At 37.3% G+C, this 87,884-nt stretch carries 87 protein-coding genes; 55 read left to right on the top strand and 32 right to left on the bottom strand.

The window, feature by feature from the left end:
• Nucleotides 1–64 precede the first annotated feature (64 nt).
• The 3 genes from uppS to E7Z78_RS06805 all read right to left on the bottom strand — a co-directional run bounded on the left by uppS (nucleotide 65) and on the right by E7Z78_RS06805 (nucleotide 3,026).
• Nucleotides 65–829: a polyprenyl diphosphate synthase gene (gene uppS / locus E7Z78_RS06815; protein WP_303724416.1), complete on the bottom strand. Its 765-nt coding sequence runs from the start codon at nucleotides 827–829 to the stop codon at nucleotides 65–67.
• A gap of 25 nt (nucleotides 830–854) precedes the next feature.
• A complete protein-coding gene (mtxX, locus tag E7Z78_RS06810) occupies nucleotides 855–1,568 on the bottom strand; it encodes a methanogenesis marker protein Mmp4/MtxX (protein WP_303724415.1) in 714 nt (237 codons plus the stop codon).
• A gap of 78 nt (nucleotides 1,569–1,646) precedes the next feature.
• Nucleotides 1,647–3,026: a 2,3-diphosphoglycerate synthetase gene (locus E7Z78_RS06805; RefSeq protein WP_303724414.1), complete on the bottom strand. Its 1,380-nt coding sequence runs from the start codon at nucleotides 3,024–3,026 to the stop codon at nucleotides 1,647–1,649.
• A gap of 307 nt (nucleotides 3,027–3,333) precedes the next feature.
• Between E7Z78_RS06805 and E7Z78_RS06800 the strand changes: the two genes are divergently transcribed.
• Nucleotides 3,334–3,621 (top strand): UPF0058 family protein, encoded by a 288-nt coding sequence (locus tag E7Z78_RS06800; protein ID WP_303724413.1) that lies wholly within the window; start codon nucleotides 3,334–3,336, stop codon nucleotides 3,619–3,621.
• A gap of 149 nt (nucleotides 3,622–3,770) precedes the next feature.
• Here the strand turns inward: E7Z78_RS06800 and E7Z78_RS06795 are convergent, their stop codons facing one another.
• The gene (locus tag E7Z78_RS06795; RefSeq protein ID WP_303724412.1) at nucleotides 3,771–4,031 is read right to left on the bottom strand and encodes a MarR family transcriptional regulator; all 261 of its coding nucleotides are present in this window, start codon (nucleotides 4,029–4,031) and stop codon (nucleotides 3,771–3,773) included.
• A 204-nt stretch (nucleotides 4,032–4,235) separates the two neighbouring features.
• Between E7Z78_RS06795 and E7Z78_RS06790 the strand changes: the two genes are divergently transcribed.
• Nucleotides 4,236–4,481, top strand: coding sequence for a hypothetical protein (locus E7Z78_RS06790; protein ID WP_303724411.1), 246 nt, complete (start codon nucleotides 4,236–4,238; stop codon nucleotides 4,479–4,481).
• Here E7Z78_RS06790 and E7Z78_RS06785 read toward each other — a convergent pair.
• Nucleotides 4,478–4,984 carry a thiamine pyrophosphate-dependent enzyme gene (locus E7Z78_RS06785; RefSeq protein ID WP_303724410.1) on the bottom strand — a complete coding sequence of 169 codons (507 nt, stop codon included), beginning with the start codon at nucleotides 4,982–4,984 and terminating at the stop codon, nucleotides 4,478–4,480. The genes E7Z78_RS06790 and E7Z78_RS06785 overlap by 4 nt on opposite strands.
• 4 nt (nucleotides 4,985–4,988) lie before the next feature.
• Nucleotides 4,989–5,480, bottom strand: a complete 492-nt coding sequence (comD, locus tag E7Z78_RS06780) for a sulfopyruvate decarboxylase subunit alpha (protein WP_303724409.1) — start codon at nucleotides 5,478–5,480, stop codon at nucleotides 4,989–4,991.
• A gap of 198 nt (nucleotides 5,481–5,678) precedes the next feature.
• Between comD and cofH the strand changes: the two genes are divergently transcribed.
• Together cofH and E7Z78_RS06770 are read left to right on the top strand one after the other, a co-directional pair.
• Nucleotides 5,679–6,821, top strand: a complete 1,143-nt coding sequence (gene cofH / locus E7Z78_RS06775) for a 5-amino-6-(D-ribitylamino)uracil--L-tyrosine 4-hydroxyphenyl transferase CofH (protein WP_303724408.1) — start codon at nucleotides 5,679–5,681, stop codon at nucleotides 6,819–6,821.
• Between the two features lie 20 nt (nucleotides 6,822–6,841).
• The gene (locus tag E7Z78_RS06770) at nucleotides 6,842–7,414 is read left to right on the top strand and encodes a thymidylate kinase (protein WP_303724407.1); all 573 of its coding nucleotides are present in this window, start codon (nucleotides 6,842–6,844) and stop codon (nucleotides 7,412–7,414) included.
• On the opposite strand, the gene E7Z78_RS06765 is transcribed toward E7Z78_RS06770, so the two are convergent.
• Complete coding sequence (locus E7Z78_RS06765; RefSeq protein ID WP_303724406.1) at nucleotides 7,415–7,672, bottom strand: hypothetical protein; 258 nt, start codon at nucleotides 7,670–7,672, stop codon at nucleotides 7,415–7,417.
• Between the two features lies 1 nt (nucleotide 7,673).
• Nucleotides 7,674–8,651, bottom strand: coding sequence for a DNA primase catalytic subunit PriS (gene priS / locus E7Z78_RS06760; RefSeq protein WP_303724405.1), 978 nt, complete (start codon nucleotides 8,649–8,651; stop codon nucleotides 7,674–7,676).
• A 96-nt stretch (nucleotides 8,652–8,747) separates the two neighbouring features.
• On the opposite strand from priS, the gene E7Z78_RS06755 reads away from it, so the two are divergent.
• A complete protein-coding gene (locus E7Z78_RS06755; RefSeq protein WP_303724404.1) occupies nucleotides 8,748–9,263 on the top strand; it encodes a hypothetical protein in 516 nt (171 codons plus the stop codon).
• Here the strand turns inward: E7Z78_RS06755 and priL are convergent.
• Nucleotides 9,253–10,584, bottom strand: a complete 1,332-nt coding sequence (gene priL, locus E7Z78_RS06750; protein ID WP_303724403.1) for a DNA primase large subunit PriL — start codon at nucleotides 10,582–10,584, stop codon at nucleotides 9,253–9,255. The genes E7Z78_RS06755 and priL overlap by 11 nt on opposite strands.
• A 183-nt stretch (nucleotides 10,585–10,767) precedes the next feature.
• Here priL and metG point away from each other — a divergent pair, with 183 nt between their 5' ends.
• Genes metG through E7Z78_RS06725 form a run of 5 tightly spaced genes read left to right on the top strand, consistent with a single transcriptional unit; the run spans nucleotide 10,768 to nucleotide 16,539 of the window.
• Nucleotides 10,768–12,756 carry a methionine--tRNA ligase gene (gene metG / locus E7Z78_RS06745; protein ID WP_303724402.1) on the top strand — a complete coding sequence of 663 codons (1,989 nt, stop codon included), beginning with the start codon at nucleotides 10,768–10,770 and terminating at the stop codon, nucleotides 12,754–12,756.
• A gap of 11 nt (nucleotides 12,757–12,767) precedes the next feature.
• Entirely contained in the window at nucleotides 12,768–14,345 is a 1,578-nt protein-coding gene (locus E7Z78_RS06740; protein WP_303724401.1) for a DUF530 domain-containing protein, read from the top strand.
• Nucleotides 14,346–14,350: 5 nt separating this feature from the next.
• The gene (locus E7Z78_RS06735) at nucleotides 14,351–14,815 is read left to right on the top strand and encodes a hypothetical protein (protein ID WP_303724400.1); all 465 of its coding nucleotides are present in this window, start codon (nucleotides 14,351–14,353) and stop codon (nucleotides 14,813–14,815) included.
• Between the two features lie 36 nt (nucleotides 14,816–14,851).
• Nucleotides 14,852–15,865, top strand: a complete 1,014-nt coding sequence (locus E7Z78_RS06730) for a glycosyltransferase 4 family protein (protein ID WP_303724399.1) — start codon at nucleotides 14,852–14,854, stop codon at nucleotides 15,863–15,865.
• An 8-nt stretch (nucleotides 15,866–15,873) separates the two neighbouring features.
• Complete coding sequence (locus E7Z78_RS06725) at nucleotides 15,874–16,539, top strand: 2,5-diamino-6-(ribosylamino)-4(3H)-pyrimidinone 5'-phosphate reductase (protein WP_303724398.1); 666 nt, start codon at nucleotides 15,874–15,876, stop codon at nucleotides 16,537–16,539.
• Between the two features lie 56 nt (nucleotides 16,540–16,595).
• Here E7Z78_RS06725 and E7Z78_RS06720 read toward each other — a convergent pair whose 3' ends face one another.
• Complete coding sequence (locus E7Z78_RS06720; protein WP_303724397.1) at nucleotides 16,596–17,261, bottom strand: histidinol phosphate phosphatase domain-containing protein; 666 nt, start codon at nucleotides 17,259–17,261, stop codon at nucleotides 16,596–16,598.
• A gap of 90 nt (nucleotides 17,262–17,351) precedes the next feature.
• On the opposite strand from E7Z78_RS06720, the gene E7Z78_RS06715 reads away from it, so the two are divergent.
• The 15 genes from E7Z78_RS06715 (at nucleotide 17,352) to E7Z78_RS06645 (ending at nucleotide 32,615) form a co-directional block, all read left to right on the top strand.
• On the top strand, nucleotides 17,352–18,575 hold the full coding sequence (locus E7Z78_RS06715) for an FprA family A-type flavoprotein (protein ID WP_303724396.1): 1,224 nt from the start codon (nucleotides 17,352–17,354) through the stop codon (nucleotides 18,573–18,575).
• 421 nt (nucleotides 18,576–18,996) lie between these two features.
• Nucleotides 18,997–19,503 (top strand): flavodoxin, encoded by a 507-nt coding sequence (locus E7Z78_RS06710; RefSeq protein WP_303724395.1) that lies wholly within the window; start codon nucleotides 18,997–18,999, stop codon nucleotides 19,501–19,503.
• 936 nt (nucleotides 19,504–20,439) lie between these two features.
• Complete coding sequence (locus E7Z78_RS06705) at nucleotides 20,440–23,625, top strand: right-handed parallel beta-helix repeat-containing protein (protein WP_303724394.1); 3,186 nt, start codon at nucleotides 20,440–20,442, stop codon at nucleotides 23,623–23,625.
• 91 nt (nucleotides 23,626–23,716) lie between these two features.
• Nucleotides 23,717–24,562, top strand: coding sequence for a pantoate kinase (locus tag E7Z78_RS06700; RefSeq protein WP_303724393.1), 846 nt, complete (start codon nucleotides 23,717–23,719; stop codon nucleotides 24,560–24,562).
• Nucleotides 24,555–25,070: an SAM-dependent methyltransferase gene (locus E7Z78_RS06695; protein WP_303724392.1), complete on the top strand. Its 516-nt coding sequence runs from the start codon at nucleotides 24,555–24,557 to the stop codon at nucleotides 25,068–25,070. Before E7Z78_RS06700 ends, E7Z78_RS06695 begins: the two co-directional genes overlap by 8 nt.
• A gap of 341 nt (nucleotides 25,071–25,411) precedes the next feature.
• A complete protein-coding gene (locus E7Z78_RS06690; RefSeq protein ID WP_303724391.1) occupies nucleotides 25,412–25,822 on the top strand; it encodes a PadR family transcriptional regulator in 411 nt (136 codons plus the stop codon).
• A 324-nt stretch (nucleotides 25,823–26,146) separates the two neighbouring features.
• Nucleotides 26,147–26,938, top strand: a complete 792-nt coding sequence (locus E7Z78_RS06685; protein ID WP_303724390.1) for a 2-amino-3,7-dideoxy-D-threo-hept-6-ulosonate synthase — start codon at nucleotides 26,147–26,149, stop codon at nucleotides 26,936–26,938.
• 9 nt (nucleotides 26,939–26,947) lie between these two features.
• Complete coding sequence (locus E7Z78_RS06680; protein ID WP_303724389.1) at nucleotides 26,948–28,078, top strand: 3-dehydroquinate synthase II; 1,131 nt, start codon at nucleotides 26,948–26,950, stop codon at nucleotides 28,076–28,078.
• Between the two features lie 9 nt (nucleotides 28,079–28,087).
• Nucleotides 28,088–28,645: an RNA 2',3'-cyclic phosphodiesterase gene (thpR, locus tag E7Z78_RS06675; protein WP_303724388.1), complete on the top strand. Its 558-nt coding sequence runs from the start codon at nucleotides 28,088–28,090 to the stop codon at nucleotides 28,643–28,645.
• 4 nt (nucleotides 28,646–28,649) lie between these two features.
• Nucleotides 28,650–30,002, top strand: a complete 1,353-nt coding sequence (cca, locus tag E7Z78_RS06670) for a CCA tRNA nucleotidyltransferase (RefSeq protein ID WP_303724387.1) — start codon at nucleotides 28,650–28,652, stop codon at nucleotides 30,000–30,002.
• 80 nt (nucleotides 30,003–30,082) lie between these two features.
• Entirely contained in the window at nucleotides 30,083–30,424 is a 342-nt protein-coding gene (locus E7Z78_RS06665; protein WP_303724386.1) for a hypothetical protein, read from the top strand.
• A 46-nt stretch (nucleotides 30,425–30,470) separates the two neighbouring features.
• Entirely contained in the window at nucleotides 30,471–31,022 is a 552-nt protein-coding gene (locus E7Z78_RS06660; protein ID WP_303724385.1) for a DUF2284 domain-containing protein, read from the top strand.
• A gap of 12 nt (nucleotides 31,023–31,034) precedes the next feature.
• Entirely contained in the window at nucleotides 31,035–31,724 is a 690-nt protein-coding gene (gene npdG, locus E7Z78_RS06655; protein ID WP_303724384.1) for an NADPH-dependent F420 reductase, read from the top strand.
• A gap of 10 nt (nucleotides 31,725–31,734) precedes the next feature.
• Nucleotides 31,735–32,223: a hypothetical protein gene (locus E7Z78_RS06650; RefSeq protein WP_303724383.1), complete on the top strand. Its 489-nt coding sequence runs from the start codon at nucleotides 31,735–31,737 to the stop codon at nucleotides 32,221–32,223.
• A gap of 62 nt (nucleotides 32,224–32,285) precedes the next feature.
• On the top strand, nucleotides 32,286–32,615 hold the full coding sequence (locus E7Z78_RS06645) for a TIGR04076 family protein (protein ID WP_303724382.1): 330 nt from the start codon (nucleotides 32,286–32,288) through the stop codon (nucleotides 32,613–32,615).
• A gap of 13 nt (nucleotides 32,616–32,628) precedes the next feature.
• Here the strand turns inward: E7Z78_RS06645 and E7Z78_RS06640 are convergent, their stop codons facing one another.
• Complete coding sequence (locus tag E7Z78_RS06640) at nucleotides 32,629–33,261, bottom strand: CatA-like O-acetyltransferase (RefSeq protein ID WP_303724381.1); 633 nt, start codon at nucleotides 33,259–33,261, stop codon at nucleotides 32,629–32,631.
• A gap of 73 nt (nucleotides 33,262–33,334) precedes the next feature.
• On the opposite strand from E7Z78_RS06640, the gene E7Z78_RS06635 reads away from it, so the two are divergent.
• On the top strand, nucleotides 33,335–34,666 hold the full coding sequence (locus tag E7Z78_RS06635; RefSeq protein ID WP_303724380.1) for an FAD-dependent oxidoreductase: 1,332 nt from the start codon (nucleotides 33,335–33,337) through the stop codon (nucleotides 34,664–34,666).
• Nucleotides 34,667–34,696: 30 nt separating this feature from the next.
• Entirely contained in the window at nucleotides 34,697–35,674 is a 978-nt protein-coding gene (locus E7Z78_RS06630; RefSeq protein ID WP_303724379.1) for an Mrp/NBP35 family ATP-binding protein, read from the top strand.
• Here the strand turns inward: E7Z78_RS06630 and E7Z78_RS06625 are convergent.
• Nucleotides 35,666–36,061, bottom strand: coding sequence for a hypothetical protein (locus E7Z78_RS06625; RefSeq protein ID WP_303724378.1), 396 nt, complete (start codon nucleotides 36,059–36,061; stop codon nucleotides 35,666–35,668). The genes E7Z78_RS06630 and E7Z78_RS06625 overlap by 9 nt on opposite strands.
• A 20-nt stretch (nucleotides 36,062–36,081) precedes the next feature.
• Nucleotides 36,082–36,972: a peptide-methionine (S)-S-oxide reductase MsrA gene (gene msrA, locus E7Z78_RS06620; RefSeq protein WP_303724377.1), complete on the bottom strand. Its 891-nt coding sequence runs from the start codon at nucleotides 36,970–36,972 to the stop codon at nucleotides 36,082–36,084.
• A 79-nt stretch (nucleotides 36,973–37,051) separates the two neighbouring features.
• On the opposite strand from msrA, the gene E7Z78_RS06615 reads away from it, so the two are divergent.
• Together E7Z78_RS06615 and E7Z78_RS06610 are read left to right on the top strand one after the other, a co-directional pair.
• Nucleotides 37,052–37,246, top strand: coding sequence for a hypothetical protein (locus tag E7Z78_RS06615; RefSeq protein ID WP_292895518.1), 195 nt, complete (start codon nucleotides 37,052–37,054; stop codon nucleotides 37,244–37,246).
• 9 nt (nucleotides 37,247–37,255) lie between these two features.
• Entirely contained in the window at nucleotides 37,256–37,528 is a 273-nt protein-coding gene (locus E7Z78_RS06610) for a hypothetical protein (RefSeq protein WP_303724376.1), read from the top strand.
• Here E7Z78_RS06610 and E7Z78_RS06605 read toward each other — a convergent pair.
• From E7Z78_RS06605 to E7Z78_RS06590, 4 genes are all read right to left on the bottom strand, one after another.
• Nucleotides 37,517–37,783, bottom strand: coding sequence for a hypothetical protein (locus E7Z78_RS06605; RefSeq protein ID WP_303724375.1), 267 nt, complete (start codon nucleotides 37,781–37,783; stop codon nucleotides 37,517–37,519). The two genes, E7Z78_RS06610 and E7Z78_RS06605, sit on opposite strands and share 12 nt — an antisense overlap.
• Entirely contained in the window at nucleotides 37,783–38,226 is a 444-nt protein-coding gene (locus tag E7Z78_RS06600; protein ID WP_303724374.1) for a hypothetical protein, read from the bottom strand. Before E7Z78_RS06600 ends, E7Z78_RS06605 begins: the two co-directional genes overlap by 1 nt.
• Nucleotide 38,227: 1 nt before the next feature.
• Nucleotides 38,228–38,716 (bottom strand): hypothetical protein, encoded by a 489-nt coding sequence (locus E7Z78_RS06595; RefSeq protein WP_303724373.1) that lies wholly within the window; start codon nucleotides 38,714–38,716, stop codon nucleotides 38,228–38,230.
• 196 nt (nucleotides 38,717–38,912) lie between these two features.
• Nucleotides 38,913–39,857, bottom strand: a complete 945-nt coding sequence (locus E7Z78_RS06590; RefSeq protein WP_303724372.1) for a ketopantoate reductase family protein — start codon at nucleotides 39,855–39,857, stop codon at nucleotides 38,913–38,915.
• 198 nt (nucleotides 39,858–40,055) lie between these two features.
• On the opposite strand from E7Z78_RS06590, the gene E7Z78_RS06585 reads away from it, so the two are divergent.
• The 4 genes from E7Z78_RS06585 to E7Z78_RS06570 all read left to right on the top strand — a co-directional run bounded on the left by E7Z78_RS06585 (nucleotide 40,056) and on the right by E7Z78_RS06570 (nucleotide 55,956).
• Nucleotides 40,056–48,851: a right-handed parallel beta-helix repeat-containing protein gene (locus E7Z78_RS06585; protein ID WP_303724371.1), complete on the top strand. Its 8,796-nt coding sequence runs from the start codon at nucleotides 40,056–40,058 to the stop codon at nucleotides 48,849–48,851.
• Between the two features lie 50 nt (nucleotides 48,852–48,901).
• The gene (locus E7Z78_RS06580) at nucleotides 48,902–52,360 is read left to right on the top strand and encodes a C1 family peptidase (RefSeq protein WP_303724370.1); all 3,459 of its coding nucleotides are present in this window, start codon (nucleotides 48,902–48,904) and stop codon (nucleotides 52,358–52,360) included.
• A 196-nt stretch (nucleotides 52,361–52,556) separates the two neighbouring features.
• The gene (locus E7Z78_RS06575) at nucleotides 52,557–53,981 is read left to right on the top strand and encodes a GNAT family N-acetyltransferase (protein ID WP_303724369.1); all 1,425 of its coding nucleotides are present in this window, start codon (nucleotides 52,557–52,559) and stop codon (nucleotides 53,979–53,981) included.
• Between the two features lie 238 nt (nucleotides 53,982–54,219).
• Entirely contained in the window at nucleotides 54,220–55,956 is a 1,737-nt protein-coding gene (locus tag E7Z78_RS06570) for a Na+/H+ antiporter NhaC family protein (protein WP_303724368.1), read from the top strand.
• A 49-nt stretch (nucleotides 55,957–56,005) separates the two neighbouring features.
• Here E7Z78_RS06570 and E7Z78_RS06565 read toward each other — a convergent pair whose 3' ends face one another.
• Together E7Z78_RS06565 and E7Z78_RS06560 are read right to left on the bottom strand one after the other, a co-directional pair.
• The gene (locus E7Z78_RS06565) at nucleotides 56,006–56,716 is read right to left on the bottom strand and encodes a PD-(D/E)XK nuclease family protein (protein WP_303724367.1); all 711 of its coding nucleotides are present in this window, start codon (nucleotides 56,714–56,716) and stop codon (nucleotides 56,006–56,008) included.
• Nucleotides 56,713–57,738: a glycosyltransferase family 2 protein gene (locus tag E7Z78_RS06560; RefSeq protein WP_303724366.1), complete on the bottom strand. Its 1,026-nt coding sequence runs from the start codon at nucleotides 57,736–57,738 to the stop codon at nucleotides 56,713–56,715. The genes E7Z78_RS06565 and E7Z78_RS06560 overlap by 4 nt, the downstream gene beginning before the upstream one ends.
• A gap of 92 nt (nucleotides 57,739–57,830) precedes the next feature.
• Between E7Z78_RS06560 and E7Z78_RS06555 the strand changes: the two genes are divergently transcribed.
• The 4 genes from E7Z78_RS06555 to E7Z78_RS06540 all read left to right on the top strand — a co-directional run bounded on the left by E7Z78_RS06555 (nucleotide 57,831) and on the right by E7Z78_RS06540 (nucleotide 61,475).
• Nucleotides 57,831–58,373, top strand: coding sequence for a flavodoxin family protein (locus E7Z78_RS06555; protein ID WP_303724365.1), 543 nt, complete (start codon nucleotides 57,831–57,833; stop codon nucleotides 58,371–58,373).
• Nucleotides 58,374–58,595: 222 nt separating this feature from the next.
• Nucleotides 58,596–59,438, top strand: a complete 843-nt coding sequence (locus E7Z78_RS06550) for an alpha/beta hydrolase (protein ID WP_303724364.1) — start codon at nucleotides 58,596–58,598, stop codon at nucleotides 59,436–59,438.
• A gap of 358 nt (nucleotides 59,439–59,796) precedes the next feature.
• Entirely contained in the window at nucleotides 59,797–61,044 is a 1,248-nt protein-coding gene (locus E7Z78_RS06545; protein ID WP_303724363.1) for an RNA-guided endonuclease TnpB family protein, read from the top strand.
• A 194-nt stretch (nucleotides 61,045–61,238) separates the two neighbouring features.
• On the top strand, nucleotides 61,239–61,475 hold the full coding sequence (locus E7Z78_RS06540; RefSeq protein WP_303724362.1) for a 4Fe-4S binding protein: 237 nt from the start codon (nucleotides 61,239–61,241) through the stop codon (nucleotides 61,473–61,475).
• Here E7Z78_RS06540 and E7Z78_RS06535 read toward each other — a convergent pair.
• Nucleotides 61,468–62,250, bottom strand: coding sequence for an NAD(+)/NADH kinase (locus tag E7Z78_RS06535; RefSeq protein WP_303724361.1), 783 nt, complete (start codon nucleotides 62,248–62,250; stop codon nucleotides 61,468–61,470). The genes E7Z78_RS06540 and E7Z78_RS06535 overlap by 8 nt on opposite strands.
• Before the next feature lie 162 nt (nucleotides 62,251–62,412).
• Nucleotides 62,413–62,709, bottom strand: coding sequence for a putative quinol monooxygenase (locus tag E7Z78_RS06530; RefSeq protein WP_303724360.1), 297 nt, complete (start codon nucleotides 62,707–62,709; stop codon nucleotides 62,413–62,415).
• A 183-nt stretch (nucleotides 62,710–62,892) separates the two neighbouring features.
• On the opposite strand from E7Z78_RS06530, the gene E7Z78_RS06525 reads away from it, so the two are divergent.
• The 3 genes from E7Z78_RS06525 to E7Z78_RS06515 are packed head-to-tail and all read left to right on the top strand — an operon-like array spanning nucleotide 62,893 to nucleotide 65,047.
• Nucleotides 62,893–63,585 carry an iron-sulfur cluster assembly scaffold protein gene (locus E7Z78_RS06525; RefSeq protein WP_303724359.1) on the top strand — a complete coding sequence of 231 codons (693 nt, stop codon included), beginning with the start codon at nucleotides 62,893–62,895 and terminating at the stop codon, nucleotides 63,583–63,585.
• Nucleotides 63,586–63,587: 2 nt separating this feature from the next.
• Nucleotides 63,588–64,586, top strand: a complete 999-nt coding sequence (locus tag E7Z78_RS06520; RefSeq protein ID WP_303724358.1) for a GGGtGRT protein — start codon at nucleotides 63,588–63,590, stop codon at nucleotides 64,584–64,586.
• Nucleotides 64,587–64,630: 44 nt separating this feature from the next.
• On the top strand, nucleotides 64,631–65,047 hold the full coding sequence (locus E7Z78_RS06515) for an NUDIX domain-containing protein (RefSeq protein WP_303724357.1): 417 nt from the start codon (nucleotides 64,631–64,633) through the stop codon (nucleotides 65,045–65,047).
• Nucleotides 65,048–65,167: 120 nt separating this feature from the next.
• Here E7Z78_RS06515 and E7Z78_RS06510 read toward each other — a convergent pair whose 3' ends face one another.
• The 3 genes from E7Z78_RS06510 to E7Z78_RS06500 all read right to left on the bottom strand — a co-directional run bounded on the left by E7Z78_RS06510 (nucleotide 65,168) and on the right by E7Z78_RS06500 (nucleotide 68,063).
• The gene (locus E7Z78_RS06510; protein ID WP_303724356.1) at nucleotides 65,168–66,136 is read right to left on the bottom strand and encodes a hypothetical protein; all 969 of its coding nucleotides are present in this window, start codon (nucleotides 66,134–66,136) and stop codon (nucleotides 65,168–65,170) included.
• Between the two features lie 109 nt (nucleotides 66,137–66,245).
• Nucleotides 66,246–67,013, bottom strand: a complete 768-nt coding sequence (locus E7Z78_RS06505) for an ArsR family transcriptional regulator (RefSeq protein WP_303724355.1) — start codon at nucleotides 67,011–67,013, stop codon at nucleotides 66,246–66,248.
• 252 nt (nucleotides 67,014–67,265) lie between these two features.
• Entirely contained in the window at nucleotides 67,266–68,063 is a 798-nt protein-coding gene (locus tag E7Z78_RS06500) for an amidohydrolase family protein (RefSeq protein ID WP_303724354.1), read from the bottom strand.
• 92 nt (nucleotides 68,064–68,155) lie between these two features.
• Between E7Z78_RS06500 and E7Z78_RS06495 the strand changes: the two genes are divergently transcribed.
• Complete coding sequence (locus tag E7Z78_RS06495) at nucleotides 68,156–68,410, top strand: zinc ribbon domain-containing protein (protein WP_303724353.1); 255 nt, start codon at nucleotides 68,156–68,158, stop codon at nucleotides 68,408–68,410.
• Here E7Z78_RS06495 and E7Z78_RS06490 read toward each other — a convergent pair whose 3' ends face one another.
• A complete protein-coding gene (locus E7Z78_RS06490) occupies nucleotides 68,411–69,061 on the bottom strand; it encodes a hypothetical protein (protein ID WP_303724352.1) in 651 nt (216 codons plus the stop codon).
• A 190-nt stretch (nucleotides 69,062–69,251) separates the two neighbouring features.
• On the opposite strand from E7Z78_RS06490, the gene E7Z78_RS06485 reads away from it, so the two are divergent.
• The 7 genes from E7Z78_RS06485 (at nucleotide 69,252) to E7Z78_RS06455 (ending at nucleotide 75,066) form a co-directional block, all read left to right on the top strand.
• Nucleotides 69,252–70,202, top strand: a complete 951-nt coding sequence (locus tag E7Z78_RS06485; RefSeq protein ID WP_303724351.1) for a malate dehydrogenase — start codon at nucleotides 69,252–69,254, stop codon at nucleotides 70,200–70,202.
• Between the two features lie 9 nt (nucleotides 70,203–70,211).
• The gene (gene sstT, locus E7Z78_RS06480) at nucleotides 70,212–71,459 is read left to right on the top strand and encodes a serine/threonine transporter SstT (protein ID WP_303724350.1); all 1,248 of its coding nucleotides are present in this window, start codon (nucleotides 70,212–70,214) and stop codon (nucleotides 71,457–71,459) included.
• A complete protein-coding gene (gene dtd / locus E7Z78_RS06475) occupies nucleotides 71,460–71,900 on the top strand; it encodes a D-aminoacyl-tRNA deacylase (RefSeq protein ID WP_303724349.1) in 441 nt (146 codons plus the stop codon). It abuts the gene before it with no gap.
• Between the two features lie 79 nt (nucleotides 71,901–71,979).
• The gene (locus E7Z78_RS06470; protein WP_303724348.1) at nucleotides 71,980–72,888 is read left to right on the top strand and encodes a hypothetical protein; all 909 of its coding nucleotides are present in this window, start codon (nucleotides 71,980–71,982) and stop codon (nucleotides 72,886–72,888) included.
• A 9-nt stretch (nucleotides 72,889–72,897) separates the two neighbouring features.
• The gene (locus E7Z78_RS06465) at nucleotides 72,898–73,473 is read left to right on the top strand and encodes a zinc ribbon domain-containing protein (RefSeq protein WP_303724347.1); all 576 of its coding nucleotides are present in this window, start codon (nucleotides 72,898–72,900) and stop codon (nucleotides 73,471–73,473) included.
• Nucleotides 73,474–73,485: 12 nt separating this feature from the next.
• Complete coding sequence (locus tag E7Z78_RS06460) at nucleotides 73,486–74,628, top strand: toxic anion resistance protein (RefSeq protein WP_303724346.1); 1,143 nt, start codon at nucleotides 73,486–73,488, stop codon at nucleotides 74,626–74,628.
• Between the two features lie 21 nt (nucleotides 74,629–74,649).
• Nucleotides 74,650–75,066, top strand: coding sequence for a hypothetical protein (locus E7Z78_RS06455; RefSeq protein ID WP_303724345.1), 417 nt, complete (start codon nucleotides 74,650–74,652; stop codon nucleotides 75,064–75,066).
• 9 nt (nucleotides 75,067–75,075) lie between these two features.
• Here the strand turns inward: E7Z78_RS06455 and E7Z78_RS06450 are convergent, their stop codons facing one another.
• Nucleotides 75,076–75,552, bottom strand: a complete 477-nt coding sequence (locus tag E7Z78_RS06450) for a GNAT family N-acetyltransferase (RefSeq protein WP_303724344.1) — start codon at nucleotides 75,550–75,552, stop codon at nucleotides 75,076–75,078.
• 35 nt (nucleotides 75,553–75,587) lie between these two features.
• On the opposite strand from E7Z78_RS06450, the gene E7Z78_RS06445 reads away from it, so the two are divergent.
• The 3 genes from E7Z78_RS06445 to ung all read left to right on the top strand — a co-directional run bounded on the left by E7Z78_RS06445 (nucleotide 75,588) and on the right by ung (nucleotide 79,774).
• Nucleotides 75,588–76,061, top strand: coding sequence for a pyridoxamine 5'-phosphate oxidase family protein (locus E7Z78_RS06445; RefSeq protein WP_303724343.1), 474 nt, complete (start codon nucleotides 75,588–75,590; stop codon nucleotides 76,059–76,061).
• Nucleotides 76,062–76,452: 391 nt separating this feature from the next.
• Nucleotides 76,453–79,047 (top strand): transglutaminase domain-containing protein, encoded by a 2,595-nt coding sequence (locus E7Z78_RS06440; protein ID WP_303724342.1) that lies wholly within the window; start codon nucleotides 76,453–76,455, stop codon nucleotides 79,045–79,047.
• 67 nt (nucleotides 79,048–79,114) lie between these two features.
• Entirely contained in the window at nucleotides 79,115–79,774 is a 660-nt protein-coding gene (gene ung, locus E7Z78_RS06435) for a uracil-DNA glycosylase (protein WP_303724341.1), read from the top strand.
• Here the strand turns inward: ung and E7Z78_RS06430 are convergent, their stop codons facing one another.
• The 6 genes from E7Z78_RS06430 to E7Z78_RS06405 all read right to left on the bottom strand — a co-directional run bounded on the left by E7Z78_RS06430 (nucleotide 79,775) and on the right by E7Z78_RS06405 (nucleotide 84,347).
• A complete protein-coding gene (locus E7Z78_RS06430; RefSeq protein ID WP_303724340.1) occupies nucleotides 79,775–80,374 on the bottom strand; it encodes a hypothetical protein in 600 nt (199 codons plus the stop codon).
• Nucleotides 80,371–80,937 carry a hypothetical protein gene (locus E7Z78_RS06425; RefSeq protein ID WP_303724339.1) on the bottom strand — a complete coding sequence of 189 codons (567 nt, stop codon included), beginning with the start codon at nucleotides 80,935–80,937 and terminating at the stop codon, nucleotides 80,371–80,373. Before E7Z78_RS06425 ends, E7Z78_RS06430 begins: the two co-directional genes overlap by 4 nt.
• A 14-nt stretch (nucleotides 80,938–80,951) precedes the next feature.
• Nucleotides 80,952–81,650 carry an alpha/beta hydrolase gene (locus tag E7Z78_RS06420; protein ID WP_303724338.1) on the bottom strand — a complete coding sequence of 233 codons (699 nt, stop codon included), beginning with the start codon at nucleotides 81,648–81,650 and terminating at the stop codon, nucleotides 80,952–80,954.
• Between the two features lie 66 nt (nucleotides 81,651–81,716).
• The gene (locus E7Z78_RS06415) at nucleotides 81,717–83,102 is read right to left on the bottom strand and encodes an MFS transporter (protein WP_303724337.1); all 1,386 of its coding nucleotides are present in this window, start codon (nucleotides 83,100–83,102) and stop codon (nucleotides 81,717–81,719) included.
• Nucleotides 83,103–83,106: 4 nt separating this feature from the next.
• A complete protein-coding gene (locus E7Z78_RS06410) occupies nucleotides 83,107–83,556 on the bottom strand; it encodes a MarR family winged helix-turn-helix transcriptional regulator (RefSeq protein ID WP_303724336.1) in 450 nt (149 codons plus the stop codon).
• Nucleotides 83,557–83,663: 107 nt separating this feature from the next.
• Nucleotides 83,664–84,347, bottom strand: coding sequence for a hypothetical protein (locus tag E7Z78_RS06405; protein WP_303724335.1), 684 nt, complete (start codon nucleotides 84,345–84,347; stop codon nucleotides 83,664–83,666).
• 124 nt (nucleotides 84,348–84,471) lie between these two features.
• Here E7Z78_RS06405 and E7Z78_RS06400 point away from each other — a divergent pair, with 124 nt between their 5' ends.
• The 4 genes from E7Z78_RS06400 (at nucleotide 84,472) to E7Z78_RS06385 (ending at nucleotide 87,817) form a co-directional block, all read left to right on the top strand.
• Nucleotides 84,472–84,753, top strand: coding sequence for a MarR family transcriptional regulator (locus tag E7Z78_RS06400; protein ID WP_303724334.1), 282 nt, complete (start codon nucleotides 84,472–84,474; stop codon nucleotides 84,751–84,753).
• Entirely contained in the window at nucleotides 84,750–85,322 is a 573-nt protein-coding gene (locus tag E7Z78_RS06395; RefSeq protein ID WP_303724333.1) for a flavin reductase family protein, read from the top strand. Before E7Z78_RS06400 ends, E7Z78_RS06395 begins: the two co-directional genes overlap by 4 nt.
• A 53-nt stretch (nucleotides 85,323–85,375) precedes the next feature.
• Nucleotides 85,376–86,155 (top strand): alpha/beta fold hydrolase, encoded by a 780-nt coding sequence (locus E7Z78_RS06390; protein WP_303724332.1) that lies wholly within the window; start codon nucleotides 85,376–85,378, stop codon nucleotides 86,153–86,155.
• 126 nt (nucleotides 86,156–86,281) lie between these two features.
• Nucleotides 86,282–87,817 (top strand): IS1182 family transposase, encoded by a 1,536-nt coding sequence (locus E7Z78_RS06385; protein ID WP_303724331.1) that lies wholly within the window; start codon nucleotides 86,282–86,284, stop codon nucleotides 87,815–87,817.
• The last annotated feature ends 67 nt before the right edge of the window (nucleotides 87,818–87,884 follow it).

Here is an 87,884-nt window from a genome sequence, read left to right as displayed (position 1 = left end):
ATGACTTCCTCACGGTCACTGTCAAAATCCTCAAAATCAATATGGCAATGTGTATCAATCATGTTTATACACCAAAACGTCTTTCCCTTTCCTGATATGATCTTATTGCCCTTATGAAATCAACTTTTCTCAGTTCAGGCCATAATGTTTCACAGAAGTACAGTTCGGAATATGAAGATTGCCATAGTAAAAATCCACTTAAGCGTTCCTCTCCGCTTGTTCTTATGATGAGGTTAGGATCTTCAAGTCCTCCGGTGTAAAGGTTTTTGCTTACAAGCTCTTCATCAACATCATCAATGGTGATTTCACCGGCTTGGACCTGTTCAATTATCTTTTTGAATGAATCGATGATTTCCAAACGCCCATCGTATCCAATAGCTATGTTAAATAATCTTTTATCATAATGGGCTGTGGCATCTTCAGCTTCCTTAATCGCTTCACGCACACTTTCAGGAATCAATTCGGTTTTACCTACAACTTTAACTTTCACTTCGTTTCTGTGTATTTTTTCGTGGTCTACTAGTCTTTTGAAGTTTTTAACGAATAGATTCATTAAACCTTCGACTTCATGTTCTGGTCTGTTGAAATTTTCAGTGGAAAAAGCATATACGGTAATGATTTCAATTCCTAGTTCAATACTCCAGTCCAATACCTTTTCCAAGGTGTCGACTCCAATCTCATGGCCTTTGATGACATCCATGTTTCCCTGGAGTTTGGAGTATCTCCTATTACCATCCATAATTATAGCTACATGCTTTGGCATCTTTTCCGGTTTTAAGTCACGGGTGATGTACCATTCATATAGTCTATAAAGTATATTCTCTGCCATTTAAATCCCTTGAATTGAATTTTTTTTAGTCTTTAGCTAAATCATTTGCTAATGTTAAGCTGCGAACATATCCTTCAATGCTTTGGTCTCGGCTGGTATCGATATAAGTCCTGTCTATTCCAAATGTTACCGCACCGTAGCTTGGCCATGAGCTGAGCAATACAAGTGTTCTGAAAATTATGTTTCCAACTCTTCCGTTAGGTGCAATGATAACATTGTTCTTATCATTTATCGCTTTTTCAATTAGTATAAAGTAGTTTTTAACGTCTTCGGAGGTTTCTTCAATCATTTTTGTTAATTTTTTAGCGTCTTTGATTGAATTGGATACTTCACTTCCTCTTCCGAAATCATCTTCCCTTCCTTCTGCAAGAATTGCAATCTTAGGTTCTTTACCGACTTTCTTAAGGAATTCTGCACAGTTCATTGCTATGTCAAACTTTTCCTCAACAGTGTTTCCCTCATCGATTCCGACAGGACTCAATAGGAATTCATATTCGTCTCCATGAACATAGGTTGCTCTGGACAGGTTAGGGTAGTGTTGTTTGAGTTCTTTCATGATATTGGAAGCTGGAAGAGATCCACGGATAACTCCATCTATCTTATCATCCAAAACTGCTTTCACTAAGTCTTCATCCTTATAGATTAATTTAAGTTCTGTTTTTGGGTGTTTTTCTTTAAAAATATGACAAGCCTGTATAATATTTTCGTTTTCACCAACACCAATAGCTATTGTTTTCATTATAATATAATATAATTTTATTATAAATTAAAGTTTTCTAATAATGGTGAGGATAATGGTATTTTTCAAAAAAAGAATTTAAGATGATTTGTTAAAATCATCTATTGCGGAATCAACCAATTTGATTACTGATTCACTTAAGTCCGGATAGGAATCGCTTATAGGTACTGGAATGTTGTCACAGTAAACAACATCAAGTCCGTGAGCTATTGCATCCTTGGTTGCAACATCAACTGCTGCTGCTTTAAGTTCTGTGAGCATGACATCAGCTTCGTCCATATATTTTGCCATGTCTTCTCTAAGAAGTGGTCTGTTTGACAGGTGCGCGGTTGTTCCAACGACTTTGCAGTTGTAATTTGTCTCGAGATATTCCACGAGCTTGTCCTTGACGGCTTCAGGTGCGGTTGTTGCAAAAAGCACATTCTTGCCTTCAATATTGTCCAATGGCTTTGGCCTGAAAACTGTGGATATGACTGTTGCGTCAGGGTTGATTTCATTTACAAACTCTTCAATTTCATTGATTTTTTCCTGTGAACACATTGGCTCTTCACACATTGTCAGAATAACAAGGTCACCAAGTCCAACCCTATATGGTCCGAAATAGGTGGTCAGGTTTTCAATAGGCTGGTTTGCTCCGATCAATGCTATTTTCTTGTTTGTCTTGATTGGAGGTATTGCGGCACCGCTTCCTTCAAAGATTGCGAATTTTGATTCGACCTTATTTGCAAGGTGTGCTCCTTTTTTCATGTTTGTCAAGAAAACTTCACCTGCCATTCCTCCGCCGCAGCGTCTGCATCCTATGGTTAGGATTCTGCTCATAAGTGCATCTTCCCAATGGTCACTTGCGGCATGAACTCCTTTTTCTGATTGTGCAAGCAGGAATTCTGCATTTATTTCCAGTTCCTCTCCATGAACGATTTCCGGTTCTTCAGGACCTCCCCTTCCCATCGCAATGACGCATGGTTCATAACCGTTCTTGTCTATCAGTCTTGCAACAAAACCTGAAACTGCTGTTTTGCCTATGCGCTTACCTGTTCCAAGTATTGTTATTGATGGCTTTTCCATGATGTCATATTGGGATGTTGGCTCGAACTTGAAGTCAGGTCCCTCATATGAGATTCCTTCGTTTAGAACCTTGCATGCTATCTTGAATCTTTTAGGATAGTCCAGTATCGGCTCGTCGCTCAAGTCAAATACTGTGTCAATGTCATACTTTCTAATCATTTCTACAATGATGTCATATGGTATGTCCTTATCTTTTGCGAATTGGACGGGAATTCCAAGCTTTTCAGAATATGACTCTTCCGAATCGTCCCTGAGCTTCTCGGTTCCTCCTATAAAAACAGCGCCTGCAACATCAATATGTTCAAGGTTGTTTAATGTATCTATTGCTTCCTGTGTGACTGGCAGGTAGTGTTCACCGTCAACTAAACAGAGCATTTTGGTTAAGGCTTTCATAATATTTAATATGGTTTTAATAGCTTATAAGTTAGAGTATTGAAATTGCAATTTTGTAAAATTGACATAATAACAATGTAATTTTTGAAAATCACGTTCTAAACTTGGCAAATTTCCTAATATTGTCGAATCAACAGAATTTGATGTAAAAAATAAATGTACTTTTATTATTTAATCTATTTAAATTGATTATTAATACAATATTTGAATGCAATATTTAAATATAAGTAATTATTAATAATACAATATACGTTTAAGGAGTTAATTTTTAACTAACTGAAATTAGTTATTTATGGGTTAGATATCTATGTATAAAGACGAAATGATACAATTACATCAATTTTTAGTATATGTTTTAAAATATTTAGCTGAAGATGACCAAATTACCAATGACTGCAGTGAATATATCTCCCTGAAAATTAGTCCACATCATATTCACAAGACAAAGGCTGAACATAAGCATGCTATTTTTGTCTTATGTAAGATTATAGCTCAAGTCATAGCTGACAAGGAGAATACCTCCATTCCTGAGAATGTGCGCAATTCCCTTGCAGATTTAGTTAGAAGATCTGAAGAAGAGATGGGTTCAACTTAATTCTCTTTTACTTTTTTTATACACTCTTTTTTTTAGAAATATTAAACATCATCACGTTAACCTATTCGATTGCACGTAAATTCAATTATTTTAGCTTGACGATTAACTAGTCGGATTTATAATTAAAAAAAACTATTAAAAATAGGATGTTAAATTTTTTTCAGGATTTCCAATCCTAATGGGGTGCATTTGTATAATCTGCCCTTTCGAACATTTTCATTAACACACACCACTAAACCTTTCTTTTTCAAGTCAGCCAATGCTGATGAAACCTGACTTGTTCTTATATCCAGGTCTTTGGCGATTTGTGAAGGTATCTTTAATTCTTCATTGATACATTTCAACGTGTTTGCCCGATGAGGTGAGATTTTAACAAATCCAAGTATCTCATAGAATTCTTTTTCATTCATATTGTTACTTGTTAACTTTTTCTATTAATTTTTATATACTTCTTATATTTGTTTATATCACTATATGTTTGTTTAATAATAACTTAATAATATTTATAAATGTTAAACATATATTATATTATGTCTAAAGTCTTAAATGAGGATAATAGTTGAAAAGCAATATGTTATTCACTACAAACTCTCAAGGTCTAACGGGTGATGATGTTGAGTTATAATGAGCTGATTTCAGATATCATATATGTTGATGGTAGATTGTCAAAGGCAAAAGCAATTGGTGTGGCCATTTCAGTATTATTTATCGTTAATGCCATGATATTCATATTGCCGTCAATGCTTAGGGCCTCTTTTTTCATTTTCCTGGGAGGATGCATTGTCGTTTTCATTATTGCATTGTTTTATTATTGCGTGTGTAGAGGTATTGGATTTGTAGTGAGAAGATTCATAAGCTAGATTGATTTCATGAACCTTTCTTTTATAGTTATCGGATCCAAATCAATTAAAGGCGCAGATGAATCGCCCGCTTCTGTCCTGTAAACTATGAAGCTTGCATCAGTACTGTCCATAACTTCTTTTAAATCAATTTCTTCAAAATTATAGCTATTTTTAAATCCTACGCTTTTTGCAATGTCAACCAAATCTAGAATTTCTAAGCCAGAGCTATTGTCTATAACAATCCATGTCATGTTTGCTGGGTTGTTTTCAAACACTGTCACAAGTGAACCCATGTTCCTGAGAAGTGATTTGGCATCGTCAATGATGACTACTTTTTCATAGGGTTTGGTCAGTGCAAGGCCCAATCCGATTGAGGATGCAAGACCGTTTGATCCGAGCATATAAAAGTTTTTGGACCTGTCATTGATTTCATAAAGTTCTCTTGACGCAAAACCGATGTTGCAGATTACAAGTTCCTCATCAATGCTTTTCATTATCTCGTCAATTGCTTCGTATCTCATGTTATCACCAGTACTTATTGTCCAAAAGGATGCTTACGGGTTTTCCTTCCTCTTCGGATAATTCCCATCCGAGTCTAACGTCATTATATCCTGCTTCAGCGTTTCCAGGTCTGAAGAACTTGAAGTCCATTGCCTCAAGAATTCTTGGTGTTGACTCACCCATAGGCACATGGCTGACATCCTTTTCTCCTTCGCTTCCTCTGTGGCTCATTATAATGAGCAATGGGAATTCATACAGTTCCATGAGGGATTTCAACGCATTGATTGAGTTTCCAAGACCTGAATTCTCCATAAGGATTGTGGGTCTCTTACCTCCAAGGTACGCGCCGGCACAAATTCCGATTCCTTCCTCTTCACGTGTAGCCTGAACATGAATTATCTCATCGTCCTCATCAATCATGTCAATCAATTTTGACAGGTCAATGCATGAAGAACTGACAATGAAGTCGATTTCCGCATCTTTAAGTCCATCATAAATAGCTTCACTACTATCCATACTATCACACATACAAATTAATTAATATTTTAAATATATATAAAATACTATAAAAAAGTATTTAAATTATTTTCATTCAATCTTTTTTTAATTGTATTGAATATATTCAACTGTTTTTGAAATAATTAATGTACATTTTGATACATTAAGTTATATTAATAGAAACCTTTTTATTTAATTTTAAACTAATATAAAATCATGTTTGATAAACTACCAATTTCTTCTAAAACAGAAAGGATTTTAACCAAATCCCTTGATGAGCAAATCACTGTTGAAGAAGCAAATCATTTAATGAATATTAAAGGACCAGACCTATACCCTTTACTAGCAACAGCAGACTATTTACGACAGCAAATCGTCGGAGACGACGTGACATTCATTAACAACTGTAACATCAACTTCACAAATATCTGTACTGTCAGATGCGGATTCTGTGCATTCGGAAAGGATGCTGATGATCCTGAAGCATACATATTGAATGACGAGCAGATATTGGCCAAGGCCCAAGGTGCGGTAGAAAAGGGAGCTCATGAGTTCTGTGTAATGGGAGGAGTTCTTCCAGATGCGGACATTGAATACTATGAGCATCTGATGCATCTTTTAAAGGACGAATATCCGAATGTGATGATTCACGGATTTTCACCTACAATGATTAGGGATGCATGTGTTGTATCAGGCATTGATTTGGCTGAAGGCTGTGAAAGATTGCGTGATGCCGGACTGGATACATTGCCGGGCACTGCAGCTGAAATATTGACTGACAGGTCAAGGGAAATAATATGTCCGGAAAAGGTAAGTGTAGCCGAATGGATTGAAGCTGTAAGAACCGCTCATGAAGTGGGAATTCCGGGCTCTGCAACAATCATGTACGGACACGTGGAGACTTTAGAAGAAAGGGTAGAACATATTGACATTATAAGAAACTTGCAGGAGGAGACTCATGGATTTACTGAATTCATTCCAATGACATTCATGCATGAGTACTCACCGATATTCTTGGAAGGCCAGACCAATCTTGGAGCCAGCGGAACAGAAGACTTAAAATTATATGCGGTTTCAAGACTTATGCTTAGGGACTTGATTCCTAACATACAAGTGTCCTGGGTTAAGATGGGATTCAGATTCGCACAGGTTGCATTAACAGCCGGTACCAATGACCTTGGTGGAACATTAGGTGGAGATGAATTGTCCGCTGCTTCAGGTGCTCCTGATGGAGTTGAGGCATCAATAGAAACCCTTGACAGCATGGTCAGGAACCTTGGAAGAAATCCAATCGAAAGGAATTCCAAATACACAGAATTCTATCCGATTGCACAAGGAATTGAATTGCCTTCTTTATAATTAAATTTTATAGTGGTTTTATGAAGAAATTTATTGTCATAGACGGTTTGGATGGTTCAGGAAAAGACACACAGGTAAACCTTCTCGCTGAAATGTATAAAAAGCAGGGAAGAGAGGTTGTTGTGAGATCACATCCATGCAGTGACAATAAGTTTGGTAGAAAATCTAAAGCAGCCCTTTTAAAGCAGGGCAAGATTAACCACATCCTTGCAACAATAAATTTCGGACTTGATGCCATAAGGTCAGTCCATATGTATTATTACAACAGGGATGTGGATGTTCTAATTTTTTCAAGATACATCTTGGCGGTAATGTACCTTCCAAATATAGTTAATACAATAGTTTACAAGATTGTGGCGTTTGTTCTTCCCACATCCGACTGCATGTTCTTTTTAGACATAACACCTGAGGAATCATTAAGAAGAATAGGTTCAAGGGATGAGGAAACAGAAATGTTCGAAAATATCGATTCCCTACGTGAGAACAGGCAAAGGTCACGGAAATTCACTTACAATTGGAATGTGATTCCGGCTGATGGCACACCGGAAGAGATTTCACAAAAAATAAAGGCAAAATGCATTGAAACAGACTGATTATAACACTTCTTTTATTCCTTCTGATGTGATAATCATCAATGAGTTAAGGTTTTCTAGCACGAGTGAGACAATAGGATGGGTCTGTATGTCCTTGTGCATGAATATGATTTCATTTTCAACAATATCAATCCAGTTTACATGATAGACCACTACACCGTTAACGATTAATCCTAGAAACTCCGGTACGAATCTGTTTTCATTTATCTCTTCAAAGTATTGGCTTTTTCTAAATATTTCTCTTAAAACTTTATCCATTTTATACACCTTTTCTTTCATAAACAAATTTAGGAACCGCTTTATCAAAAGGATCAAAGGTTTCACGGTCTTTTACTTCCATGCATTTCATGCTCACTTTTGAATGCAGTGATGATGGCAATCTTAAAATCCTTTTAAGGTCTATTGATACTTTTGCATCGATTGTTGCAAGATTAACCCTTGCCATTGCATTTACAAGGTTCTTGTAACGTCTAGGGCCGATGTCCTTTTTGAACAGTCCCCAGTTGTCATTGTCCAGGTGATGTCTTGCAGCCATTATATCCTTCATCAGCTTAGGGTTGATTCCGTCAAGCTTCTCATTTCCAACCAGGTGTTGAATGTTGAATTTAACACGGTTTGTGAAAATCTTCTGGTATCCCACAGGGATTGAGAAATGCTCAAAGTTGAAGCTTTGGTTTGAAACCTCAGAGTTTATGAACTGTGATTTTGGAACTTCAGCTCCTGCGGCATATTTCAGGACTTCTGATCTGAGTTCGCTTCCGGCAGTCATCATTTCATCATCAAGGATTCTGATGTGATATCCTCTTCCTGAATAGATGAGGTGGATGTTTTTCAATCCTAAATCGCCTTCTAAAGTATCAATTAGGTTGTTCACTATTTCTAAAGCTTCGCCAAGACAGGTTTCACACACTCCATTGCATTGACATGACCTGATTGGAATGTCCTTTGCATCCACATCAAAGATGTATTCGGCTTTCAGCCAGTCTTCCCTTCTTCTTGGGTTATTGTAGAAAGCTACTGAAATGTATGCTGCAAAAGGAGCCTTGTACCTTAGGAATTTACGCAAGGACTCGGTTCCTCTGAACACCTTATACCTGTCGTTAGGGCCACGTCCGTTATGGTCAAAACCGAACTCTCTTTTCTTGATGTCATTGGCAATGAAGTCAGGCAGGTCTTTCGGGTCCCATTCCTCACGGTAGTATTGTCTTCGCTCTTTAATTGTAGCCTTAGAAAACATGATAATAAATTACTTTTTTAAAGTATATATTATTTCGCCAAGTGTGCTTCCGTGCCTTTGCACACTTTTATTAATGACTTAAATTAAAATAAGTTTATGGAAGAAATAGTTGAAGTCATTGGCGTTGAACATTTAAAGACCATCCTTTCAGGCTTGACTCCTGAGGAAATCGTAAGACCTGCATTCGACAACTGGTTTACCGGAATGAGAACCGGCCATACGGTACTGAATCTTGAAAACGGCAAGGTTTACGGTTTGGGCATTGAGCTGAATCAATTGCCATTGGCTGACGACATCTATATAGAATTATACACCATCAAATCACATGAAAACCCTATTGATGAAGAGGAATTCTTCTCAAAAGAAGAGTATGAGGAGTTTCTCGAGTTCAGCAGCGACGACCCATGTGAGTACATCCCGGATATCATCACCGAATTCTGCGAGCTTAAGGGAATTGATGAGTATGAGCGCCAAATCGGGCTATTGGCATATAATTTTCAAAAAAATGAGCAATCCAACTATAACATGTGGGAATCCAAGATATTAAACAAGTATTATGATGCGATTTTAGAAAACCACAATCCCTTCCAGTTTTCCCATTCTAGTCTTTAGGCTGTTGCTGGTCCAGCTGGAACTTTTTGCGGCCGTAACATGACAATGGATTGTTTATTCCTTTACATGACTTGTCCGGATGGCAAAGGTTAGGCAAGTGTATCTTTATTTTTTCACAGCTCATAGGAGTGTACCATTTGGTTTCGCCCTCATGGTTTATGTCAACCCTGTCGTGCATTCCAAAGCCCAGCTTTGATATGATGTTTATTTTCTCCTGTGGCTGGTCGTCAAACAATGGCGGTGTACAGTTGTCCGCAGCATCAAATATCAACGGCAATATCTCATTTTCGGTAATTGTAAGGTCAGGATCCATATCGGATACTTTCACTGTCTCATCGGATGCAAAGATTCTCGGATAAAGTCTTGCATATGATGCAAAAGAGGTCAAAAGCAGCACGATTGCATCGTTACGTCCACCGGATGAGACTCCCTCAACGGTTGATTTGATGCATGGTGGGAATGCTTCAGGATTTAATTTTCCGGCTTGAACTGAACCGTAAATTCCACCGCTTCCAGCATAGTATTGGTTGTACTTGCTGATTTCCTCGGGGATGAAATCCTTTAAATCCTCACCTATCTTTATTATTGCAGGATGCATTTCAATCCTTGCAGACATTTCCTTGATACGGTTAATGTATTCCTCTGTTTTCTGCATTATCAAACGTGAAAGGATTTGTTCCTTGACACTGTCACCGATAATGATGTTGTACATCCTTTCAGGGCTTCTGTCAGTGAATTCATCACCGAAACGGTATAGGAAGTCATCCTGCTGAAGTATGATGTCTCCCTCATCAATCAGAAGATCAGTCAATTTCAATTTTTTGCTGGCAACAACATCCCTTAATGATTTCCAAGGTATTGCACCGTCAATTTTTACCTCATCAAGCACGTCATCAATTATTTCCGCCCTTGACATTGGCGGAATCTTTGCCAGTCTTTCCAAAATAAGAGCTCCCTGTGATTCTATAAACAGTCTTGTTTCACGTGAGCCTGTGTTGAACTGCATTGCGATTGCCTGACAGAGTATGTGAAAAGTCACCACATCCTGTTGGATGATGTCTTCATTTGTCAGGTATTCGAATTCAGCCTGGACGAAGTTCTTGTTGTTCTTTTTCTCAATTGCCCATTGCATGCGTTTCATTGCAAGGTCAGCATATGATTTCGGAATCAGCGAATCATCTGAAATCTTTTGATTCATGGTGTGGGTGCATATTTCTATTAGGGACTCATCCACATCGAATATCTGATTTAAATCACCGTATCCTCGTATGATGCTTCTTCCTTCGTCGGATAATGGGTTGATAAATGAAACTTCAGCCATGATTTTAACTTTTTATTTCATATTTTAAATAACTAACTCATTTTTGAAGTCACTATTGACCTTAAATAATATTTTTTTGAAATTCTCGAAATTTTGCGATTTTAGAAGGTTAAAAAATAAGCATTTATTATATATGAGGAACATATTTATATCATGTTTAAAATAATTGAGGGGATTATGTAAATGTCAAAAATATTTATTTCATGTGCACTTCCTTATGCAAATGGACCATGTCATTTAGGTCATATCCGTTCCACCTACTTGCCGGCGGACATCTATGCCAGGTATAACAGGATGATTGGAAATGACGTGCTGATGGTCTGTGCAACAGACGAGCATGGAACTCCAATTGCAGTTAAGGCAGACAAGGAAAACAAGAAACCTATAGAAATTTCAAAAAGATATCATGATATGATTGTCCGTGACGTAGAGTCAATGAACATTTCACTGGACAATTTCACAAGAACAACCGATGAGGCTCACTATGAGATAGCCAAAAACTTCTTTAAGACATTATATGATAATGATTTAATCTACAGAGAGGACATTCAGCAACTTTACTGTCCAAACTGTAACAAGTTCCTCCCAGACAGGTATGTTGAGGGATTATGTCCAGTATGCGGTGCTGAGGCAAGAGGTGACCACTGTGAAAAATGTGGTAAGGCCCTTGATCCTACAGAGCTTGACGAGCCACACTGCATTACATGTGGAACCACACCTGTAATCAAGGACACATTCCAGTACGCATTCAAGCTGTCTGAATTTGAGGATGAATTGAAGGAGTACATCTCTTCAAACGATAACTTGCCGGCAAATGTTAAGAATTATGCATCCAACTGGCTGAAAGAAGGATTGAATGACTGGATTTTAACCCGTGATATGGATTGGGGTATTCCTGTACCGTTGGATGAGGCTGAAGGTAAAGTATTGTACGTTTGGATTGAAGCATTCCTAGGTTACATCTCATCAGCGTCACAATGGTCAAAGCAATCTGGCAAGAAATGGGAGGAATACTGGAATGATTATGTTGTTCATTTCATAGGAAAGGACATTATCTACCACCATTCAATATTCTGGCCAGGATTACTCAAGGCATACGGCTGCAAATTGCCTGACATGATTTATGCAGGTGAATTCCTATCCCTTGAAGGGGAAAAGATGTCAACCAGTAAAAACTGGGTAATCTGGATTGATGACTTTGTAAAAGACTATGAGCCAGACCTTTTAAGATATTATTTGACAATTAATGCTCCGCTAAATAAGGATTCCGACTTCTCATGGGATGATTTCCAAAGAAGAAACAACGATGAACTTGCAGATGTTGTGGGTAACTTCCTGCACCGTACATTCGTGTTCACCAAGAAATACTTTGACAGCAAAATCCCTGAATACACAAACCCATCAGAAGAAGATGAGGAATTCAGAAAAGCTATTGAGGCATTGCCTGACAAGGCAGGTGAATTGATTGCCGATTACGAATTTAGAGAAGCATTGCTTGAAATATTTAAGGTTGCTAAAAAAGGAAACAAATATTTCAACGACCAAGAGCCATGGAAAGCTGTTAAAGAGGACATGGCAAAAGCGGCAAATTGCCTTTACCTGTCAAACCAATTGGCTAAAACATTGGCTTACATGCTAAAACCGTTCCTTCCATCCAAGGCTGATAAGATTGCTGAGATAATGAACATCGAATCCCTTGACAACTGGAACGATGCCAAAGTTGAATTGCCAACAGGCCATGAAATCAACAAGGCCAAACCATTATTCAAAAAGATTGATGATGAAGAGATTGATGCCCAAAAGGCAAAATTGAAAGAAAACTTAACAACTGAAGAAGAGGATAATATGAGTGATTTAATAACAATAGATCAATTTGATGAAGTAGTAATTAAAATTGGACAAGTAAAAGAAGCTGAAAAAATCGAAAAATCCGATAAACTATTAAAATTACAAGTGGACATCGGTGAGGAAAAACCAAGACAAATCGTTGCAGGATTAGCAAAATTCTACTCACCTGAAGAATTAATCGACAGAAAAGTCTGTGTCGTTGCAAACTTGCAACCAGCAAAATTATTCGGAACATTATCAGAAGGCATGATTTTAGCTACCGGAGAATCCGGTGCATTGCTTGCTCCTGATGAAGCTGGAAAAGTCGGCGAAAGAATTCAATAAATTAGATTAAAATGCAAGAATCTGCTCTAGTGAACAAGGCTGAAAGCTATTTAAAAGAAATATCAAACGATTCAATTAGTTTGGAAAATATTGAAGAGTTTGATAATTTCAAAAGTCTTTACTTTAAGCTAGATGACAGATTAAACGCTTTGCTGAAGTTCAGAGATGATATGGATGCGCAAGGATACACCACTCCCTTCACATCCCTAAACAAGTATGGAACAAAGGCGGTTGCTGAGGTAACCATTGATGAGATGGGTGAAAGCAGTCGCCACAACCAGATATTCCGGACTTCTGCTAATGCCAAGAAAAACATTCTCAACAGGGTAAAGTCAGCCATCGATTCACATCTGATTGCCCTCGGAAACCTGGAGCAATTCGGATATGTCAAGTGCAACTCATGCTATAAGAAATATTCCATGAGCGAATACAGGCAGATGGACGGCAAATGCACCTGTGGATGCCAGGGATTCACATTCAAAGTCAACAGGGAATCCACACAAAGAATTGAAATAATTCCTTACCTGCCTTTGTCAGGAAATTACATGGTTTTAAGAAGCGAATTGTCATCATATGGTAGGGAATCTCTTAAACAAGTACTTAACATTCTTAAACAGGAACGTAAAGGACTAGTTAAAACAATTTCAATGACAATACGTTTCAGGGATAAGAATAAGCGTCTGATTCGCAAACCCATCACACTGGACTCAGAATATGTGAACAATTACGATGAAGAGGTCAGGCGCAGATATGGTCGTGAAGTGAGAATTGAAAAATTGACTTTCCACAGAACCAAGCCTGCAATCATTGACGACAATCATGCAAGAACAGCATTGGCTCTTGGGTATGTCAGATACGGTCAGGAAATAATCGATTCCATAAAGGACGAAATCCTTAAAAGGAAACTGGCAGATTTTAAAAGAATCAACAAGTACGATGAGATAATCGACAAGTACAAGAATGCATCCCCTGATTTCATCGACCAGTATGACCTTGATGATATTGAGGATTGGCGAAAGGTACAAATCGAGAAAAGCTTTAAAAAATTGGGATTCATTGATAAGTTCGGAAACCTGACAAGGTCATTGAAGCGTGACTTGAAGATTAGGGAAAACATCTACAAGAATTCCTTAAAGAATATTGCAACCGTTTTGATATTGTGGGACATCTTCAAGTATTATATGACAACCTCAAACAATTCACGTAAGATTGACATGGGACCATTCCCATATATACGTGTCGAGCTGGACAGGGAACAGAGGAAAGTGTTCCAGACTTCATACTCAAAGGTTATAGAAATCCTCAACGACTACACTGACATCAAGATAATCCAAATACCTGAAATGGATCTGCTTTTATATGATAATTTCAAGTTTGAAAAGGAAATCAGAAACTCCAATATCAAGTTCAACCATGTTGCATTGGGTGCAGCGCTGATCAATCAGAATTCAGATAAAGAATTGAGTGAAATAAGCTATGCATTCAACATTAACGAGTCCAAGATTAAAACAGAGATTAAAAACATTGAAAAAATCAAGAATCCGAAAAGCGACAAATCCAAGCAGTTCCTGAAACTGATTAAGAAGTGATTTGCATGGATAATAAAGTGAGAACGATTCACATTACAAAGCCATTGTCCTCTGTGATGATTATGGATTTGATGGATAAATATTCTAATCTTGAGGAGATAACCTGTTCTCCAAGTGTTTACAATAGGATTTCAAAAACATATATCGATGCATTGTCACAACTTGACATTGAGGTTAAAAAGAAATATGAGTGGGGAGCAAAGTCCAGAAGCAATGAGCTTGAAGGATATGTCCTGAAACTATCAAATGAGGGATTATCCGCTAAGGAAATTTCATTAAAACTTGATATTTCACTTAACAGGGTTTATTATTTGTTAAGAAAGGCTAAAGCTGATTTTGACAATCGCCAAAGAAAACATGACCATGATGAGGTTAAACGTCTTAGGGAAGATGGCCTAAAGCCCAAAGAAATATCTGAAAAATTAGATATTCCCATAAGGACTGTTTATTATATTTTAAACAAAAAATAATTACTTTTTTTAATAATGAATTTTAAATAATTAAGTATGATAATTTTACCGCAACTTCCGTTATATGTGATTGCTATTGTCTGCGGCATACTTTCTTTTCTGGCCACCAGAATAGTGATGCCTAAGATAATTAGAAAGATGAAAGAAGCCGACATTGTCGGTAAGGATATTCACAAGTCCTGGAAACCCGTTGTTGCTGAAATGGGTGGGTTCGGAATACTCTTCGGATTCACGTTGGGAATGTTTTCCGGAATCTATATGCATGAAATCCTAGCGTTTCCACTGGTTATAGTTCTTGTTGTAATATTGCTTGTTGGAATGATCGGTATTCTCGATGACTTGCTTGCATTGTCATCCAGAGACAAGTTCCTGTTGCTCTTTATAGCAGGTCTCCCATTGATTTGGGCTGCACCATCAAATGTTGGATTGCTTTATCTCATTACAATTCCAATTGCACTGTCAATCGGATCAAACCTGACAAACATGCTTGCCGGATTGAACGGTATCGAATCCGGTCTTGGTGTCATCTCAATGACCTCCCTGACAATAGCATGTATAATATTGGGCAAATACGACGTAACAATCATTTCAATGAGTATGCTCGGTGCATTGATAGCATTTCTCTATTATAACAGGTATCCTGCAAAGATTTTCCCAGGTGACACAGGTACATTGATTATCGGAGCTGCGGTAGTGTGCATTGCATTTATCGGAAGGGTGAAGTTAATTGCATTAATCGTATTGATGCCAAACATCATTGACGCTGCATTGAAATTCTACTCTGCAGGAGTAATGAACCGTCAACAGCAAAAGCCTACACAAGTAAACGATGAAGGAAAGCTTGTAAGACCGGAACAAGGCTTCAAGTCATTAATCAGACTGGTTTTAAGAAGACCTATTGCAGAAAAGGATGCGGTAAAAATAATCTGGGGAATAGGTATCATATTCGGTGTATTAGGTATTCTTGTGGCATTGACCATGCCTGGAATGCTTGAAAACCAGACACTAGCAAACTTCCTGCACATCAAGGAAATGTTCTATCATATATAGGTGAGATAATGAGGCCATATGTAATATTGAACGCTGCAATGACATTGGACGGTAAGATTGCAACACAAACCGGAAGCTCAAACATTTCAGGCAAGGAAGACCTTGAAAGGGTTCATGAGCTGAGAAAGGAATGTGATGCAATAATGGTTGGAATAGGCACAGTAATGGCAGATGATCCAAGGCTCACTATACACAAGATTGATGCTAACCCTGAGGACAATCCCGTTCGAGTGGTTGTTGACAGCAAATGCAGAACACCAATCGATGCAAGAATCACAAACAATGATGCAAAGACAATCATTGCATGTGCAAATGAGTACAAGCATGATTTCATGGAATCAGACAAGTATGAAACCTTCAAGAAAAGAGGAGTCAAATTTTTCTTTTCAGGTGATGATCGAGTTGACCTAAGTCTATTGATGAGTTACCTGCATGAGGAAGGAATAGAAAAACTGATGCTTGAGGGAGGAGCCACATTGAACTTCTCCATGATAAAAGCAGGTCTAATTGATGAAATAAGGATTTGCGTTGCTCCGATGGTTGTCGGTGGAGCTAATGCAAAGACTTTCTTTGACGGTGAAGGTTTTGACTTGATGGATGATGCGGTTAAACTGGAATTGGTTGATTCTTATTCTCTTGGAAAAGACTTAATTTTGACATATAAGGTTATTTAATACGATGTTAATTTAAACATCATATTAAATTACATATTTTTACATACACACTTTTTTTACATTACTCCTTTTTTCTTAAGTAATTCACGAGGATTGTCCACGATGGCTTTCATGGCTTCTTCATGTGTTAATCCTGCACCTAAAGCTATTTCATATGACTTTTCAAAAGTGATAATGTTGTCAGGTGAGTGAGTATCAGTATTGACAAGTAATTTGTTTCCCACTTCACGGGCAACGTTTGCAACATGTCCGTTTCCAAGACAGTGTCCCTTACGTGCAGATATCTCCAAATAAATGTCATTTTCCTTTGCAAGTTCTGCCTCTTCAATGGTAATCAATCCCGGATGGCCCAAAATGTCAATGTTTTCGGATTCAACTGCTGCACGGTTTGTTCCAGGAGTAACAGGTTCATTCAATGTTTCACCATGGACCACAACGATTTTTGCACCTAACTCCTTGGCTCTTGCAGCTATTCCGTCAATGGATTCGGTTGGAGCATGAGTGACTTCAGCACCTAAAACAACGGTAATGTCCCAGTTAGCGTTAATATCATCAATTGCATCTTGAATGGCAGGGATTGTGTCAACGTTTGACCAGTCCACATGGTCTGTGATTGCAATTGCTTCATGATTCAATTTCAAGGCTCTTCTTGCAAGTTCTGATGGCAACAATTCACCATCACTGAATAGGCTGTGCATATGTAAATCGATTCTTTTGTTCAAAATATGACCTCTTATTAATTAATTAAAATAATTTATATAGAATATAGAATATATAGTTATATAACTTAAATATTTTATGAGGTTATTGAAATGAAAGCAAAAGCAGTAAAAATTGCAGACGGTGTCTATTGGGTTGGTGTAATCCACTGGCACAGCAGAACTTTCCATGGATATGGAATTCCAGGAACCACATACAACGCATACCTTGTATTTGGTGAAGAAAAAACTGTATTAATCGATAACGTTTACAGAGGAATGTTTGAACAGTTCGATGCAAGAGTGAAAGACGCATTCGAACAAGAAGGAAAAGAATTCAAGATTGATGTATTCGTTCAAAACCACTCCGAAATGGACCATTCCACTTTCTTAAGACAAACTATTGAAGAATACAATCCTGAAGCCGAAATTTATGCTTCTGCAAACTGTATCAAATTCCTTGAAGCACAATACCACAACTTCTCAGACCTTGAAATCAATGCTGTTGCAACCGGCGACGAACTGGACATTGGCGGAAGAACTTTAAAATTTATATCAGCTCCAATGCTTCACTGGCCGGACAGCATGTTCACATTATTGGCTGAAGAAGGAATATTATTCTCAAATGATGCATTCGGTCAGCACGTGGCCCGCTCAAAAAGATTTGATGAGGACTATGATACAGAATACCTTTTAAGGGAAGCTCAAAAATATTACGCTAATTTAGTGACATTAGGCTCACCGATGCTCAGGATGAAACTGGATGAATTAACCAACACTGGTTTAATCAATGATATCAAGATGATTGCACCATGTCACGGTCAAATCTGGAAAAACCCTGCTCCAATTGTAGAAAAATACTCAGAATGGGGATCCGGTGTGTGCAAGGACAAAATCACAGTTATCTATGACACAATGCACCATTCAACCGAAAAGCTCGCTTACCAAATCGCTGAAGGTATCATGAGCGAAGGCGTTGAGGTTGCAATGTACTTCATGCAGGAAGACGGACCTGATGATGTGATTACTGACATTCTGGACTCAAAAGCAATCGCATTGGGAGCTCCTACAATGATGAACAAGCCATTCCCAAGAATAGGTAACATGATGTACTGGTTGGACTGTGTCAACTTCAAGGGAACAGGCAGTGAGAAAAACGCATTAATCTTTTCATCCAAAGGTTGGGGTGGAGGAGCCATTAAAAAACTCCAAGATGATTTAGAAGCTTCCGGATTCACTGTAACCGACACTTTAGATGTATTGTTCGTACCTGATGAGGATGTAATGGCTGAAGCATTTGAGAAAGGTGCAGAACTCGCAAGATCAATTAAAGAATAGATTTCCTATTCTTCTTTTTTTTTACTTTTTTTCATATTCAAGTTTTGAAAACTTTTTTTGTTTGATTGATACAATTGACTTATCAGTGCATGAAACTGCAAATCCTGTGGTAATGGGTTTGATTGCAGTAATGGGAATATTTTTACCATTAAGAAGACGTAATTAATTACGTTTTCTATTTTTATTTTTTTAAAAAAAGTGTGTGGAGAGAATTTCTGAGTCATCCGCCAATGGACAAAATTCTTTTAAGCATCCACATATGTTATATTAATTATTTATCATATTTAAAGATATTACTATTTAGGATTTCCAAAATTCTAATTTTAAAGGCTTTTTTAGGTTAACTTAAATTCAATAATTGTTGCGAGTAGCAACATTTATATACTAAAAAGATTTAAACAATAAACAAGGAGTTAATATTATGTCAAGCTTAGTAATTTACTTTTCAAGAAACGGTGAAAACTACTTCGGCGGTGAACTTAAAAACATCGAAAAGGGAAACACTGAAGTTATTGCCGGATACATTCAGGAAATCGACAATGCAGAACTATTTAAAGTTGAACCTGCAGTAGAATATCCTGACGATTACATGAAATGCATTGATGTGGCCAAAAAGGAACAGCAAGATGATGCAAGGCCTGAAATCAAGCAAACCCTTGAAAGCATTGATCAATACGATACAATATACATCGGTTTTCCAAACTGGTGGGGAACCTTGCCGATGCCAATGTTTACTCAACTAGAGCCACTTGATTTTACTGGTAAAGTTGTAAAACCATTTGTAACCCATGAAGGGTCCGGTTTTGGCTCATCTCAAAAGGATTTGGACAAATTATGCCAAGGCGCTGAAATCAAAAGGGGATTGTCAATTCCTGGTGCCAGCGTATATGATGCAAAAGATACTGTAAAATCATGGATAGATGAATGAACTCATCTTCCTCATATTTTTTTCACTTCAACTTTATTCTAATAAAGAATAGTTGACTTTGCATTCAATTTTTGAATGATATTTAATTTATTAGAGTATATCAAAATTTAGTATACTTTTATCATTTTGTAAAAATTGTTAAACATATGTAAAATATTTTTGTTTTGTCTTAACAATATTGTCTAGTACTTATTAAACTATACTTATTCTGTAAAATATTGATTACATATGAATTTTCAATTATTTCATTAATTTAGTTTACATTTTTTATTTTATTCATTCAAATTGTAATGTATTCTATTCATTTTTATCTCAAAATTATGTAATATTTTTATGATACTTTTATTTTCAGTAATTATTGTTCACTAAATTTCCGATAATCCTATTGAATAAAAAATTTATATAAAATTAAAAAATGTTCATTAAATTGAATTAAACTATATCATTTTTTGCAATAAAGTATAAATATTGTTTTAATATAATATAAGATTACAATAATAATTTTGGAGATTATAAGATTATTGTTGAGAATAAGTAATTTATTCGATTATATTAATTGAATTTTAAAATTTAATTAAATAATTTATTAATTTAAATAATATATTTGCGATTTATTGAGTTAAATCAAATCTTAGAGTAAATATAAAAATCAAATGTTCAGATATATTTCAACTGAAAATGATTGGTATTCTTTGGTCTAGTGTTTTGTGGAATAGATATGATTGGCAATTCCTGTCAGCCATATTCTGTTGTACTTTAAGCATGTTGATGATTGCGGATATTATTTATTAAGAGGTTTAAATTAACTGGAAATAAATTTAATTTATATTATTAGATTATCAATTTGATTAGTTTATATTTTGATTTGACTCTCATTTGAGGGAAAAAATGAAATTTAATAAACTATTTGGAATTTTATTATTAATAAGCGTATTAATGTTATGTATAGGAGCTGTTGCTGCTGCAGACAATAATGGGAATGTGTCTGTGGTTGGAACAGATAATGGAAACTTGATGGTTGAAAATGAAGCTGTTTCTGACACACTCCACTCTTCAAGTGGGGATGTCTTAAGTGCTGGAAACAGTTGGTATGTAAAAGCAGGTGCAACCGGTGGAGATGGATCTGAAGCAAGTCCTTTTGGTGATTTAAAATCCGCTTTAGATAACACTAATCTTCAGGAAGGAGACACTATCTATGTTATGAGTGGAACATATAAAGGAGAATCCAACACTGGTTTAACAATTGATAAAAACAATTTAAATATTGTATCTGTTGATGATAAAAAGCCTGTATTTGATGGTGAAAATTCTCGTCAAATTTTTAAAATTACTGGTGATAATGTTGTACTTAAAGGTTTACAATTGACTAAAGGTAAATCTGCTAATGGTGGGGCATTATTTATTGATGGGGACAATGTTAAAGTTGATAAATGTACAATAAGTTCCAACAGTAATTCTGGTAACAGTAATGGTGCTGCAATTTATATTGCCGATCATAAGGGTATTTCAATTGTTAATTCAAGCATTAACGCAAATAAAGCTAGCAATATGGGCGGTGCAATTTATAATTTAGCTCATGACACTTTAATAGCAGATTGTAGTTTTTACAACAACAAGGCTAGAAACGGTGCTACAATTTTTTCAAACAACAAAATAAGGATTGTAGATAGTTCTATAGGTTCAGGGCATGTTACTGCGGTTCACGGATTTGGTGGTGGAGTTTTATTATATACTGATGCCAGTGAGTCAGTTATTGATAACGTTAAATTTTCCAGTTGTTATGGAGATCAAGGTGGTGCAATAGCTGCTGTCAACTGTGATAATATTACTGTAAATGATTGTGAAATTGCAAATTCTATTGGTATTACAGATTCATATCAAGCGGCTGATAGTGATGGTGCTGCAATTTGGATGAATGGTAAGAATAATTTATTCAACAATACCAGTATTCATGACTGTGCAGGATACGGTTATGGAATTGTATATGTTCCATCCTCATCAGACAATACAACATTTAATAATTGTTCATTTTTAAGGAATGCTGTTAATGATTATTATGGTTCAGGAATATATTCCAATTCAAACAACTTATTAGTTAACAATTCATACTTCTTTAAAAACCATTGTTCTAAATATGGTGGAGCAATTTTTGCTAATACTGGAGATAATATTACAATAGTTAACTCTGAATTCGTTGGAAATTACGCTGAAAGAGGTGGAGCAGTATATTTCGGAAAAGATGGGGCAACTAGATGCACAAATCCTGTCATTGACAATTGTACTTTTACAGATAATGGAATTTTCCCAAATCCTCCATTTGATCGTAATTTGACAAAAGGTGGAGCAATATTCTCTTGGGCTGAAAACACAACTATTACAAATTCAAATTTCACTCATAATGTAGCTCTTATGGGTGGTGCAATATTATTTGAATATGGACACAATTTCCTTGAAAATAATACATTCACAAAAAATATCGCTGAAAAATATGGTGGTGGAGCAGTATCCAGTACCAAACAAGGCGATACAATCAACAATTGTACTTTCATTGACAATCATGCTCAAGGATATGGTGGTGCTTTAAGTTGCGATTATCCTACTGTTACAAATTCCACATTCATTAGAAATCATGGAAATCACGGAGGAGCAATTTGCACAATAATCGCAAATGTTTCAGATTGTGAGTTTTATGACAATACCGCTGATGATGATTGGGTAGTGCTTGCGGCAACAAAATTGAATGAGAATAATAACATTCATCCTGGACAAGTTGCTCTTTCAATGAATCATACAAATTATATCGACATGACTTATGATAGAGAGAAAAATATAGGTTATGCTGACGGTTATTATGTATATTGTATTGAAGAAGATGCTGACTATCCAAGATATGGTGTGTTATGGGAGAATTTAAGATTTGCTCAAAATGCGATTACTGAGGAAAAAGTTGGGGAACTTCTTAAAATTTTAATTTTAACAAATTGGAATAATGAAAATGTAGATCATAATGATTTACAAGATGAAGTTAATATTTTCACAGACCATGATTATGAAAATAGTAATAATCCAGTTGTTAAAAAGGTATTGGAGTTATATAATAGCGGTTATAGAGTTCCAACAAACAATGCTATTAAAACATTGGATGATGGCAGAATTGAGGTATTCAATTTCGTTGAAATTTTAACTCCTTCAGCAACTCAAAATGTAATAGGATTCAATGTGACAATTCCGAAAATGAGTGTTGAAAAAGACGTCATAAATGTGGTTTGCATCAATAAGCAAGCTGAATTCAATATCACTGTTAAAAACACAGGTGAATGTAACATTACTCTTCCATGGATAAATGAGACTTATTTCAGTGATGGTTTAGTATATGATTCATTTAAATCTCCATATAATTGGACTTATGATAAAGAAACTAAACTATGGACATTGAATGATACTTTAGCTCCTGGAAAAACTGCTAATATCATATTGATATTTAATGTTACAAAGACTGGTAAAATGGTAAACAATGTTACAACCGGTCTTGGAAATCACACATTTGACAATGATACTGTAAACTTCACTTCTTATGCTCCAAACATGACTGTTGAGAAAATTTCCAACAATAAAACAGTTAAAGTGGGTGAATTAACCAGTTTTACCATTGTTGTCAAAAACACTGGTGACTGCAACTTGACTGGAGTATATGTAATCGATAAGGGAGCAGATGGTCTTGAATATGATCATACTGTTGATGAAACAGGCAAATGGTCATATGACGGAAATGGCAGATGGAACTATAACGGCACATTAGGCATTGGCGAATCCGCTAATTTCACAATTGTATTCAAGGCAATGAGTGAAGGATTCAAGGTGAACAATGCTATTGCAGGAAACAACATTACTAATGACACAGTCAACAGTACCAACACTACAAACGTGACCGTGGAGCATAATAATGAAACTGATGTTCCTGAAAATGGTACTGATGTGCCTGACAATACTACTGTACATCCTGAAAAACCTGTAAAATCAGCTAAAGCAAAAATCGACTCAAAAGCCACTGGTAATCCAATAATGGCTTTAATCGTTGTATTAATTGCTTTAGGATTCGGATCAAGACGTAGAAAACAATAATTTGGTTATATGATTTTTCATATAACTCTTTTTTTCTTTTTTTTAGTATTTTTTCAAAAATTTTAATTAAATTGAAAACATAATATTACTTATGTCAAATTCAGTTTTTGTACCTGGCCACATCACAGGCTTTTTTACAATAGAAAACCATGAAGTGTCATTGAAGAACGGTTCATGTGGTGCAGGATTTTTACTTTCCAAGGGAGTCAGAACAACAGTGGATTCATCTGATGAATTAGAAATCAATGTCAATCAGGGGGATTCAACAGTAATTGATGAGGTTCTAGGCATTTTGGAAATAGACACTAATTTTAAAATCACACAGGATATACAATTGCCTATTGGAGCAGGCTTCGGCACATCAGCCGCTTCAGCCTTTAGTCTGGCATTGGCGTTAAATGATTTTCTGGAGTTGAATTATCCTACAGAGCTATGCGGTCAAATCGCACATATGGCTGAAGTCAATCTTGGAGGTGGCTTGGGTGATGTTATCGCTCAAAGTGGAAAAGGAATGGTTTTGCGAACAGAACCTGGCGCTCCAGGTATTGGTAAAATAGAATCCTTTGAGGAGGATGTATTTGTCGGCTGGAAGACCTTTGGAAAGATTGACACATCAAGTGTCATAAGTGATCCTCATAAAAAGGAGGTAATTTCTGATGTAGGATTGAAATACCTTGAGTTTTTTGAGGAAAAGTCAAGCCTGTGGAATTTCCTGGACTTTTCATATAAGTTTGCCGATGAGACAAAACTAATGTCCAGCGAAGTAAAAGAACTTATTGATTATCTTAATTCCTGTGATGATATTTTGGGTAGTTCCATGGCAATGCTTGGAAATACTGTATTTGCCTTTGCATCTGATGAAAGCTCATTAAAAGATACTGGCATAGAAGACTTCCATATAGATAAACTTAACAATGTTGGGATAGTTCATGATTAAATTGAGTTATGATGTTGAAAAGTATCGCCGTGACATAGCCGAATTGGTGAAGCCGGACGATACGGTTATAGAACTCGGCTGTCACGTTGGAGGAACCACAAAAACACTTCCTGAAACCTGCAACATCATAGCGCTTGACAATTCTCCTGAAGCGTCTGCAGAAATGGAAAAGTTGGCTCATGTGAATTTCATCAATGAGGATGTGAGGCTGCATGATACATTATTGAAAGTGTTTGAGACAGTCCAGTCATGTGACATGCTGCTGATTGATCTTGGTGGTGGATATCATCCTGACACTGTATTTAAGGTATTCTATATCTGGTCAAGTACATTCAAGCCTACACACACTTTCATAAGAAACAGAGGACTTTTGGAGTTTTTCAATTCAGCTGAGGGAAAATGTGAGGAGTATGTTTCAGCTGAAGGGTATTTAGAGTCTTACCATGATTCAGGAATTCCTCCTCAAATAAAGGAATTCTCATTGTGGACGGACTCGATTGAAAAATAATCAACTTGAAGTATTCTAAAATTTAGAGTACTCTTTTTATATACTTTTTTAAATAAAAATATATTTAGGTGTATTTGAATTAACTTAAAGAAATTGGGGATGATGCTTCTAACGGTCTTGAGTTAGTCTTGATAATGTGCTCAGTTTCTGTTTAAATTCAACAAACATGGTATTGCCGACGTCAAACAGAATAGCAAATGTGTAGATAATGATGCACATGTTTTGATGGCGGGAAATGTGACTATCCCGGTTAGACTTTGCAAAAAGATATAAAAAAATATCTCATGTAACAATCTAAGGGATACAATTTTTCAATTAATCAATTTTTAGGTGCATTTTTAATGTCTGAGAATAAACAGGACAATTATGTTGATTTCATCAAGGGCAATAAGATTGTCAAATCCACAGTAAACGGATTGTACAGGTTTCTTGTGCTTTGGATTATAAAATATAACAAGAGCATTCACGGCTATGGAATCATGAAGGAATTGGACAAGTTTTTTGAAAATCTAATTGATGAAGGAGTCATAAAGAAATCCAATCCCAGCAAGATTTATCCTATTTTAAAGCAGATGGAAGAATACGAACTGATTACCGGTGAGGAAGTGGCACAGGATGACAAGAAAGTCACATTCTATCAAATCACCGAAAAGGGAGTGTTTTTCTTGGATTACATCTTCAAAAGATTCATGCTTCATGAGATGAATCCTCAGTGGAAGCTTATTTATGATGACTTGATGTCAAATAAATGAATTATTTCACAACAATTAACCATATATTTGGTTAACTACTATTTTTTTTCAATATTTTTTCATGATTTTATCAAATCTATTGTTTTTTGCCATTTTATCCAATTTGGTTTTTTAACACATTATTTTCAAAAAATTATATAAACTTTATAGCAGATATTTAATATTGGATTATTATTGATAAAAATAATATGATTTGATTGTAAGATGTTCAAAAATTCATGATTTATGTTACATTATTTATCAGATTTGATTATTGGATTGTATATTTTTGTACAATCAATATTAAATAATATTAAATAGATAATATAAATTGAGGTTATAACTATGATAGGTAAAAAGATTCGTTTAGAAAGAATCATCAACAGAAATACAAAAAGAACAGTTATTGCACCAATGGACCATGGAGTGTCCAGCGGTCCGATTCCAGGAATAATCGACATGGACGAAACAGTGGAAAGCATCTCCCAAGGTGGAGCGGACGCAATCCTAATGCATAAGGGAATAGTTCAACAAGGACACCGTGGTTACGGTAAGGACATAGGTCTTATTGTGCACTTGTCAGCAAGTACCTCCCTTGCACCTGACCCAAACGACAAGGTAACAGTAACAAGCGTTGAAAAAGCAATCCAATTAGGGGCTGACGCAGTATCCATTCACGTGAACTTAGGTTCAGACACTGAAAGCCAAATGCTTCAGGAATTGGGAAAAATAGCTGAAACCTGTGACTACTGGGGAATGCCTCTTCTTGCAATGATGTACCCAAGAGGACAGAAAGTGGAAAACGAGCATGATGTTGAATTCGTGAAACATGCTGCACGTGTTGGATCTGAATTAGGTGTTGACATCGTCAAAACCAACTACACCGGTGACCCTGACTCATTCAAGGAAGTTGTTGAAGGAGCAATCGTTCCTGTAGTGATTGCTGGAGGTCCTAAAATAGACACTGATGAAGAGCTATTGCAGATGGTAAAGGACTCTCTTGAAGTCGGCGGTGCGGGAGTTGCATTCGGACGTAACCTGTTCCAAGCTGAAAACCCTGGAAAAATCACCCGTGCAATCTCTGAAATCGTTCACCATGACGCTGAAGTTGATGAAGCAATGAAATTCTTAGAATAAGGTGATTGGATGCAAGACAAATTCGCTTGGATAAGCACACCTGATGAATTATGGGAAGACAAGAAGGAAATGATCACCACTGCAATGGAATCAGGAATCGACCATGTGCTTGACCTTGATGATGCGGAACTCATCAGAAAACTGGGAAACGTCAAGATAATTGCAAACAATGATGAAGCAGACATATATCTTGTCGGAATCAACGGTGAAGGAGACGGATTCATTGAATTGAGTGAGGATTTCACCGATTCAGTTGATATTGCCGATGCAAGAAAAGCAAAAAGCGAAGGAAAAACAGTATGCGCATATATCATAATCACAGATAAGGCTCATGAGCAATTGGCCGTGAAACTCGGTGCAATCGTAGATTATATCATTCTTGTCGGAACCGACTGGACAATCATCCCGCTTGAAAACATCATTGCGGACCTTCAAAAAGAGGATGTTGAAATCATAGCTGCAGTGAGGGACCTTGACGGTGCAAGAGTGGCACTTGAAACCCTTGAACACGGTACAGACGGGGTCATTTTTGAAGCCAATGACTTCAACAACATCAAAAAGATTGCTCAGGAAGTCGTGGAAGCATCACAGACAAAATATGAATTGAAAGTGGCCACAGTAACCAACGTCAAGCCATTGGGTTCAGGAGACAGGGTATGTGTTGACACAACCGACATGATGAAGCCAGGTGAAGGAATGCTCATCGGTTCATATTCCAAATCAATGTTTCTTGTACACTCAGAATCTCTTGAAAGCGAATATGTTGCATCAAGACCGTTCAGGGTAAACGCAGGCCCTGTCCAGGCATATGTAATGGTTCCGGGCAACAAAACAAGATACCTATCAGAGCTTGTTGCCGGGGATGAAGTATTGATTGTAAACACTGAAGGGGAAAGCAGAACAGCATATGTCGGAAGAAGCAAGATTGAAAGGCGTCCATTGATACTCATTGAAGCTGAATATGAAGGAAAAACAATCAGAACACTGCTTCAAAACGCTGAAACAATCCGCATTGTTGATGAGAACAACGAACCATTGTCAGTTGCAGATGTGAAACCTGGAGACAAGGTGAAGGTTTACATTGAAACCAGTGCACGTCACTTCGGAATTGCAATTGACGAGACTATCATAGAGCAGTAGGTGTTGGAGATGTCCCAGGTAAGAGCATTCTTGGCAATTGATGTGGATGATGACCTGAAGCCGAAAATCAATAAAATCATCAAGCAATTCAAGCAGATCGACACCAGAATAAAGTATGTGGAACTGGCTAACCTGCACTTGACCTTGAAGTTCTTCGGAGACATCGACACCAATGGTTTGGAAGTGCTTGAAAAGGCAATAGCCAATGTCCTTGCAGATTTCCATCCATTCAAAATAAGCATCAAGGGCTGCGGAGCATTCCCAAACAGCAACCACATCAAGGTCATATGGGTTGGAATAGATGATGATGCTATCATAAAGGATATGCACGACAGGCTCGATAAGGAGTTCACCCGTTTGGGCTTTGACAAGGACAGGAAATTCTCAACACACCTGACAATAGGAAGGATGAAATCAGCCAAAAACAAGAACAAGGTTAAGGAGACCATTGAAGAGTTCGAGGATGTTGAGATAGGTGAAATGGAAGTTGACAGAATCATCCTTAAGAAATCTACATTAACACCTCAAGGACCGATATATGAGGATTTAACAATATTTGAATTGTGATTACATGGATTATGAAGCTATTTTAGAAGATATCAAACCGACAACAGAGGAAAAGGAACACATTGACAGTGTCTCTAAAAGGATAATGGATTTCCTGCAGAATGCATGCAATGAAAAGGGGATTGACGCCAAGGTGACACTGGTCGGATCCGTTGCAAAAAACACTGCACTTAAGGGAAAGTCAGACATTGATATCTTCATAGCATTTCCATTGGATACAGACAAAAAATATTTAAAAGAGAAAGGGCTTGAACTGGCCCATGAATGCTGCACTGAATTTGATGTTGATGCTGAACATCATTTTGCATCACACCCTTACGTCACAACCGTGATTGAGGAGTGTGAAGTGGATATCGTTCCATGCTATTCCATCAAGGACGGCAGTGAGCTCAAATCAGCTGTTGACAGGACAATTCTACACACTCGTTACGTCAAGGCAAATCTTAGCCAGTCACAGCAAGATGAGGTTCTTCTCTTGAAACGCTTCATGGCAATGACTGGAACATACGGTTCTGAGTTCAAGGTGGGCGGATTTGCAGGATACCTTTGCGAATTGCTCATTATCCATTACGGAACCTTTGAGGAGACTCTCAAGGCGGCTGTCAACTGGAAATACGGTCATGTCATCGATTTGGAAAAATATGGTACTTCCAAGAATTTCAAGGACCCGTTGATAGTCATAGACCCGACTGATGAAAACAGAAATGTTGGAGCCGCATTGAGGCTTGATAAGATGGCGGAATTCATCCAATCCGCACGCAACTACCTATTCGGCGACAACAAGAAAGATTATTTTTACCCGCTTCCTCGTGAATTGAAAAGAGAGGATATTCTAAACGAGTTTAAATTGAGAAACAGTGATTTGATTGCATTCAGGTTTGATATTCCTGACATGCCACTGGATACTCTTCACCCTCAGCTTAGAAAGACCTGTGAGGCTCTTGAAAGGAAACTCAACAGTGAGGAGTTCAATGTATTCAAGGCTGACTACTGGAGCGATGAGGTTGAAAACTGTGTGATACTACTTGAAATGGCTTCATCCAGATTGAATGATGTCAAGGTCAATGTGGGGCCTAAGGTGTTCATAACTCAGGCTTGCGAGAATTTCGTTGCAAAGTATGGCCGTGAAAACTGCTATATCCAGGGAGATTTCTTGGTCCACACTCAAAAAAGGCAGTTCAACAATGCAGTTGATTTAATCACATTCATTTTCACCAAGGAACATATTGGCATGATCAAGGTCGGTAAGAATCTCAAAAATATTTTGATTAACACTTTCGAGTTCATTGATGTTGCTGACATCGACTTGGAGTTTCTGGATGACTTTCTAAATCCGGGCCAGCACATTTCAAGGTGAATCTTTTTTTTAAAAACATTAATATATGATTATTTCTATAAGATTATTCAAGAATTTTGGTATACCTAAAAAGTGATAAGATGTATGAGAAAACATTATATGATTTTGAAAACCAGGATATGTCCGATTACAAGAACATTGAAAAGAAATCCCTCAAAAAGGCGGTTGAGCTGAATGACAAGCTCATTGACGCTAAAACAATCCTTGAAGAGATTTCATACGATTGGGATGAGCTTATTAACTTTTTTGAGGAAGAGAAAATCTCAAAATACTGCGAGTTCAAGGGCCAGCAGACAATAGACTTTGACGAGGAGCTGTTAAGCGCAATCGTTTCGACATTAAGGCAATCTCTGATTAATGTCAACAAGGCCGTTGGGTATAATTCAAAAAAGATTAAGATAAATCGGACAATTGATGGATAATGTTTAAAGGAAAGTTTTATAATATTAAATTTGTATATAAATAATTATGTCAGAGATAAAGAAACTAACTGCAGACGTTGACGTTGAAGAGTACTATAAAAATTACGTCGACTTTGAAAAATTCTCCAAACTCTGCATTGAAGAGCAGGAAACCCTAGGATACAACTGGAGCTACCCTCCATTCGACTTTGATGTGGATGAACTTTGGAAATCATACAATAAACTCAAGATTATCGCTTTTAAAATAGAATTCTCCTCTGAAGAGCTGGAGCACACCTTTTCAGATGAGGAGCTGGAATTTGTTCTCAAGAGATTCGAACGCATCAAGGGACGATTGATGAATGACATCTATGTCCTGGAAAATGAGGATTCAAAGGGTCTCTTTTTAGGAAAATGCAACCTGTGCATGAGATGCACAAGGGAATTCGGCATGATGTGCAAGATGCCGTTCAAGATGAGATATCCACTTGAAGCCCTTGGAGCCGACGTGGACAGGACAGTTGAGGACATATTCGGATTTAAAGTACTTTACGCTCATGATGGCAAACTGCCTGAACACTTGGTGTTCGTTGGCGGATTGCTTTATGATAAAAAATAAGGTGGTAAAAAAATGAAAGTAAGTATAATTGGTGGAACTGGTCCACAAGGACTCGGTATAGCTGAAAGATTAGCTATTGCTGGCGTGGAAGTCATTGTTGGATCCAGGAAAGAAGAAAAGGCACTTGACGTAGTAGAACAAGCTAAAAAAGATTTAGCCGATTATGACTTATCCAACATGTGTGGTATGGCTAATGAGGATGCTGCCCGTGAAGGTGATGTTTTAATCATCACAGTACCATTAGTCGCTCAAAAACCAACTGTTGAAGGAATCAAAGAGTTCTGTAAGGACAAGATTGTCATGGATGCAACAGTACCTCTTGAAACTGCAATCGGTGGAAAACCATTCCGTTTTGTTGACCTTATGGAAGGATCCGCTGCTGAAAGAACCGCAAAAATCCTTGAAGGAACCGGTGCAAAAGTAATCTGTGCATTCTGTAACATTTCAAACTCTCACCTTGCAAACATTCCAGAAGAAATCGACTGTGACTGTTTAATTGCAGGAGATGACAAGCAAGCAAAAGAAACCGCAGCTGAAATAATCGACAAAATCCCAGGTGTCAGAACAATCGATACCGGTATTTTAGAAAAAGCAAGAATCATCGAAAAAATCACTCCATTACTAATCGGATTAAACATCAAGTACAAATCCCATTACGGTGGATTAAGAATTACAGGAATACCTGCTTTAGACAAAGACTAAATTGATTTATATGGATTCATTTGAGGCATTAATCGGAAAAAACATTAATGATGTAACCTTAAATGAATCACCAAACTTTTTTTTAGCCCCACTGCAATACAGCAATAAGTTATGCGGCAAGAGATACCCATCATCAAAATACAAACTCGCTGACATTGACTATTTTAACTTGATTTCCTTTTCCGAACTCTTTAAAAAGGAAGCCGTGCTTATCATCTGGTACAATGATGAGGATATCATCACCGATTTGGAGATATACTATTTGAGCAACGATTTTGACGTGCTGTTTAAGGATTACTATTATATCAAAAAGGCCATTGACAATGGTGAGGCACACAACCTGACAGAAGGAGACACTAAGTTTTTAGGAGCTTCAAGACTCAATGAAAAGGTGGCTCAGCCCAATTCGGATAGATTGGCTCATAAAAGGGAATTTGTCCTAAAGAAAAAGTATCTTCAAAAGATCATCAACGAGCTTTCAGTCAAATCATGCATGTAGTTACTTTTGGCTAAATTCTAGAACCATTACTATTATCATATATTTTAAACAAATTTATTAACATGAAAAAAGTTAAGATTACTATTTTAAGGACTACTCTTCAAGAGGATCTTGCAAAGGAATATGGTATTGATGGTCTTTCAACATGTCCATTAATGAGTGAAGGTCAGGTTTATTATGCCGATTACGCCAAGCCTGACGGATTCTGTGACGAGGCCTGGAAGGCAATATATCAGTACGTTTTTGCACTTGCCCATGGTGCAAGTGAAGTTTGGTATTATTCTGACTGGATCAAAACTCCTGGTGTGGCAATAGTTTCATGTAATGACGGTTTAAGGCCAGTCATCATGAAACTGGAAGCAACAGACATTGAAGCTGTTGCAGATGAATAGATAATATCTATGTTTAATCGAATAAGTCGTTATTAAACTCTTTTTGAGCGTTTTCATAGAAGTATCCGAGTTCCCTGCCGTTAACGAAGATATGTGAAACGGTGATTGAAATGCTCATCTCATAATCATCATTTACTTTTCCCCAGGTAACCAACGGCTGGATTGCTCCTCCGTCAACAGTACAGTTGGTAAGCATGTCAAAGTCAACCCAGGGGATGCAGGATAGGTTAACAATGTTTGTATAATCCCTTTCTTCCATCTCGCAGATGAAACCTCCATCATTACCTGATAAAACTTCAGAAATCTCCTCACGCACATAATCGTGCCATTGGAGGATATCATCAAATTCCTGAGGAACCCTAACTCTCATTTCACGATAGATTCCCTTATCCTCATCCATGATTGGAGTGACACCGTCAAGATAATCGTGTTCTATTGCCTCATCATTTAAAATTCTTCTTTTAAGCTGAGGAACTGAATTGACGGCATTGAGGATGCATCCCATGCTCATGACATAGAATGACTTGTCGTTTTCATGGCACCATTTCCACAACTTTTCAACATTCACTCTTGCAGACATTGCGTATCTGGCGGATTGGAAATTTATGAATGGATTGTTTTTCAAATCAAAATCAAGTTTTTTCATTGTATAACCTTAATCTTTTTATATCATTTATAATTATATATAATACTGTATAAATCATTATGGTTTTGTTAAAATGAAGGTAGTAATTGTAGGCGGAGGAGCTGGAGGAATCTCAACAGCTTCCAATATTCGTAAACTCGACAAAGACATTGAAATAACAGTTCTCACAAGAGACAACAAGGTTGCATACTCACCATGCGCTATTCCATACGTATTGTCAGGTAAAATTGAATCTTTTGATGATATCATCATGAGAACTCCTGAAGATTATAAGGAAAAGGACATTGACGTTATCGTTGAAGTGGAAGTAACTGAAGTTGATTCAGACAAAAAAACTGTCACTTATGAGAAAAACGGTAAAAAGACAGTCCTTGATTATGACAAGCTCGTTCTAGCAACCGGAGGAAACCCATTCATCCCTCCAATGCAGGGAGTGGACCTTGATGGAGTGTTCAGAATACGCAACATCGACGACGGTATCAGGGTACAGGAAGCAATGAAAGATGCTAAAAGCGCAATCGTAACCGGTGCAGGATTGATTGGTATTGAGATTGCATTTGCACTTAAAAAGCAAGGGCTTGATGTCATATTAAGTGAAATGTTGCCTCAAATCGTGCCAAGATCCCTTGACAAGGACATGTCCGATATTCTCGTCAAATACCTTGAAATGGAAGGAATCAAGGTCGTATTGGGCAAGCCTATCACCAAGCTGATTGGTGAAGGCAAGGTCGAGAAGGCATGCTTCGGCGATGAGGAAATCTACGACGCAGACATGGTCATCATGGCAACAGGTGTAAGGGCTGAATTGAAATTAGCTGAAATGGCGGGTTGTGAAATCGGAAGATGGGCAATCCTTGTAAACGACAGGATGGAAACCTCAGTAGAGGACGTTTACGCTGTCGGTGACTGTGTTGAATCAAAAGACTTGATTTTAGGTTCAAACACCATTTCACAATTGGGTACCACCGCTGTGCGTGAGTCAAAGACATTGGCACGTACCATCTGCGGAAAGAAATCCAAGTTCAACCCAGTATTGAACTCAATGGTGTCAAAAGTGGGCAAACTGGAATTCGGTGCAGTCGGATACACCACAAGCTTCGCTCAGCAAAACCGTATCAGGCCTGTTGTGCAGAAGGTGCAGGCACTTACAAGAGCACGTTACTATCCTAACGCAAAACCAATGGATATCAAAGTTATCTGTGATGGAAATGGAACCATTATCGGATGCCAAATCATAGCAGAGGAAAGGGTGGCTGAAAGAATCGATACAATGACATTAGCCATTACTGAAGGATTGACCTGCTTCGATTTAAGCAATATGGAATTCGCTTACGCGCCACCTGTATCAATGGTTACAGATCCTTTAATCCTTGCCGTAGAAGAGGTAAGTAAAAAATTCAGTTAAATTAAACTAACATTTTGGAGATGATATAAAATGCCAGAACATGGTCACGGCCATGGTCATCATGGTCATGGGGGTCAAATGACTCCGGAACAACAAATGCAAATGATTCAGCAAGACATCAGGCTTGCAAAAAACCTGGGTCAAATCAAACATAAAATCGTTGTTATGAGTGGAAAAGGAGGAGTTGGAAAATCCACCGTAGCGGCTAACATCGCTGAAACCCTCCAGGCAATGGGCTACAGTACAGGTATCCTCGATGCGGATATTCACGGTCCTAACGTGCCAAAAATGCTCGGTATCGAAATGCTTGAAGAGGAATTCAACCAATATCAATTCGACGCATTCAAAAACATTGTCGAAGCCGACCTTGATACAAGCTTGCCTGAAGATGAGCAACGCGAATTCATTGAAGAGAAGAAAAAAGAATATCAGCACTCAATATTCCCTGTAGTAACTCCAACCGGTTTAAAAGTAATGTCAATGGCATTTCTCATAGATGCCCTGGACAGGCCAATCATATGGAGGGGACCTCAAAAAACCGGAGCAATTAAACAATTAGTTTCAGATTGTCACTGGGGAAAACTTGACTTTTTAATCATCGATAACCCACCTGGAACAGGGGATGAACCTTTAACAGTTCTTCAAACCATTCCTGAAACCGACTTAGTGCTCATGGTCACCACACCTAACGTCGTTTCACAGGAAGATGTGCTTAAATGTGTCAAGATGGTTGAGATGATGAACATCAAAAACATCGGACTTATCGAGAACATGGCATACTACATCTGTCCACACTGTAACGAGAAACTCAACATTTTCGGTGAAGGCAATGGTGAGAAGTTCGCTGAAGAAATGGAAATCACTTACTTAGGTGATTTGCCTATTGAAGAAAAAGTTTCCGATGCACCTAATAAAGACGGTGCTATTTCCGTTCTTGATCCTTCAGATGAAGTGTCCAAGAGATTTGTGGAAATCATCGAAGACATTAAAAAAGAGTTTTTAGAGTAAGCTAGTATTCAATATATAGCTTACACTACTAATATTTACCAAGAATCCTAAGAATTTAGGATCTTCTTTTAATTTTTTAAAGTAATCCAATTTTTCTATAACGTATTCCTTATTCTCATCCATCACGTTCAAGGAGAAGTACTGCATTCCAAGAATGTATTCCCTTTCGTCAGTAAAAACAGGAACAATATACTCGTCATGATTGCCGTATGGAATTTTAACAGGATTGTCATCCTCTGTTGAGATGATGAAGACATTTTCGGTGATGTATTCTTTCATGTCATCTTCTATTTTGAGTATTGCTTCCTCATTGCCGTTCTCGCCCTGCATATAGGCAAGATTTATCATGTTTTTAAATTCAGGGTTTTTAATTTCTTCCAGCTTCATCGTATCACTATTTGTATTTTTTAATATTTATCTTTTTGAAGTTTATCAAATTCCTGTTTTGGTATGAATCTCAATGTAGCCGAGTTTATGCAGTATCTGGGTGAGCCTCCAGGACCGTCATGGAAAAGATGTCCCAAGTGTGAGTTTGCCTTGGCGCTTCTGACCTCTATGCGTGTTGTTCCATGTGAGAAGTCCCTGTGCTTTGTGATTGCATCTTCACTGATGGGCTTTGAAAATGCCGGCCATCCGCATCTTGAGTCAAACTTGTCATCAGAAGAGAACAAAACCTCGCCATTTACAACATCCACATACACACCATCTTCAAAAAAGTCATCATACTTGCCACTGAAGGGTGTTTCTGTTAAAGAAAGCTGTGTTATTTCATACTCTTCCTTGGTTAAGTGGTCGAATTCTTCATCATCTATTAAATTTAAATCAACATGACAATAGCCCTGCGGGTTTTTCTCAAGGTACTTCTGATGATATTCTTCGGCAGGATAGAAATTAGATATTTCATGCGCCTCAACAACAATCCTTTCAGAGGATTCCTTCTGTTTTTTCCTCAGGAATTTGATGACAGTGTCTCGTTGGGATGCCTCTTGCCAATAGATTCCTGTCCTGTACTGTGTCCCTATGTCAGGGCCTTGGCGATTTCTGGTGTGTGGATCAATAATCTTAAAGAAACTCTCTAAAATTTCATCTAAAGCAATGATTTTCGGATTGTAAGTTGCCTTAACGGTTTCAGCATGACCGGTTTTGCCACTGCACACCTTTTCATATGTTGGTGCAAGGTCATTGCCGTTAGCGTATCCAACTTCAGTGGAATTCACACCCTTGAGTCTGGAAATGAAAGCTTCAACACCCCAAAAGCATCCTCCTGCCAAATAGATTACTTGCTGTTTTTCAAACATGTTTAATAATTTGTCGTTAAACATAAAATATTTTTATTAGGTAATCTAAAATTTATATTATATACTGGAGGAAATTTTAATGTTTTACAGTACAATAATGAAAATCGATTCAATTGACAGATTAAGAGACATCAGGGATGCACTCCTAGTGGAACAAGGTATCAACCCAACCCGTCAAGGAGAACAAGCTATTAAAGTTGTAGTTGAAAGAATTGATGAGATTCAAGCTACATTAGATAAATCCGCAACCAAAAACTTAAACAGAAGAAGATAAGTGATTTAAGTGATAAGAAGAGTAACATCATCAAGACGATTACTCAGAAAGAGAATGTATAAGGCACCACATTCCAGACATAGGGTTTCCCAATATTACCGTGAAAACAAGAACAAGGCAAAACCTCACCAGGAAAAATTTAAGGAAATGAACGGACCTAACATCAAACCTAGAAGAAGACCTAAAAGAGAGGTTATTGAAGGGTTTAAGATGTCATATAGGTACAAGTATTATCAAAGCGGTAATGTAGAAGAAATAGATGAAGAAGAATTAGATGAGTAATTCTTCTTTTGTAATTATTTTATTTTCAGAATGTATATTTAAAATCAGACCACTGAATGCATCATCATTTTTAGCTAATTCTTTAAAGAGCTCATCGGAAACTTCAGTAGGCTTATAGTCAGCCAATTCAAGATATTCAAAGCCTTTTTCGTATTCTTCAAGGCTTGGGAATACTATTATTTTAAAGTCATCAAGGCTACCGGTAACAAGAAAATCCTTTTCATGATCCTCACCGATTGTAGGGCAGACATACATCAGAAATCACCGTCCCTGCTCATGTTGAAGTTCTGGGAGTGTGGATTAATCACGAAACCTTCAAAATATTCGTCGTTTTCGGCCAATTCGGCAATATCATCAGGACTTATTACCTTCAAGTCCAACTTGTCAAGGAACAATTTAGAGATTTTGGCACTGCCTATTGCATATTCGCGCATGTCAGTGAAAACCGGAATGACATATTCCCTGCTTGCTTCTGTAATTGTCAATTTAACTGGTTTTTCAGCTTCATCGACAAGTGTGAAGTAGATTTCAGTTGGATAAGTGTCCTTAATGTTTTTCTTGACAGCTTCAAGCTCAACTGCATCCTCGCTTTTAAGCTTCTTGACCATGTCAGCGTATATCTGAATATACTCTTTCAATTGGCTTTTGGCAGCCTTAACATTGTTTTTTTGATAATCTTCGTAGTCTTTAGGATTCATACTAGTCACAGCATTCGTGAACGTCTTCATGAGCGATTACAAAATCCCATTGTGGTGCGTTGATAGCAAGTCCAATGAAATCTTCATCCTCATGATGATCTGCAATGATTTCTTCACCTGTTTTGGTTTCACATTCAAATTCAATGTCGCCGAACTCTTCTTTGAACTGTTCAATGCCTGCGTCAGCTTCTCCTTGGTCGGTGAATACTGGTATTACGAACTCTTCGTGTTCCTCGTCTTCATCGCTTACAATTAATGCAACAACTTCTTTTTCATCTTCATTGCTGTTGAATACGATAATGAATTCTTCGCCAAATACCTTGTGTTCGATGTTGTGGTAGATTTCACCCATCTCTTCGATTTGGTCTTGGTGTTCTTCCTCAAATCCTTCAGGAAGTTCTTCTGAATCATCTAAAGCGTTTTCAATCTTTTCGTTTAAGTCATCGTCAAGTTCTATAAATTTTTCTACTAATTCTTTAAGTTCACTCATAGTATCACATTAATAATTTTATAAAAATAAGAAATTCTTTTTAAAAACAAATGAACATTCTCTTCCTAAACACCACTAAAGGAATACAAGCGAATGCTCATTTCAACCATCACCATTGTTCATATTATAAAAAAATAGTACATAACAATATGAACAATACTATTTTAACTTTCAACATATATAAAGTTTTAGTTTTTTAGAATGAGTTTTCAATAGCTTTAATTAGGTTATATATAAATTTATTAGTTTTTACGTTAACATTATTGGCCTCACCTAGTTGAATGACTTTACCGTTGAGTGAATCAATCTCTGTTCTTTTCCTGTTTTGAAGGTCATGATGGGTTGATGAGTAGTGATTATATGTGTCGGGGACAAGCTTTGAGTAGAAAACATCCCTGTACTCATCTGCATTCGCCCAAAATGTCTCATATGGGGAGGCTTTTATTACCTCGAATATCTCATCAATGATGCTGTTCATGATGTCTAGAGTGTAGGGGTTTTCAGTGAGCTCGCCGTATGTCTTATTCAAGATTGCTCCTAGTGGATTTAATGCGCAGTTGTAAAGCATCTTCGCCCACAGGTACTTGTCGACCTCGTCGGTGACTTCGCATTTGATTCCGGATGCTGTGATTAAATCTGCAATTTCCTGCAGGCATCTGGTGTCCTGGTTTTGAAGGGATCCCAATTGCATCGGTTCCGTGTAGACGGTCACTTCGCTGATGTGTCTTTCAGGTCTTGCAAATCCGGTGATTATCCTTGCACAATATACTTGCTTTTTGGGGAAGTATCTCAGGTATGGCTCGTCGTTTCCAAAGCCATTTTGAACGATTAGAATCTTTCCGCTTTCTTTTAATATGTCCTTTTGATTGTTAAGGTTGTCTGATATGTCCTCGTTAGCGGTTGTCTTTGATGCTATGATGATGTAGTCGAAAGTGTTTTCAGGTATATCATTGTAGTCATCATATACTGGTAAATTTTCTATTTTTATGTGTTCAAACAGTCCAACTCTTCTGATTCCATTTTCCCTTATTGCCCTTGCGGTTTCGCCACGTGCATAGATTGAAACGTTTTCACCTTGTGAAGCGAGGGATGCTGCAAGCCCTATTCCAACCGCTCCGGCACCAATCACTAAGATATTCATGATTATAGTTTTGTTTTTAATAAGTAATAATCATTATTCATTTTAATTTTATTTTTTTATCAAATGTAATTTAAATATATTTTATATTTATTCAAATTAATTTTAAATTTTATATACTATATATTATAATAAATATTAATGTAAAGTTGAAATCTTATTAATTAACTTTATATCAAAAATATTTAACGACGTGGTTGAATGAAGATAGATAAAAGTCTTTTTATATGTGCGCTTTTGGTGCTGGCGATGCTCTGCATAGTCACAACCGCAAGTGCAGCTGAACCACTTGACGAAAACTTGACAGCAACCGATACGGGGGGAGACATTGACGAAGTCGTCAATGAAGAGCTAAGCGTTTCGGACAGTCAGGACAAGTTAAGTGCTGAGGGAGACATTATCACCGTTGATGCAGGTGGTAGTGGCGAGTATCAAACAATTTCCGCCGCTGTTGGCGCAGCCACTGGTGGGGAAACTATTTTTATTAAGAACGGAGAATATACTGAAACCTCTAAGATTGACATCGGTACAAAGAAATTGACTTTTACCGGTGAATCTCCTGATGGTGTAATCATTAAATCCGGAGATAATGACTTGTTTTATACAACAGGATCAGGTTCTTGCACATTGGTTTTCAACAATTTGGTTTTTAAAGACATCTCAATGACTGGTGCTAGAACTCCAATATTCATTGGTGGAAACGATGATGTCATTATAGCAAATTGTACATTTGACAACTGTGAATCTAGATATGGTGCATTGCGCATATTTACCTCTGGAAGTGTGGTTGTTGACCAATGTAAGTTTTTAGGCACAAAATCATCAACTGGTTCTTATTCTAGTGCAATTGACTTTGGAGGCAGTGCAAATACTGAATATGTATTGAAGAATTCCATCATTGACAATTCAGGAATATCCAGTGCAAATACTGGATCTTATATATTGGGTGTTTTGTACTGTGAGAAAAGTGCCGGTACTGTTGTAGTGGATAATGTGACAATTAGCAATTTCCAAGGTAACGGTAAAGGAAGGGCACTTATCACTGCTAAAGGAAATATGGAAATAAAAAATTCCAGATTTGTTAACAATGTTCTTTCAGAAGGCAATGATTACAATTCATTATTCTTTATATCTACAGGAGGTAAAACTGTAAATATAGAATCAAGCATGATTGCAAACAATTCTGGACCTAAATACATTGTAGCTTCCAATTCTGCAACATCATCTTTTACTTTAAATTACAATAACATCCAGAACAACACAGTCAATTTGGGAGTTAACCATCCTTCTTCAGGTTCCTACAATTTAGATGCAAACTATTGGGGATCCAATTCCCTACCTGATGGTGTTACAGCATCAACTTGGATTGTGGAGAACAACGGTGCTTATGAATTGAATACCGGTGAAGCTGTTGATGTAATCATTCCTGGATTGAATGATGGTCCTGAACCTAAATATCCTGAAGGAACAATTTATGTTGCAACTGACGGTAGTGATGATAATAACGGTTCTGAAGACAGTCCTGTCTTAACAATCGCTAAAGGTGTCGAACTTGCAAATGCAGGATCAGGTTATCTTGTAATCAAGGAAGGAGTATACAAGGAAAGCGGAATTGAACTCAACAATTCCAAACCAATCAGCATTATCGGTGACGGTAATGTTGTTATCGACGGACAGGCAAGCTCAACCAGTATTTTTGTAATGGATGGTGGAGTTGCAAATTTCACCAACATCGTATTTACAAACAACAATCCAAGATACGGTGGAGCTATAAATGCGGGTTCATACGTTGATATAAACATTTTAATCAATAACTGTACATTTACAGATATCAATTCCACTTCAAGAGGTGGAGCATTCTATGTTGCAACCGCTAAAGGTAAATTGACAGTTAAGGATTCCAAATTCTATAATATTGACAGCGGTTCCTGGGGAGCAATCACCATTGCAACTTCATCCCAGGCTGACGGATTGACTGTTGATATTTCAAATTCAATATTCAAAGGTAACAAAGCAAACAATGGTGCTGCAGCATATTTAAGAGCTGCAAATGTAAACATTATAGATTCTAAATTCATTGAAAACACTGCAGCTAACGCACCTGGTGCAATATACTTATACAATGCAACCACAACCATTGACAACTGTGTAATTTCAAACAACACTGCTGGCGGAAAGGGTGTTGCAATAAGTACAACTCCTGTTTCAGGTAGTGTAACAAAAACAACTATTACCAACTGTGTAATAGAAAACAACAATGGAAACGGTCAGACTTTACCTGCAATCTATGCTGACATGAATTTGATTGAAATTTCACACTCATCATTGATTAATGACTTATCAATCGAAACACGTACAGCTACAGGTTATGATGCTGTTTATGGCCAAGGTGTCGTAATTGCAAACAATAACTGGTGGGGAACAAATGACCCAAGCTCAAAGGTCGAAGGTAAAAACATAACTATTGACTCCTGGGTAATCATGAATGTCGTTGCAAACGCAACTGAAGTGATTTCAGGAGACCAAGTGAAATTGACAATAGACTTTAACCATGTAAACACAACATCAGGCGAGATTCAGGAATTGACCGGTGGAGTTATCCCAATCGATTCATACACTGTCAAACTCACTTCCCAAAACGGTACATTCTCACAGGATGAAGTAGTCGTTAAAAACGGAAAAACCCAAGATGTAATCTTCACATCCGCCGGCAACACTGCCCTTATTAAGGCAACATGTGGCGAAGCTAATGTGGACATTAAACTTGCAAAAGGTGTTGAACCATACTACGGCATCATCTACGTGTCAACCGAAGGTAATGACAACAACAACGGTTCCGAACAATATCCTGTTGCAAGCATCTCAAAGGCTATTGAACTTGCATCCATTAATGGAGGATCCGGTGAAATCATCGTAAATGCAGGTACATACATAGGCACAAATTATGAAGTCACCAAGGACTTAAAAGTTACCGGTGTTGGAAACGTTGTACTTAATGGAGAAGGACAAGGAAGATTATTCAATGTAGCATCTTCCGCTAACGTTGCCAAATTGACATTAATCAATTTAACATTAACCGGTGGAAATGCTTATTACGGCAGCGTAGTTTACAGCTACGCAAAAGAACTGATTTTGGAAAATGTAAATGTAATCGCTAATCCAACTAGTGGAAACCTCATCACAAACAACGGTAAATTGACTGTAAGCAAATCCAAATTTGCAAACAACACCTGTGGTGATGTAATAAAAAGTTCCGGAAACTATGACATTACAATTACCGATTCCACATTTGACAACAACACCGTAACCGGTTCTTCATCTGATTATGGAATTGTATACATTACATCCTCCGGAAAAGTCAATTTAATTGTTGAAAACTCAAAATTCACCAATAACGTTGCAAGACAAGGTGTATTGATCGGTTCATCAGATACAGTAATTGATGTAAAAGGCTCAGATTTCATAAACAACACAAACACTGTTTCTTACGGTGGAGCTATTCGTGCAAGTTCAACATTGACTGTTACCGAATCCAATTTCATCAACAATAAAGCATTAAGGGACGGTGGAGCAATCTATGTTGGTTTCCGTGGAGATGCTACTGTAACCAAATCAGTATTCATCAACAACACAGTAACCAGCAGCGGATATTATGGTGATGCAATCTACAATGGAAACAAACTCTCCGTAAACTACTGTGTACTTTTAACCAACGGTACAAAATACGTGATTTACAATGACGGTGAGGACAATGTCGTTAATGCTCAATACAACTGGTGGGGAACCAATGATGACCCTAGTTCTTTAACAGGTGTAGGCAGCTATGAGGATGACTGGGGAGATGACACTCCATGCGCTGACGTTGACTCATCCAATTGGGTTGTAATGACCGTCTCAAACAACTTGACCGCAGACGCATTAAAAGTTGGAGATAAAGCTGAATTCACTGTTGATTTCACTCATGATGTAAACAAACAGGCATTGGCTGATTCAATCCCTGAAGTTGAAGTAAAAGCAAGTGCAGTTTACGGCGAATTGGACAAGGATAAGGCAACAACCGAAAACAATGTTGCTAAATTCATATTCACAGCAACCGACGGTGGAGTGAACAACGTAACAATCACATCTACTGATGCAGTGAATACCACTGCCGTGACTGTGGAAGAACCTATCGTATTGGAAGTGATTTATGTATCCATGACCGGTGATGACAGCAACATCGGTTCAAGGGATGCTCCTGTAGCAACAATCAAACACGCTATGGAAATTGCTGAGAAAGGTAAAATCGTAATCCTGAACGGTAATTATGTAATCACCGAAACATTGGTAGTTAATAAGGATTTAGATATTTCAGGTCAAGGAAATGTAGTCATTGACGGAAATTCCTTAAGAATCTTTGAAAACACAGCAAACCTTAATCTAACCAATATCGCATTTACAAATGCAAAATCAGCTTTCGGTTCAGTGCTTTTAAATGACGGAAATTCAACAATAGTCAACTGTAACATCTATTCAAACCAAGCTACCGGTTCCAGTGGAAACATTATTAACAATAGAAAAGGTACAATGGTTATTGATAACTGTGACTTCTCTGAAAATGTTGCAAAAAGAGGAGTTGTTGCATCACAATCCGAAACAGACTTATTAATCAATAATTCTGAATTCATTGGAAATGACATGACCTCATTATCAAATACAAACGGTATCGTTTATTCAGCTTCTGCTGATACTGTAATTGAAAACACAGTATTCAGAAATAACAAGGCTAAATCAGCAGGTGCAATCTATGCAACCAGAGCTTCCTCTGCAACTAAAGGAACCTTGGAAGTAACTAACTGTACTTTTGACAACAATATTGCAGTTGAAGGTACTGCTGGTGCAATATTTGCCGGAAGAACTCCAACAACAATCAAGGATTCCACTTTCACCAACAACCAGGCTAACAGTGGAGAATATGTTAAAGGTCAAGGTGGAGCGATTTATCAAACTATGGATGATCCGAAATCCACAATGAGCATTGACAACTGTGTATTCATTAACAACACTGCTGGAGATGCTGGTTCTGCAATCTATGTGAATACCGATCAAGGTACATTCGATATTGTAAATTCAATCATCATCAGCAAAGAAGGTGACGACAAATATGCATTAGACAAGAAAGAAAAAGCAACCACAGTCATTACCGCAAACAACAACTACTGGGGTAATAATACAAAAGCAAACATCGACATTAGTGAAGACAGTAAAATCACATTAGATGTGACTGTTGACCCTAAAGATGCTGTTGCAGGCGATGAAATCACAATCACCGCAGTATTTTCAAATGAAATTCCAGACGGTGTTGAAGTGAGTTTCACTTCTGATTCAGGTAAATTAAACGAAGTTGTTTTAAGCAAAGGCAAAGAAATCACTTTCAAATACACTGTAGATGAAGCAGATAAGGAAATTCTCGTCTCATTAGGCGGAGTTCCTCAGTTCACTGTACTCATCAGTGATATTCCTGATGTAATCTATGTATCACCTGAAGGTGACGATGCAAACGAAGGATCTATTGATGCTCCTGTTAAAACATTGGCTCATGCAGTAGAAATCGCTAAAAAAGGTCAAATCGTTCTTTTAGAAGGAACCTATAAAACCGGTGACTTAGGAATCATTTCCAACAACTTAAACATTACAGGTGAAGGAAAAGTTGTAATCGATGCAGACAACAGCAATAGAATCCTTTACGTCGGTGAAGATGCAAAAGTTGTTCTTAAAAACTTAATAATGATTAACGGTTACAATGCGGTTGAAAGCGGTGCATTACTCGGAAACTCTAACTATTTAACCTTGATTAACTGTACATTAGCTAATTCAACAGCAGGTGAAAATAACGGTGGAGCAATTTACAATGTTGGTTACTTGACTATCATTAACTCAACTATTGCAAACAACACCGCTAAAGTTGGTGGAGCAATCTATTCAGGTTCAGGTCTTGCTAAAGGAGCAACAATCAATATTGAAAATTCCGTAATTGAAAACAACACCGCTACAGGTAATGAAAACAATGGTGGTGGAGCAATATTCGCTCAGCAAATTGCAGGAATGACCATTGACAACACAACATTCAAGGACAATAAGGCATTGACCACCTCAAGCGGTGGAGCAATATTCATTTCACACTCAGAAGCTGATATGAAAATCACAAACTCCGAATTCATTGCAAACCACGCTAACGGTCAGGACGGTACCGGCGGTGGAGCAATCTACATGGTTGGAACATCAAATTATGAAAGAAAAGGTAAATTAACCGTTTCCGACACTTTATTTGAAGACAACACTGCTGATGCAAACGGTGGAGCAATCTATTCAAGAGCAACCACAGTAAATGTTGAAAAATCCGTATTCATAAACAACAATGATGCAAACAACATCTCAGTTTACGGATATGCAACCGAACAAATCAACCCATCCATAACTGCCAATAAGAATTGGTGGGGAACCAATGCTGATCCAAGTGCATTTGTAGGCGGAAACAACAAATACAAACCGACCTTAAACAATTGGGCAGTATTAACCATTAAAAACGACACTGAAATCAAGGATGGAAACACTGTAAAATTAACCGTAGCAATTGACTCATACACTGACGGTGAAACAGTTCAAGCACTGGACAGTCCTGTCAATGTTGAAATCCCTGTAACAATCTCCACTAATAAGGGAGACATTGAAGGCGTATTATCCAACGGTGAATTTACATACGATTTAGATGCAACAGGCATTAAATACATCTCCGCAAAAGTTGGTGGCGATGAGGAAGTGTTATTCGTTAACACTGTTCCAACAACTATCGCAATGGAGGACATTACCGCTGCAAAAGGAGATGCTGTAGAATACACAATTACTGTAACTTCCGATGACGGTACTGTTGTCAGCAAGGGAGAAGTTGAACTTTACTTCGGTGAAGATCTAATAGCAACAATCCCTATTGTGGACGGAACAGCTAAGGAAAGCATTTTAATTTCCAAAGACATTGGAACCTACGATATCATAGCCAAATTCATTGACACCACTGAACAGTTCGGTGCTAGTGAAGCTACCAAAACTCTTACAGTCACTGGAATCAACAACATTGTAACTCCAGAAACAATAGGTAACTTCTTCGATGAAAACGGTGTAATGAAAGCTAATGTTCCATTCGATGAACTCATATTCCAAGGCGAATTCAAAGACTTAGGAACACTCACAATAAACAAGGCTATCAAGATAACCGGTGACGGTGCACTGTTCAACAACACTGCCCTTTACATCAAGGCCGACAATGTTGCTGTTAAAAACATTGAATTTGTCGCTGATAAGGAATTCGACAACAATGCAGTCATTTACGTTGAAGGTAAAAACAATATAATAGAAAATAACACAATCGATTATGACGCTCCAGCAGGAGAATCATACGCTGTTTACGTGGATGGTTCTGATGGAACCAAATTGATTGAAAACGACATTTTCTATGACGGTAAGTTAGGTGAGGCAACTAGAACCATGGCAATATATGCAATTGACTCCGATAACATGGTTGTAAGCGACAATTATGTTGAAGCTTCAGTTCCATCTACCGATGTAGGTTATGGTCCTGCTCCTGATTATGCTCCTGTGGTATTGTCTGCAGGAATCGAATTCGAAAACTGTAAAAACCTCACATTTGAGGACAACACTGTAACTGTTGACTACAATGAAACTGCAGGTTACACTGATACACTTTACGGTTTAAGAGTTGCAGGATGTGACGATGCAAACATCGCTGGAAACGACATTGAATTGAACGGTCACCAATACGCCTATGGTGTAGAAGTTTCAGGTAAAAACATCACTCTTGAAGACAACACAATTGATGTAACTTCAGATGACCATTATGCGGCAGGTGTTTCCGTACAAGGAAAAACAACCGCAACCTTTAACGGAAATGACATCACTGCCGAATCAGAAGATGTAGGATACGGTATATATGCTGACAATTGGGGTATTCATGATACCAGTTTAGAAATTGTCGACAACACTATTGAAGTTGACTCAAACACTGCATATGGATTGTCTCTTGTTGCAAATGAAACTGAAATCACTGACAACGAAATTACCGTAAACGGTAACTACACTATCGGTATCGGTGTCAAGAATGCAAATGCAACCATTAAATCAAACGCAATCAATGCCAACGGTACAAATGTAGGTAAATCTGCAGACGATTACCCAATGGTTAACCCTATTGAAACATTAGGCATCTATGCAGACAACTCAAATGTTACAATTGAAAACAACAACATCACTTCAACAGGAAACAAGACAATTTCATTGAATGGATGTAACGGATCAATTGTAAATAACAAATTGATTGCAAACGGCAAAAGAGGAGATGCAACAATCGCTTTAAACAACTCAGATGTAAAAGTTGACAACAACAAGTCATCTGAAGACCCAGTCACTCCAACCAAGGATGTCATTAAAGTGGTTGCAAGCAATGCTAAAGTGGATTACGGATTTAAATACAAGGTTCGCGCTACAATCAACGGCAAATCCGTTGGTGCAGGTAAAGTCGTGACCTTGAAAATAGCTGGAAAAACATTAAAGGCAAAAACTGACAAGAACGGTTATGCTCAATTCACATTGAAAGTAAAACCTAAGAAGTACACTGCCAAAGTGACCTATAACAAAGTAACCAAAACAGTTAAAGTCACCGTTAAAAATGTTATCAAGGCTAAAAACAAAAAGATTAAAAAATCAGCTAGAAAAGTTAAAATTAAAGTCACCTTAAAGACCTCCAAGAAAAAACCTATTAAAGGCAAAAAGGTCACTCTTAAGATTAAAGGTAAAAAAATCAAAGCAAAAACCAACAAAAAAGGTGTTGCTGCCTTCAAACTTAAGAAAAATGTGCTTAAAAAACTTAAAGTTGGTAAAAAATACAAATATAAAGTAATCTACGGTAAAGACGTAGTTAAGAAAACTTTAAAAGTTAAAAGATAGGGATTATACTTAATCTCTATTTATTTTTCTTTTTTTGGGGGAATGAAAAAATGGCTGAATATCAAAAAATTATTCTAATGACATTATTGCTTTTGATATTTATAATTCCGTCAAGCTATGCAATAAATAACCAGACAGCTGACACGGTTCAGCTCGATGACAACCAGACAACCATTGCAATAGATTATCATGATGACACATTAACCGCTAATAACGATTATTATTTCGATGCATCACTGGAAAACGACAATGGTGATGGATCATCACAAAATCCATATAAATATCTGACTGTGGAAAGAATTAAGGGAAACTGCAATATCCATTTGGCCAATGGAGAATATAACCTGGATAATTATAAGGCAATCGAACAGGTAAACATTATCGGATCAAATCCTGCCGAGACAATAATCAATTATGATGGCGTCGGATTAAGGGTCAACTCCCTTTTAACATTGACCAATGTTACATTAATGGATTTGTCAATTACAAACTCAGGAAACCTTGATGCCACAAACACCATTTTTAAATATGGATACGGAAGCTCACCGGACAGTTATGGAAATAATTATGGAGGCTCAATATACACATCCGACTTGAACGCTAATTCCAAAGTGACAATAAACAACTGCACATTCGAAGGAGGCTACGCAGTCTACGGTGGAGCAATTTACATGGGTGCAGGCTATTTGAGCGTATCAAATTCCAGGTTCATAAACAACTATGCATATAATTTCGGTGGAGCCATAGCCTGTGAAAACACAGCAGATGTAACTATTTCAAGATCAAAATTCATTAAGGATTATACTATTGATGATGCTGGAGGTGCAATCTATATCAAGTCATCTCCACTTAATGTTGACCACACTGATTTCATTAACTGCTCTGCAACATTTGGAGGTGCAATAACCACATTAAACAGTGCCGTCACATTAAACTACAATAAGTTTTATAATAACTCCGCAAAATGGGACGGTGGAGCCGTTTATCATATGTACGGAACTTTTGCATCCACATACGGAGTGTTCAACAATAACTCTGCCCGCAATGGCGGAGCATTATTCATTGACAATTCCACAGATGTGGTATTGCTTTCCAATTCATTTGAAAACAACAATGCCAAAGTTCAGGCGGGAGCAGTATATGCTCTTTTAAGCAAATTGAGATTGCCTATAAAGAACAATCATTATAGCAATAACAATGCTCCAATAGACAAGGATTATATTGACACCAAGGATTTAAACGTCCATTTAGGTGGTGAAAACTATACAATCTATAATGTTGATGACATTGACGTCACCGACATTCCAAGCTATTACAGCTTAGTGGATGAAGGACTGGTATCCCATGTTAAAGACCAACAGTCAAGCGGTAACTGCTGGGCATTCACTGCCATGGCGGTTTTAGAGTCCTGCCTTAAAAAGGCAACAGGAACAGAATTCGACTTGTCAGAGGAAAACATGAAAAACCTGATTGCACTGTATTCCGATTACGGCTGGAAAATGGACACCAATGAAGGGGGATATGATGCCATGCCGTTCGGTTATTTCGCAAGTTGGCTTGGTCCTGTAAATGAAACTTCAGACTTGTTCGATGACAAATCAGTTTTATCACCTGTCTTGAACAGTATTTTACATATCCAAAACATACTGTTTTTAAAAAGGGACAATTACACAGACAATGATGCGATAAAAACCGCTATCTTGAAATATGGTGCGGTTGGAACCTCAATATACTTTGACAACTATTATCTGAACAATGGTAAGGACTATTTCACATGGGCATTGTATCCTTCAAACCATGCAGTGACAATTGTGGGATGGAATGACACATACTCAAGGGACAATTTCTACTTTGGAAGCTATGCTGCAGGCGATGGTGCATGGATAGTGAAGAACAGCTGGGGTCCAAATTGGGGTGATAATGGTTACTTCTACGTGTCATATTATGATGAGTCCTTCGCAAAACCTGGCGTTGAAGGCATCGCTTATACATTTATTTTAAACGACACTATAAAATATGACAAGAATTACCAGTATGATATAGCTGGAAAGACAGATTACCTGCATGATGACAGGACTGAAGTCTGGTATAAGAACAAGTTCACCGCAACAGACAATGAAATACTCTCCGGTGTGTCAACATACTTTGAGAAGTTGACAAACTGGACATTTTCCGTTTATGTCAACAATGTATTGAAAACCACCAAAAGCGGGACTTCCCAGGCAGGATACTACACATTCCACCTGGATGACATCATACCTTTATATGTTGGTGACGTGTTTGAAATCGTGTTCAACACAACCTCAGACAAGTTGTCCAGTGTCCCAATATCCGAAATCGCTTCACTGAACAAGGCAATATATTATCCGGAAATATCATATGTAAGCTATGACGGTCAAAATTGGCAGGACCTGTTCTATCTGCAAAAAACCTATGCATTGCATACCTATAAGTCACAAGTTGCATGCATAAAGGCATTCACAGTTTTAGCGGATTATAACACTACAGCCACAATCACCGTTAACGGCAACAAGATTAAAATAAATGTTGTTGATCAATTCAACAACCCTGTAAAAACCGGTGAAGTTACTGTTGAGTTTAACAATCAAACTCAAGTGTTAAAGCTCAATGATGGTGAAGCCGAACTGCCTTTCAGTCTCATTGATGGTGTTTATGCAATTGATGTGAATTATAATGGAGACAATTACAATTCATCTCATGCAAATCAGGAATTGGAGATTCTCTTAAAAGTAGAATTGGCTCAAGGCAATGTTTACACCTATAATTCAAACTACAGGATCATCTTGAAAGATCAGTTTGGAAATCCGATTGTCGGCAAAACAATGATGATTGATGTGGCAAATAAGCAGCATAACCTAAGCAGTGATGCCAATGGAGTTATTTTGCTTAATTTAAAACTGAACGCTGGTAAATATGGCGTAACAGTCATTAACCCTGCCAATGGTGAAAACACTTCCCAGACTATTCAGATTGTTCCTCGTTTAAGCGGCAATAAAAACATTGTCATGTACTATGGGGCCAATAAGGTCTTTAAGGTCAAGGCTCTTGATGACTATGGCAAACCTGTCAAAGGCCAATCAGTAAAAATCGTGATTGGTGCAAAATCCTATTGGGCAAAAACCGATAAGAATGGATTTGCAAGCGTTAAATTGAATAAATTGGCTGCAAAAACATATGGGGGCACTGTTACTTATAAAGGATTTAAAGTATCCAATAAGATACTTGTTAAACCTACTTTGACTGCCAAAAACAAATCCATTAAAAAAGGCAAGGTGTTGAAGTTCACAGCCAAGCTGGTTAATTCCAATGGAAAGGCTTTAAAAGGTAAAAAGATCACCTTTAAAATTAAAAATAAGAAATACACTGCCAAAACAAACAAGAAGGGAATTGCCAAAATCAAGGTCAAAAAACTCAAAATCGGCAAATACACCATTAAAACAAGCTATGGCAAGGTAAAAATTTCAAATAAGATAACCGTAAAGAAATAAAAGTCAATTTTATTTCTTTTTTTCTATTTTTTTTCAAATTTAAAATGATTTGAGTTTTAGTAATACTAAATTTTAATCTTATTTTTAGCAATAACTAAATATTTGCTTATTTTTTAGTTAAAACAAAATTTTTAACCGAATAATTTATATATAATCAATTCTTAATTTAAATTAAGTGATTTAATAAGGAATATAAATGAATATTATTGAAAAGGACACTAATGCCCAAAGGGTATTTTTGAGCGAAGACATCATAAATGTCGTTGAGATTTTGAAGGAACATTACTCTTATATCTACGATTCCATTGAAAAGGAGGGTTTTGTCCTTAAATATGATGAATGCAACCTCTTTAAGGAACTGGTTTTTGAAAAGAAGGTTGTGGGATTCTGCTCATATGACTTTTCAAGGGAATTCATCACCGCAGCATTGAACAACATCTATGTTTTGCCGCAATACCGTGGAAACGGACTGTTTTTATCTGAAATCCTCAAGACCATGGAGGAGCACAACAAGCCAAGCATCATGGAGCCGACAAGACTTGTTGTTGAGCTGTTAATCAAATACGGCTTTGCCCAAAAGGTAAATGACAATATCGTTGCAAGCGCATTGGAATTCATCGTGCCTGGTGTTCATGTGCTTTCAAACACTGACTATGGCACTGATGAGCTTTCAACACATTTCTATGACTTGAGCCTGTGCGGATGCATTCACATACTGGACATCAACAAGGGCCACATTGCATACAGTGCCCCGTTGAATGATGATATTGCCCATTATGACTGCTTTAATGAGGTTAACGATGAGTATGTCGCAGATATCATTGGTTTTTTCAAGGATAATGATGTTGAGCTGATGAATGCGGTTTTAAGGCTTGAGGAAAACCTTCCGATTAAAAACTACACTCTTGAGGAAATCATTGGCGATGATGATAATTTCTCTGCATATATTGAATCCCTTGTGGATGATGCCCATGTCACCGAAAGCAAGGCACTAGCGATAAAAAGGCAAATCAGGGAGGAATATGAGGCAGGAATGATTCTAAACGAGTCACTGATGATAAGGCTTGCTTATCTTTTCAATGAAAATCCGATACCATCCATAACATCACACGATGAAGTGTGTCCCTACTGCAGCATGCCGATTGATGACCATGACAGGTTCTGCCATTTCTGCGGAATAAACCTTGAATATGATCCGGATGAGGTGGAAAGTGACCTTATCAAGTATATTCATCCATCTGATGGCGAGTTCAAGGAGGACATCAGATTCATTGCCTATAAGTTTTTAAGGTTGGTTGAGGAGAAAATTGAGCTTGAATATTGCATTTACACAATTGAAAACAATTACAATGTTAATTGGGACAAATTGAAGGATTTTCTCGAAAAGAAAAATTATTTTAAAGATGGCCACATCACATACAACGGTTATGAGTTTCTGGACAATCACCCCCTCAACTTCTGGGAAAAGTATGAGATGGACATAATCGACTACACCGATTTTGAAAATTATTTCTATGAGCACAGCGATTTGGCACCGGTTGAGATATGCCTTGATTATCTAAAGCAGTTTGAGGATGATGAGTTTATTTCGGAAATCATTGAAAAAATTAACAGGCAATGAATTTTTTCAAAATTTTAACTATTATTTTATATTTTTTTTATTATTAAATATTTTAACATATAATTTTATGAAATTGTTCATTTTATTCAATATTCTATAAATTATTTTCAAGTTTAATATGATTTTTAAATTATAATCTTTTTATATTATTAAAAACAATATTAAAATGTACATGGTAAGTTATTTCTGACTTATAATGGAAATTTGAAATGTATAGGAAAAAATGGTGTGATAATAAATGAATGAAAAAATGAGATTAGGATTAATAACAGCTGTTTCTATTATACTCCTTTTTGTTTTATCATTATGGATTACTTCAACACCAGCAGATGCTGATAATTCTGTCAGATTCGGTATATTAACACTATTACCTCCTCTTGTGGCTATTGCTTTGGCATTCATCACAAAAGAGACAGTATTGTCACTGTTCATCGGTGTATTTGTTGGAGAATTCATGTTATGCTGTAACGATTTAAACATCATATCAACAGCAATCAACGCATTCCTTGATTTAGGTTCACAAGTCATCTCCTGTATGGCAGACCCATGGAATGCAGGTATTATTCTTCAATGTTTACTCATTGGAGGAGTTATCCAACTGATTACAAAAATGGGTGGGGCAAAAGCTCTTGCTGACGCATTCGCTAAAAGAGCAGACACTCCTAGAAAAGCTCAATTATTCACATGGGTTTTAGGATTATGTGTTTTCTTCGACGATTACGCAAACTCCTTGATTGTCGGTCCGATCATGAGACCTGTTATGGATAAACTTAAAGTATCAAGAGAAAAATTAGCATTTGTAGTAGACGCAACTGCAGCTCCTGTAGCGGGAATTGCAATCATATCTACCTGGATTGGATTAGAAATTAGTTTAATCGCAGCCGGTTTCCAATCAGTTGGCGTAACCAACGTAACCGGATTCGGTATCTTCTTACAAACAATCCCATACAGATTCTACAATATATTTATCTTACTGTTCATTGTTATTTCTGCATTGACTTTATATGAATTCGGTCCAATGAAAAAAGCAGAACAAGCAGCACGTGCTAGAAAAGAAAATGAGGAAATCATTGTTCCTGAAGCACCTGGTTTTGATGAAGTAAAACCTGTTGAAGGAATCAAACTCTCCATCTGGAACGCAATCATCCCTATCGGAACACTTATTATCGGTGCATTGATTGCATTCTACTGGAGCGGATACACCACCATTTTAGGTGGGGAAGATCAGGCTTTAATCACCTTGATGAAAACCGCTCCATTATCATTTGACGGTATCTTCCAGGCATTATCTCAATCCGACGCTTCCGTCGCATTGTTCCAGGCAGCACTTCTCGCTTCCATCGTGGCTATTGTAATGGCAGTCGGTGAGCAAATCCTATCCATTGAGGATGCAATCTCCGAGTGGATCGGTGGTATGAAAACCATCGTTATCACTGGTGTAATCCTGCTTCTTGCATGGTCCTTAGGTGGAGTTATCGGTGAAGTCGGAACCGCTGACTATCTGGTTGGTGTTTTAAGCAGTACCATACCTGCATGGATTGTTCCTGCACTTATCTTTATTTTAGGTGCTTTGATTTCATTTGCAACCGGTACAGCATATGGTACAATGAGTATTTTGATGCCATTGGCCATTCCGCTCGCATGGGCTGTAAGTACTGGTGACATGAACTTTACAATCGTATGTACAAGTGGTGTACTGACCGGAGCTATTTTCGGAGACCACTGTTCACCGATTTCAGATACAACAATTCTCTCATCCATGGGAACAAGCTGTAACCACATTGATCACGTTCAAACACAAATCTACTATGCAATATTCGTTGCATGTGTGGCAATATTCATCGGTTACATCCCAGCAGGATTAGGAATCCCATGGTACATCTGTATTCCTATCGGTGTTGTTGTAATGTTCATCGGACTTAGAATACTAGGTGAAAAAGTCGATTTTGAAGAAGTTGAGGAAGCCTCCTCATAACTTCATTATTTTTTTTAATTTTTATAATTTTTAGGTATGCCTAAATTTTTTAATAGTAATGGTCGCAGATATCATTGTATGTGCAGAACCTGCACAAGAACTGTGGCTTGGCATAGAAATTGCCCTTGTTGACTTCCCTTCTCACAAAATAGAAGGTGTCGATTGCCTCATCGATTTCACGTGAATGCAGGAACTTGCGCTTGTTTTCCTCATCCTCAACGTCAAGCAGTCTCAAACGGCCGTTTTTAGTAAAGAAAACTCCAACGGTTGTTACGTTCTTGTCATAGACATTCTCAACAAGAAGCTTATAGTAGCACAGTTCCCTGCGGTACTTGGAAAATGAGCTGGAATTGCCGGTCTTGTAGTCAATGACGGTCAAGTCACCGTTTTCATCCTCTAAAATGATGTCGCAGATTCCTGAAAAGCGATGCTCCTCATCAAGCAGGTACTCCTCCTGGCTGTAGAGCTTATAGTCATTGTCAACAAAGACTTCCCTGAAGAATTTCCCGAGGTTTTCAATGTGATTGGATAAATCATAGCTAAAATCAAGCTCATGGGTGATTTTAAGGAGTTCATTATCAATATCCACGCCGTCAAGCTCATCACCGAACTTTTCTGCAAACTTCTCGGCTATCAGGTGAACGTCACTGCCCAGTGCCATGTACTTGTTCGGTTCGGCCTTTCTTTCCTCAATGTATTGGAACTTGAACTCCAATGGGCATTTCATGTAAGTGTTTATCTTTGACTTTGACAATTTCATAGTAACTTATCCCTTAATCTCTTTAATCTGCTTTTGTTATTGTAATTATACACGCATTTTTCAAACCTTTGGGCATTTTTGGACTTCAATGCACAGTTGAAAATGTGCTTATACTTCGGATTCAATTCATTTTTGAAATATTCATCGCTTTCCCATTTCGGCTTGCTTTTAAGGTAGTCATGTTTTATTTTATTGAAAAATTCATCCTTTTGTGAGGGATTCGCCTTCTTGAATATGTTATAGATATTATTGAATATCCTGTAATATAACTCTTTCTTATGGTTAGGGTGGCCGTACTCGTTGCACAGGTCTAAAAGAAGATTGCTTATCTCAATTGTGTCAAGTGATCTCACGGAGAGTTGACCGGTTGTTGAATCGCTCCATCTTCTCCTGTTGTATAAAAACTGGTCATGAAAACAGATCCTGTCGGCCTTGAAAAGTGCATTTGTGAAAAACACATTGTCCTCAAATAGAAGGCCTTCTGGAAATCTTATGTCATTGACAAATTCTTTTTTAAAAAAGCATCCTGGCGGACAAACGCACAGCTCCAGTGCCATTTTGGAAACGTCACTGTAGCTGAAAACATTACTGCCCACACATTCTTTTAAATGGGGCATGCTGTAGTAGTCATCGTCAATGACTTCACCGGTCTTCTCATAGAAGTTTTTAACCTTAAGCATTACAAAGTCAGTGGACTTTTCACATGCAACGCCGTACAATTCCTCAAGAGCATTCAAATCAAGATAGTCGTCACTGTCTGCAAAATAGACGTATTCGCCAGTGACATGTTCCAATCCAAGGTTCCTGCTTGCTCCCGCACCACTGTTTTTCTGAGATAATATTTTAATCCTTGAATCCTTATCAGCGTATTGTCTTAGGATATCTGGTGAGCTGTCGGTTGACCCGTCATCAACACAAATTATCTCAATGTCGTCAAGGCTTTGGCTGGCAATGCTTTCGATGCACTCGCTCAAATACCTTTCCGCATTATAGACTGGAACAATAACTGAAACCTTAACCATAATTCACCCCTTTGAAAAGCAATTATAACAATAATCTATTTAATGCTTAATGTATATATTATTAATCACAATTAATCGGAGAGTATTATTAAATGAAAATTATAGCACTTCAAGCAAGCCCACGTAAAGGCGGAAACTGTGACGTTTTGATGGACGAAATGATTAAGGGAATCGAGGAAAACGGTGGAGAAGTAGTAAAATACTACCTTGAAGACAAGGACATCGCACCATGTAAGGCATGCATGTACTGTGCAGAACACCCAGAATGTATCCGTGGAGATGACGGTAATGAAATCATCGAAGCATTGATTGAAGCAGACGGTGTAATCTTTGCAACACCAATCTACTACGGCCAAATGACCGCACAGGGAAAACTCATCATTGACCGTTTCTACAAGATTGGAAAATTCAATGACGAATCCCTATCAGGTAAAGCAGCATTGATATTCACTGAAAACCAGCCTGAAGGAACCTACGAACAATACATTGAACTCACCAAGTTCTCACCATTCACATTTGTGGGATACGAAGTATTAGGTCATGTTGATGCCGGTTCAGCAGGTCCTGCAGGTATCGTTGCAGAAGAGCAAGAAGACAAATTGAAAGAAGCATACGAATTAGGTTTAAAATTCTAAAACCTAATCACTTTTTTTTACTTTTTTGTTGTAAACTACAACAGTTATATATACTATTTTTAATATAATATTATCAACAAGATTTTAAGTTGATAATATGACAGAACTCGAATTAACCAATGAATGGGATAAGGTATTTCCCAAATCAGACAAAGTACATCATGAAAAGGTGACCTTCACCAACAGATAGGAATAACACTTGCAGCGGATTTATTTAAACCATTGGATGCTGATTCTAAATTGCCTGCAATTGCCGTTTGCGGACCGTTCGGTGCCGTGAAGGAACAGTCATCCGGATTGTATGCACAGGTATTGGCTGAAAACGGATTTTTAACAATCGCTTTCGACCCGTCATTCACAGGTGAAAGCGCAGGATTTCCAAGATACATGGCATCCCCAGACATCAACACCGAAGACTTCCAGGCAGCAGTAGACTTTTTAGTCACAAATGATGACGTTGATGCTGAAAAAGTGGGAATACTTGGAATATGTGGATGGGGAGGAATGGCCCTGAATGCAGCAAGTCTAGATACACGTATCAAGGCAACAATCACATCCACAATGTACAACATGACCCGTATCAATGCAAAAGGATACTTTGACGAGGCAGACAGTGCGGATGCAAGATATGAAATGAAAGTCATGCTCAACAATCAAAGAACCGAAGACTTCAAAAACGGCGAATATGCAATGGGAGGAGGAGTAGTCGATCCGTTACCTGATGATGCACCATTCTTTGTAAAGGACTATTATGATTACTATAAAACAGAAAGGGGTTATCACAAACGCTCACTGAATTCCAATGACGGATGGACAGCAATCGGTACAATGTCATTCATATCCCAACCGATTATTGCATACTCCGATGAGATACGCTCCGCAGTATTGATCATTCACGGGGAAAAGGCTCACTCATGCTACTTCTCAAAATATGAGTTTGAAAAATTGACAGGTGACAACAAGGAACTTATGATAATCCCTGATGCTGTTCACACCGACCTGTATGATGATATGGATATCATTCCATTCGATAAGATTATTGAATTTTATAATACTTACTTATAAAATTCCTCTTTTTATCTTAATAATGCAAGAATACCACGACCTCTTTTAGGTCGTGGATGAATTGCACAGTTGTGTGTACTTACTTTTAATGTAGTTTTTATTGAAGTTTTATTGTTTTTACGGGTTTAAAATTCGTATCTTTCTTTTTAATTCTGTTTAATGTACTTTTTGTTTTATTATAATTTATTATTTTTTTCATTTTTTAAAATAGTAAGATTACTTTCCAAATGCTCTTTCCTAGTATTTATATATAATTTACACATGAAATTATACTATATCATATGTATCATGTTTGCATTGACCATTTCCTTATGGTTGATTTTTATAATTCTAAAAAAACATATTGGGGAGTTTCTGGATGGTGAATTTGGTTAAAAAGAATATTGAGGTTAGAATTTTTCCCGGTAAAATGGATCGCAATGATAATGGAGAAAAAATAGCCAGCATCAACCAAATCGAATCCAACATCGGCATTAGACGATTTATCTACAACGAGGAATTAGAATTCATAAACAACTTTAAAAAAATGCTAATTCAATACGGTTACGGAGATGATATAAAAATAAAAGTAAACTATAGCTCTTGCAGTGTTATTTTAAATATGTTGAGATGTGAGTATCCTTTTTTGGAAAAAGCAGAATCCAGCAGCAGACAACAAGCACAAAAAGACCTAATCAATGCGTTTAAAAGATACAATGACCCATATTTAAAATCCGCGTATCCAACTTACAAAACCAAGAAAAAAACCTTAAAATCCACATTCAGAATAATAAACAACAACAATAATGTAAAAATCACACCGGATAAAAATGGATATGATAAAATAAAATTAGCCAAATTAGGATTAGTCAAATTCAAAACAAGCAAAGAATACCGAGAACTACTACGCCGAGGAAGTGACAAAAATGACCCGAGCGTGAAAATCAAACACGTAACCGTTAAAAAAGTACACGGCAAATACTACGCCGTTTTTAACATAGAATATATGCATGTTCCGGAAAATATAATTGGTCCGCTAATGCAAGTGGGAATTGATATCGGATGTGGAAAACTAGCTGTACTTTCCAATGGCACAGAGATACCCAATCTAGACCTAACAAGGGAAACAGACAACATCATACGACATCAAAAAAACATGAGCCACCACAAAAAAGCTTCCATAAGATACCTTGAAGCACAAAGATTATACAATAAAGCATGGGAAAAATTCCTAAACAAAAGAAAAGACTACTACAATAAGTTGGCAAACTACATCGTAAAAAACAGTTCATTTGTTGTTGTTCAAAATGAAAACATCATTGCATGGAAAAACAACAAACATCTAAGCCACAGCATACAATTAAATGCGCCTCGTGACTTCATGGACAGACTAGAGAAAAAATGCCAACAAGAAGACGTAAAATTCATTAAAATTCCCCGTGTTTTCCCATCAACCCAAAAATGCAGCAAATGCCAAAAAATCAACAAAAACCTCAAAGGAATCGAAAATCTAGGAATAAGGGACTGGAACTGCCCATATTGTCATACACATCATGATCGTGACTTGAATGCAGCTATAAACATCCTAAATAAAGGATTAGAAATCGTAGGGACTACGGTGCAGTAAAAAATTTTCCAAAAAAAACTATAATTTTTTTTTGGTTTGCGAATCCTCGTCGCCTACACGACGAGGAGGTTCAATTTTTTAATTATTCCCAATTTTAACAGATTAAACCGGATATCTATGGATTATGATTTATGCATAATCTTTAGGATAATTATTTATAAAATTTTATTTAAATATTAATTTGAGGAAGTTATATGGGTCTCGGTTCATTTTTCAAAAGAGGTAAAAAGGAAAAAGAGGAAGTTGTCGAGGAATGTCACATTGACATTAACACTGATGACTGTGACGGCTGTGAGAAATGCTCAATCGCCTGTCCGAACAATGTATTTATATTGGTGGATGAGGTTAGCTCAGTTCGTGATGCACAGGTGTGCAAAAGATGCAGGGTTTGCGTTGCAATATGTCCTAATGACTGCATTACAGTTAACTGATGTTTTCACGAATTGTATCGATGAAGCTTCTGTCCTCAAGCTTAATTATTTTTGTAATCTTATCTGATTTTCTGATTTTTATAGTGTCTTTGCTGAAAACTTCAATCGGCTTTCCGTCATAGAGCACGTAGGATAAAGTGTTTTCACGCAATTCTGTAATTCTAATTTCTACAACAGAATCATCTGACAGTATCAGGCTCCTGTTTATAACTGTATGTGGAGCTATTGGTGTCAATGTTATTATCTCAGCTGTTGGATCAACTATCGGTCCTCCGCATGAAAGGTTATATGCGGTTGAGCCGGTTGGTGTGCAGACAAGTATTCCATCGGCAGTGTATGAGTTGATTAGCTTTTCATTAACGATTGCATCAAACCTGACAACACCAAATGAATTTTTGGAAATGGCTATTTCATTTAATGATTCAGGTATTTCAACCACGTCACCATTTGATCTTACCACTTCACCTTCAAGCATCATTCTCTCTTCAATGTAATAATCACCGTTATTAATATCATCCAATGCCTTTTCAATGTCTTCGGGATTGATTTCAGTCAGATACCCTAATGTTCCGGTGTTTATTCCAATGATTGGCTTTTGTGATGAGAGTCTAGCTGTTTTAAGAAATGTTCCGTCTCCTCCGATTGAAAAGATGATGTCGCATGATTCAGCATCTTCAACAGTTTCCATGTTGATTTTACCGGCCAATCCGATAAGCATTTCACGGGTTTTGATTGATTTTTGATTATTGGTATCAATGTTAATGAAAATCTTCATAATCTTAATTTGGCATTGTTTTCTAATAAGTCTTTAGATTGAAAGTAGCTATTATAATTCAATCAATCGAATAAAAACATTCGTTTAAATCAATGGTGTTTTTTAAATAATGACAGTAAAAAATAAAAAAAGAAAATATGAGTTTAGTCATCTACCACTAAATCATAATTTTAACTCATCGGCACTTAAAACTTGAATTTCCATATTTTCAACAAAATCGCCACTTTCAGCACCGAAGTCCTGGAAGTGCGGTGAAGCCATATGTTTTTTTAAGGCTTCTGGAGATTCCCATTTTTCAACAAAAGTCAATGTGTCATCATCTGTTGACTGCAATAGCTGATAGTCGATATTGCCTTCTTCGGTCAGTGTGGTTTCAATTAACTCTTGTGAAATTTCAACAATAGTATCTCTACAACCTTTTTTAGGTGTAATTTTTGCTAAAACAATTATGAAATCCATACATAATCACCATTTAACTATTTGCATTTCATGTTACTTAAATAATTACTCAAAGTAAATAACTTTTGACATTAATTGAATAATTTCAAGAAAATCTGAATTCGCAATAAATGCCTCATTTCATAAAATACATTAATCATAAAACAAATAAAATTAAACAGTAATAAAAATTGGAGATAAAAGATGATATATTCAACAGAAATCGAAAACATGTGTCCTGTGCGCAAAGGTGCAAATCATGACCCTGCTCCAATACCAGAAGAGGGCAAATGGGTTAAAGCAAAACAAATCACAGACATCTCAGGTTTCACTCATGGAATCGGATGGTGCGCACCACAGCAAGGATGCTGCAAACTGACCCTGAACGTTAAGGACGGAATCATTGAAGAAGCATTGGTTGAAACATTAGGATGCTCAGGAATGACCCATTCAGCCGCAATGGCAGGGGAAATCCTTGTGGGCAAGACAATCCTTGAGGCATTGAACACTGACCTAGTGTGCGATGCAATCAACACTGCAATGCGCGAATTATTCTTACAAATTGTTTACGGAAGAACCCAATCAGCATTCTCAGAAGGAGGTCTTCAAATCGGTGCAGGCCTTGAGGACTTGGGTAAAGGTCACAGAAGCCAAGTGGGAACAATATACTCAACAAAAGCCAAAGGACCAAGATACCTTGAGCTTACAGAAGGATACATCACTGAAATCGGCCTTGACGAGGATGATGAAATCATCGGATACAAGTACATCAACCTCGGGGTAATGCTTGATGCGATAAAAGAAGGCGTTGACCCAATGGAAGCAATTGAAAAGGCAACCGGACAATACGGAAGGTTTGATGATGCGGTCAAAAAAATAGATCCAAGGAGTGAATAAGCATGAGTTTATTTGAAAGCTATGAAAGAAGAATCGATCAAATCACTCCAGTATTGGAGAAATACGGTATCAAAGACCTTGAAGAGGCAAAGCAAATATGTCTTGACAAAGGATTCGACCCATATGAAATCGTTAAGGGAGTACAGCCAATATGCTTTGAAAACGCATGCTGGGCATACACTCTCGGAGCTGCAATCGCAATTAAGCAAGGATGCACTAAGGCATCAGATGCTGCAAAGGCAATCGGTGAAGGACTACAGGCATTCTGCATTCCTGGAAGTGTTGCAGATGACAGGCAAGTGGGACTCGGTCACGGTAACCTTGCATCAATGCTTTTAAGTGATGAAAGCGAATGCTTCGCATTTTTAGCAGGTCATGAAAGTTTCGCAGCTGCTGAAGGGGCAATTGGTATTGCAAACTCAGCAAATGAGGTTCGTGAAAAACCGTTACGCGTAATACTCAACGGTCTTGGAAAGGATGCTGCTTTAATCATCTCAAGAATCAACGGTTTCACTCATGTTGAAACAGAATTCGACTACTTCACAGGTGAAGTCAAAGTCATCAAGGAAAAGGCATACTCTGACGGTGAAAGGGCAAAGGTAAGATGCTACGGTGCCGATGACGTTCGTGAAGGGGTTGCAATCATGCACCTTGAAGGCGTAGACGTGTCAATCACCGGTAACTCAACAAACCCAACACGTTTCCAACACCCTGTAGCCGGAACATACAAGAAGGAATGTCTCTTGCAAGGCAAGAAATACTTCTCAGTGGCTTCAGGAGGAGGAACAGGAAGAACCCTGCACCCTGACAACATGGCGGCAGGACCTGCATCCTACGGTATGACAGACACACTTGGAAGAATGCACTCAGACGCACAATTTGCAGGATCATCATCCGTACCGGCTCACGTGGAAATGATGGGTCTTATCGGTATGGGAAACAATCCTATGGTCGGTGCAAGCGTAGCTGTTGCAGTAGCTGTTGAAAAGGCAATGAAATAAGGGGATCAAATCCCTTTTACTTATTTTTTTTAGGAAGTTTTAACATGTCTACAATGTGGGGTTTGACCGCTAGAGGAATCTGTGAGTTCAACGATAAAATACTGCTTTTGAAAATCAGATCCAAATCCGCTCATGATGCTGGGAAATGGGAAATTCCAGGCGGAAAGGTTAAGAAATGCGAGTTTTTCGATGAGGCTCTTAAAAGAGAATACCTGGAAGAAACCGGTTTGGATATAGATATTGTTTCACTTTATAATGTAGTCAGAAACGATTACACTGCATGCAAAACCTCAGAAGAGGTGAAATCAATCCAGCTCATCATGAAAGTCACATGCGAAAGTGATGAAGTGAATATAAGCAGGGAACATGATGATTACGGTTGGTTTACAATTGATGAAGTCAATCAAATGATTGAAAATGGTCTTTTGACTCCTCCTGCAGTAAATGCGTTTAAAAAGTAAACAATTATTTTCTTCATAAACATTTTTGTTAAAAAGTAATTTAACGTTAATATAATAAATATAATCGCTTTTTCAATAATTTTATTTAAAAAAAGGTGTGACGTTGTTAGTCACATTTAACTATTTCTTTTGCTTTTCAGCTGAATAAATCAGCACTGCCAATATAGCCAAACAGATTAGAATAATCAATACATCCACAGGTTTTCCGGTTTTATAGTCCAATTTTTCTATTGGATTTTTACCGTCAAATTTCATATAGCTATCTTTTATGTATTTAATTTTGCCATCTGCTTTTTTATCGCCATCGGTGGAGGTAGTATTGCTATCAGTTGCGTTATTGCTGATAAAATCTGTTTCATTAACGGTTGAATTTCCTGTGGAATTGTCAATGATTATATTGAACAGCTGAACCTTCACTCCCCATAAGTCCTTGTGGGTTCGATTGAGGTTCTTAAAAGCTAGAAAATCAAATATTCCATATACAGTCTCCTTCAGCCATTGAACATTGCCGCTATTGTTGACCCTAAAACCTGAATTATACCTGTTTACTGCTTCCTTGTTGTATTCATAGAACGGCTTGTCCGTATTGGCGCTGTTCTCATAGAAGTCCCATACGAAACTTTGCACGAATATGGAACTCGGTATTTTTGGTGAATTCTTGTTGATGTGCAGCAGATCGTCATAATGGGTGTAGAATAGGATTCTCAAGTATTCCCCTATGGGTTCGCCGTTGGTGTAGTACCAGTGCCCGACAACGCTTTGGCTGTCGTTAGCGTCAACAATGAAAAATGTATTATTCCAAAATGATGGGTGAGTTTTCAAATCTTCGGTTTCAATGTATCCGCTGTTTTGTATTGAGTATGCATTATAGCCATTGCTCATTGTAACGTTTTTGAAACTTCCGGTATCCGATGTGTATGGTGTCCACTCACCCTTTTCATTTTGGCAGTAATCCTTTGGATTAATAAATTTGATATTGTTAATGTCTGAGTTGTATGTGTTTTTTGCGGTCTCGTTTTCGGCTGAAACTGGTGAAACTGCAACTATCATCAATATCAGGAATATTAGAATGCTTCTAAATTTCAACATCAACACCTCTTTTCATTTTCATAAGACATGAAAGTCTTATGTTGCTTACTTGAATCTAAAGCAATAAAAAGAGGATTAAAACCCTAATAATTAAGAGTTAACTAAACTATTAGGGTTGAAGTTGGTAAACGCATTTTCCATCTCCCATTGAATAGCACATTATCTCATCGATGTTCAAATCGAAGTTGAAATACATGTTGAAAAGCTTTTCAAGCATTCCCTTTTCAAGAGAACAGCTTGGCTTTCCGATAATTGGGGAGTCCTTGGATTCGAAACAGTCCAGACAGGTTATCTCGATATTGTTGTCAATATTAAATGACAGCTCTCCCAAATTATTCTTGAGCCAGTATTGGGAAATGTTTTTTGTGAACGTGTCCAGATCATCGTTTTTCAATTGGCTGAAAATGTATTCTCCGATATGGTTTCCGATCTTTTGAAGGACCGGAGAGATGTCCATTCCGAATTCAAGCAACAGTGACTTGCAGGTGTGTGTTAGAAGAATCACATATTCCACATCACCCTTTTCGATGAATTCATCAATCAGCAATTTGGTCTGGTCTTTCTTTAGTGTTTTAGTCTTGCTGGTGTCAATTGACCCTAAAAAATCAGCATTCAAGTAGAAAATCTTCTTTCTGTTGTCAGTGAGGTCTGCCTTGTAGTTTACAATCCCCTCTTTTCTCAAGTCTCTCAGGTGCATTGAAATGCTTGCCTTAGACTTTGAAGTGTTCTCCACAATGTCCTCAAATTTCATCTCGCCATGTCTCAACAGTTCAAGAATCTCATATTTCATAGGACTTTTTATAATGTCTATATCTACCATTGGTGAATTTGTTTTGTCTTCATTCAGAATTATTTGTATTGGGTTTGAGGTAGTCATAATTAGCCTCCTTGAAATTAAAACTACATTCAAAAATCACAATTTACAAATAAATGTTAGGTCTTTAATCATATATAAACCTTTGTTTTGGTCTTTAAAATTCGTTTAGGTTAATCTTAACTGTTAAAATAAAAAATAGAAAAATTTTGTTAAAACTAAACTTAATCAAACAGTTTAATCAAGTAATTGTATAAATTTGTCAAAAAAAGTTGATATAAAATTGGGTGTTGATTGTATCAATCAACAACATATTTATTCAAGACCCAATAGCTTGGCCGCATTTTCATAAAGGATAAGTGACCTTTCCTCATCGGTCAAGTCAAGCCTGTTGAAGTATTCCATTTCACTTGCAGAATCCCACATCGGATAATCTGTACCCCACAATACCCTGTCGGCACCATATGCATGAATCAAGTCCACAGCGGTTTCAGGGGAGAGATCATATAGACTGGAGCATAAGTCAACATAAAGGTTAGGTGTTCCCGCAAGCTTTTCGGTGGCTTCCTCCCACATGCTCCAACCGGCAAAATGAGCACCGATAAATGGAATTTCAGGAAATTCGTCCAAGAATGGTTTTACCTGTTCCGGATTGGAGTAATTGTATCTAAAATCACCGCAATGCACTAGCATAGGGACCTTGCCTGCACTTACCACTTCACCAATCTTAAATGCACGCTCATCGTTCATTGCAAACTGCTGGAAATCAGGATGCAGCTTGACTCCCTTAAGCCCAAGCTCGATTAGGTAATCGAAATCGCCCTGGATGTCATCGCTGTCAGGGTGCAGTGTTCCAAATCCTGTGAACATGTCTGGGTGCTGGTTTACGGACTCGGCGATGAACTCGTTGATTGACTTTACCTGTTTTGGAGTTGTTGCCACTGAATGGACAAGGTAATGGGTCACGCCAACCTTTGCACCGTCCTCAAGCATTCCGTCAACCTTTCCGTTGAGGGACATGTCCAAATCGTAAAAGTCTCTAATTCCAATCACTGCCTTATCTGCAATTTTTTCCGGGTAAATGTGACAATGTGCATTTATGATTTTTTGCATATAGTTAGACCACCTTATAATAATCTAGTTATTAAATTTAAATTTAATCAATAAAATATTTATTTATTTGAATGAAATATATTACCATGCCAATGCAAAGATGTCCAAAATGCAATAAGATTCTCTCACCTCAGGAGTCCGTATGCACAAGCTGCGGAGCAAGGGTGAGCAATCATGATATCGGAAGGATAAACTCAATCTATCACTCAAGTAACGTGGCCACGTTAGTGTTTCTGCTTATTTTCTTCATTGGGGCATTGCTTTATGCATTTGTCCATTGGATTGTAGCTATAGTTGCCATTGTGGTATTGGCTGCTGTTTTCATATATTTCAGATTCATTAGATAATCAGTATAGGCTTTCGCCGGTGTATAGGTTTTCCTCAGTGTAGATTCTGATTAGCCTATCGACCAAATCATCGTACATCAACCTGTAGCCGACAGCACCGCCTTGAGAGGTTTTAACATTGTTCAGGGACTTGTCTGCAAACTCGCCGGAATTGTTTATGATGTACCACATTCCATGTGGAGTGTATATGAAAAGTTCTCCCTCACCTTTATCTGAACCATTCTTGAAACTGTCCTGAGGGTCATAAATCTTTGTGGAGTGGACTGCAAGCCTTGAAAGGTCCTGTTCAGGGTGTGTGCCTGTCCTTTCAAACAATAATTTCAGCCATTCATATGACTTGTCGATTAGGTTTGCCTTTTTGATTGGGTCTGCAAACGCTTCCTTTACCTTGTTCTGCCTTTTTTCAAGAGTGTTAGTTATTCCAAGGATTTCCTCAACTTTGGCAACGTCCTTTTCAAGACATCTCCATCCTTCAGGCCTTCCGGTGACCTGAACATTGCCCTCTACGAAATCCATTCTCTTGAATTTTCTGAAGTATGGCATCACCTTTTCGAATTCCTCATCAGGTATTTTTTGATTTAATCCATATAGGTAACCGTATTCGTTAGCGTCATAACATTTTGTTTCAAGTTTCAATTCCTCATCTGCCATTATATCATCTCTTAGTAAATATTATATCACAAATGTTTTTAAATATAACGATATTTAATTTTTAAACATATTGTTCCTATATGATAAATTTAGGTTAAATTTTATAATTTTTCATTAATTTTTTAACCATTTCAATATCATAAAATTTGTTTTCGTAAGTTATTTTTATATAGAAAACTAATACTATTGTATGGTAAAGGTTAGTATAATAGGTTCAACTGGTATAATAGGAAAGAATGTTGCATTCACTCTTGCACGTGAAGACACAGTTGATGAGATAGTAATGTTTTCAAGACCTAAAAGTCTTGATAAAGCCAAAGGAGAAACATATGACATGTATGATGCCCTTGCGGCAAGGGATATTGATTGTAAGTTAACACCATCCTGTGAGTTTGAAGACCTTGCAGGTTCCCATATCGTTCTTATTGCAGCGGGAATTCATAGGGAAAAGGGAATGAAAAGATTGGATCTGGCAATTCCTAATGCAGAGATTGTAAGTTATTACTCTAAAAAGATAGCGGAATATTCTCCTGACTCAATTATACTTGTTGCTACTAATCCTGTGGATGTTATGACAACTATTGCTTATAAAGCATCTGGTTTTAAAAAGAGCAAAGTCATTGGTGTAGGAAACCATTTAGACTCTTTACGATTAAAAAATTATTTCTCAAGACAAATTGACATTAACAGTTCAGAAGTCCATACCAGGGTAATAGGAGAGCACGGAGACCATATGGTGCCCCTGTTAAGTTCCACCACAATCGGTGGTATCCCATTGAAATATTTCGTAGAATATGTTGACCTGGACATAAGAGGACTTGTTAATCAATTAAGACATGCCGGTAATACAATCATTTCAAAAAAAGGAGCAACCGAATATGGTCCTGCTTTTGCAATATCAAATTTAATGTCTACTATAATTACCGATTCCCATAAGGTGTTAACTGTTAGTAGTTATCTCGACGGTGAAATCGAAATGGTGGAAGACGTATCATTAGGGGTGCCGGCCGTTATTTCCAAGAAAGGCGTTGCAATGATTGTTCCGATTCATATGAATGACATTGAGAAAAAGGAATTCTTTGAAGCTGCAAATACTGTTAGAGATGCTACTGACGAGGTTTTAAAAAATCTTGATATATAGTGGTATTTTATGAACAGATTTATTAAAAAATGGACAGAGTCCAGTCTTATTTTAAAGATTGTTATAGGTTTAGTTATAGGTGCTAGTTTAGGAATTCTTGTTCCTGAATGGGAAATTATTGGATTTCCAGGGGAAATATTTGTATCTGCCCTTAAATCCATTGCTCCAATCCTAGTTTTTGTCCTGGTGGCTTCAGCCATTTCAAAGGCAAGAACAGGTATTGGTTCTAGATACAAAACTGTAATCGTACTATATATATTCAGTACTTTCCTATCAGCAATGGTGGCGGTAATCGGAAGCTATCTCTTCCCCGTGTCAATTCACTTGACCACAGCAAGTACTGCTGCAGCTCCCGGTGCTCTTCAGGATGTAATATCAAACATGATTTTAAACATCTTTTCAAATCCGATAAAGTCATTGTCTGAAGGGGAATACCTGGGAATACTTTTCTGGTCAATCATAGTTGGTATAGCCCTTAAAATGGTTGCAAGCGACACAACAAAGAATGTCGTCACAGACATAGCAAATGCAATAACCATGGTAGTGCGTTTCATTATCCAATGCGCTCCAATCGGTATCATGGGTTTAGTGTTCACTTCAGTTTCACAAAGCGGACTGGGCATATTCACACAGTACGGACAACTGATCCTGCTGCTTGTTGCATGTATAGGTTTCGTTGCCTTTGTAACAGATCCGTTGATTTCAGGAATAGCATTGAGGCGCAATCCCTACCCATTGGTATTGACATGCTTAAGAGAAAGTGGTATCACCGCATTTTTCTCAAGAAGCTCAGCTGCAAACATTCCAGTTAACATGCACCTGTGCGAAAGGCTAGGAATTGACAGGGACTTCTTTTCAATCAGTATCCCATTAGGTTCAACAATCAACATGGAAGGAGCAGCAATTACAATCACTGTAATGACCCTTGCTACATGTCACACTCTTGGAATTACAGTTCCTCTACCGGTAACTATTATTTTATGCATTATCTCAACATTGGCTGCATGCGGCGCATCAGGTGTTGCAGGAGGTTCCTTATTGCTCATTCCAATGGCATGTTCACTCTTTGGAATCGGTCAGGACATCTCAATGCAGGTTGTTGCCGTAGGATTCATCATAGGCGTTATTCAGGATTCATGTGAAACAGCACTCAACTCAGCAGGGGATGCTTTATTTAGTGCGACTGCCGAATATTATAATAGGGCAAAAAGTGGCGAGCCGATGAATTATATGGGAGAATTTGCTAAAGGTGATTAGATGAAACTGGTTGTGCAAAGGGTTACTTCAGCTAGCGTTGAAGTGGATAACGTGACTGTTGGAGAAATTGAGGATGGATTGATGGTTCTGGTCGGTTTTGGCCAGAACGACACCACCAAAGAGGCTGATTACTTGGCAGGAAAGCTTGCCAAACTCAGAATTTTTGAGGATGAAAACGGCAGGATGAACAAGTCAGTCAAGGATATCGGCGGCAAATTATTATTAGTGCCTCAGTTCACATTATATGCACATACCAAAAAGAACAGGCCTTCATTTCACAAGGCATTGGCTCCAGACAAGGCAATAGAATTATTTGATTACTTTACTGAAAAATGCAGTGAACTGATTGAAGTCGAAACAGGCGAGTTCGGGGCATTTATGAAGGTCAGTCTATTGAATAACGGCCCTGTCACAATTCTTCTTGAAAAGGAATTTGAATGATATTAACAATTTGAATACAAATATTTAAAAACATTTACTTCTAAATATAAGTTTACATAATAATATGGAGAAGTAAATAATGCCAATCGGAAATCGAAGAACACGCGAGATTAAACGATTAACCACACCGTTAACCTTTAAGGACTCAAAAGCTTATGATGAAAAGGGAAACCTTATCAAATGCATTGAGACCATCAATGATGTCAGATACGTCCTTGAACCTCAAGACCCCATCCTTTCAGATGAGGACATACTGAAATACGCTCCAAAATCAAAGGCCGCTTCAGAGGTCAGATTGAGGAAAGGCCTGGGCAATTCAGGTGATGTACTGCTTATCCACGAGTCCCTTCCATGGATTTTAGGCATTTATTATGTAACATTAATATGCATAAGCGTACCGGTTATTGTTGCTGCTAACAGATTAGCCATGCTTGTTCTTCTGATATTATTCATAATACCGTTAGTCTATCTCTATCGCATTTTCAATCTCAATTCATATGTGGAACAAAAAAGGAAACCCCTTAGAAAAGTTTCAATTGCCAAAAAGGAAAGTGAACCTGCAGTTCAGGAAACTGTTGCAGAGGACTACAGCGTAAGTTCACTTAAAAGGTATGAGAAGGAAATAAATGAATTGAAAGTATTGTTCGATGTAAAGGAGCAAGTGGTAAGGGATTTGATTGGAAAGAGATTTGCCCCTCCACAGATTACTTATGACAAGTTCATTTCCATTATTGACTCATCACACAAGCTATTCTACAAGCAGGCCGACTCAGCAACAAACATCATCAATCTGGCAGCAGAAGACACTCCAAGGGTGCAGAATGAAATCCAAGCCAAGATTGATGCGATGCACACTATCATCGACCAGATAGAGAAGCTTACAAATGAACTGGTGATCAATATTAGCAATGAATCCGGCTCAGATGAAGATGTTAAAAACCTGTTGGATGACATGGAGAATCTGATAGGTTCCGTTAAGGAATATTAAGGTGATATGATGACAAAAAGTTGTCCGAATTGTGGAAAACAAGTGCCTGACGATGCAAAATTCTGCATGGATTGCGGTCACAGCTTTGAAGCTAAAAGCTCCGCTTCACCATTGGATAGCATCTTAGGCAATGGCAAGATATTCCTTGTAATTATCGCTATAGTCGTTATAGTGGGATTGATAGTTATAGGAATGACTGGAAATAATAATAATACTGATAATGCTCCAAGTGATGCGGATCATGTGAGGCTGACTATAACAGATATAAGTGGCTATGACTCCTCAGGAGGCAAGAAAAGTTACACATTATATACTCAAGCAATATTCGAAAGTGTTCCTAACGATTTGAATGGGTATATTATCAAAACAACATACTATGGCGCCAATGACACTCGGATAGGTCAGGAAACCGAACAATTGGACAGTGTCTATTATGATTCAAATTATGACATAAGCTTTGCGTATTATACAACATATAAAATGCCTAAACCTGATCATGTTACTGTTGAAATAATTAAGGATGGAAAAGTTATTGACAATTACACTGAAAAAATTGATACTGATAAAATTGACTTTTTAAATTAATAAGGTGATATTATGGCTGAATTTTCACTTGATGTAGATGAAATTAAAAAAGACGTTGAAACAACCCTTAAGGAAGAAGAGGAAAAACTCGAAAACTCAAACTTGAAAGAACAGGCACAAGGAAATGCAACTGCAATATTTGAAACCGATTTGGACAATCCTCAAGAAAGGGAAAACATTTTAAAACCATTGGACAATTTCGGTTTAAATGAAATGTCAAAATCCGCCGCACACAATGAGATATTGGCAACAAGGTTTGTAGACTTAACCAAAGGCGGCCAGGACGCTGACAATATCAGTGAAAAACTCATGGAATTGAACCGTCAAATGAAAGATCTCGACCCAAGCAAAGTCGACTTTGCCAAAAAAGGAGTATTGGGCAATCTCATGAATCCGGTAAGGAAATACTTCGCAAAATATGAAAAGGCTGAAGTTGCAATCTCAGAAATTGTCGAGTCACTTGACAAAAGCAGCAAAGTATTGCAAAACGACAATACCACATTACTTAATGAGGAAAACTACTTAAGGGAAGTTACCAATAAGCTACTCGCTGACATTGAACTCGGTAAGCAGATGGACGCTTCAATCGAGGCCCAAATCCAGACCGCTGAAATCGAAGGTGTGGACAGTGATAAAATAGCATTTGTAAAAGAGGAAATCCTATTCCCATTAAGGCAAAGAATCATGGACATGCAGCAAATGATTGTTGTAAACCAGCAAGGAATAGTGTCCCTTAATGTTATAAGACGTAACAATAAGGAATTGATTCGTGGAGTCAAAAGGGCTCAAAACGTAACCGTATCCGCATTAAGAACAGGTGTAATGGTTGCAAGTGCACTTTATGACCAAAAGATTGTAATGGAAAAAATCAACATCTTGAATGAAACCACTGAAAACATCATTGAATCAACTTCACACATGCTCAAGGAACAAGGAAGCGAAATTCAGAAACACAGTGCAGAGACCATGATTTCACCGGATGTGCTTAAGGCTTCATTTGCAGAGGCACTTCAGGCCATTCAGGATGTAAGCACATATAAGGAACAGGCATTGCCTCAAATGAAACAAACAATCGACATGTTTTCAGATATGGCTCAAGACGGTCAAAAGGTCATTGCAAAAATCGAAACAGGAAACGACAATCTTTTAAACTAAAAATAATTTTTAGGGTTAATTATGAATGCATTTGAAAAGATAAAACGGTCATGGTGGGTGCTGTTATCCTTTATCGTATACCTTAACGGATTCGGATTCATATATGTTGGATTTAGAAACAACAATAAGAATTGGGTTTTGGAAGGGATAATGTATGAAATCCCATGGATAATCGCAATAATCCTGTACAATAATTATCAGGTGCTGACAATACTGGTGGGCTTTGCATTGATTTTAATGCTGGTATCCATCATAAGGTCAATTTGGGTTGCAGTTAAGCTTGCTGATGTATATGACAATGAGGACAAGTACACTGTAAGGCCAACAGCCATTTCAAGTCATAGTGACCCTAAGAAAAACGACAACACAAAGACAAGCTTCGGATGCTGTCTTTGTCTGATTGTTATATTTATAGTGTTTGCTGCATTAGCATTATAAAAAAAGGACTTAGTCATTAGCTAAGTCTTTCAATTCATCACCTGTCAGGTGGAAAACGTTCCAGTCTTTCTGCTTGGCGCCCAATGACAGGTAAAAGTCAATGCTTGGCTGGTTCCATGACAGGCATGTCCATTCAAACCTGCCGTAACCCCTGTCAACAACTATTTTTGCCAATTTTTTAAGTAACGCCTTTCCATATCCTTTTCCACGGTACTCTGGGTCGATGAAAAGATCCTCCAAATGCAGATTCACATTTGATATGTATGTTGAAAAGCTCAGGAAAAAGAGTGCAAATCCAATTTCCTTTCCGTCTTCAAGGGCAAATATTACTTCTGCCTGTTTTTTGTCAAAAATCCATTTTTTAAGTTCATCTTCGGTTGCTATAACCTCATCCAAACGGTGTTCATAATCAGCAAGCTTGCGGATGAATTCCAATACCAAGCCGACATCTTCCTCTGTGGCGTTCCTAAATGTTAATGTAGACATAACATTATTTTTATAGGTGCAACTAATATAATATTATGTTTAGGAAAATGCGCCGATTAGGCCAAATGCTATCACAGGAAGAGTGTGAGGAAATACTGACCAATGAGCCACGTGGAGTCCTAGCCCTTCTGGGTGATTACGATTACCCTTATGCCTTGCCGATGAGCCATGTGTATGTTGACGGCAAGATCTACTTTCATGGGGCCATGACTGGCCATAAGAATGATGCAGTGAAAAAATACGACAAGGCATCATACTGTGTAATGGATGAGGGTGTTAGAAATCCTGATGACGACTGGTCATATATATTCAGGAGTGTCATAGTGTTTGGTCGGATACGTACTCTCAGCGATGATGATGAGAAGGTTGAAAAATTGACAAATTTAGGTGACAAATTCTTCCCGACCCATGAGGAAACCGTCAGTGAAATAGAAAAGTTATTGCATAGAACTGAGGTTTTTGAATTGACAATTGAGCACATGAGCGGAAAAAGAGTCGAAGAAAAATAAAATTGTTTATTCTTCTTTAATTTTCAATTTTCTTAATTAAATATCTTATTTTTTACTATAATTACTCTTGATTGAATGTTTTAAACTTAAATAGCCTTAAACTATATGTTATTTTATATAATAAGTATTCTAATTATTATTTCTATTTTATTAAACTTTCATTACCTTAAATATTATCTTATTTCATATTAGTTTTTTATAGCCTTATTTAAATAATTAATTTATTAACATTTAATTTTAATGATTTTTTAACCTTATTTTCAAAAATTAAACTCATTTAAAGCCGTATAGAAAATAAAAAGGTTTATATAAGATTTTTTAAATAAATTATTTTGTAGTGAGATTAAGTTCTCGCGAATTGAAAGAAGAATTACTTAGGAGGTAAAATATTTTGAATAGACAATTATTAATCACTGTGTTGTTGTCACTGTTTGTAATTTTATCAATAAGTGCAATATCTGCAAGTGAAATAAATGTTACAGATTCATATGCGGTTGACGATGACGGGTCAATTTCACTTGATGGTGAAGACTCCCAGGAAGGTGTTGAGCAAACAACACTTGCAAGCGACTCATCAGACGAAGCCCTGGAATCTGACGATTCAAATACTTTATCAACTAACACAGAGGATAGTAATGTTTTGACAAGTGACGGTAATGAGTCATCTGAAAACCAGACAATAGCTCCTTCAAAGACCGTCTCTTCGAAAAGTGTTACAAAATATTATAAGGGAAGTACAAAATATACTGCAACTTTTTTAGATAACTACGGCAAAGCATTATCTAACACAAACGTTAAGATAACTGTTAACGGCGTAAGTTACACTAAAAAGACAGACAGTACAGGTAAAATTTCCATGGACATCAACCTTAAGCCAGGAACCTACAAGATTGTTGCAACAAATCCTGTATCTGGCTATAAGTTAACAACCACTTTTAAGGTCTTATCCACAATCACTGCAAGTGATTTGAGTAAGGTTTACTTGGACAAGAAGAAATTCACTGCCAAGTTCTATAAAAGCAACGGTAAAGTATTGGCCAATAAAAAGGTCAAATTCAAGATCAATGGAAAAACCTATACTGTAAAAACCAATAGTAAGGGTAATGCAAAGTTGTCATTAACTTCTCTTAAGAAAGGTACTTATAAAATTACTTCTTATAATACTGATGGTTTGACAAAAGTAAATACAGTTAAAGTGGTTAAATCTGTAGCAACTACATTAACTGCAAAGGATTATACTTACTTGAAAAGCGATTCAAAAACCCTAAAAGTTAAATTACTTAATAAATTTGGTTACGCACCGCCTAAAGGCATGATAGTCAAATTTAAAGTAAACGGGGTAACTTATAGGGATGCGACAAACGCTAACGGTAATGCAAAAATCAAACTGCCTTCACTTAATAATGGAGTTTACACTGTAAAGTACAAATTCGCTAAAAACGGATACTACAAGGCTTCAAGCACCAAAGGAAAACTTACTATAATACCATCAAGCACTCCGCAATTTGTGGTAAAAAGTACAACCTCTTTTGGTAAAGGTGCAGGCACACAATTTAAGGTTGCATTACAGTCAGGCAGTGTTCCATTGGCTAAAAAACAGGTTACTTTAACCTTGAATGGTGCCACATATACCAAAACAACAGATGGTAACGGTATGGTTTCACTTCCGATTAATTTAGACCTTGGTAAATACACCATAAAATGCACAAACAAGGCAGAGTCTAAAATTAAATCAACAAGTAAATCAATTGGTATCACTGTTAAGGAAAGGGCTCCTTCCAAATTGACTTGGGGAAGCTCCACCTCATGGACACAAGGAACAAGAACTGTCAGCGTTAAATTAACCGATTCAGCAAACAAGGCTATTTCCGGTACAGTCAAATTGACTTGCAATTCAAAAACTTATTCAGCTACCACATCAAATGGTGTAGCTAAGTTCACAATTGCATTATCGCCTGGAAATCAGAAAGTGTCATACAGCTTTGGAGGTAACAATGATTATCTGGCAAGCTCTGGTTCTACAACTCTTAATGTAACAAAGGCTACCAAAATATCATTGGCTAATGTTCTTGCTGGTTCAACTAGTTTGAAAACTTATTTTGCTAAAAATAATAAGATTCCAACTACTGTTACAGCTGGAGGCATTACATTCACCACACCTGAATTCTTATACCTGATGAGTCAGGCTATTGAGGAATTAGGCAGCTCAAAGAAAAATGACTTAACTATCATATATAACATTGCACAGCCAACTTCACCTTCCGGTGACGATATCAGTAAGGATCTTACAAAGGATAATTATGTTAAATTGGCTAAGAGTGTAGCTGATTATATGGAAAAGAATGAAATGGCTCCAAATTATGGTTCATCCGCTATTGGAAAAATCATTTATTCTGAATTGGTTGATTCATTTTCAAGAATCTTGGCATTTTACAAGTCAAATAATCGTTTGCCATCATATGTAACATACACTACTAGTTCAACTAATTCTCAAACTGGTACTGGATTGAATGAGAAAAACACTGACACCGATTTGGCGAAATACTTGAAATCCACTAAAAACTGTCAAGTGGACAATGCAGATATCAAAAAGGTTGTAGATTCCCTGACAAAAAGATTGACAAGTGACAGTGCTAAAGCTAAAGCCATATTCGAGTATGTAAGAGACACTCTTTCATACAGTTTCTATTACAATACCAAATATGGTGCAGCAGGTACATTATCCCACAAGACAGGTAACTGTGTGGATCATTCTCATTTGCTTGTTGCAATGTTTAGAACAGCAGATCTCCCTGCCAGATATGTCCATGGTAAATGTACATTCTCAAGTGGAAGTACATACGGCCACGTATGGGCACAAGTGTTAATTGATGGAAGATGGACTATTGCTGATGCTACTAGTTCAAGAAATTCATTAGGAAGTGTAGCTAATTGGAATACCAAAACTTTCCACTTAAATGGTATTTATGTTGGAATTGATTTCTAATTACTATTCTTACTTTTTTTCTTTTTTTAACTTAAATTAATATAACTTAAGCGACAAATTAAATTCCATGATTGGTAATGATTGGGATTTGGCTTTAAGCGAAGAGTTCAATAAGGACTATTTTTTAAACATTAAGGATTTTATAGATGCTGAGTATTCATCAAAGACAATCTATCCGCCATATGATGACATATTCAATGCATTCAAGCTCACTCCCTTGTCTGATGTAAAAGTGGTCATTTTAGGCCAGGACCCATATCATGAGGAGGGCCAAGCTCATGGGCTTGCATTCTCAACACCGGATGGAAGACCGATTCCACGCTCACTCAGCAATATCTTCAAGGAAATCAATGCCGAATACGATTATCCTATACCTTCTTCAGGTTGTCTTGAAAAATGGGCTCGTCAGGGTGTGTTTCTTTTAAATACTGTTCTCACTGTTGAGGAGGGCAATGCCAATTCCCACAACAAATGCGGTTGGCAGACATTCACCGATAAGGTCATAAGCATATTGAATAAACAATCACAGCCTATTGTTTTCATGTTATGGGGAAAGCAGGCTGAAAAGAAAAAGGAATTAATCACAAATGAGAATCATCTGGTTTTAATAACATCACATCCTTCACCCTTTTCCGCAAGACGGGGGTTTTTCGGATGCGATCACTTCAAAAAGGCAAATGAGTATTTAACTAAAAACAATAAAAAAGAAATAGATTGGAGATTATGATTACGTCATAACTCCAAAGTTAACTCCATTGCTTCCAACTGACACGAATGAATGGTGTCCCTTGTCGCTTGTCGGATAATCGTATCTTTGAGACTCGATTGCATGAGTAATCTTATAGTTTTGATAGTTCTCGTCTAGAATATCATAGAACTCGTCATGTGAGTATTTGGATTTGCTTGCGCTTTTAACAACTTCCTTGATTTCAGGGGTTATGTTTGTTCCTCTCCAGGCGATATAGTAGAACTCCTCTCCCGCTGAAAACCATAGCTTTGAGTTGTTCGCATCATCATGCCTGTCATGGCTTGTGAAGTGCACTGCATCATGACCGGCAACCTTCACTTTCTTAAAGTCGTTTCTCTCTAAAAAGTAACCGTACAAGTCAATTATTCTTGGATTGACGTATCTGACTGTGAAAACGTCAATATCATAATCATATTCATACATATTAAAATCGCTGCTGTATGGGTTTTCATATTCCGGAGGTATCTTGAAGTTCTCATAGCCCACCGTTGCTGTTGTCCAGTTTGATGAATCAATAGCACTGGCGGTGTTAATCAAAAGGAACAGTGCCAATGCGAAAATCAATATCTTGTATCTCATATAACCACTTCATAGTCTGTTTTTCTATTGTCCCTCATTCTTGAATCCATATCAATCAAATCATAGACCAACGGGTTTTGCATAAGCATCAGCCATATCTCATAGGTTGTCCTTACAAAATCATCATTCAATTTGATATGGTCATGGACGATTGGGCACTTGTATGGAAACTCGGATTCATCAAATATCAGATGGAATTCTCCCCTCTTGTTCAAATGTGGTATTAATGGAAAGGTCCTGCACTGAATTGGTCTTATAGATCTGTCACATCTTGGGGGATTCCTGCATTTGACAAGATAAATCTGTCCTTTCCATGAATGAGGATATTTTATTTCGGATGAATCGATGTAGTAGAGGTCAAACTCTTCACTGTCCTCATACATCAGTTCCTCACCAGGGAGCAAGTATAGCGCCAATTCCTCGTTTCTATAGTCTTCCGCATCATAAACGCAGCAAACTTCTCCGCAGAGTTTTCCACAATCAAAATCAACCGGTGTAACTGAATCCAGTCTCTCATAGATTTTCTCAATTGATTTTTTCATTTCGATAGCAGTTAGTTCCATGTTAATCTATATCTTTAATCAATGAATTTAATGATTTCGTTTACTGTCTTTTCCTGTTGTTTTTCAGGTGTGATTTTAGCTGTTCCGTCACCGTCCTGCAATCCATAATCACCGATTTGAGCGTGATTTCCACCTTTTATGACAATTTCAGTTAGATTGTCCATTAATGGTTTTGATTCATTGTATTTTTCAATATTAAGGACCTTATCTTCGCTTCCGTATATTGAAAGAACAGGCTTTTGAATTTCACTTGTCGGATAGCTTGCAAAAAGGATCAGTCCGTCTGTCTTGTTGGTTGCGTTAACGTATTGTGATGCCACTACTCCTCCAAGGGAATGGCCGGACATGTAGTAATTGGTGTAGTTGTAATTGTCTATAATCTCATCAGCGGCGTTTTGATTAAGCAATGCAAGGTTGAATGGCATTTCCACAACAAAGCAGTCAATGTTTTTCTTTGAAACTTCACTTAATAAAGGCAGGTATGATGTGTATTCAACTTTAGCGCCGGGATAGAAGATTAAAGCAGTATCATTTCCAGGACCATCAAGCAATAGTCCGTTTGATGTTTTAATCACTTTAACGTTATCAGTTCCATTCATCAGGCTTTTAGCCTCATCATCTGCATGATAATAATCGTTCACATAATATATTCCGTATGCAACAATTGCCAGAATAACAATGGCTATTACTGCAAAAACAATTTTCCTTCTCATCAGTTAATATTATGTTTTTAAAGTATATAAAAAAAGTAAAGAATTGATTAGATTGAATCTAACCAATTATCTTTGAGTGTTGAATTTGTCCTTTGATTTTACACCGACAAGTGATGCGAATACTGCAAGCACACAAGCGACGGTACATATTCCACAGATTATCTGTGATGCCTGAACAATCATGCCGGCATATTGAGGTGCAAGCTCCAGATTGCCCATCACCCAAGCGAATATCAATGTCAGGAGCCCAAGACTCATGGTTTGACCGATTGTTCTCATTGTAGCCTGTGATGCGGAAGCTGTCGGTGCGTCCTTTGGCGGAACTGAACTCATGATTGCGTTCATGTTCGGGCTTGAGAAAAGTCCCATTCCTATACCCTGAAGAACCATTGCCAATACTACAATGTACAATGGTGTGTCTCCTGTAAGGAATGTCAATATTAAAAGTGCAACCGCAGCTATTCCAATTCCGATTGCAGCCAATTTCTGAGGATGTATCTTATCTGATAGCCTTCCGGAATTCGGTGCCATTATCGCCATGATTATCGGTGTGATAATCAGAATCATTCCGGACATCTGTGCATCCCATCCACGAACATACTGGAAGTGGTAGTTGAGGATTGTTGTCACAACCATTATTGCAAGGTAGCTGCAAAGTGCCGCAACATTGGATGATGTGAACTTCTTGTTCTTGAACAGGTTCATGTTGAATACCGGTGACTTTTGCCTTAGCTCATATGAACCGAAAATAACTAGCAATATAATTCCAAGAACGGTTAATATTTTGCCCATTGTTGTAATCAAACTTGTGAATCCATAGATGAAAAACAATATTCCTACGCCATACAGTAAAGAACCAACTTTATCAATCTTGTCATCTTGATAGGTCTTCCACTCTTGAGGGATTTTTGCAATCATCAGTATGATACATAACACTAAAAATGGAATCACAAAGTAAAACATTGATCTCCATCCGAGGTTATGAACCAGAAATCCACATATAACCGGTGAAAGTGAAGTTGCAAGATAAACTCCTGTCACTGTAAAGCCCAATGCCTTTCCCCTGTTTTTAGGTGAAACCGCATGCACAACCATTGCCATGGCGGATACATTAAGGAATGCCACACCTGCTCCCTGCATCATCCTGAAAATAAGGAATGATTCTGTTGAAAATGAAAGGCAAGCGCCGATTGAGCCTACAAGGAACACGATGATTCCTGCAAGCAATGACTTTTTAACTCCGAATTTTCCTGAAATCTGCCCTGCTGGAACTGTAAACACTGCCACGACAAGGAAGAATATTGTCGGCACCCAGTTTTGAATGACATTGTTCATTGCAAAGTCCTGAGCTATTGCCGGAACTCCTATAATTATACCATTTGACAGAAACACCGCAAAAAACGATGTGATGAATGATACGAACACGACTATTGTCTCTAACTTTAACTCCATAATACTACTCTCCTTCAACAAGTTTCATTGCATTGATTGCAATTTCCCTTATTCTTCTTTTCAATTCCTCATCTGAATCTGTTAATCCTACCTCTTTTTCCCAATCCAGGGAGTATTGCCTGTATTTCGGTACCAGTTCATTTCCCTTTTGGGTTGTATTCAGCATGTATTTTCTTCTGTTTTCAGGATTGGTTTTCCTTTCAATGTATCCCAAATCCTCCAGTTTCTTCAAAACCTTTGCAACATTTCCCTTGCTTTGGCTGAACATGTTCACAATGTCATCCTGTGAGCAGTTGGGATTGTCATAGATAAACATTATGTATCTAACGTCATGGCCCAAATCAATGTTGTCGAATTTTGATTTCATGTATTTCTGCTGATTCAGGGACAGGTTGTGTATCCATGCGATGAATGGGGAACTTTTGGTTATTGCCTGAAAGTATTCATCATCCATTTAATCACCTGATATAATATTTGTTTTCATATAATATAATTGTTTCTTTTGAAACAGTTAATTTTGAAACAGTTGAAATTTGAAAAAAAGAATGAAAATATTTGAAGTTAAATATTTTCACTAATCAGGCCGAAAAGCTCCTTGGTCTTGCCGGTTGAGGTCATCTCCCAGATGTCTTCAGGTATCTCATAGACGAATGTAGGATAACCTGCCTGAGCAATAGGCTTGGATACAAGAACAGCGGATGTGGACTTGTATGTTTCATTTCCGGTAACAGGATAATAGTTGAAATCACTTGTTGCTTTAATATTTTTTGCAATGTTTACTGAAGCATCATCCATCTCAGGTGTGGCCACGTAGAACCAGTCTCCATAATCTGGATTGTGTGAATGGCTGATTACAACGGCATCGGCATCGGACTGGGTCACATGGGGATTGACATAGTCATGAACAAGGCTTTCACCGTTTGCACGCCCTTCAGAGTAATCCTCAGGGTTCTGTGTAACCGTTACCTTGTAGTGAAGAATCTTCACGTCATCATTTCCAAATTCCCTTGCAGCCTGGATTTCAGGTTCAATGGAGAGTTTTTCCCTTGGATGGATGCCTGTGATGAGTGCAATGCACTTTGTTGCGTTCTCGTTGCCTGAAATTCCAACCTCAACGGTTCCGATGCTGGTGTTTCCAAGTGTAGTATAGGTTATTTCATTGTATTTATGGGTTTCAAAATAGATTATTGCACCGATAATCAGGATAATCACTACAATAAGTATGATTTTAGTGTTGTGTTTCATATTTTTGCCCCTATGAAATTTGTTAATGTAAGGTTTATTTATTTGGATTATATATAATTTATTAAGGTGATAAGATGGCTGACCTGATTTTGAAGATGAAAGAATTAATTTCACGCTTATCATAATGTATATTAATTATATCAATTTGCTTCATAAGGATTATCTAAAACAATCATACGAGGATTTGACTCCTAGTGATGTGACTTATCTTGTCAACATTTTCTATCATCAGAACTGCTCTCATGGGATTTTGGCTGAACAGTTATTTGTTTCTGAGTCAAATGTTGATCAAATCATAAAAAGATTAGAGAGAAATGAGTACATTACAAGAGTTCCTGATGAGAGATACAGGAATCCAAATATTAAAATATCTGAAATCATCAAAAGCAATAATGTGATAGGATGAAAGTGAATGTTAAAAACCATACAATGATGTATCCGGCACCTGCCGTTGTTGCAACTGCATATGATGAGGATGGAAGAGCCGATGCATGCACACTGGCCTTTGCCACAATGTGCTCCCACCATCCGCCGGCAGTGATGATAGCAATCAATTCCACCTTAAAGAGAAAAACCCTAAAAAGTATCTTACAGACTCAAGAGTTCTGTTTAGGTTTTCCAAGCGTGGAGCATATGGCAGAGGTGGACTATCTTGGAATAGAGTCAGGTTATAATGCAGATAAGATTGCAAAAATCAATTTCACTCCGGTCAAGGGCGAAAAGGTCAATGCACCTATTATAGATGAGTTCAAGGTATCTCTTGAATGCAGGGTGATGCATGTAGCTGAAGTGGGCTCACACACTCAAATAACCGGTGAAATCGTTAACGTTCAGGCTGATGAAAGCGTTCTGAACGATAAAAAGATTGATTTCAGGCTGCTTGACCCATTGGCATATGATGACATTACTCATTCCTACTATAAAACCGGCGATAAGATTGCTGATGCCTTTAAAGTTGGTTTAAAATTCAAATGATGTCAAAATAATGCTCCATTAAACATTTATAGCTTCAAGAGTAACTATTAAATATGGAGTCTAAGATTGAAATCAACGGTTTGAACATTGCCGTTAAGGAAGCTGGAACCGGTCCCGACATGGTCATGATTCATGGAATCTTTGCAACAAAGGAAATCATGAATCCCCTATTTAACTATTATAAGGATAATTATCATGTGGTTTCATATGATGTGAGGGGCCATGGTGAAAGCGACAAGCCGGAAAATCTGACTTTGGAAGACTATGCAGATGATTTAGCTGCAATAATAGAATATTATGACATGGAACATCCCATAGTCATTGGACTGTCAATGGGATCATACATCACGCTCAGAACAGCCGAGAAATACCCTTCACTTGCATCAAAAATAGTGTTAATTGGCACACGTGGCCAGGGCAAGATTTCTCTTATGGAAAAGGCGGTTGAGGAAAACGGCGGAAACGCTGACATTGACCTTAAGGAAATGGGAAGATTAATAGCAAGAAGAGTCTATCCACCAAACACCACTCCCGAACAGATTGTAGAGTATTACCGGGGAAACCGTGGTAAAACCGAGCTTACCAATGAGGAGAGGAAAAACATCTACGCATCACTTGCCCATTATGACATGATGAGCGACATTGATAATGTTGAGATACCGGTTCTTCTTCTGGTCGGTGAGTTTGATGGTCTCAATCCGCCAAGCGAGTCAAAAATAGTTGCAGATGCGCTGAAGGATTCTAAACTGGAAATAATTGAGGGTGCAGGCCATATAATATTTTTCGAAAAAAAGGATGAAGTCATTTCATTGATTGATGAATTTATAAATTAATAAAAAAGAGGATGTGACACGAAGTCACTATTTTTAATTTTTATTTTGCTTATTTTTTCTTTAATTTTATATACTATGAAGTACAATCTTTTATTATAGAGATTAATCTTTGTGGTTGTTTTATTTATGGTTTTGAAAGATGATAATATTAATCAGAGCATGTTAGTCCCGTTGGACTTGCGTGAATTGATTCCAAAAGATCATCCGTGTTTTTTTATTAAAAATGTGGTTGATTTAATTGATTGTTCGAAAGTGAATCAGGAGTTTCGTGGAAAGCCTGGTGAATTTGCTTATCCGCGCGAATTATTGCTCAGGCTCATTTTAATGAGCGTGTTTGATGGAGGATTATCTTCAAGAGAAATTGAGAGAAAAACACGTACTGACATTTCTTATATGTATCTTGCAGCTATGGAAAACCCATCATATCGAACAATAGCAAGATTTAAAGTTGATTATCCTGATTTAATCGATGAAGCTTTCAAAACAACCATTAAAATTGCAAAAGATAATGATTTAATCAAAATCCATCATGTGAGTTTGGATGGAACTAAAATCAAAGCAAAAACATCCATTAATCGATTAACAGATGAAAATCAAATTAAACTTATGAAAAAACATCTTGAAAAAAGTATTGAACTGGATCAACAAGAAGACGACGAACTGGGTGATGAATCTGGAAACAGTATTCCAGAATCATTAACAGACAAAGAAAAATTCAAAGAAACCATAAAAGAAATAGATGTGTCTTCCAAAAATGATAGAAACAAAGATAAGCTTCGTTCTTCAAGTTTAAATCTTTTAAAACAAGCAGAAAAAAATCCTGAGAAAGTTTTAAAAAAACTCAACGAACTCGAAGAAAAAGTAAAAGAATCACCAAAAGATGTGATTGGAATTAATGACCCTGATGCACGCTTAATGTTAAATAAGAAAGGCAAATGGGAATGGGATTACAATGCACAAATCATTGTGGACGAATACAAAGGAATCATACTCACATCATACATTACACAAAATCCAACTGACCATTTCGAACTAATTCCATCATTAGAACAATTAAAAAGCAATTTAGAAGGAATCTATGATGAAATGCCATCCAATTTCCAATTCAGTGCCGATAATGGATATTCCACAGACCAAAACACAACTTATCTTGAAGAAAAAGGACTAGATGGATACATATCCACTAGAAAACTCTCAAGAAAAGAAAAGAAATACAATTTATGGGAAAAACCATTTCAAAAGGATAATTTCGACTACGATGCAGAAATAGGAACATATATCTGCCCTTTAGGAGAAATTTTATATCGACGAAAAACATACGAATACAAAAACAAACAAAGAATAAGTTATTGGACAAATGAATGTAAAAATTGCATCATGAAAGATTATTGCTGCGAAAAAACGAATTATAGAGTAATTCAAGACTATGGAAATCCTTCCAAGATTAGAATGCATCGGAAAATGGAAACTGACTGGGCACAGAAAATCTACAAAAAACGATCAAAAACAGCAGAATTACCGTTTGCACACCTAAAACAAAACATGAAACTACATGAATTCACCACAACAGGCCTCAAAAACACAAACACTGAATTCAAACTATACACAATCGGACACAACCTAAAAAGAATATACAACGAAATAAACAGAAAAAACAACTAAAAATAAGAAAAATTATAAAAAAATCAAAAACACAAAATTCAATTAAAAATTTTGCGTCACATCCTCA

The organism is Methanobrevibacter thaueri, assembly GCF_015062915.1.
Classification (GTDB): Archaea; Methanobacteriota; Methanobacteria; order Methanobacteriales; family Methanobacteriaceae; genus Methanocatella; species Methanocatella thaueri_B.
The sequence above is the reverse complement of the archived record's forward strand: the minus strand, read 5'-3'. Positions and strand labels throughout refer to the sequence as shown.

Bases quoted from the DNA above. Each gene is read 5' to 3' on its own strand.
- E7Z78_RS06730 (WP_303724399.1), top strand. From the start codon at position 14,852: ATGATAATTTTACCGCAACTTCCGTTATATGTGATTGCTATTGTCTGC.
- E7Z78_RS06505 (WP_303724355.1), bottom strand. From the start codon at position 67,013: ATGACTACCTCAAACCCAATACAAATAATTCTGAATGAAGACAAAACA.
- E7Z78_RS06690 (WP_303724391.1), top strand. From the start codon at position 25,412: ATGTCTGAGAATAAACAGGACAATTATGTTGATTTCATCAAGGGCAAT.
- E7Z78_RS06710 (WP_303724395.1), top strand. From the start codon at position 18,997: ATGTCAAGCTTAGTAATTTACTTTTCAAGAAACGGTGAAAACTACTTC.
- E7Z78_RS06605 (WP_303724375.1), bottom strand. From the start codon at position 37,783: ATGTATGTCTGCCCTACAATCGGTGAGGATCATGAAAAGGATTTTCTT.
- E7Z78_RS06390 (WP_303724332.1), top strand. From the start codon at position 85,376: ATGGAGTCTAAGATTGAAATCAACGGTTTGAACATTGCCGTTAAGGAA.
- comD (WP_303724409.1), bottom strand. From the start codon at position 5,480: ATGGATAGTAGTGAAGCTATTTATGATGGACTTAAAGATGCGGAAATC.
- E7Z78_RS06590 (WP_303724372.1), bottom strand. From the start codon at position 39,857: ATGAATATCTTAGTGATTGGTGCCGGAGCGGTTGGAATAGGGCTTGCA.
- E7Z78_RS06630 (WP_303724379.1), top strand. From the start codon at position 34,697: ATGCCAGAACATGGTCACGGCCATGGTCATCATGGTCATGGGGGTCAA.
- E7Z78_RS06510 (WP_303724356.1), bottom strand. From the start codon at position 66,136: ATGTTGAAATTTAGAAGCATTCTAATATTCCTGATATTGATGATAGTT.
- E7Z78_RS06445 (WP_303724343.1), top strand. From the start codon at position 75,588: ATGTTTAGGAAAATGCGCCGATTAGGCCAAATGCTATCACAGGAAGAG.
- E7Z78_RS06555 (WP_303724365.1), top strand. From the start codon at position 57,831: ATGAAAATTATAGCACTTCAAGCAAGCCCACGTAAAGGCGGAAACTGT.
- metG (WP_303724402.1), top strand. From the start codon at position 10,768: ATGTCAAAAATATTTATTTCATGTGCACTTCCTTATGCAAATGGACCA.
- uppS (WP_303724416.1), bottom strand. From the start codon at position 829: ATGGCAGAGAATATACTTTATAGACTATATGAATGGTACATCACCCGT.
- thpR (WP_303724388.1), top strand. From the start codon at position 28,088: ATGTCCCAGGTAAGAGCATTCTTGGCAATTGATGTGGATGATGACCTG.
- E7Z78_RS06755 (WP_303724404.1), top strand. From the start codon at position 8,748: ATGGAAGAAATAGTTGAAGTCATTGGCGTTGAACATTTAAAGACCATC.
- E7Z78_RS06635 (WP_303724380.1), top strand. From the start codon at position 33,335: ATGAAGGTAGTAATTGTAGGCGGAGGAGCTGGAGGAATCTCAACAGCT.
- E7Z78_RS06700 (WP_303724393.1), top strand. From the start codon at position 23,717: ATGTCAAATTCAGTTTTTGTACCTGGCCACATCACAGGCTTTTTTACA.
- E7Z78_RS06530 (WP_303724360.1), bottom strand. From the start codon at position 62,709: ATGGATTTCATAATTGTTTTAGCAAAAATTACACCTAAAAAAGGTTGT.
- E7Z78_RS06805 (WP_303724414.1), bottom strand. From the start codon at position 3,026: ATGAAAGCCTTAACCAAAATGCTCTGTTTAGTTGACGGTGAACACTAC.
- E7Z78_RS06415 (WP_303724337.1), bottom strand. From the start codon at position 83,102: ATGGAGTTAAAGTTAGAGACAATAGTCGTGTTCGTATCATTCATCACA.
- E7Z78_RS06515 (WP_303724357.1), top strand. From the start codon at position 64,631: ATGTCTACAATGTGGGGTTTGACCGCTAGAGGAATCTGTGAGTTCAAC.
- npdG (WP_303724384.1), top strand. From the start codon at position 31,035: ATGAAAGTAAGTATAATTGGTGGAACTGGTCCACAAGGACTCGGTATA.
- sstT (WP_303724350.1), top strand. From the start codon at position 70,212: ATGAACAGATTTATTAAAAAATGGACAGAGTCCAGTCTTATTTTAAAG.
- cca (WP_303724387.1), top strand. From the start codon at position 28,650: ATGGATTATGAAGCTATTTTAGAAGATATCAAACCGACAACAGAGGAA.
- mtxX (WP_303724415.1), bottom strand. From the start codon at position 1,568: ATGAAAACAATAGCTATTGGTGTTGGTGAAAACGAAAATATTATACAG.
- E7Z78_RS06715 (WP_303724396.1), top strand. From the start codon at position 17,352: ATGAAAGCAAAAGCAGTAAAAATTGCAGACGGTGTCTATTGGGTTGGT.
- E7Z78_RS06560 (WP_303724366.1), bottom strand. From the start codon at position 57,738: ATGGTTAAGGTTTCAGTTATTGTTCCAGTCTATAATGCGGAAAGGTAT.
- E7Z78_RS06460 (WP_303724346.1), top strand. From the start codon at position 73,486: ATGGCTGAATTTTCACTTGATGTAGATGAAATTAAAAAAGACGTTGAA.
- E7Z78_RS06470 (WP_303724348.1), top strand. From the start codon at position 71,980: ATGCCAATCGGAAATCGAAGAACACGCGAGATTAAACGATTAACCACA.
- E7Z78_RS06525 (WP_303724359.1), top strand. From the start codon at position 62,893: ATGATATATTCAACAGAAATCGAAAACATGTGTCCTGTGCGCAAAGGT.
- E7Z78_RS06640 (WP_303724381.1), bottom strand. From the start codon at position 33,261: ATGAAAAAACTTGATTTTGATTTGAAAAACAATCCATTCATAAATTTC.
- E7Z78_RS06450 (WP_303724344.1), bottom strand. From the start codon at position 75,552: ATGTCTACATTAACATTTAGGAACGCCACAGAGGAAGATGTCGGCTTG.
- E7Z78_RS06575 (WP_303724369.1), top strand. From the start codon at position 52,557: ATGAATATTATTGAAAAGGACACTAATGCCCAAAGGGTATTTTTGAGC.
- E7Z78_RS06660 (WP_303724385.1), top strand. From the start codon at position 30,471: ATGTCAGAGATAAAGAAACTAACTGCAGACGTTGACGTTGAAGAGTAC.
- E7Z78_RS06400 (WP_303724334.1), top strand. From the start codon at position 84,472: ATGTATATTAATTATATCAATTTGCTTCATAAGGATTATCTAAAACAA.
- priL (WP_303724403.1), bottom strand. From the start codon at position 10,584: ATGGCTGAAGTTTCATTTATCAACCCATTATCCGACGAAGGAAGAAGC.
- ung (WP_303724341.1), top strand. From the start codon at position 79,115: ATGATTGGTAATGATTGGGATTTGGCTTTAAGCGAAGAGTTCAATAAG.
- E7Z78_RS06545 (WP_303724363.1), top strand. From the start codon at position 59,797: ATGGTGAATTTGGTTAAAAAGAATATTGAGGTTAGAATTTTTCCCGGT.
- E7Z78_RS06485 (WP_303724351.1), top strand. From the start codon at position 69,252: ATGGTAAAGGTTAGTATAATAGGTTCAACTGGTATAATAGGAAAGAAT.
- E7Z78_RS06420 (WP_303724338.1), bottom strand. From the start codon at position 81,650: ATGAGAAGGAAAATTGTTTTTGCAGTAATAGCCATTGTTATTCTGGCA.
- E7Z78_RS06680 (WP_303724389.1), top strand. From the start codon at position 26,948: ATGCAAGACAAATTCGCTTGGATAAGCACACCTGATGAATTATGGGAA.
- E7Z78_RS06490 (WP_303724352.1), bottom strand. From the start codon at position 69,061: ATGGCAGATGAGGAATTGAAACTTGAAACAAAATGTTATGACGCTAAC.
- E7Z78_RS06685 (WP_303724390.1), top strand. From the start codon at position 26,147: ATGATAGGTAAAAAGATTCGTTTAGAAAGAATCATCAACAGAAATACA.
- cofH (WP_303724408.1), top strand. From the start codon at position 5,679: ATGTTTGATAAACTACCAATTTCTTCTAAAACAGAAAGGATTTTAACC.
- E7Z78_RS06625 (WP_303724378.1), bottom strand. From the start codon at position 36,061: ATGAAGCTGGAAGAAATTAAAAACCCTGAATTTAAAAACATGATAAAT.
- E7Z78_RS06615 (WP_292895518.1), top strand. From the start codon at position 37,052: ATGTTTTACAGTACAATAATGAAAATCGATTCAATTGACAGATTAAGA.
- E7Z78_RS06645 (WP_303724382.1), top strand. From the start codon at position 32,286: ATGAAAAAAGTTAAGATTACTATTTTAAGGACTACTCTTCAAGAGGAT.
- E7Z78_RS06585 (WP_303724371.1), top strand. From the start codon at position 40,056: ATGAAGATAGATAAAAGTCTTTTTATATGTGCGCTTTTGGTGCTGGCG.
- E7Z78_RS06770 (WP_303724407.1), top strand. From the start codon at position 6,842: ATGAAGAAATTTATTGTCATAGACGGTTTGGATGGTTCAGGAAAAGAC.
- E7Z78_RS06695 (WP_303724392.1), top strand. From the start codon at position 24,555: ATGATTAAATTGAGTTATGATGTTGAAAAGTATCGCCGTGACATAGCC.
- E7Z78_RS06500 (WP_303724354.1), bottom strand. From the start codon at position 68,063: ATGCAAAAAATCATAAATGCACATTGTCACATTTACCCGGAAAAAATT.
- E7Z78_RS06650 (WP_303724383.1), top strand. From the start codon at position 31,735: ATGGATTCATTTGAGGCATTAATCGGAAAAAACATTAATGATGTAACC.
- E7Z78_RS06495 (WP_303724353.1), top strand. From the start codon at position 68,156: ATGCAAAGATGTCCAAAATGCAATAAGATTCTCTCACCTCAGGAGTCC.
- E7Z78_RS06430 (WP_303724340.1), bottom strand. From the start codon at position 80,374: ATGAGATACAAGATATTGATTTTCGCATTGGCACTGTTCCTTTTGATT.
- E7Z78_RS06795 (WP_303724412.1), bottom strand. From the start codon at position 4,031: ATGAATGAAAAAGAATTCTATGAGATACTTGGATTTGTTAAAATCTCA.
- E7Z78_RS06565 (WP_303724367.1), bottom strand. From the start codon at position 56,716: ATGAAATTGTCAAAGTCAAAGATAAACACTTACATGAAATGCCCATTG.
- E7Z78_RS06740 (WP_303724401.1), top strand. From the start codon at position 12,768: ATGCAAGAATCTGCTCTAGTGAACAAGGCTGAAAGCTATTTAAAAGAA.
- E7Z78_RS06395 (WP_303724333.1), top strand. From the start codon at position 84,750: ATGAAAGTGAATGTTAAAAACCATACAATGATGTATCCGGCACCTGCC.
- E7Z78_RS06535 (WP_303724361.1), bottom strand. From the start codon at position 62,250: ATGAAGATTTTCATTAACATTGATACCAATAATCAAAAATCAATCAAA.
- E7Z78_RS06570 (WP_303724368.1), top strand. From the start codon at position 54,220: ATGAATGAAAAAATGAGATTAGGATTAATAACAGCTGTTTCTATTATA.
- dtd (WP_303724349.1), top strand. From the start codon at position 71,460: ATGAAACTGGTTGTGCAAAGGGTTACTTCAGCTAGCGTTGAAGTGGAT.
- msrA (WP_303724377.1), bottom strand. From the start codon at position 36,972: ATGTTTGAAAAACAGCAAGTAATCTATTTGGCAGGAGGATGCTTTTGG.
- E7Z78_RS06465 (WP_303724347.1), top strand. From the start codon at position 72,898: ATGACAAAAAGTTGTCCGAATTGTGGAAAACAAGTGCCTGACGATGCA.
- E7Z78_RS06580 (WP_303724370.1), top strand. From the start codon at position 48,902: ATGGCTGAATATCAAAAAATTATTCTAATGACATTATTGCTTTTGATA.
- E7Z78_RS06600 (WP_303724374.1), bottom strand. From the start codon at position 38,226: ATGAATCCTAAAGACTACGAAGATTATCAAAAAAACAATGTTAAGGCT.
- E7Z78_RS06765 (WP_303724406.1), bottom strand. From the start codon at position 7,672: ATGGATAAAGTTTTAAGAGAAATATTTAGAAAAAGCCAATACTTTGAA.
- E7Z78_RS06405 (WP_303724335.1), bottom strand. From the start codon at position 84,347: ATGAAACACAACACTAAAATCATACTTATTGTAGTGATTATCCTGATT.
- E7Z78_RS06665 (WP_303724386.1), top strand. From the start codon at position 30,083: ATGTATGAGAAAACATTATATGATTTTGAAAACCAGGATATGTCCGAT.
- E7Z78_RS06425 (WP_303724339.1), bottom strand. From the start codon at position 80,937: ATGGAACTAACTGCTATCGAAATGAAAAAATCAATTGAGAAAATCTAT.
- E7Z78_RS06785 (WP_303724410.1), bottom strand. From the start codon at position 4,984: ATGAGATACGAAGCAATTGACGAGATAATGAAAAGCATTGATGAGGAA.
- E7Z78_RS06735 (WP_303724400.1), top strand. From the start codon at position 14,351: ATGGATAATAAAGTGAGAACGATTCACATTACAAAGCCATTGTCCTCT.
- E7Z78_RS06725 (WP_303724398.1), top strand. From the start codon at position 15,874: ATGAGGCCATATGTAATATTGAACGCTGCAATGACATTGGACGGTAAG.
- E7Z78_RS06540 (WP_303724362.1), top strand. From the start codon at position 61,239: ATGGGTCTCGGTTCATTTTTCAAAAGAGGTAAAAAGGAAAAAGAGGAA.
- E7Z78_RS06705 (WP_303724394.1), top strand. From the start codon at position 20,440: ATGTTATGTATAGGAGCTGTTGCTGCTGCAGACAATAATGGGAATGTG.
- E7Z78_RS06595 (WP_303724373.1), bottom strand. From the start codon at position 38,716: ATGAGTGAACTTAAAGAATTAGTAGAAAAATTTATAGAACTTGACGAT.
- priS (WP_303724405.1), bottom strand. From the start codon at position 8,651: ATGTTTTCTAAGGCTACAATTAAAGAGCGAAGACAATACTACCGTGAG.
- E7Z78_RS06455 (WP_303724345.1), top strand. From the start codon at position 74,650: ATGAATGCATTTGAAAAGATAAAACGGTCATGGTGGGTGCTGTTATCC.
- E7Z78_RS06410 (WP_303724336.1), bottom strand. From the start codon at position 83,556: ATGGATGATGAATACTTTCAGGCAATAACCAAAAGTTCCCCATTCATC.
- E7Z78_RS06800 (WP_303724413.1), top strand. From the start codon at position 3,334: ATGTATAAAGACGAAATGATACAATTACATCAATTTTTAGTATATGTT.
- E7Z78_RS06520 (WP_303724358.1), top strand. From the start codon at position 63,588: ATGAGTTTATTTGAAAGCTATGAAAGAAGAATCGATCAAATCACTCCA.
- E7Z78_RS06385 (WP_303724331.1), top strand. From the start codon at position 86,282: ATGGTTTTGAAAGATGATAATATTAATCAGAGCATGTTAGTCCCGTTG.